Source organism: Rhizobium album (assembly GCF_003122325.1).
Lineage (GTDB): Bacteria > Pseudomonadota > Alphaproteobacteria > Rhizobiales > Rhizobiaceae > Metarhizobium > Metarhizobium album.
This window is the reverse complement of sequence record NZ_QFBC01000007.1, coordinates 1-112,079: the sequence shown is the minus strand read 5'-3', so window position 1 is coordinate 112,079 and position 112,079 is coordinate 1. Positions and strand designations below refer to the sequence as shown.

The following is a 112,079-nucleotide window of genomic DNA, read 5'->3' as shown; positions in this document are numbered from 1 at the left end:
GAATGCCGACCAGATCGCTCGCACGATCATGTCGATGTTCGACAAGGGTGAGTTCGACGTCTGCACGCTGTTCTACTCCGAATTCAAGTCGGTGATCAGCCAGGTTCCGACCGCGCTGCAACTGATCCCGGCTGCCGCCGATGTCTCCGTCGCCAACACCGCGACGGCTGCGGGTGCGACCGCCGTTTATGAATACGAACCCGATGCCGGCGCGATCCTCGACGATCTCATCCCGCGCAACATCTCCGTCCAGGTTTTCCGCGCTCTGCTGGAAAACGTCGCTGGCGAGATGGGTGCCAAGATGAGCGCCATGGATAGTGCGACGCGCAACGCTGGTGAGATGATCAACAAGCTGACGCTCAACTACAACCGTCAGCGCCAGGCTCAGATCACCAAGGAACTGATTGAAATCATTTCGGGCGCGGAAGCGCTCTGAGGTTAAGGAAAGAGGTAAGGAACATGGCTGACGCAGCTGCTTCCATTGGCAAGGTGACACAGGTCATCGGTGCCGTCGTCGACGTGGCGTTCGAAGGCGAGCTGCCGCCCATTCTGAACGCATTGGAAACCAACAACGGCGGCAACCGCCTGGTGCTCGAAGTCGCCCAGCACCTGGGTGAAAACGTCGTCCGCACCATCGCCATGGACTCGACCGAAGGTCTGGTTCGCGGCCAGCAGGTCACCAACACCGGTAACCCGATCATGGTTCCCGTCGGTGACGAGACGCTCGGCCGCATCATGAACGTCATCGGCGAGCCGGTCGACGAAGCGGGCCCGTTGAACACGCCTTACAAGCGCGGCATCCACCAAGACGCTCCGGCCTATGTCGAGCAGTCGACGGAAGCCCAGATCCTCGTCACCGGCATCAAGGTCGTCGATCTCCTGGCACCTTACGCAAAGGGCGGCAAGATCGGCCTGTTCGGCGGCGCCGGCGTCGGCAAGACCGTTCTGATCATGGAACTGATCAACAACGTCGCCAAGGCGCACGGTGGTTACTCGGTGTTCGCCGGCGTGGGTGAACGGACCCGCGAAGGCAACGATCTTTACCACGAAATGATCGAATCGGGTGTCAACAAGCACGGCGGCGGCGAAGGCTCCAAGGCTGCTCTCGTTTACGGCCAGATGAACGAACCGCCGGGCGCCCGCGCTCGTGTCGCTCTGACCGGTCTGACCATCGCCGAAGACTTCCGCGACAAGGGCCAGGACGTTCTGTTCTTCGTCGACAACATCTTCCGCTTCACCCAGGCTGGTTCGGAAGTGTCGGCTCTGCTCGGCCGTATTCCTTCGGCCGTGGGTTATCAGCCGACGCTCGCCACCGACATGGGCCAGATGCAGGAACGCATCACCACCACGACCAAGGGTTCGATCACCTCGGTTCAGGCCATTTACGTCCCTGCCGACGACTTGACCGACCCGGCGCCGGCAACCTCGTTCGCCCACCTGGACGCAACGACCGTTCTGTCGCGCTCCATCGCTGAAAAGGGCATCTATCCGGCCGTTGACCCGCTCGACTCCACGTCGCGCATGCTCGACCCGATGGTTGTCGGTGAAGAGCACTACGAAGTTGCCCGTAAGGTCCAATCGACCCTGCAGCGCTACAAGGCTCTCCAGGACATCATCGCCATCCTCGGCATGGACGAACTGTCGGAAGACGATAAGCTGGCCGTTGCCCGCGCCCGCAAGATCGAGCGCTTCCTGTCGCAGCCGTTCTTCGTCGCCGAAGTCTTCACCGGTTCGCCGGGCAAGCTCGTCGCCCTCGAAGACACGATCAAGGGCTTCAAGGGCCTGGTCAACGGCGAATACGACCACCTGCCGGAAGCAGCCTTCTACATGGTCGGCTCGATGGAAGAAGCCATCGAAAAGGCCAAGCGCCTGGCCGCAGAAGCTGCCTAATCATCGATAAACGTCTGGCGTGTCGGAATTTCCAGCGCGCCAGCGTCCGAATACGATCCAACGGAAGAGTGAATTCGTCATGGCCGACAATTTCAATTTTGAACTCGTTTCTCCCGAGCGTCTGCTCCTGTCGGAGAAGGTCAGCGAAGTCGTCATTCCGGCAACCGAAGGCGAAATGACCGTCATGGCCAACCATGCGCCGACGATGACGACGATCAAGCCGGGCATCGTGACAGTGAAGGCCGCTTCGGGCAAGGTTTCGCGCTACGTCGTGTTCGGCGGTTTTGCCGATATCCTGCCGACGGGCTGCACGCTGCTGGCCGAATCCGCCGTGCCGATGGAAGAGCTGAACCGCGAAACGCTGCAGAAGCGCATCGACGCTGCCCGTGGCGATATCGCAGCAGCCACCAACGACGACCACAAGTTCCATCTGGAGCGCCATCTCGCAGAGCTGACCCATCTGAACGGTATCGTCGTTCCGGCCTGATCGGGTTTCGACGGAAAAGATTTCGGGGCAGCCTTGGGCTGCCCTTTTTCGTTTGCGAATCAGAAACTCGTCTTGCTGGTCTTCAGCAGAATATTGGTCTCCGTCGAGTTGATGCCTTCGATCAGGCGGATGCGGCGCAGGGTCTCGTCGAACGTCGCGAGATCGCGATCCTCCAGTTCGGCGATGAAATCCCAGCGGCCGTTGGTGCTGTGCAACGCCCGCACCTGCGGCATGCCGCGCAGCTGTTGCGCCACCTTGTCGGCAAGCTTTCCCAAAACCTCGATCATCACGATGGCTCGCACGCCGCTGGAGCGGATCTCGTGGCCGGTGCGGATGGTGAAGGCCGCGATGGTGCCGTTGGCGACCATGCGTTCGATCCTGGCGGTGACCGTTGCCCGCGAGGCGCCGGTTGCGGCGGCCAGCGAAGACAAGGGCATCCGGGCGTTGTGACGCAGGGCGCCCAGAAGATCGCGATCAAGGTCGTCCATCGGCTCTCAACATGTAAAGCTGCATTGTGCAATTTGCGCATATTGCCAGCGATTTTCGCAATTTTCCATCTATTTGCTGTCATGCAAGCTTTCCATAATGGTGCGATCGTTTTTGCTCCGTCGCTTTGCAGGATCCGCCATGAACACACGCCCCACCTCCATCACCCTGATCGGCGTCCCGCTGGAAGAGGGCGCCGGCCGTGGCGGCGCGGCCATGGGGCCGGCGGCCTTGCGGATCGCGGGTATTCGCCAGGCGCTGACCGACCTCGGGCATTCGGTTTCCGACCATGGCGACTTGCGCCCGCAGCCGGCGGCCGATCTTGCCGATCATCCCGGCGCCAACCAGTTGCAGGTGGTCGCGGCGTTCACCCGTGCGCTGGAGGCCGCGACCTACGACGTCGCCAATGCCGCCAAGCTGCCGATCGCGCTCGGTGGCGACCATGCCTTGGCCATGGGCAGCGTCTCCGGCATGGCGCGCCATGCGGCGGAAACCGGTCGACCGCTCTTCGTGCTCTGGCTGGATGCGCATGCTGATTTCAACACGCCGGACACCTCGCCTTCCGGCAATATCCACGGCATGCCGGTCGCCTTCTTCTGCGGCCAGGCGGAGTTTTCACCGATCCTGCCGGCGGGCCGTCCGCTGGTCGATCCGCGAAAAGTCTACCAGGTCGGCATTCGCTCCGTCGATCCGACCGAGCGCGAACTGGTGGCCGAACATGGCGTCAACGTCTTCGACATGCGAGCGATCGACGAACTCGGCGTTGCGGCGATTATGCGGCGAATCATAAACGAGGTCGAGGCGGTCAACGGCTTGCTGCATGTCAGCCTCGATGTCGATTTCCTCGATCCGGACCTGGCGCCGGGCGTCGGCACGACGGTCCCGGGTGGCGCCACTTTCCGCGAGGCGCATCTGGTGATGGAGATGCTGTCGGACAGCGGCCTGGTATCGTCGCTGGATATCGTCGAACTCAATCCGTTCCTCGACGACCGGGGCAAGAGCGCCCGGGTGATGGTGGAACTGACGGCCAGCCTGTTCGGCCGGCGGATTTTCGACCGCCCGACACGCGCCGCCTGATTTCGCCACGGGGTGCGCCGATACGCGCCATCGGTAACGTTAGAAGCCTTCCTTTCACCGATTTAGAATTGTGAAAGGAACTTCCGTTAAGGTTTTCCCCAGGGCGTCGGAAGGTCATGCTTTCCGCGCGTGAAAGGCAAAGGTCGTCCGTGCCATTCTGGTGCTGTCGATTCTGCCCTGGCTCAGGAACGTTGGGAAGAAATTCGATGGCTACGATCAATTCCGCCAGCTACGGCGGGGAAACCCTGGAAATCATTGCATTCCGCCTCCACGATCAGGAGTTCTGCGTCAAGACGACGACGATCCGCGAAATCCGCGGCTGGGCACCCTCGACGCCGATCCCGCATTCGCCGGCAGATGTCATCGGCGTGATGAACCTGCGCGGCTCGGTGATCCCGATCATCGACCTCGCCTACAAGCTCGGCATGAAGAGCACCGTCGCCAACGAGCGCAGCGCCATCGTCGTCGCGGAAGTCCACAACATGGTCATCGGCATGCTGGTCGACCGCGTTTCGGACATTCTGACGATCCAGAGCGGCCAGGTCCAGCCGGTTCCCGAAGTCACCGCCTCCTTCGACAAGTCCTATTCCGAAGGCATCATCGCCAATGAAAACGGCATGATCTGCTTCCTCAACCTCGCCAAGATGTTCAAGGAAAGCGAAGCCGACGAACTGGCTGCCTGATCCTCACGGAATTGTCTTCCTTCAGAACGCCCGGGCGCCATCGGCTCCCGGGCGTCTCTGTTTCGGGGTGGAAATGACAGGGAATAATTGGCTCGCTTGCTTAAATGTATTTTAACAATGTCTGATATATTTTAAATTGCATAAGAGATTTCATATTATTCCATAAGTTGTTCTTGGCCGGCCCGGTATCGGGAACCGGTGACGTTGCGTCAAGGAGTTGAACAGGCGGTAACCCGCCGATGGAACGTAGGAAACAGGATTGGGTTGGGAGACGCCGATGTTTGCATACGACTTCACCAGGGATGCCCAGCGGGTCATGGCCGCGCTCTCCAATTCGATGGCGATCATCGAGTTCGATCTGCAGGGGACCGTTCTGCACGCCAACGGAAATTTCTGCCAAACGATCGGCTACTCCCTTGCGGAGATCGTCGGCCAGCATCATCGCATGTTCTGCGATCCGGCCTATGTCGCCTCGCAGGACTATCGCGATTTCTGGGCCAAACTTGCCACCGGCAATTTCGATGCCCGTTCCTACAAGCGCATCGCCAAGGGTGGCCGGGAAATCTGGATCCAGGCAAGTTACAACCCGGTCCTGAAGAACGGCAAGCCTTACAAGATCGTCAAGTTTGCGACCGATATCACTGCGGCAAAGCAGAGGGCCGCCGAGGACGAGGGCAAGCTTGCGGCGATTTCCAAGGCGCAGGCGGTCATCGAATTCACGCCGACCGGCGAGATCCTGACGGCAAACGAGAATTTCTGCCGGACGACCGGTTACCAATTGTCGGAAATCGTCGGCAGGCATCACAGCATGTTCTGCGATCCGGCTTACGTGCGCTCGGCGGACTATGCAACGTTCTGGAAACGACTGGCTGCCGGAGAGTTTATCGCCAACGAATTCGTGCGGTACGGCAAGAATGGCGGCGAGGTCTGGATCCAGGCCGCCTACAACCCGATCGTCGATATCAGCGGCAAGGTCGTGAAGGTCGTGAAGTTTGCCACCGACGTCACGCCGCGCATGAGTGCCATCGTCGCGCTGGGAGACGGCTTGCGCGCCTTGGCGGATGGAGATTTGACGCGGCATCTCGACGACACCTTCGTTCCCAGCATGGAAAAGGTGCGTCACGACTTCAACGAGGCGAGCGAAAAGCTGCAGCAGGCGATGCTGATCGTCGGCGAGACGGCGAAATCCATCGCCGGCGGTTCGGGCGAAATCCGCTCCGCAGCCGGTGATCTCGCCCGCCGGACCGAACAGCAGGCGGCATCGGTGGAAGAAACCGCCGCAGCGATCGAAGAGATTTCCACCACCGTCACCGATACCAGCCGGCTTGCCGAAGCGGCCGGGCGGCTGGTCGCCAAGACCAAGGGCGGCGCCGAACAATCGGGGCTCGTCGTGCGCAACGCCATCGACGCCATGGGTGAGATCGAGAAGTCGTCGAAGGAGATCAACAACATCATCGGCGTCATCGACGATATCGCCTTCCAGACCAACCTGCTGGCGTTGAATGCCGGCGTCGAGGCGGCGCGGGCCGGCGAGGCGGGCAAGGGTTTTGCGGTGGTGGCGCAGGAGGTGCGTGAACTGGCGCAGCGCTCCGCCAGGGCCGCGAAAGAAATCAAGGAGCTTATCCATGGCTCCAGCGAACTGGTGAAGAACGGCGTGACCCTGGTCGACAAGACGGGCGAGGCGCTGACGGTGATCGTTTCCGAGGTCGGCCAGATCCATGGCGACATCGATGCGATCGTCCAGGGTGCCCGCGAACAGGCGACGGCGCTTCGGGAAATCAACCAGGCCGTCAACATCATCGACCAGAACACCCAGAAGAACGCCGCCATGGTTGAGGAAACGACGGCGGCAAGCAACGTGCTCGCCGAGCAGACCGAGCAGTTGGCCAGGCTTCTGAGCCAGTTCCGCCTCACGACGGCGGCGGACAGGGGCCGGGGGAACGGCGTATCGAAGCTGCGGCTCGTCGCCGGGGAGTAAATCGTGCAGCAGAGCCGGCCGACGGTCTGGCTGTCGCGGGCGCCGTCCTGGCGTTATCCTTCGGTCGCCAGCAGGCGCTGGTGCAGCTTCATGGCTTCGGCCGAAACGGTCCGGTATCGCGGCATGCCGAGATAATAACCGAAGCCGGTTTCCACCCGGTCCCGCCCAACGGCCACGAGCCTTCCCTGCTGCAGGTGCTGGGTGATCAGGCCGATGCTGCCGAGCGCGATGCCATCCCCCCGCACGGCGGCGTCGATCGCCATGAAATAGGTGGTGAAGGAAAAGCGCGGATTGACGATCCGGCGTTTCGGCGGATGCGGAATGCGGTTGAACCATTGCCGGAACGAGACCCAATGGGCGTTGAAACGCTCGTAGTCGATGAGATCGAGGCCGGCAATGTCGTCCGCCGTCAGCGATGCGGCCGCAAGCCCCCTTGCTTCCAGATAGGTGGGCGATGCCACGGGCACGAGGGTTTCTTTCATCAGCAATCCCAGATCCCAGCGCGGGTGCTCGCCGGTGGAATAGAGGATGACGAGATCGTTGGTTTCCGACGCCAGTTCGGAGGGCGAATCCGTCGTCAGCAGCCGAACGGAAACCGAAGGGTTTTCGATGCTGAACGCCCTCAGATGCTCGCCAAGCCAGAGATGAGACACCGAACCGCTGGCGGCGATCGAAATAATTTCCGGCGCGCCGCCGCGAAACGGCTCCAGGCTTTCCTCCAGATATTCCAGCGTGGCCCGCACCCGCTGGAACAATCGTTCGCCTGCAGCGGTCAGGGCAAGGTTGCGGCCGCGGCGGGTGAACAGCGGCACGCCCAATTGGTCCTCGAGCCCCTTGATGCGATGGCTGACGGCCGCCTGGGTGATGTTCAACTCGCGCCCGGCACGCGAAAAATTCATGAACCGGCAGGCGGCATCGAAAACGCGGAAGGCCTCCAGCGGGATTCGGTCGAGCATGGCTTCTCCATAAATTGAAGTTATCCAATTACCCTAGAAAAGCCCGGATTTGAATAGTTGAGCTTGTAGTGCAGAGTGTTGCTCGAACCGAACTCTTACGGAACGATGCCCGTGCAATTCACCACCTCCTTCATCCCGGAAATCCGTTTTTCCGCCGGCAGCGCTGCCCAGATCGCGCCCGCGGCCAGATCTTTCGGCGCCACGCGCGCCCTCGTCGTCATGGATGGTTTCCTGGCGCAATCCGGCTTCGGCGAAAGGCTGCGGCAGGAACTCGAAGCCGAGGGTGTTGCCGCCGCGATCTTTTCCGATTTTTCCGGCGAACCGAAGCTGGCGCACCTGCACGCGGCGATCAAGGCGGCCGATGGCGCCGGACTGGTGATCGGCGTCGGCGGCGGCTCTGCGCTCGATATCGCAAAAATTGTCGCCTGTTGCGCGGCCTCGGGCGAGGACCCGATGTTTTACGCGCTGGCGGCCCATCCGCTGCCGAAAAATCCGCTCAAGAAGATCATGGTGCCAACGACGGCCGGCACCGGTTCGGAAACCTCCGCCACCAACATCTTCGCCGGTCCGGAAGGCAAGAAGCTGTGGATCTGGGGGGCGGAGACGAAGGCCGACCTGGTGATCCTCGATCCGGCGCTGACGGTGTCCCTGCCGGCGCACCTGACGGCCTGGTGCGGCCTCGACGCCTTCATCCACGCCTTCGAGGCCTCGACCAACCGCAATGCCCATGCCGGCGGCAGGTTTTACGGCCATGAAGCGTTGCGGCTTTTGACAGGCGCACTGGAAACTGCGGTGAAGGAGCCGGAAAACCTGGAGGCGCGCGGAAAAGTGCTGCTCGGCTCCTGTTATGCCGGTATCGCAATCGACAATTGCGGCACGGCGATTGCCCACAACATCAGTCACGCGTTGGCCGGATTGGCGCCGGTGCATCACGGCCTTGCCACCGCACTCGGTTTCGAGGCGACGCTTGCATGGCTGGTAGAGGCGGATACGGACGATCTGAATGCGGCTGCGCGTGCCTGCGGCCTCGCCGACGTCGCCGCTTTGCCGGACTTCGTTTCGAACTGGATGACCCGCTGCGGCATCGTCCGTGCCTTGCCGGAAAGTTTCGGGGGTGTCACGGCCGCCGCGCTTGCCGCGGAAATGCGGGCAGCGGAAAACCTGCCGATGCGCCGCTCGACCATTCGCGACGTCACGGATGGCGATATCGACGATTTCGCTGCCGCCATGCTCGCGCTGGCGAAAGGTCAATAGGATGGCCCTTGCCGACCACCCGCGACCGGCGGTCGTCCATCCACGCCCGATACGGCGATCGCGGCGAGGGGGAGCGTTGTTACGGCTGAAAATGGAGCAGGGAGGGACCCCATGAGCAAGATCGTATCCATCGAGATCACCCACCACCGCCTCGCCCTCGACCCGGCTTTCAAGGCCAGCTGGGATGGCCGGCCGCGCAAACATTTCGATGCGACCATCGTCCGCGTGCGCGACGACGAGGGCCGGGAGGGCATCGGTTCGGGCGATCTGATGAAAGGCTTCGAGGGGCACGAAGACCTGTTCATCGGCCAGGACCCGCGCCATCTCGAACGCCATTATGAAGTGCTGTCGCACATTAACTTCCACTACGGCCGCTGCTGGCCGATGGACCTGGCGCTCTGGGATCTGTCGGGCAAGATCACCGGCGAGCCGGTCTGGCGTTTGCTGGGTGGCCGGGCCGACAAGGTGCGTCTTTACGCCTCCTCGGGCGTGTTGCGCGCACCGGCTGCCATGGCCGAGCAGGCAGAGCGGTATATCGAGGAGGGTTTTGCGGCGATGAAGGTGCGCTTTTCCTCATCGGCCGGCGGCCGTGGCGGCTGGAAGGCGGATGTCAAGGCGCTGGAGGCGATCCGCGCCCGCGTCGGCGATCGGCTGGAACTGATGGTCGATTGCAACCAGGGTTGGCGCATGCCCTGGGACACGACGCTTCCCTGGACCTTCAAGGATGCGCTGGCCGTGGCGAGGGAGCTGGAACGGCTCGGCATCTACTGGATGGAGGAGCCGCTGTTTCGCTCCGACCGCAAGGGCATGCGGCGGCTTGCCGATGCCACCGGCCTGCGCATCGCCGGCGGCGAGTTGACCCGCGAACTCTACGAATTCCGCGATATCATCGAAGAACGCGCTTTCGACGTCATCCAGCCGGACGTGGCGCTGGTCGGCGGCATCACCGGTTGCCGCAGGCTTGCCTGGCAGGCGCGCGAAGCGGGCGTGATGATGACGCCGCATTCCTGGACCAACGGCATCGGCGTGCTCGCCAACGCCCACTTGACCGCCGGCTGCGGCGACGCCCCGTTCCTCGAATATCCCTATGACAATCCGGAATGGAGCGAGGCGCGTCGCGATTATCCGATGGTCTCGCCGTTGAAACACAAGGATGGCTGGCTGGAACTGGGCGAAGCCCCCGGCCTCGGCATCGTCCTCGACGAGGAACGGCTGAAGGCGACACGCATCGCGTAACGACGCACTGCCAGCAACACTCCGGCCCGGATGCAGGGAACATCCGGGCCGAAGTGGGAGGTCTATGGTATCAGCTGCCGTGGATCAGTGGCAGACGCGGATCTTCTTGATGTAGACGTTGCCGTAATAATCGTAGGTGCGGATCTTCTTGATGAAGCAGCTCGGACGGTAGTCGTAGCTGTCGTAGGACTGGTAGCCACCGTAGTAGCCGCCGGCGAGGGACGGTGCGGCAAACGAAACGACGAGAGTGGCGGCAGTGGCAGCGGCGAGAAGGAAGTTGCGCATGGTCGGCTCCTATTGTTCGGGTTGTTGGCTTCGGTGGATCGGTTTGTCTGTCTGTGTGGATGTGTTCGTCTCATCCAGTGACCCGACTATGCCACCGCGCCCCGCACCGCGCTGTTCCGCCCGGAACAGGCATCCCCGAAAACAAAAACGCCCGGAAGCCGAAGCTCCCGGGCGCGTTCATGTCGAGAAAGCTGTGGCTTACTGCCAGCTCTTGACCAGCTCGTCGTAGTTGACGGTGAGCGGCTTTTCTTTTTCGTTCTCGATCTTCAGCTGCGGCGCGAGGTTGCCCTTTGCGACGGCATCCTTGTTCCAGTATTCGAGGTCATGCTCTTCGGCGAGCTTCGGGCCGATATCGCCCTGGACACCGGCGCGTTCGAGGCGCTGCAGCACCTTTTCCTGCTCGGCGCACAGCGAGTCCATCGCTTCCTGCGCGGTCTTGGCACCCGACGACGCATCGCCGATCGCCTGCCACCACAGCTGTGCCAGCTTCGGATAGTCCGGGATGTTCGTACCGGTCGGCGACCACTGGACGCGGGCCGGCGAACGGTAGAACTCGATCAGGCCGCCGAGTTTCGGTGCGCGATCGGTAAAGGACTGGTGGCGGATCGACGATTCGCGGATCAGCGTCAGACCGACCTGGCTCTTCTTGACGTCAACCGTCTTGGAGACGACGAACTGGGCGTAGAGCCATGCGGCCTTGGCGCGATCGTCCGGGGTCGACTTCAGCAGCGTCCAGGAACCGACGTCCTGGTAACCGAGTTTCATGCCGTCCTTCCAGTAGACGCCATGCGGGCTTGGCGCAAAACGCCACTTCGGCGTACCGTCGGCATTGACCACCGGCAGGCCGTCCTTGACGAAGTCGGCGGTGAACGCCGTGTAGGTGAACATCTGCTGTGCCACTTCGCCCTGCGCCGGGACCGGGCCGGCTTCGCCGAAGGTCATGCCCTGGGCAGCGGCCGGTGCATAGGCCTTCAACCAGTCGAGGTACTTCTGGATGGCGTAGACCGAAGCCGGGCCGTTGGTATCGCCGCCGCGGGCGACGCACGAACCGACCGGACGCGACTTCTCGTCGACCTTGATGCCCCATTCGTCGACGGGCAGGCCGTTCGGCAGGCCCTTGTCGCCGTTGCCGGCCATCGACAGCCAGGCGTCGGTGAAGCGCCAGCCGAGCGACGGGTCCTTCTTGCCGTAGTCCATGTGACCATAGACCTTCTTGCCGTCGATCTCGCGGCCGGTGAAGAATTCGGCGATGTCTTCGTACGCCGACCAGTTGACCGGAACGCCGAGATCGTAGCCGTACTTCGCCTTGAAGTCGGCCTTGTTCTTCTCGTCGTTGAACCAGTCGTAGCGGAACCAGTAGAGGTTGGCGAACTGCTGGTCGGGCAGCTGGTAGAGATCGCCGTCCGGAGCGGTGGTGAACTTCAGGCCGATGAAGTCGTCGAGGTCGAGGCCGGGATTGGTGACGTCCTTGCCTTCGTTGGCCATCCACTTGGTCAGCGAACGGGCCTGCTGGTAGCGCCAATGGGTGCCGATCAGGTCCGAGTCGTTGACATAGGCGTCGTAGACGTTTTCGCCCGACTGCATCTGGGTCTGCAGCTTCTCGACGACGTCGCCTTCGCCGATCAGGTCGTGGGTGATCTTGATGCCGGTGATTTCGGAAAACGCCTTGGCGAGAACCTTGGATTCGTATTCATGCGTGGTGATGGTTTCGGATACCACCTTGATGTCCATGCCGGCAAACGGTTTTGCCGCATCGATGAACCACTGCATTTCCTTTTCCTGGTCGGCGCGCGAAAGGCTGGATACATCGCCGATTTCCGCGTCCAGGAACTTCTTTGCCTCGTCCATGCCGGCGTATGCCGAACCGGTCAAAGCCAGCAGCATCGCTGCCGTCGTCGTCAAAAGATGCCGTCGCATGCTCTTCCTCCCTAAGGTTGTTGCGATTGCAGTTCTTGGTCCTCCAAAGGAGGCCGGAAGCCGGCCACCCCCTATTCGCTTGCCTCAGACGGTCTTGAATACGCCGATGGCGTAGATGACGCTGAGGGCAAGAGCCCACCACAGGTTGGGTCCGACAAGACCCAGCCATGCGAGATGAATGAATGCCGATCCGAGCAGCGAGATGAACAGCCGGTCGCCGCGCGTCGTCTCGAAGCGCAGGATGCCGACCCGCGGATTGCCGCCGGGCGAAAAATATTCCCAGACCGCCATGCCGATCAGCAGGGCGAAAATGGTGATGAAGAACAGGGCCGTGGGCAGCGTCCAGGCCATCCAGGAAAAGTTCATGGGATCAACCTCCTCTTAGACGCGGCCGAGCGCAAAACCCTTGGCGATGTAGTTGCGGACGAAATAGATGACGAGCGCGCCGGGAATGATGGTCAGCACGCCGGCCGCCGCCAGCACGCCCCAATCCATGCCCGAGGCCGATACCGTGCGCGTCATGATCGCCGAGATCGGCTTGGCGGCCGTGGTCGTCAGCGTCCGGGCGAGCAAGAGCTCCACCCAGGAGAACATGAAGCAGAAGAAGGCGGCGACACCGATGCCCGAGGCGATCAACGGCATGAAGATCTTGACGAAGAAACGCGGGAACGAATAGCCGTCGATATAAGCCGTCTCGTCGATCTCCTTCGGCACGCCCGACATGAAGCCTTCGAGGATCCACACCGCCAGCGGCACGTTGAACAGGCAGTGGGCGATGGCGACCGCAATATGCGTGTCGATCAGGCCGAAAGCCGAATAGAGCTGGAAGAACGGCAGGGCGAAGACGGCGGGCGGCGCCATGCGGTTGGTGAGCAGCCAGAAGAACAGGTGCTTGTCGCCGAGGAAGCGATAGCGCGAGAAGGCATAGGCCGCCGGCAATGCCGCCGCCACCGAAATCACCGTGTTCAGGCAGACGTAGATGATCGAGTTGATATAGCCGTTGTACCAGGAGGGATCGGTGAAGATCACCATGTAGTTCCTGAGCGTCGGGTTCATCGGCCATAACGAGAAGGAGCCGGTGATCTCGGCGTTTTCCTTGAAGCTCATGTTGACCAGCCAGTAGATCGGCAGGAGCAGAAAGATGATGTAGAGGGTCGGCACCAGGAAGGAGAGCTTCTCGCCGGTCGTCTTGTGGCTCATGGTCGGTCTCCTTTCTTACTTGGCCGCGTCGCCCGATGTCATGACGGTGTAGAACACCCATGACAGGAGCAGGATGATGAGGAAGTAGATGATCGACATCGCCGCTGCCGGGCCGAGGTCGAACTGGCCGACCGCCATCTTGACGAGGTCGATCGACAGGAAGGTGGTGGAATTGCCGGGGCCGCCGCCGGTGACGACGAAGGGTTCGGTGTAGATCATGAAGCTGTCCATGAAGCGCAGCAGCACGGCAATCAACAGCACGCGATTCATCTTCGGCAATTGAATGTAGCGGAAGACGGACCAGCGCGAGGCGCCATCGATCTTGGCCGCCTGGTAATAGGCATCCGGGATCGAGACGAGGCCGGCATAGCACAGGAGCACGACAAGGCTCGTCCAGTGCCAGACGTCCATGACGATGATGGTGATCCAGGCGGCGGTCGGGCTCTGGACGTAGTTGTAATCGATGCCGACCGCTTCCAGCGTATGGCCGAGCAGGCCGATGTCGACGCGGCCGAAGATCTGCCAGATGGTGCCGACGACGTTCCACGGGATCAGCAGCGGCAGCGCCATCAGCACCAGGCAGACCGGCACGCCGAGCCCCTTCTTCGGCATGTTGAGCGCAATCAGGATGCCGAGCGGGATCTCGATCGCCAGGATGACCAGCGAGAAGATCAGGTTGCGCAACAGCGCATTCCAGAACCGGTCGGAGGCGAGCATTTCGGAGAACCAGTCGGTGCCGGCCCAGAAAAACTCGTTGTTGCCAAAGGTATCCTGCACTGAATAGTTGACGACCGTCATCAGCGGGATGACGGCGGAGAAGGCGACGAGCACCAGCACCGGCAGGACGAGAAACCAGGCCTTGTTGTTCCAGGTCTTTTCCATGATCTCAGGCCTCCCGACCGACACGCCAGCTGTCGGCGTAGATGCTGATGGCGGACGGATCGAAACGGACGCGGGCGTCGGCCGGTATCTCGCCGTCCTCCGGCACGACGATGGCGACCGGATGTCCGGAGAAACGGGCGCGAACGATCTTCTGGCGGCCGATATCCTCGACCTTGGTGACCTCGATCGGCATGCCGTCGCGTCCGAGACGGATGAATTCCGGCCGGATGCCGAGTTCGGTCTTCTTGGCCGAACCGATGTTCGGGGCGTAATCGAGCTGGATGGTCTCGGCGCCGATGGTGACGGCGCTACCGTCGACGGCGGCGGGCAACACGTTCATGCCGGGCGAGCCGATGAAATAGCCGACGAAGGTATGGCTCGGCCTTTCGAACAGCTCCGCCGGCGTGCCGATCTGCACGATCTCGCCGTCATACATGACGACGACCTTGTCGGCGAAGGTCAGCGCTTCCGTCTGGTCGTGGGTGACGTAGACCATGGTGAAGCCGAACTGGCGGTGCAGCCGCTTCAGCTGCGAGCGCAGCACCCATTTCATATGCGGGTCGATGACCGTCAGCGGTTCGTCGAACAGGATGGCGCTGACGTCGTTGCGCACCAGGCCGCGGCCGAGCGAAATCTTCTGCTTCTGGTCGGCGGTGAGCCGCTGCGCCTTGCGGTTCGCCCAGCTCGACAGGTCGATCATCTCGAGGATGTCGCGGACGCGGCGATCGACTTCGGCTTCCGGAACGCGGCGGTTGCGCAGGGGGAAGGCCAGGTTGTCGTAGACGGTCATGGTGTCGTAGATGACCGGGAACTGGAAGACCTGGGCGATGTTGCGCCGCTCCGTCGGCAGTTGCGTGACGTCGGTGCCGTCGAACAGGATGCGGCCTTCGGATGGCGTCACCAGGCCGGAAATGATGTTGAGCAGCGTGGTCTTGCCGCAGCCGGACGGTCCCAGCAGCGCATAGGCGCCGCCGTCGTTCCATTCGTGATGCACTTCCTTCAGCGCGTAGTCCTGCGGCGAGGATGGTTTCGGGCCGTAGGCGTGGCGGATATGGTCGAGTGTGATGCGTGCCATGATCTTCTCCTCACGCCGCCCTGGCCGGTGCGGCGGCGATTGCCTGGCCATCGCCGGCAAAAGCCATCAGGTGGCGCGTGTCGAGATAAACGTCGATCGGTTTGTCGGGCTCGATGTCGTGGATGCCGTGTTCCAGCATCACCCAGCGCGCGCCGGCGAAATCGACATGCACGAAACTTTCCGAACCGGTGATTTCCGAAACCAGCGTGCGGACGCTGAGCCGCGCATCGCCGTCCTGCCCTGCCGGGGTAAGCGCGAGATGATGCGGGTGGAAGGCGATGGTCACCGGCCCGTCGGCGATAGCGGCCAGATGGGCGGGAACGGCAAAGGCTTCGGTATCGTGCTTGAGAAAATGGCCGTTCGCCTTGACGACTTCGATGATGTTCAGCGGCGGATCGGCAAAGGTCCGGGCGGTGACGAGATCGGACGGACGGCGGTAGACGTCGATCGTCCGGCCGAACTGGGTGATGCGGCCCTGGCTCAGCGTCGCCGTGTTGCCGCCGAGCAGCAGGGCTTCGGAAGGCTCCGTGGTGGCGTAGACGAAGATGGCGCCGGAGGCTGCGAAGATGCGCGGCAGCTCTTCGCGCAGTTCCTCGCGCAGCTTGTAGTCGAGGTTGGCGAGCGGCTCGTCGAGCAGCACCAGGCTGGCATTCTTGACGATGGCGCGCGCCAGCGCCGTACGTTGCTGCTGGCCGCCGGAGAGGCTGAGCGGCGTGCGGTCGAGATAGGGCGTCAGCCGCAGCAGTTCCGCCGCCTTGCGCACCTCGCGGTCGATGGTTGCCGTATCCTTGCCCGAGATCCGCATCGGCGAAGCGATGTTTTCATAGACCGTCAGGGCCGGATAATTGATGAACTGCTGATAGACCATGGCGACGTTGCGGTCCTGCACGCGCACGCCGGTGACATCCTTGCCGTCGAAATGGATGGAGCCGCCGGTCGGCTTGTCCAGCCCCGCCATCAGCCGCATCAGCGACGTCTTGCCGGACAGGGTCGGCCCCAGCAGAACGTTCAGCGTTCCCCGTTCGAGAACGAGATCGCTCGGGTGAATGTGATATTCACCGCCGACCGTCTTCGACACATTGCGCAATTCGAGCATGAGCTCCTCAGGCCTCCTCCAAACCTTTGACGATATTCCGACTGACGGGCCGACCGAAACCGGTCAGGCCGCAGACGATGCGGTCGATGTCGTCATGTAATTCTCCAAAGCTGCCGCTTCCTCGGGCGACAGGTACAGTCCGCGCTTGGTGCGGCGCCACAACACGTCTTCGGCGTGCCGCGCCCACTCTTTTTCCATCAGCCAGCGCACTTCGCATTCATAGAGATCGCTGCCGAAATGCCGGCCGAGATCGGCAGCAGTTTTGGCATTGCCGAGCAGCGCCGAAGCCTTGGTGCCGTATAGGCGAACCAGCCGGCGGGCATGCTTTTCCGCCAGGAAGGTATAGGCAGACGAAAGCTTGCGCACTTCCACCTCGTATCCCGTCGCTGCAAAATCGCCGCCGGGCAGGGATGACTTTGCCGTCCAGGCCGGACCCTTGGCGCCGATCGTCTCGCCGATCTTTTCCAGGGCATGTTCCGCCAGCCGGCGATAGGTGGTGAGCTTGCCGCCGAAAACGTTGAGCAGCGGCGCTTCGCCCGAACCGCCCTCGACCTTCAGCACGTAGTCGCGCGTTGCCTCCTGCGCCTTGGAAGCGCCGTCATCGAAGAGCGGGCGAACGCCGGAATAGCTCCAGACGATATCCTCCGGCCGCACCGGCTCGGCAAAATATTCGCTGGCGGCACGGCAGAGATAGGTCGTCTCTTCCTCCGAGATCTTCACGTTGCGCGGATCGTCGGTGTAGTCGCGGTCCGTCGTGCCGATCAGGGTGAAATCATTCTCGTAGGGAATGGCGAAGATGATGCGGTTGTCGGGATTCTGGAAAAAATAGGCGCGCGGATCGTCGAACTTGCGGCGCACGACGATGTGGCTGCCCTGCACCAGCCGGACATTGTGGACATTGTTCTTGCCGACGGCGCCGGCAAGCACCTGGTCCACCCAGGGACCGGCGGCATTGACCAGCATGCGGGCGCGGACCTGCCGTATCGCACCGCTTTCGGTATCCTTGACCTCGATCGTCCAGGCGCCCTGTTCGCGGCGGGCCGAGGTGACCTTGCTGCGGTTGAGGATCGTCGCGCCCCGGTCCGCGGCATCGCGGGCGTTGAGCACCACCATGCGGGCATCGTCGACCCAGCCGTCGGAATATTCGAAGGCGCGGGTGAACAGCGGCTTCAGCGGCTTGCCGGCCGGATCGCGGCGCATGTCGAGCGACCGCGTCGCCGGCAACAGCTTGCGGCCGCCGAGATGATCGTACAGAAACAGGCCGAGGCGAATGAGCCAGGCCGGACGGATGCCGCCCTTGTGGAACGGCAGAACGAACCGCATCGGCCAGATGATGTGCGGCGCCATGACCCACAAGATCTCGCGCTCCATCAGCGCCTCGCGCACCAGCCGGAATTCGTAATGTTCGAGATAACGCAATCCGCCATGGATCAGCTTGGTGGCGGCAGAAGAGGTGCCCGACGCAAAATCCTTCATTTCGGCCAGTGCGACCGAATAACCACGGCCGACGGCATCGCGGGCAATGCCGCAGCCGTTGATGCCGCCACCGATGACGAACAGATCGTACACCGCTTCTTCGGACAATTCCGTCTCCCCCCACTCCATTTCGCACTGCACAAATTTACGCATTTGCGAAAGTGAAATCAGTTAAAACGAAAACAATACGAATGTCAAACGAATGAAAGAGAATCGAAAATTATTCTGAAGCGATATGTCTCTCGGTTTCGATCAACTGCACGTCGTGTTCGGCGCAGATCGAATGGATGGATGCGATCGGACACCGGTCGGTGATGAAGGTGTTGACCTGGGAGAGGTGGCCGATGCGCACCGGCGCGTTGCGGTCGAACTTCGTCGAATCGGAGACGAGGATGACGTTGCGGGCATTGGCGATGATAGCCTGGGCCACCTTCACTTCCCGGAAATCATAGTCGAGAAGCGCGCCGTCATGGTCGATGGCCGAGGCGCCGATGACGGCAAAGTCCACCTTGAACTGCCGGATGAAATCCACCGCCGCCTCGCCGACGATGCCGCCGTCCGAGCCACGCACGACGCCGCCGGCAATCACCACCTCTATCGAGGGAAATATGCGCAAGCGATTGGCGACATTGATATTATTGGTGATGATCATCAGCTCGTGATGATCGAGCAGCGCTTCTCCGACCGCTTCCGTCGTCGTTCCGATATTGATGAACAGCGAGGTATTGTTGGGAATGAGGGCGGCTGCCGCCCGCCCGATCGCCTGCTTTTCGGGGGCCGCGATCGAGCGGCGGGCTTCGTATTTGACGTTTTCCGTGCCGCTCGGGAAAATGGCGCCGCCGTGAACGCGGGTCAGCGCGCGGCCTTCGCAGAGATCGTTGAGGTCCTTGCGGATGGTCTGCGGCGTTACCGAAAACCGCACGGCCAGTTCCTCCACCAGCACCCGGCCCTCGAGTTTGGCGATATCCAGAATCTCCGACTGGCGTCCCGTCAGAAACATCGCTCCTCCCCTCCTGCATTTTCGTTTTTCTTCATAATAGGACAAAGCGAAAATAGCGCAATCTCGCGACATTCATATTGCCGGGCGGCACGATGCCGGGCAATCTAGGAGAAGACAAGGAGGAGACCATGTTTCACCCAAAACTGTTTGAAGGCCGCAACGTCGTGGTCACCGGCGCCGGTCGCGGCATCGGGCTTGAAGTGGCGCGCCTGTTTCTCGACTGCGGTGCGCATGTGCTCGTCCATGTCGGTCGCACGCCGGGCGGGGCGCTGCCCGATTTCCTGCTGGAAGCCCAGGCCGAGCGCCGCGCCTTTCTGGTGGCGGCCGATTTTCTCGTGGAAGAGGGTGTGAGGCAGTTCGCCTCCGCGGTGCAGGACCGGTTCGATGCCGTGCATGTGCTGGTCAACAATGCCGGGACGATGGTGGGCCGTTTTCCGGCCGACGAACTGACCGACGACCAGTACGAAACGGTGGTGCAGCTCAACCAGAACTCCGTCGTCGGGCTGACGCGCGATCTCCTGCCGATGATGAAAAAGACGGGCGATGCCGCGATCGTCAATACCGTGTCGATCTCCGCGCTCACCGGCGGCAGTCCCGGTTCGGCCATCTATTCGGCCTCGAAAGCCTTCGTTTCCACCTATTCGAAGGCGCTGGCGCGGGAACTGGCGCCCTCAGGCATCCGCGTCAACTGCGTTTCCCCCGGCACCATCGCCACGGATTTCCATGAACGCTATTCCTCGGCCGAAAAGCTGGAGGCGACCCGCAAGACGATCCCGCTGCAACGCCTCGGAACGCCGGAGGATTGTGCCCCGGCCTATCTGTTCCTCGCCGCCGGCAGCCTGTCCGGTTACATCACCGGACAGGTGATCGAGATCAACGGCGGCCAGCTGATCTGCTGAAACCAGCGGCCATCGGGAATGTCCCGTGAGCGGTTGCGGGGCCATGTGGAAAAGAAATGATCGACAAGCTGGAATATTTCATCGCGCTTGCCCGGGAACGGCATTTCGCCCGGGCGGCCGAGGAACTGGGCATTTCCCAGCCGACGCTGTCGGCGGCAATCCGCCAGCTTGAGGAACAGCTGGGTGTCATGCTGGTCATTCGCGGCTCGCGGTTTCAGGGACTGACGCCGGAGGGCCAGCGCGTGCTGGAATGGGCCCGCCGCATCGTCGGCGACGCCCGCACCATGCGTGAGGAAATGCGCACGGCGCGCAAGGGTCTTTCAGGACATATAAGACTGGCTGCCATTCCGACGACGCTCTCCATGGTGCCCCGCCTGACGGCGCCGTTCCAGGAAAAGCATCCCGACGTCACCTTCTCGGTCTTCTCCACCAATTCGCTGCAGATCCTCAGCCTGCTCGAAAACCTCGAGATCGACGCGGGCCTCACCTATCTCGAAAACGAACCGCTCGGCCGCGTCACCAGCGTGCCGCTTTATGCCGAGCGGTATTGCCTGATCACCTCGAAGGGGGGGCCGTTTGCCGATCAGGCGGAAGTCACCTGGAAGCAGGCCGGCGATCTTCGGCTTTGCCTATTGACTGCGGACATGCAAAACCGCCGCATCATCAACCGTCATTTCGCTGAAGCCGGCGTGGATGTGAAGCCGACGCTCGAATCCAACTCGATGATCGTGATCATTTCGCATGTGCGAACGGGACGCTGGTGCAGCATAATGCCGCGAAATGTCGCCAAATCCTTCGGCTTTCCTGAGGAAATTAGTATAGTTTCCTTGGTCGAACCGGAGCCACATCATAGCATCGGCCTGGTCGCCACGCACCGCGAACCCTTCACGCCGCTCGTCTCCGCCCTGCTTCACGAGGCTCGAAATCTTGCAGAAAAGGGTGTCGATTGATAGAAAATTTCTATCAATCGACGGAACTGCCTTATTGACCGTCTTTTTATTCCCTGAGACACTTTGCGGATGATCGAGCGGGGGCCGACAGGGTTCCGGTCCTTGCCGCAATTTCAAGCATTACAGGCTCGTGCGTTTCTGCCGCATGTCGGCGGGAGGTATGTGTGTCTTCGGGAGGAGTTCAGGCATGAACGTTCATGTGGCCGGTGGCGATGTGGAAAAACGCACGCTGGCGATTGTCGGCGAATTGAAGGCGCTGGAAGGTCCGCTTTTGCCGATCCTGCACGAAATCCAGGCCGAGTTCGGTTTCGTGCCGCAGGAGAGCCTGCCGGTGTTGGCGCGCGAACTCAATCTTTCCCGCGCCGAAGTGCACGGGGTCGTCACCTTCTATCATGATTACCGCGACCATCCGACCGGCCGGCACGTTCTGAAGCTCTGTCGCGCCGAGGCCTGTCAGTCGATGGGCGGAGACCGTCTGGCCGAGCGTGTCAAGGCGCTGCTCGGCATCGATTTCCACCAGACGACACTCGACGGCGCCGTGACGCTGGAGCCGATCTTCTGTCTCGGGCTTTGTGCCTGCGCGCCGGCCGCCATGTTCGATGGTGAGCTGCATGGCCGCCTGGACGATGCCTCAGTTCGCGAACTGGTGGCGGAGGCACGCCGATGACCGTAACCATCTTCGTTCCCCGTGATGCCGCATCGCTTGCGCTTGGCGCCGAGAAGGTCGCCAAGGCGATCACGGCCGAGATCGCCAGGCGCGGGCTCGATGCCAGGGTCGTGCGCAACGGATCGCATGGCATGTTCTGGCTGGAGCCGCTGGTCGAGGTGCGCACGCAGCACGGTCGCATCGCTTACGGTCCGGTGCAGGCCAGGGATGTCGAGAGCCTGTTCGAGGCCGGTTTCCTGACGGGCGGAACGCATCCGCTGCATCTCGGCCCGACCAAGGATATCCCGTTCCTGCGCCAGCAGACGCGATTGACCTTTGCGCGTTGCGGCGTCACCGATCCGTTGTCGCTGGAAGATTATCGCCAATATGCCGGCCTTACCGGCCTGGAAAAGGCGATCGCCATGGCGCCGGCCGACATCGTCAAGGAAGTGACCGACAGCGGCCTGCGCGGCCGCGGCGGCGCCGGTTTTCCGACCGGCATCAAATGGAAGACCGTGGCTGACGCCCCTGGCGACAAGAAATACATCGTCTGCAACGCCGATGAAGGCGACAGCGGTACCTTCGCCGACCGCATGATCATGGAAGGCGATCCCTTCGTGCTGATTGAAGGCATGGCGATCGCCGGCATCGCCACCGGCGCCACCAAGGGCTACATCTATACGCGTTCGGAATATCCGCATGCCATTGCCACCATGCAGGAAGCGATCGATATCGCCCGGCATGCCGGCATCCTCGGCGTGTCGGTGCTCGGTTCCAGATATGCTTTCGATCTCGAAGTGAGAAGCGGTGCCGGCGCTTATGTCTGCGGTGAAGAAACCTCGCTTCTGAACAGCCTGGAAGGCAAGCGCGGCATCGTGCGCGCCAAGCCGCCGCTGCCGGCGCTGCAGGGTTTTCTGGGCCGGCCGACGGTGGTCAACAACGTCATGTCGCTGGCCTCGGTGCCGATCATCCTTGACCGGGGGGCCGCCTTCTACCGCGATTTCGGCATGGGCCGGTCGCGCGGCACCATCCCGATCCAGATCGCCGGCAATGTCAGGCATGGCGGATTGTTCGAAACCGCCTTCGGCCTGTCGCTGGGTGAAATCATCGATGACATCGGCGGCGGCACGGCAAGCGGCAGGCCGGTGAAGGCGGTGCAGGTGGGCGGCCCGCTGGGCGCCTATTTCCCGCGCGCTTTGTTCGATACGCCGTTCGACTACGAATCCTTCGCCGCCAAGGACGGCCTGATCGGCCATGCCGGCATCGTCGTCTTCGATGATACGGTCGACATGCTGAAGCAGGCCCGTTTCGCCATGGAATTCTGCGCCATCGAAAGCTGCGGCAAGTGTACGCCCTGTCGCATCGGCTCGACGCGCGGCGTCGAGACCGCCGACAGGATCGCCCGCGGCATCGAGCCGGAGAAGAACCGCGTGCTGCTGGCCGACCTCTGCAACACGATGAAATTCGGCTCGCTCTGTGCGCTCGGCGGGTTCACGCCCTATCCGGTCCTCAGCGCCATGACGCATTTCCCGGAGGACTTTTCGCCGGCACCGGTGGTGGAGGCGGCGGAATGAGATTTGAACCCACCTCGGCGAATGTGCTTTCTGACTTCAATTCCATGGGAGGAGCCAACCATGTCCCTCGTTCCTGAAATCGACTACGGCACGCCGGCATCGCGCTCGGAGAAGATGGTGACGCTGACCATTGACGGTCGCGAGATCACCGTTCCGGAAGGCACCTCGATCATGCGCGCCTCGATGGAAGCCGGCATCCAGGTGCCGAAGCTTTGCGCCACCGATATGGTCGATGCCTTTGGCTCCTGCCGCCTCTGTCTGATCGAGATCGAGGGCCGCAACGGTACGCCTGCCTCCTGCACCACGCCGGTCGCGCCCGGCATCAAGGTGCACACCCAGACGAGCCGGCTGAAGGACATCCGCAAGGGCGTGATGGAGCTCTACATCTCCGACCATCCGCTCGACTGTCTGACCTGCGCCGCCAACGGCGACTGCGAGCTGCAGGACATGGCCGGCGCCGTCGGCCTGCGTGACGTGCGTTACGGTTACGAGGGCGACAACCACGTCCGCGCCCGCAACAATGGCGAGATCAACGCCAAGTGGATGCCGAAGGACGAGTCCAACCCCTACTTCACCTATGATCCGTCGAAATGCATCGTCTGCTCGCGCTGCGTGCGCGCCTGCGAAGAGGTGCAGGGCACCTTTGCGCTGACCATCGAAGGCCGCGGTTTCGGCAGCCGCGTCTCGCCCGGCATGCACGAGGATTTCGTCTCCTCCGAATGCGTTTCCTGCGGCGCCTGCGTGCAGGCCTGCCCGACGGCGACGCTGACGGAAAAATCGGTCATCGAGATCGGTCAGCCGGAACATTCCGCCGTGACCACTTGCGCCTATTGCGGCGTCGGCTGCTCCTTCAAGGCCGAGATGCGCGGCGAGGAACTGGTGCGCATGGTACCCTGGAAGGACGGCCAGGCCAACCGCGGCCATTCCTGCGTCAAGGGCCGTTTCGCCTACGGCTACTCGGCCCACAAGGACCGCATCCTCAACCCGATGATCCGCGAGAAGGTGTCCGATCCCTGGCGCGAAGTCACCTGGGAAGAGGCCTATGCGCATGTCGCCTCGGAGTTCCGGCGTATCCAGTATCAATACGGTCGCGAATCGATCGGCGGCATCACCTCGTCGCGCTGCACCAATGAAGAAACCTTCCTGGTGCAGAAGCTGATCCGCGCCGGCTTCGGTAACAACAACGTCGATACTTGCGCCCGCGTCTGCCATTCGCCGACCGGCTATGGCCTCGGCCAGGCCTTCGGCACGTCTGCCGGCACGCAGGATTTCGATTCGGTCGAGCATACCGATGTCGTCATCGTCATCGGCGCCAATCCGACCGACGGCCACCCCGTCTTCGGCTCGCGTCTGAAGAAGCGGTTGCGCCAGGGCGCCAAGCTGATCGTCATCGATCCGCGCCGCACCGATCTCGTCAAGTCGCCGCATATCGAGGCGGCCTTCCATCTGCCGCTGAAGCCCGGCACCAATGTCGCTGTCATGACGGCGCTGGCGCATGTCATCGTCACCGAAGGCCTCGCCAACGAAGCCTTCATCCGGCAACGTTGCGACTGGTCGGAATTCGAGGATTGGGCCGCTTTCGTCGCCGAAGAGCAGCATAGCCCGGAAGCGATCGAAACCTTCACCGGCGTACCGGCGCATCTGGTACGCGGCGCGGCCCGCCTGTTTGCCACCCGCGGCAACGGCGCGATCTATTACGGCCTCGGTGTCACCGAGCATAGCCAGGGCTCGACCACGGTCATGGCGATCGCCAATCTTGCCATGGTCACCGGCAATATCGGCCGGCCGGGCGTCGGCGTGAACCCGTTGCGCGGCCAGAACAATGTGCAGGGCTCCTGCGATATGGGCTCCTTCCCGCACGAGCTTCCGGGCTACCGCCACGTCGCCGACGACGCCACCCGCGAAATCTTCGAGAAGATGTGGGGCGTGACGCTGTCCAACGAGCCGGGCCTGCGCATCCCCAACATGCTGGATGCCGCCGTCGACGGTTCGTTCAAGGGTATCTACATCCAGGGCGAGGATATCCTGCAGTCCGACCCGGATACCAAACATGTCGCCGCCGGCCTTGCGGCGATGGAATGCGTCGTCGTCCAGGACCTGTTCCTCAACGAAACGGCCAACTACGCCCACGTCTTCCTGCCGGGCTCGACCTTCCTGGAAAAGGACGGCACCTTTACCAATGCCGAGCGCCGCATCAACCGCGTCCGCCGCGTCATGACGCCGAAGAACGGTTATGCCGATTGGGAAGTGACGCAAAAGCTTGCCCAGGCGATGGGGCTCGCCTGGAACTATAGCCATCCGTCCGAAATCATGGACGAGATCGCCGCGACGACGCCGAGCTTTGCGCTGGTCTCCTACGACTATCTGGAAAAGATGGGCTCGGTGCAGTGGCCCTGCAATGAAAAGTCGCCCAAGGGCTCGCCGATCATGCATATCGACGGTTTCGTGCGCGGCAAGGGCAAGTTCATCCGCACCGAATATGTCGCCACCGACGAACGCACCGGTCCGCGCTTCCCGCTCTTGCTCACCACCGGCCGCATTCTCAGCCAGTACAATGTCGGCGCCCAGACGCGGCGCACCGAAAACGTCGTCTGGCATGCCGAGGACCGGCTGGAGGTGCATCCGCACGATGCGGAACTGCGCGGCATCCGCGACGGCGACTGGGTGCGTCTCGCCAGCCGATCCGGCGATACGACGCTTCGCGCGCTGATCACCGATCGCGTCGCGCCGGGTGTCGTCTACACCACCTTCCACCATCCGACGACGCAGGCGAACGTCATCACCACCGATTTCTCCGATTGGGCGACCAACTGCCCGGAATACAAGGTGACGGCGGTGCAGATCTCGCCCTCCAACGGCCCGTCCGGCTGGCAGGTGGAATATGACGAGCAGGCGCGCCAGTCCCGCCGCATCGCCGGCAAGCTGGAGGCGGCGGAGTGAGGATGTGCTCCGAGGGTGGGGGATTGCGGCTACGGATAGGGCGTGTTTTTCTCTCCCTTCGTTCGCACGCCGATCAATCGCGGCTTGCGCCGCCCACCAACCGCAACCTCGGTCCTCCCAAAAACCGGTGGGCCGCTGCATGAGCACGTTCAGGACCACCGCATCCGCCTCCGAAACCGTCCGCCGCAATGGCGTCGTACGAAGCGCTTCGCGCCTCGTGCCGGAAGAAGTGCCGATCGCCTTTTCCTACGGCGGCTCGACGCATGCGGTGATGATGGCAACGCCGGCGGATCTCGAGGATTTTGCGCTCGGTTTCAGCCTTACCGAAGGAATTATCGGTTCCGCAGCGGAGGTTGCCGGCATCGAAGTGGTGGCGGAAGGACCGGGCATCGACGTGCAGATCACGCTTGCCGACGATGCCGCCGATGCCCTGCGCACCCGCCGCCGGCATATGGCCGGGCCGGTCGGTTGCGGCCTGTGCGGCATCGAATCGATCGAACAGGCCATGCGGCCGGTGCCGGATGTCGGTGGCGTCACGCTCAACCTCGACAACCGGCAGATCGTCGAGGCGATTGCCTTGCTCAACGGTGCCCAGCCGCTGCATCGTGAAACCCATGCGGTGCACGGCGCCGGTTTTTATATCCCCGGCCGCGGATTGCTCGCCGTTCGGGAAGATGTCGGGCGCCACAATGCGCTCGACAAGCTGTGCGGCGCCGTCATCGCTGCCGGGCACACCGGCGCGGAAGGGGCGGTGGTCGTCACCAGCCGGCTGTCGGTCGAGATGGTGCAGAAGGCGGCGATTCTCGGCAGCGCCGTGCTGATTGCCATTTCCGCCCCCACGGCCCTGGCGCTGCGCACGGCGGAAGAAGCCGGCATGACCCTCGTCGCGCTGGTGCGCGGCGAGGATTTCGAGATCTTTACCCATTCGACCCGCATTTTTTCCGGAGTTTCCGCCGATGTCGCATGATGGAACGCAGCAGAAGCTGGTGCGTATGGCCAATCAGATCGCCACCTTCTTCCATTCGCAGCCGGAAGCGGAGCGGGTGCAGGGCGTCGCCACCCATATCAACAAATTCTGGGAATCGCGCATGCGCCGGCAGTTCTTCGAAATGATCGAGGACGGCGGCGAAGGTTTCGATCCGCTGGTTCTGGAAGCCGCCGCGCATATCCGCAAGCCGGCGCCCCCGACACCGCCGCCGGCCGGTGCCTGATCTACGCGAAAGGCTATTTGCAACGTGGCGTCGAGGCCGGATCACGGCCTGTGCGTGGAGTATCCTCGCTTGTTCTGACGCAATTTCGCTGCAGGCCCCTGCCGCACCTGCTCAGTATTCCTTTTCATAAAAGATACCGGCCGCACCTTCGCCGTTGCCGCCCGCTTCTCCGCGCAGTTTGACGCCGCGGCCGACATCGAGGTTGATGATCGCCTTGCCGCCGCTTTCGCCGCCGCCCTGCAGCTCGATATAGGTGCGGCTGTTCAGGTATTTGCCGGCGGAAACACGCGCTTCGCCTTTCTCATCGGTCGAGATATCGAGGTCGTCGACACCGAGATTGGAGCGCAACGCCTGGAACAGCGAGGTCGAACGACCGCCGGCCAGCTGGCTTGCGGCATCGGCCAGTTGGGCGATCTGCAGCGCCGAAAGCTTTGACATCGACTGACCGAAGATCAGCTGCGCCAGGATTTCGTCCTGCGGCAAAGCGGGAGACGACGAGAAGGTGATCGACGGATCGTTGGCGACGCCGGCGACGGTGATGGTGATCGTCGTCGAGCCGGTGGTGTTGGTCGCCTCGAGGTTCAGCGTCGGTGTCAGCGAACCGCCGAAGCTGATCTCGCCCGAGGTGAAGTCGAGCCGCTTGTTGAGGATGTTGAGACGGCCGCGGCGCATCTCGAAGCCGCCGGAAACCACCGGATCCGTCGCCGTACCGCGCACGGTCAGCGAGCCGCCGAGCTCGGCATCGATACCACGGCCGCGCACGAAAATGCGCGAGGGTGCGCTGATGGTCAGGTCGAGGCCGATGCTGGATTGCGTGCCGCCGCCGCCTTCGTCCTTCTTGATGGCCTCGGCCTGTTTCTGCACGTCGCGCGGCGCATTCTTGTGCTTGACGTTGATGTCCGCCAGCGAGGCCGGCAGCTTTTCCGGCACGGTGATCGAGGTCTTGCCGAGCCTCAGTTCACCGCCGAGCACGGGCGCGGTCAGCACCGGCCCCTTCAGCGTCAGATTGCCGTCGATGACGGTCGCCAGCAGCGTGCCGTCGACATAGGCCGCCTTGTCGAGCTTGATGGCGAGATCGGCAGGGAAGCCGCTGTCGCCGGCAAAGCCGATCGTCCCGGTCGCCGATACCGTGCCGCCCTGCGCCAGCTGGCCGGACAGCCGGTTGATGGTCGCCCGGTCACGGTCGAGCGAAACGTTCAGGGCAAGGTTGTTGACGGCGATGTTGCGGCGCACGTCGACCAGCGTCGCGCCATCGGCGGAAATCGTGCCGGTGATATCGGGCGATGTCGCCGTGCCTGCAATGCGGAGGTTTATCCTTGCCTGGCCTTCGAGGCTGAGCCCCTGGCTGGCAAGCTGGGTCGCCGCCAGGGAGAAGGGCAGGGTTCCCTCGAAAGACAGCGCCAGCGGCTGGTTGCCGGTCACGCCCACCGTGCCGCCGCCGCTGAGCGACAGGCCGCCGCCACTGAGGCTGGTATCGATGCGCAGTGTGTTGTCGGCGAAGCGGCCATTGGCCTTGATGTCGAAGGCGCGGACACCGGCCGATTTCGTTTGCGCCACAGCCGCATTCGCCCAGGCAAGCTGGTAATCGACTGCCGGTGCCGTCGTCGAACCGCGGACAGTGACCGTGCCGGATATCGTGCCTTCCGCCGCGATGCTGGGCACGAAGCTATTGGCGAGGCTTGCCGGCAGATTGCTGATCTTTGCGTCGATCTGCAATTGGTCTCCGGCACCGCCATTGACGGTGATCGTGCCGTTGCCGGCGCGGATGCCGAGTTTCGACAGGGTGACGTTGCCGTCGGCGATGCGGATGGTCGTCGGGCTTTCGAGCTTCAGGGGCAGCCGTTTCGGTGCGGCCTCGAAGCGCTCGAGCGCGACCGTCATGGTGCTGCCGGCGCTCTGGATGGTGCCGGATGTCAGAAGCGGCGCGCCGTCATATTGCGCTTTCAGGTCGAAGCCGGTCTTGCCGCCGCTCTGGGTGATCGCCAGCGCCAGCGCCTGGATGCGGTTGGCTCCGGAGCGGATTTCTTCCGCCTGCACCGTGCCTTTTGCCGACAGCGCAGCGAGATCGTCGACGGTCAGATCGACCACCGGCTTGACGATGCTGAGATCGTCGCGGCGGATGCCGCTGCCGGTGGCGGAAATCTTTGCCTGCATGATGCCGGCATTGGTGGAAAGCGCGATGGCGCCCTTGAGATCGCCCTCGGCGCGCTGGCCGGCGAGCGCCGCAAACAGGCTCAGGTCCGGGATGTCGAAGGTCAGCTGCCCGCTCGGGGCAAAGGAGGGCGAGAAGGCGAGCGCGCCTTCCAGCCGGTTGCGGCCCACCGTCGCCAGCAGCTTTGGCAGGCGGGTGGTGCCGTTTTCGGAGATCAGGTCGGCGTCGATAGCCAGTTTCTGCTTGTCGAGCGTGCCGCTTGCCTTGAGCGTCGCCTGCGGCGCGCTCCTGTCGGCGACACCTTTTGCATTGAGGGACAGGTCGGTCAGCGTTCGGCCGGCGAGTTCGGCCTTGGCGGCCTCCACCGTCGCGTCGATTGCCAGCGCCGAGGGTTCGCCCTGAATGGTGGCGCGGAATTGCGCCGCGCCGCGGGCATCGGCGAGCAGCTTGCCGATTTCGGGCAGCGCGCCCTTTAGGTCGACCGCCAGCAGGCCGTTTTCAAACGTGACGCGACCATCGGCCTGCACCGTGCCGCTCGACGCGATCTTGAGGTTGGCGAGCTCGGTCTTGCCGCCGATGATCGAGGAAAGATCGCCCTCAAGCGTGATCGGCGCGTCGAATTTCGTCGCGGCGGCGTCCGGCAGGGCCTCCGGCTTGACGGCAAATGCCAGATGCGAGAGCACGGTGCGGGTGGCAAGCGCATAACCGCCGTCCAGCTTGCCTGAAATGACCGGACTTGCGATCGTCGTTCCGTCGAAGCCTATCGAGCCGGCGGAAACGACGATGGGAGCGGCGATCGCCAAAGGCCCCTGGACGGCGCGGTTGAGATCGGTGCTGACGAAATCCATGCCCGCGACGTCGAGGCGCGTATCCACCGTGCCGGAAAGCGTTGCGATATCGAACTCGGTTGTCCGGGCGGTGAACTGCAGGTCGGAGAACCGGCCCTCGCTCATCTCGACGCTCTGCAGCGCCGCCCGCAGGTCCGCGGATACCAGGGGCGTCGCCGCAAGGCCCGTCATGCTCGCGGTGCCCGAGACCGCACCCTTGGCGACGATGCTCGGCACGAATGTGTTGGCCAGGGTGGCGGGAATGTTGGCGATATCGGCCGTCAGCGCCAGCCGTTCGCCTGCCGTGCCCGACAGGGTCACGAGACCATCGCCGACACGTATGGCCAGGCCCGGCAGGGTAACGGTGCCGTTGGCCACGGTGATGGCCGCCGCACGGTCGAGTTGGAGCGGCACTTTCCTCGGCGCCGCGGAGAGCGTGTCGAGGGCGACGGTAACGACGCCATCGATGCTCTGCAGGCTTCCCGTGGCCAGAAGCGGTGCTTCGTCGTAATTTGCCTTGAGGTCGAAGCCGGTCTTGCCGGCTTGCTGGGTGAAGGCCAGCTGCGGCCCGTCCACCATGTTGCCGCCGGAGGCGATCTCGTCGGCGCGGATGGTGCCGCGTGCCGAAAGCGCCTTCAGGTCGTCGACGGTGAGATCGATGACCGGATTGGCGATGCGCAGGTCGCCGCGGGTTATTCCGCTGCCCGACGCATTGACCACAGCCTGGATACGGCCGTCCTGCGTGGTGATCGTCGCCGATCCCTTCAGGTCGCCCTGCGCCTCCTGTCCGGCCAGTGCTGCCAAGAGGCCGATGTCGGGAAGGTCGAGCGTCAGCCGGCCGTCCGGCTCGAAGGCCGGCGACAGGACGAGCGATCCTTCGATCCTGTTGGCCCCGATCTGTGCCAGGAGTTTTGGTATGCGGGTCGCGCCGTTTTCGGACAAAAGATCGGCATCGACGTTGATCGTCTGGCCGCCGAGCGCGCCGGATGCCTTGATGGTTGCCTGCGGCGAAGCCGGATCGGCCTTGCCTTCGGCTGAAACGGCAAGATCCGTGAGCGCGCGTTCGCCGAGCGCCGCCTCGCTGGCGCTGAGGTTGGCCTTGAAGGCAACGGAGGAAAGCGGGCCATTGGCTGAAACGGAAAAATCGACGATGCCGCGGGCGTCGGCCACGAGCTTGCCGAGATCCGGCAGGCGGCCGGCGAGATCGGCCGTCAGCGTTTCGCCGTCAAGCGCGACATTGCCGGATGCTTCGATGGTGCCCGATTTCAACGTCAGGCCGCTCACCTCGGCGCGGCCGCCGATGATGGCGCTCACATTTCCTTCGGCGGCAATCGTCGTTTCGAATTTTGCGGCAAGGGCATCCGGCAGGACGGACGGAACGGCAAACAGGCGGAAGGCTGTCGCCAGCGTCTTGTCGGCAAACGTATAGCGGCCGGTCAGCGTTCCGCCGATACCAGGGCTTTCCAGGGCAATCGCGTCGAAGGCGATGGCATCGGGCGTAACCGCAAGCGGCGCGGTGATCGTCAGCGGCCCCTCGACGGCGCGATCGATATCCGGGCTGGCGAAAGCCGTTTCTGCGACGGAAAAGCGGGTCTGGATGGTGCCGGAACGCTCCGTCAGGTTCAGCGCATCGCTTTTGGCGTCGAGCCGCAGCTGGCCCAGCCGGCCTTGCGGCAGTTCCACCTGCTCCAGCGCGGCCGTCAGGTCGAGTTTTGCGGCTGCGGCCTGCCCGGTCAGCGACAGGTCGATGCCGCTGATCAGCAGCCGGGCCTCGCCGTCGGCGAGCGGCCAACGGAAATCGATCGGGCCGGCGGCGCCGATGAGGTTGGCCTTCAGGCTGTTGTCGCCGTTGGGGTTGAGTTCGCCGGAGGCTGCCAGCAAGAGATTGCCGGTGGCGATGTTGCCGCTTTCGATGCTGAGACGGCCGCTATCGTCGAAGGTCGCGGCAATGTCGATTTCCGTGCTGCCGGCAAACAGCGGCCGGAAGGTCGGCGGCAGCAGCGAATCGAAGGTGCCGCCGCCCTTGACCGCCAGATGATGCGAACCCGCCGTCGATTGCTGGTGTCGGGCGGAGACATCCAGCACCGGTTGTCCGTCGAGCGTGGCCGCCAGCTTACCGGCCCAATCGGACAACGGCCCCGTGCCGTTGACCTTCAGGGCAATCGCCGGGCTGTTCGGCAGGCGCAGCAGGCCGGCAATCAGTCCGCCCTGCGGTTCGGCAATATCCGCATTCAGCGTCAGGCGGTTTTCGGAAGGCACGAAAGCGATGTCCGCGCTTGCCTTGGCTTCGGGCAGATCCTTACGGTTTGCGGAGAGCTTTGTGCTGATCCCGGCGGCGTCGGCATGCAGCGAACCATCGGCGGCAAGCGCAAAATCGCGGCCGGCAAGCGCCGAACCCAAAATAATATCGGGCAGCGAGATGTGGGCGATGTCGATGGCGACTGGCAGCGACGATCCGCCACTGTCCTCGACAGGCGGCGGCGTCTGCGTGACGACGGGTGCGCGGATGACGCTGACCGAACCGGCGGAAACGAGATCGGCCTTGAAGGTGCCGCCAAGCAGGGACAGCGGCGACCAGTCGACGGCGATGTCGCGGACCTCGGCAAAGGTGCCCTGGCTATCGGCAATGGTGACCTGGTCGAGCCGCAGGCGTCCGTTCAGGAGGCCGGCCGGCGTGCCGAGCGTGATCACCCGGTCCGGCGTCGAGGCGAGCCGCGACACCTGATCGGCGGCAAAACGGGCACCGAACGGCGTCAGGCCGACCACCAGCACGCCGATCACCAGAAGAACGACGGCAGCCAGAACCGCGTAGGCGGTAAAGCGCAGGAGCCGTTTCACGATGCGAATCAGGATAGCCATGGGATGCGATCTTATCCGAAGTTTGCGCTTGCTTTGAGGTCGGGCGAATCAGAAAGCCTGGCCGATGCCGGCGTAGATCCCGTAACTGCTGCCCCCGTCATATCGATTGAGCGGCACGGCGACATCGAGCCGGATCGGCCCGAACGGCGTGGCATAGCGGATGCCGAGGCCGGCGCCGATGCGCACATCCGAAAAATCCGGAAACATCTTTTCCGAAACCGTGCCGGCGTCGACGAACGGAACCAGGCCGATCGAATCGGTGATTTTCACCCGCGCCTCGGCGGAGACCACGGCGTAGGAGCGCCCGCCTGTCGCGTCGCCCTTGGCGTCGTAGGGGCTGATCTCCTGATAGGCGTAACCGCGCACCGAACCGCCGCCGCCGGCATAGAAACGCCGCGTCGCCGGGATGTCTTCAAGATTGCCGGCGCCCACCAGCGTGCCGAGCGACGCCTTGCCGGCGAACACCACGCGATCTTCGGCGCCGAGCGATTGATAGCCGGATACCGACCCCTCGAAGGACGAGAAGAAGGTGCTGCCGAAGATTTCGTAGCTGGGCTTTGCCGCCAGTGTGGCGCGATAACCTTCTGTCGGGTCGAGCTTGTTGTCGCGGGCGTCGCGCGCATATTCGAGCGGCAGCGAGAAGGTCAGGTATTCGTTGTCGCCGAAGGCGTCCTCGGTGTCGGAATAGCTGAGCTCGACACCGGCGGAAGCCGTGTCCTGGTCGGAAAGCTCGTAAGAGATGCCGGTCGCCGCCGTCACGGTGTTGGCGAGATAGGAATCGGGATGCTCCGTCTTCGCCTTGATGCTGGCATTGAGCGTCGCCGGCGGCAGGATAAAGCCCGGCTTGCTGAAGATGATGCCGGCGGAATAATCCATCTTCTGGTAATCGGAGGCCTCGCCGATGCGCGAGACGGCCGCCTCGAGACGCAGCGATTCCGCCCGGCCGAACAGGTTGCGATGGCCCCAATATCCCTGCAGGCCGAAACCGTCGATGGTGGAATATTGCGCCCCAACCCCGAAGTAGCGGTGCTTGCCTTCGGCAACGGTGATATTGACCGGGATCGTGCCGTCGGGCGCCAGCGCGTCGCCCTCGCGCACCGTGACGCTGGAAAAGACGCCGAGCTGGCGCAGCCGCTCGCCGGCCTTCTTCAGGTTTTCCGGATTGTAGGGCCGGCCCTCGTTGATGCGCGAATAGGTGCGGATGAATTCCGGATCGACGCTCTTCTGGCCTTTGACGCCGACATTGCCGACCGGTGCCACGGGACCGCCGCTTGCCGTCAGCACCACATCGACCTCGCTCGTTTCATGATCGGCAACGACGCTGCGATTGTCGAGCCTGGCGAGTGGGCGCCCCTCGTTCTTCAAATCCTCGACAATACGGTCGCCCGCCTTGAGAATGGTCAGCGAACTGGCGTCGCCGCCCGGAACCAGGCCGTAATCGGCAGGGTTGCGGCCGAGCGCATCGCCTTCGAAACGGATGTCGCCGAGCTTAAAGGCCGGGCCAGGCTTGATCTCCACTGTCACCGGTATCGGCCGCGACTGGTCGAAGACCGGCGTCGGCGGCAGCTGGTCGATGTCGGTGCCATCGACGAGGACGGTGACAACGCCGCCGTAGCGGGATTTTTCGTAGAGCGTGGCGATCAGGCGGTCGCGGTCGTCGCGTGCCTTTATGACCAGGCCAAGTTCGCCGGAAACCGGCTTGTCCTTGTCCTGGACGAGATGGGAGGCGTTTTCCAGCGCGGTCTTCAGCGCGTCGTCGGCCGCCCCGGCATTCAAGGTGACGGAATATCTGACCGGGTCGATGACGTCGACCGCCTGCTCTTCTTCGCCCCAGAGCGTGATGCCGAACAGCTTGAAGGCATGGGCTTCGGTTGCGAAGACCGGGCACAGCAGGGCGCTTGCTGCAACCGTGACGACGGTGCCGGCTCTCCGATACGCAATACTCTCTTTCGGCTTACACAGGGTTTTCGACATACTCGGTTTTTTGTTTCAAGCCCATTATGACAGCCAAAGCCTTGATCCGTCGTTAACGCGGACATTAACCTTAAAAATCCGCAAGGTGTACCTCTTTTAACTGCCCGACCCAAAACATGCGCCGAAAAAGAAAAGCCCCGGGAATGTCCCGGGACTTCGAAATCGAGCTGAGATGATGGAACCGACCGATCAGTAGCCGCCGCGCGGGCAATCGTCGATGTAGCGACGGCCGTAACGGTCACGGTAGTAGCACTGACCGGGCTGATCGGCGACGCTGCCGATGACGGCGCCGGAGACACCACCGATCGCTGCGCCAACAGCTGCGCCACGGACGTTGCCGGTGACTGCGCCACCGATGATCGCACCGGAAACAGCGCCGATGCCGGCACCCTTTTCAGTCTGGGTGCAGCTTGCAGCCGCCAGACCAACCAACAGAAGCACGATGGCCTTCTTCATGAAACTCTCTCCACAGTTAATGACCGGCGTTCCGATCTGCGCGCGCCGGTGACCGTCACCACGCAGCTCTGCCGATGGACGGCAACGCTTACCGGCGAAGATAGACTTGAAAATACGGAAGTCTACTGGTCGCAAAGGATTTTTTTGCTGTTCCTTTCCAGCCTGTGTGTCGTGTCACGCCGGTTGCGCAGTATTGCGACAGTTGCAGCCGCAAAAAAGTGCGCCGTGCGAAAACTAGCGATTGATCACGCTGGAAAAAAGACAAATGATGCTGCCGGTGTCCGGGAGAGGCACGAGGAGGAACAAGATGGCGAAAGTGACATTGACGGTGAATGGCCGGACAGTGAGCGGAGAGTGCGAGGAGCGCACGCTTCTCGTGCATTTCATCCGTGAAAAGCTGGGGCTGACGGGAACGCATGTGGGATGCGATACCTCGCAATGCGGTGCCTGCGTGGTGCATATGGACGGTCATTCCGTGAAGAGCTGTTCCATCCTGGCGGTGCAGGCTTCCGGCTCCACCGTCACGACCATCGAAGGGCTGGCCGGCCAGGGCGAGCTGCATCCTGTCCAGGCTGCCTTCAAGGAACATCACGGCCTGCAATGCGGTTTCTGTACCCCCGGCATGGTGATGACGGCGGTCGACATGATCAACCGCCACGGTGGCAATCTCGATGAAGCCACCGTTCGCGCCGAGCTCGAAGGCAATATCTGTCGTTGCACCGGCTACCACAACATCGTCAAGGCTGTCCTGGCCGCCGACGCGGAGATGTCCGCCGGCCGGCAAGCTGCCGAATAATTCGCGAGACGACTGGCTGACGCATCGCCTCGGTCCGATTTTGCACATCCGTGGCATGCCAAGCCTGATCACCCTGGAGGATATTCAATGGGTATTGAGGGAATTGGTGCGCGCGTTACGCGCAAGGAAGACAAGCGCTTCCTGACCGGCAAGGGCCGGTATACGGACGATATGGTCGTTCCCGGCATGAAATATGCCTATTTCATTCGCAGTCCGCACGCTCACGCCCGGATCCTGTCGATCGACACGGCCGCCGCCCAGGCGATGCCCGGCGTTATCGGCATTCTCGACGGCAAGCAACTTCTGGCCGACGGCATCGGCAATCTCATCTGCGGCTGGATGATCCATTCCAAGGACGGTTCGCCGATGAAGATGGGCGCCTGGCGCCCGCTGGCCGCCGATACGGTGCGTTATGTCGGCGACGCGGTCGCCATCGTTGTTGCCGATACGCTCGGCGAGGCCCGCGATGCGGCGGAAGCCGTCGTCGTCGACTACCAGCCGCTGGATGCCGTGGTCGAAGCCGTCGATGCGCTGAAGGACGGCGCGCCGCAGCTTCATCCGGAGGCCGCAAACAACCTGATCTTCGACTGGCAGATCGGTGACGCCTCGTCGACCGACAAGGCGATCGCCGAGGCGGCGCATGTCACCACGATCGAGATCCACAACAACCGCCTCGCTCCCAATCCGATGGAGCCGCGCGCCACGCTCGGCATCTATGACGGGGCGGAGGATCATTTCACCTGCTACACGACGAGCCAGAACCCGCACGTCGCCCGCCTCGTCATGAGCGCCTTCTACAATGTCGCGCCGGAAAACAAGCTGCGTGTCATCGCTCCCGATGTCGGCGGCGGCTTCGGCTCGAAGATTTTCATCTATCCGGAAGAGGTCGTCTGTCTGTGGGCTTCGAAGAAAACCGGCGTGCCGGTAAAATGGACCTCGGACCGCACCGAGGCCTTCCTGACCGATGCCCATGGCCGTGACCATGTCTCGCAGGTGAAGATGGCTTTCGATGCCGACAACCGCATCACGGCGCTCAAGGTCGATACGGTCGCCAATCTCGGCGCCTACATGTCGCTGTTTTCCTCTTCGGTGCCGACCTATCTCTACGCGACGCTGCTTTCCGGCCAGTATGCCATTCCGGCAATCCACGCCAATGTCCGCACCGTCTATACCAATACCGCACCGGTGGACGCCTATCGTGGCGCCGGCCGGCCGGAAGCAACCTTCCTTCTGGAACGGACGGTCGAGACGGCGGCCCGCGAACTGGGTGTTTCACCGGCCGAACTGCGGCGCATCAACTTCATCCGCGAGTTTCCCCACCAGACGCCGGTCATCATGAATTATGACGCCGGCGACTACGAGGCGTCGCTGAATGCCGCCATGGCAGCCGCCGACTGGAACGGTTTTGCCGCCCGCAAGGCGGAGGCCGCCGGCCGCGGCAAGAAGCGCGGCATCGGCATGAGCTGCTACATCGAGGCCTGCGGCATCGCGCCGTCGGCGGCGGTCGGGTCGCTCGGCGCCGGCGTCGGCCTGTGGGAATCGGCCGAGGTGCGGGTGAACGCCGTCGGCACCGTCGAGGTGCTGACCGGTTCGCACAGCCACGGCCAGGGCCACGAGACCACCTTCGCGCAGCTTGTCGCCGAACGGCTCGGCGTGCCGATCGACAATGTCAACATTGTCCATGGCGACACCGACAAGGTGCAGATGGGCATGGGCACCTACGGCTCGCGCTCCGGTGCCGTCGGCATGTCGGCGATCGTCAAGGCGCTCGACAAGGTGGAAGCCAAGGCAAAGAAGATTGCCGCACACCTGATGGAGGCCGACGAGAGCGACATCGTTCTTGAGAACGGCGAACTGAAGGTTGCCGGCACGGACAAGGCCTTGCCGTGGTTCCAGGTGGCGCTTGCCGCCTATACCGCCCACAACCTGCCGTCCGGCATGGAGCCGGGCCTGAAGGAGGGCGCGTTCTACGATCCGTCCAACTTCACCTTCCCCGCCGGCTGCTACATTGCCGAAGTCGAGATCGATCCGGATACCGGCACGACGGACATCGTGCAATTCGTCGCGGCCGACGATTTCGGCAACATCATCAATCCGATGATCGTCGAAGGCCAGGTGCATGGCGGCATCGCCCAGGGCATCGGCCAGGCGCTGCTCGAAGGCGTGCATTACGACGAGAACGGCCAGCTTCTGACCGCGAGCTTCATGGATTACGCCATGCCGCGCGCCGACGACCTGCCGTCGTTTAAACTGTCGCACCAGAACACCCCATGCCCGGGCAATCCGCTCGGCATCAAGGGGTGCGGCGAGGCCGGCGCCATCGGTTCGCCGCCGGCGCTGATCAATGCGATCACCGATGCCATCGGCACCAATGCACTGACGATGCCCGCCACGCCGCAGAAGGTGTGGAAGGCGTTGCAATCGGCTCACTGAGGGAGGAAGACCATGTACGCGACCAGTTACCATCGTCCTTCCTCGATCAGCGAGGCCGCCGCGCTTCTCGCCGCAACCGACGAAGCGAAATACGTCTCCGGCGGGATGACGCTCATCCCCACCATGAAGCAGCGGCTTGCCGCCCCGGCCGCCCTTGTCGACCTCAGGCATGTCGCCGACATGAAGGGCATCCACATCGACGGCAGCCGCGTGCGCATCGGCGCGGCGACGCCGCATGCCGAGGTGGCGGCCTCCAGCGCGTTGCGGTCGGCCTGCCCGGCCGTCACCGTGCTCGCCGGCCTGATCGGCGACCCGCATGTGCGCCACATGGGTACGATCGGCGGTTCGATCGCCAACAACGATCCGGCGGCGGATTATCCGGCGCTGGCGCTGGCGCTTGGCGCGACGATCGTCACCGACCGGCGGGAGATCGCTGCCGACGACTTCTTCACCGGCCTGTTCGAAACGGCACTTGAGCCAGGCGAACTGGTGACGGCGATCACCTTCGATCTGCCTGAGAAGGCCGGTTACGCCAAGTTCCGCAATCCGGCCTCGCGTTACGCCATGACCGGCGTCTTTGTCGCCAGGCGCGGCGGCAGCGTCCGGGTGGCGGTGACGGGAGCCGGCGCCGACGGCGTTTTCCGCCAGGCGGACATGGAGGCGGCGCTCGCCGGAAACTGGTCGGCCGATGCCCTGTCCGGCATCGCCGTCCCGTCCTCCGGCCTGCTGTCCGATATCCACGGTGATTCGGACTATCGCGCCAACCTGGTCAAGGTCATGGCCAAACGGGCGGTGCTTGCTGCCGGCTGACGGCAATTTGCCGCTTCGAACGATCTCAACGAATAGAAGGGCGGCTGCGGCCGTCCTTTTTCATGGAAACTTGACGTGCATCAAACTGCCGGCGACGACGATCGGTTAGGGGTTCTCTGGAATAATTCAAAAAAGTGGGCCTTTTGCCGCAGACAATGCCTATTGGCGGCCAAAGGGGTTGACGGTGGAGCCGGCAGACATAAAACGGTTCTAAAGTTGTGGAGCAGACACATGGATTTCGAAGCGTTTTTCAAAGGCGAGTTGGACGAACTTCACAAGGAAGGCCGTTACCGCGTGTTCGCCGATCTCGAGCGGCATCGCGGCAATTTTCCGCGCGCGACGCGCCATGCCGGCGGCGAACAGAAGGACGTGACAGTCTGGTGTTCCAACGATTATCTCGGCATGGGCCAGCATCCCAAGGTGATCCAGGCGATGAAAGACGCCATCGACCACTGTGGCGCGGGTGCGGGAGGCACCCGGAATATCTCTGGCACCAGTCACTACCATGTTCTGCTCGAGCGCGAGCTTGCCGACCTGCACGGCAAGGAATCTGCGCTGATCTTCACATCCGGTTATGTTTCCAACTGGGCGGCGCTGGGTACGCTCGGCCAGAAGATCCTCGGCCTGATCATCTTCTCCGACGCGCTGAACCATGCCTCGATGATCGAAGGCATCCGTTATGCAAAATGCGACCGCGTGATCTGGAAGCACAACGATCTCAACGACCTCGAAGCCAAGCTGGCTGCGGCCGATCCGAACGCGCCGAAAATGATCGCCTTCGAATCGGTCTATTCGATGGATGGTGACATCGCGCCGATCAAGGAGATCTGCGATCTCGCCGACAAGTACGGCGCGATGACCTATCTCGACGAAGTCCATGCCGTCGGCATGTACGGCCCGCGCGGCGGCGGCATTGCCGAGCGCGAAGGCCTGATGGATCGCCTGACGGTAATCGAAGGCACGCTCGGCAAGGCGTTCGGCGTCATGGGCGGTTACATTGCGGCTTCCGCGGCGCTGTGCGATTTCGTTCGCTCCTTTGCTTCCGGCTTCATCTTCACGACGGCGCTGCCGCCGACGCTCGCTGCCGGCGCCATCGCCTCGATCAGCCACCTGAAGGTCAGCCCCTTCGAACGCGCCCGCCATCAGGACCGCGTCCGGCGCCTGCGCGCACTGCTCGACAAGAACGGCATCCCGCACATGGACAATCCGAGCCACATCGTGCCGGTCATGGTCGGCGATGCCGCCAAGTGCAAGTGGATCTCGGATATCCTGCTCGACAGCTTCGGCGTCTACGTCCAGCCGATCAACTATCCGACGGTTCCGCGCAAGACCGAACGTCTGCGCATCACCCCGACGCCGCTGCATTCCGATGCCGATCTCGAACATCTCGTCGGTTCGTTGCATCAGCTCTGGGCGCGCTGTGCGCTGGCCCGCGCCGTCGCCTGATTGCGGTCGCCGCATTTGTGGATGCAGTGCGGGTCGTGGCATCACGGCCCGCATTTTTCTTGGGTGATTTGTAAGTTGCGGTAAACGAAAGTCGCTCAGCGGGCGGTAATGACCTCGGCGGCACGGACACGGGCTTCCGCATCGGCGGCAAACACGTCGTCGATCGCCGTGGCGGGAGCAACATCCACCATCTGGTCCATCACCGTCTCGACCACCTCGGCCATGTCGAGAAAACCGATGCGGCCGGCGACGAAGGCATGGAAGGCGGTCTCTTCCGCCGCGTTCATGATCGCACCCTGCAGGCCGTCCCGCGTCAGCGCCAGCCGGGCGAGGCGCAGGGCGGGGAAACGGACTTCGTCCGGGGCCTCGAAATCGAGCCGCGCCAGCTTGGCGAAATCGAGCCGGTCGACGTTGAGGGTCGATCGCAACGGATAAGTGAGGGCATAACCGATGGCGGTGCGCATGTCCGGGCAGCCAAGCTGGGCAAGTACCGATCCGTCGGTATAACCGACCATCGAATGGATGATCGATTGCGGATGGACGATCACCTCGATCTGCTCCGGCCGGACATTGAAGAGGTGTTTTGCCTCGATCATCTCCAGCGCCTTGTTGAACATCGAGGCGCTGCCGATGGAGATCTTCAGGCCCATCGACCAGTTGGGATGAGCCCGGGCCTTTTCCGCCGTGACGTCGGCCATCTGCTCCCGTGTCCAGGTGCGGAAGGGGCCGCCGGATGCAGTCAGCACGATGCGTTCGACGGCGTGGCGCTGGTCTTCCTCCAGGACCTGGAAGATGGCGCTGTGTTCGCTGTCGACGGGGATGAGACGGCCGCCGGCCTTGCCGATCGTTTCGACAAAAAGGGCGCCGGCCGAAACCAGACATTCCTTGTTGGCGAGCGCGATATCGGCGCCGCGCCGTGCCGCCGCAAGCGTCGGCGCCAGGCCGGCCGTGCCGACGATGGCCGCCATCACCCATTCGGCGTCCATTCCGGCTGCTTCCAGAAGCCCGGAGGGGCCGGCGGCGACGGCTATGCCGCTGCCCGCCAGTGCATCTTTCAGCGCGGCATATTGTCCCGCGTCGGCGGTGACCGCGAGCTTCGCGCCGCAGGCGATCGCCTGTTCGGCCAGCAGCGTTATATTGCTGCTGCCAGTCAGCGCCAGGACATCGAAACGATCGCGGCCGCCGAGCTGGCGGATGACATCGAGGGTGTTGGTACCGATCGAACCTGTGGAGCCGAGAATGGAGAGACGGTGTTTTCGGCCGGCACCGCTTGTCATGGCGTTTTCCCGTTTTTTTTCCTTGTCCATGGCTCTATACAGAATCGCCATCTACAACAAGCAGATATGGTATATCGCCTTGCCAGCGTCTGCCGTCTTCAACAAATCACAATCGGCCGTTATCAGCGACCGACGTTTTGCCTGAAGCCGATGCGTCAAGGCTCAAGGAATTCTTTCATGCTGAAACTGCTCCTCTCCATCGCTACCCTTCCCCTCCTTGCCGGCGTCGCCATCGCGGCCGATCCGGTTCCGTTCGAACTGACCGGTCAGTGGCGGGTGGAAATCCTCGATTTCGCCACCAAGGCGCCGACGCCGCCGGCGATGATCGAGATCAAGCCGGACCGGACCTTTTCGGGCTTTTCCGGTTGCAACCGGTATTCCGGCGCTTTCCGGATGGAGCAGGACAAGATCACCTTCGGTGCGCCGGCAGCGACCAAGATGATGTGCGCTCCCGCCGCCATGGAGCAGGAAGGCAAGTTCCTTGGCCTGCTCAACGGCGCGCTGATCTGGAAGGCGGACGGCCGCAGCATCCTTCTGTCGAACGGAACGGAGTCCGTGCTGCGCCTGACGCCGCCGACGCAGGAGGCCGATGTGACGATCCGCGTGCCGGGCGCCGAAAGCGTCGATCGGCAGACCGTTCGGTATACCTGCGGCGACAAGACCGTCGATGCGGAGTACATCAATGCCGGGCCGGTCTCCATCGCCCGGCTGACCATCGGCGACGATTTTGTCGTTGCTGCCAATGTCCTTTCGGGCTCGGGGGCGAAATATGCCGGCGGGCGCTACATCTGGTGGGCCAAGGGCAACGAGGCGATGCTCTACGATCTTTATCGCGGCACCGATGCCGACGGGATCGCTTGCGTTCCCGCACCGTGATCGCATTCGGGACCTTTGACAGATGAAGGCACTCTGCTAGAGCAGCAGGGGACCATTCGCAGGAGAACAGGCATGACCACCAGCGACAAACCAGCCTCCACCGTAACGGTGGCGCAACTGCGCAACGGCCGCTGGGGATTCGTGCTGAAATTCCGTGGCATCACCTATCCGGTCCAGGGCCAGTTTGCGACGAAGGAACAGGCGGAAATGCTGGGCGCCGCCGCCCTGCACGCACTGGAACAACCGAAACAGCGTTGATCCCCGCCACCGCGCAACCCTCCTCCCACCGTTCTTGTCCCGACGAATCGCCTGGCTTCCCGCCGGTCGGTGGGCGTTATTTTTCTAGGCCGCCGGAATATGGTTGTTTTTTCGTTAAGGATGCGTTTCAATACAACTATGGGTTTTTCAAAATTGTACGCATTATTGGAAGCCTCGCCCCATGGACGCGGAAATCGATCTCAGGAGCATAACCGGCCTGCTGCAACGCCAGGTGAAGCTGATCCTCACCACGGCGGCGATCATTCTGGCGGTAAGTCTCTGTATCATCTACACTTTGACGCCACGCTACAGTGCGACGGCGCTGCTGATGGTCGATACGACGAGCAAGGATCTGCTGGCGCGGGAGCGTGGAAATGGCAATTCCGGCGCGGACAATGCACGGGTCGAAAGCGAGGTCGGCATCCTCCGCTCCGATCAGGTGCTGATCGACGTGATCCGCGACCACAGCCTGATTGCCGACGACGAATTCGGGCGCGGCACGGGTTGGAAAGACCGCCTGCTTGCTCTCCTGCACCTGTCGCGGCCACCTTCGACGGCCGAGGAGACGCTGAGTGCGGCGGTCGACAGCTTGCGCTCGGCCGTCAGCATCAGCCGCAACGGCCTGACCTATCTGATCTCGATTGGCGTTACCTCGCGGGACCCGCAGAAGGCGGCGGCGCTCGCCAATGCCATGGCGGAAGCCTATATTCGCCGGCAGATCGCGGCAAAGGTGGCGGCCACCGTCGCGGCACGGGATACGATCGATGGCCGCGTCGCCGCCCTCAATGCCGTCATGATCGAAAATGAACGCCGGTTCGACGTTTATTTCAACCGCATGGAAGCGGCCGACAAGCCGGAATTGTCCCGCCTGCGGGAGGACCTCGAAAAGGCCAGGACGGAGCAGTTGCGACAGTCGCAGCGCCTTGCCGCGCTGACGACGCTGGCCGCATCCGGGGATATGGCGGCCCTTGTTGCCGAACTCGGCACGCCGGCCCTGCTGCAACTGCACAAGCAGCGTGAAAGCCTCGCCCAGAAGGTCGCCGGCCTCTCCGAGAATGCGCCGGCGCGTGCCAGGCTGGTCAACGATCTGGCCGGCCTAGACGCAATGCTGCGCGACAATTCGGCAGCGGAAATCGGCGGCCTGAAGAAGCGTGTCGCCGATTTCGATGATCATGCCCGGTCGCTGCGGCAGCAGCTTCGCCGGAATGCGCTGCAAAGCGATCTGCCGCCCGAAAGCCTTGCGGAACTCTACGGCATGCAGCAATCCGCAGAAATCGTTCAGGCGCAATACCAGAATCTCCTGGCGAAGCTGCGCGAACTCGACGTACAATCCGACCTGCAGATGCCGGACAGCCGCATCGTCTCCGCGGCGCTTGTGCCGACCATCCCGGTTTTCCCCGACACATCACTGAGCCTTGGGCTGACGCTGGCCTGCTCGTTTCTGGTTGCCATCGGCGCAGCGGTATTGCGCGAATATTTCGTCGGCGGTTTTACCAGTGAAAACCAGGTCGAGGCGGTGCTGAAGGTGCCGTTGACCGCGGTCCTGCCGCACCAGGATCTTTCCGAAAGGAAGACGGCAAAGGCCGGGGAGGAGCCGAGTGTTGCCGACCTGATGGTGGCTGCGCCGCTGTCGCGGTTCAGCGAGGCGATCCGGCGCCTGCGGCTGAACATCGAGCCCGAGCGCGGCGCAGCGATCATGAAGCCCGCAGGCCGGAACGGAGCGGTCGTGCTCGTTACCTCGGCGCTTGCGGGGGAGGGAAAATCGACGGTGGCGCTGTCGCTTGGGCGGGCCTGCGCGCTTGCGGGGCAGAAGACCTTGCTGATCGATTGCGACCTTAGAAAGCCCAGCATCTGCAAACACCTGCATGTCGGGGAACCGCGCCAGGATTTTCTCGATTATCTGCGCCTCGACCGTCAGGCCGTCACCCCTTCGGAATTTGCGGTCAGTGACCCGTTGTCGGGTCTGCATGTCTTGCTCGGCGGCCGGCGCAGCGACATTCCCACCGACAGCCTGGTGACGAGCGACAAGATGGTGCGGCTGCTGGCGCTGGCGCGGCAACATTTCGATTGCATCGTCCTCGATACGCCGCCGGTCGAACCGGTTGTCGATGCGCTCTGCCTTTCGCGCCATGCCGATGTCGTGGTGTTCGTGATCAAGTGGGCGAGCACGCCGCAAACCATTGCCAAGCGTGGCCTGGCGATGCTGCGCAAAAATGCTCCGGCAGGGGCGGGCGTGGTCTCCGTGCTCAATCGGCGGCAGCGGATGGGCAGCCGCGGCGACCTGGCCTATTATGCCCGATAGAGCTACGGGTGGCCGGCTCCGTCTCCATCTTCGGCAGCAATGCAGCATAGGCTTGTGCCGCCGTCTCGACGTCGAAGGCCTGGGCGCGTTGCCGCAACATTTCGCGCCCGGCGGGATCGCGCAGCGTGTCCAGCATCGCCACGGACAGGCGTTGCGCATCGCCGTTCGCGGCAAGGCGGCCGTATTTTCCGTCCATCAGGATCTCCGCCGGACCATGGGGGCAGTCCGTGGAGACGACGGGACAGCCGCAGGCCATCGCCTCGACCAGCACATTGCCAAAGCCCTCCCAGAGCGAGCTGAGCACAAGGCCATCCGCCTTGGCGAACCAGGCAAAGGGGTTTTTCTGAAAACCCGGCATGTCGATGACGCCGCCGATGCCGAGGGCCAGGACCTGCCGTTCCAGCCGCGGGCGAAGCGGCCCGTCGCCGATCAGGATCAACCGCGCCTGCGGCATCTGCGTGTGGAGGCGGGCAAAACTGTCGAGCAGAAGCGCTAAATTCTTTTGCTCGACGAAACGCCCGGCGGCGAGAAACACCTTGAAATTCCCGCCGAACCAGCGGTGGGAAACCGCCTCGCCGGCAAGCATCTCGATATCGCTTCGGTATATCGGATTGTAGATCACGGAAATCCGCTCCGGCGCCATCCCGGACTGTTTGCAAAGCTGGTCGCGGACGCCTTGCGAGACAGCCACGATCCGGTCTGCCAGGGGATAAAGCTGAGAGGTGAGAAGGAACGGCAGCTTGTGAATGCCGTGTGCATGTCGGGCCTCCTCGACCGGATCGCTCTCTTCCGAAAGGATGGTGAAAAACCGGTGTCGGCCGAGCAATTTCAGGCCGAGCGACAGAAGGTTGCCATGCGGCGTCGCCGAGATGACGACATCCGGCTTGAGCCGCCCGAGATACCCGTGAAGCCGCCACAGGCGCCGGGGGAGGCTTCTCCCGCCCGGATCCAGGTGCGTGACACCGGCATCGAGCGGGCAGGCTACCGGTTGCGGCTTGCCGTAGGTGGCGACGAAAACGTCGTGCCCACGCGCCGCCAGGGCTTGGGACAGCAGCGCGATGCGGGCCTGCACGCCGCCGAGCGCCAGGTTTTTATACAGGAACAGGATCTTCAAGCGTTTCCTCCTGCAGCGGCAGGCGTTTGTCGGCAACGGCGGGCATGCCGGGCAGCAAGGCGATGAAGAGGATGGTGAAAATGTTGTTCTGCACCAGCAGCACCGCTTCGGTCAGCGACAGTACGGCAATCGTCACCGAAAGGATGAAGGCGAGCAGCCGGCTGCTGTCGCCATCGTGCATGAAGCGGAAAAACGACGAGCAGGCCAGACCGGCGAGCAGCATCATGACCAGGAGAAGCCCGACGGCACCGAGCTGCAGGAAAATTTCGATGTAGCCGTTATGCGCCTGCACCGGCATCCAGCCCAGCCGGCTCCAGAGCGAGAGGACCTTCTCGTGTCCCGAGGACCAGAAGGCGCCGTATCCCCTGCCGAGCAGGGGTGTTTCCCCGCCGATCCGCAGCAATTCGTCCCAAAGCGGCAACCGGCCCGACAATGTCGTGCTTCTGCCGATAGCCATCGCCATGCCGTCGAAGGAGAACAGCGCAACGGAGGCGGCGAGCATGCTGCTGAGGCAGACGACAAGTGTTGCGACGCCGATGCCGATGCGGGCGTACCGCAACATCAGGATCAGTGCCAGAAGTCCGAGTGCGAGGATGACGACGATGACGGCCGTTGCCGAACGGGTTCCGATGACAGCGGCGGCGGACAAGGACAGGAGCATTACGCCTTCCACCCGCTCGCGGCGGATCGGCGAAAATCCGCGGAAGAGGCCGATGAGGAGGCCGATCAGGGCGATGCGGCCGAGCACGTTCTTCTGGGTGAAGAGGCCACGCCAGGCGCCTTCTGTCGGAAAGCCGGCAATGCCGACCTGCGGCAGGAAAAAGACCACGAGGATATTGATCGCCAGCACGATCAGTATGGCGCGGCCGGCAAGGGTGATGAAACCGCGCCGGCCGACATTCTGGACGGCGAAGGCGGCGACGAGCACCGTCAGCATCAATGCAAAGCTTCGCACCGCCGTTGCCTCCGGGCGAACCGACCAGAAAACCGAAAGTGCGGACCAGAAGAGAATGAGGCCGACCAGCCATTCCGACAGCGTGCCGCGAAAGGCGATCCCTCGCCCGAGCAGGCCGAGCCCGATGACCGCTGCAAAGGTGGACAACAGCAGCGACTGGTTGAGGAAACCGCTTTCGGTCGCCATGCCGGCCGGCGTCTGCTGGCTCGGTGCGAAGGTGCCGGTCGAGACGATCAGGGCCAGGACGACGGCGGTTTCGAAAAGTCGCGATGCATTCATGGCGATGCATCGCGGGTTTCCGGCCGTCTCGCCGGCAGGTCCCGATGGCCGGGAAGGAGGCCTGCACCGCTGCAGAACCATGGACCAGTAAAGCCAAAATCCTTTCGCGGTTCCATCTCATCTCCGCAGGTGGGCGAGAAAAAGCTCGAAGAGCGGCGTCCTGAGCCGATGCGGCAGCAGGTGCCTTGCGGTCATGGCCATGCTTTGCACCAACGGAATGTGCCCGATCCGGTATCCCCGCCACATCAACAGCAGGTTCCGGCACAGGTTGGCCGGCAGGTCATGCTGGGCAACGGCGCGGGCCAGAAAGGCGGCGCGCGCCTTCGGCGTCAGAAGGACGTTTCGATCGGCCCAGGCCGCATGGCGGGAAAAATCGATATCATGTGATAGACGGCCTTCCTTCTCCTCGTCGTGATAGATGTATCCCGGCTGCAGCAGGACATCGATCCGATATCCCTGCTTCTCCGCCCGCATCAGGAAATCGAGATCCTGGAATTTTTCGATGTCCGGGTCGAACAACAATTCGGCGGCCGTTCTGGTTTGCATAGCCAGCGATGAAGTGAGCAGGAAATTGCCGTCGGTCATGAAGAAGGAGGCAACATCCTCCTCTGCTTTCATGGCCCGTCGTGGGAAAACCCAACGGGCGCCGGAGGCCCGCTGGCGAAGGCCGGCTATCGAAACGATGCTCTGCGGAAACCGCGCAAGATGGGCAGCGGCCTGCTCCAGCATTGCCGGCAGATATTCGTCGTCGCAATCGAGGAGAGCGCAATATCGGGCCGTCGCCGCGTGGATACCGGCATTGCGGGCCGCATTGGCATTGGCTTCCGGCAGGCCGATGACCTTCACCTTGTCGCCGCGGAATTGTCTTCGAACCCGATCCGTTTCAGCGAAAGCGGGACCATTGCAGATGATGATGATTTCGGATGCCGCATGGTTTTGCCGCTCGACACTGAGGACGGCGCGGCGCAGCCGGTCGAAACCGCGGTGCCAGGGAATGATGACGGAAAAACCGCCGGTCTGTTGCCGCATCGCTGCCACCGCCTAGCCGAACCGTTTCGCGGCAGCCGGTTGCCTGGCGTTTCCATGCCGTGCCTTGTCGAGGCCCAGTCCCTGTCGCGCCACGAACCACAGATAGAGTGGATTGAGATAAAGATAGCGCCGCCACAGGCGTCGTGGCTCCTGCCACAGCCGGAAGACCCATTCCAGGCCGCGATCCTGCATCCATTTCGGCGCCTGCGGCAGCAGGCCGGCGTGGAAATCGAAGGCGGCACCGACAGCGATCAAGGGCATGGCAAGCGCTTGCCGGTTTTCGAAGACATAGACCTCCTGCCGTGGACAGCCGAGGCCGACAAGAATCATATCGGCGCCCGATGCCCTGATCCGCTCCACCATGCGGATGTTTTCCTCCGCCGTCAGCGCGCGGAATTTCGACGGCGCGATGCCGGCGATGCGCAGGTCGGGATGTACCCGCCGCAGATTCGCTGCCCAGGCATCCACAACCGACTGCCGGCTGCCGTAGAGGTAGACCGACAGTCCCTCCCGTTCGGCAGCGGCGCACAGGCGCGCCGCCAGTTCCGGGCCGTAAACGCGATCCGGCAATCGGTGCCCGTGCAGCAGGCGCAGGGCCCAGCGCACCGGTTGGCCGTCGGGCGTGAGGATGTCGAGGGCGTTCAGCCGGTATTTCTGCTCCGGATCGAGGGCGCCGGTCATGACGCCGTGCACGGCAAGCGCCGAAACGCCGAGTGGCCTGCGGCGCCGCGCCGCATCGATCACGGCGGTGACCACGCCCTCATAATCGATGACGCTGATCCCGATGCCGAGAATGCTTTTCCTGCCGCGATCGATCATGCCTGCCTCGTCCAGCGCGGCAGGCCGGTCTCGTAGATGTCCCGCAGCATGGCGGCCAGGTCGTAATCGGAATGAAAATCGGGATAGTCACGGCAGAAAGCCGAGATGTCGCTGATCCACCAGATATGATCGCCGATCCGGTTTTCAGCCTCGTAGGAGGCTTTCAGCGGCCGGCCGGTGATCTGCTCGCAGAGCGCAATCGCTTCCACGACCGAACAACTGGCCCGCCGGCCGCCGCCGATATTGTAGACGCGGCCGGGTTTGGGAGCGGATACGAAACACCAGAGCGCCTTGATCAGGTCGCGCGCATGCAGGTTGTCGCGCACCTGCTTTCCCTTGTGGCCGAAGATCCGGTAGGGGCTACCCGTCGCGGCACATTTCATCAGATAGGCGAGAAAACCATGCTGCTCCGAGCCGGAATGCCCGCCGCCCGTCAGGCAACCGCCGCGGAAACATACCGTGTTCATGCCGAAATAGCGCCCATATTCCTGCACGAGGATGTCGGCGGACAGTTTCGAGGCGCCGAACAGGCTGTGGGTGCATTGGTCGATGCTCATGCTTTCATCGATGCCGCGGGCGAAAAACGCATGGTCGCTACGGATGTCCCAGCGCGTTTCTTTCTCCTCAAGCGGTAGCTGGTTGGGCCGGTCGCCATAAACCTTGTTGGTGGACAGAAACACGAAGGCGGCTTTTGGCGCGTGGCGGCGAACCGCTTCCAGCAGGTTCAGGGTGCCGACCGCATTGATGCCGAAATCGGTGAAAGGTTCGCGGGCGGCCCAATCGTGCGAGGGCTGGGCGGCGGCATGCACGACGACGCCAAGATTGTTGCCCAGCGATGCACAAAGCCGCTGCAGCCTCTCGGCATCGCGCATGTCGATCGTTTCATGCCGGAACCGTCGATGGCGTTGGCCGATCTCCGCGATGCGCCAGCGGGTGGAGGCTTCGTCTCCGAAAAAATGGGCGCGCATGTCATTGTCTATGCCGACCACGTCCATACCCTGCGCGACCAGGAACTCCGCCATTTCCGATCCGACGAGACCGCCGGCGCCGCTGACAAGCGCGACACTCATGACATCTGCCCCCAAGGCTCGCCCCGTTGGTTTGGGAAAATCATGCCGCTGCCGCCGGCTTCAACTGTTCCTCCAAATACCCGATGGTTCGGCGCAGGCCTTCGCGCAAAGCGATGCGGGGCACCCAGTTCAGCCGTGTGCGGGCAAGCGTGATATCGGGGCAGCGCTGCAACGGATCGTCGCTCGGCAGCGGCATATGGATCATGTTCGAGCGAGAGCCGGTCGCCTCCAGCACCAGATCCGCCAGCTGCCGGACGGTGAATTCCTGCGGGTTGCCGATGTTGACCGGAAACGTCACGTCATCCGGCGCGTCCATCAGGCACATAAGACCCTCCAGCAGGTCGTCGCGGTAGCAGAAGGAACGTGTCTGCCGGCCGTCGCCATAGATGGTGATGTCGCCGCCGCGCAAGGCCTGAACGATGAAATTGGCAACGACGCGGCCATCTGCGACATCCATGCCCGGCCCGTAGGTATTGAAGATCCTCGCCACCCGGACATTGAGGCCATATTGGCGACGATAATCGTATATTGCGGTTTCCGCCGCGCGTTTGCCCTCGTCATAACAGGCCCGGATGCCAACGGGGCTGACATTGCCGCAATAATGTTCGGCCTGCGGATGGATGTGCGGATTGCCGTAAACCTCCGAAGTCGAGGCCTGCAGGAATTTCGCGCCGGTGCGGCGGGCGAGTTCGAGCATGTTGAGAACGCCGAGCACATTGGTTTTCAGCGTGTTGACCGGATCCGCCTGATAGTGCCGCGGCGAAGCGGGGCTGGCGAGATTGAAGATTTCGTCTACATCGATATCGAAGGGACGACAGACGTCGCGTTCGTAAAAAACAAAGCGCGGATGCGTGGCGAGCCTGCGGAGATTGTCCGGCCTGCCGGTCCAGAAATTATCGAGGCAGACGACGCTATCGCCGCGGCGCAGCAATTTTTCGCAGAGAGCCGCGCCCAGAAAGCCCGCGCCTCCGGTTACCAGAATTCTCGCCATGTTGTCACCAGATGCTGTTTGCGTTCGCTTTGTCTGCGTTGCTAAAAGCCGCGGCTGCAGCTCAATTCGCTGCGGATCGTCGCCAGCATGATCCTGGCATCGAGCCAGAAGCACATGTTCCTGATGTAATGCAGATCGCAGGCTATGCGTGCCCGCGCCTTGTCGCGCCTGGTGGCTGGTCCACGCCAGCCGCGCATCTGCGCCAGCCCCGTCAGGCCCGGCCGCACCGTATGGCGGGCGTGATAATCGGGTACGATCTCTTCATAAGGCCGATTGGCCGCCAGCATGCCGACGGGATGGCATCGCGGCCCGACGAAAGACATCTCGCCTCTGAGAATATTGAAGAGTTGCGGAAGTTCGTCGATGTTCGTCCGACGTAAAAAGGCACCGATCCGTGTCATCCTCGGATCGCCGTCCACGGCCTGGATCGTCGCCCCGTCGTCGCAGGCTTCTGCACGCATCGAGCGAAACTTTATGACCCGGAAGATCGTGCCGCCCCGTCCCCAACGCCTCTGGAAAAACAGGGCGGGGCCTGGGCTCTCAAGGCGGACCAGAAGAGCGATGAAAAGCAGAAACGGGAAAAGAAGAAAAAGAAAAAAAAGCGAAAAAGTAAAATCGATTGCGCGTTTAACGATCGGATATGCACCGGTTCCGGTACGAATAACAGTTTTCCCGGGCAAACGATGTCTGCCGAGGGCTGCGTTTTTCTCTCGCCTGCCGGCATAAACATACCGAAAAACAGGATAAGCGTGACCCGCCGATCGCATGGTGAACTCCAACACTTACTTGCAACCTTGAACAACTCAAGCCTTGTAATTGATACTCAATTCAAGGCATTTGTCACCCATAAAGAGCGTTATAAATGCAATGCAACCGATAAAAGAAATTGCATTTTAACAAAATCTTAAATTTTCCGGTGATCGGGCCGAAAACGGCCCGATGCACGAAAATTTTTTCTTTGAAATGCCGGCTTGCGGGCTGTTTGCGGGATTGAATGTGCGATCCGGAGGGATATCCACCCCCGTCGGCAGAAATTTATGCTCGCGACAGGTGATCCCAGCCACCTCGGATTGAAATCCAGCCGCACGGTGGCAGAGCAAATCGCGCAAGCTCCCATTCCCGATGGGGAAAATTTAAAAACAAATAAAATCAATGACAAAAAAATAAAGTGGCGTCCACGAGAGGATTCGAACCTCCGACCCCAGGATTCATACCACTTCGACTTTCGCCGCCGTCCGAAGACGTTCGTGGTCTGGACTGTCCCTTCACCATGGACCGAAGTCTTTAGGTGCTGCCCGTCCAGTCTCTACACCTTCACCGGATCATCTCCGGCGCTTGGCTCGGGATTGGCATGCCGTTCCGGCAAGCGTTCCCCGACTTTGAGCAGATCCGTTATGGAGTTTCCCGCCATAACGCCCAATTTTAGGAATCCTGTGCTCTATCCTGCTGAGCTACGTGGACATGAGAACGACGTTCTCTTCCGGACCCCTTTAATCAGAAATGGCGCTGATCCGCAAACGCTTTTGCGCAACCCGGAAAACCCGGGAGAAAGAGCCCTGTTCCGGGCGGAACAGCCAGGCGCGGGGCGTGGTGGCATAGTCGGGTCACTGGATGAGACGAACACATCCACACAGACAGACAAACCGATCCACCGAAGCAACAACCCGAACAATAGGAGCCGACCATGCGCAACTTCCTTCTCGCCGCCGCCACTGCCGCCACCCTCGTCATTTCGTTTGCCGCACCGTCCTTCGCCGGCGGCTACTACGGTGGCTACCAGTCCTACGACAGCTACGACTACCGTCCGAGCTGCTTCATCAAGAAGATCCGCACCTACGACTATTACGGCAACGTCTACATCAAGAAGATCCGCGTCTGCCACTGATCTACGGCAGACGATCTCACAGACCTCCCACCCTCGGCCCGGATGTTCCCTGCATCCGGGTCGAGGTGTTTCTGGCTGCCGGTCAGGCTGCCAGGCGCTGTTCGGCGAGCTTGACCCAGTAGGATATGCCGTGGGCGATCGCCTCGTCGTTGAAATCATAGGCGGGGTTGTGCAGGCCGGCGCTGTCGCCGTTGCCGATGAAGATGAAGGCGCCCGGCCGGGCATTCAGCATGTAGGAAAAATCCTCGCCGCCCATCATCGGGTCGACATCGACGTTGACATTGTCGTCGCCGCCGATGGCGCGGGCGCTGTCGGCCGCATAGTCGGTCTCGCGGGCATGATTGAAAGTAACGGGGTAGTTGCGGTGATAGGCGACCGATCCTTCGGCGCCGTGCGCGGCGGAAATGCCGGCGACGATCTCGCCGATGCGGCGCTCGGCCAGTTCGCGGTCTTCCGGTGTCAGCGTGCGCACCGTGCCGCAGATGGTCGCATCGTTGGGGATGACGTTGTAGGCGAAGCCGGCGTTGAATTTCGTCACCGATACGACCATCGACCGCAGCGGGTTGACGGTGCGCGAAACGATCTGCTGCAGGTTGGTGACGATCTGTGCGCCGACGACGATCGGATCGATGGTGCCATGCGGCTGGGCGGCGTGGCCGCCGCGGCCCTTGACGGTGATGGTGAATTCGTCCGTGGCCGCCATGATCGGCCCCCTGCGGATGGCGAAGGCGCCGACCGGCAGGCCGGGCATGTTGTGCATGCCGTAGACTTCCTCGATGCCGAAGCGTTCCATCATGCCGTCCTCGACCATCAGCCGGCCGCCGCCGCCGCCTTCTTCGGCAGGCTGGAAGATCACGGCGACATTGCCGGTGAAGTTGCGTGATTCGGAAAGGTACTTCGCCGCACCGAGCAGCATGGCGGTGTGGCCGTCATGGCCGCAGGCATGCATCTTGCCCGGCGTCGTCGAGGCCCAGGGCTTGCCGGAAATCTCCGTCAGCGGCAGGGCGTCCATGTCGGCGCGCAGGCCGATGGCACGCGTGCTGTCGCCGCGACCGCGGATCAGGCCGACGACGCCGGTACGGCCGATGCCGGTCACGATCTCGTCAACACCGAATTCCTTGAGTTTTTCCGCGACGAAAGCTGCGGTATTCTCGACGTCGAACATCAGCTCCGGCCGGGTGTGGATGGTGCGCCGCCATTCCGTCACTTCGTCCTGGAGGTCTGCGGCACGGTTCAAAATGGGCATGATGCTGTTCCTGTGACTGCGAATGCGTAAGGTGCGGGCGAGGCCGGCATGCAATGTGAGCCTGATAATTGACGTAATCAATGACCTTTGCCATTGCTTAGCCATATAAGGTAAATAACCGGCAGTGACGAGATCATTCCGGACAATTCGAGGATTTGCCGTGACCACGACCACCGTTCGTTTGCCTGCCGCCATTCTTGCGGCATCCGCCGCCTTGCTGATGGCAGTGCAGCCCGTCGTCGCCAATCCGCGCATCGTCGTCGATGTCGAGACCGGCCGGGTGCTGGATCACGAGGATGCCTTCCGCCGCTGGTACCCCGCTTCCCTGACCAAGCTGATGACCGCCTATACGGCCTTCGAGGCCGTGCGCTCCGGCCAGATGACGATGGAAAGCCTGGTGACGATGAGCAAGCGCGCCGCCGCCCAGCCGGCAAGCAAGATGTATTACAAGCCCGGCCAGCAGATGACGCTCGACAGCGCCTTGAAAATCCTGCTGATCAAATCGGCCAACGACGTCGCCGTGGCGATCGCCGAAAGCGTCGGCGGGTCGCAGGAGGCCTTCGTCGATCGCATGAACCAGAATGCCCGCAAGCTCGGCATGTCCTCGACGCGTTTCATCAATCCCAACGGCCTGCCGGGCAAGGGGCAATATACCACGGCCCGCGACCTTGCCGTTCTGACGGTGGCGATCAAGCGCGAGTTTCCGGAATATGCCGGCCTCTTCTCGATCGAGGGCTTTACCACGGGCAAGAAGAACTATCCGAACTATAACCTGCTGATCGGCCGCTTCGACGGCGCCGACGGCATGAAGACCGGCTTCATCTGCGCGTCCGGTTTCAACCAGGTGTCTTCGGCCACACGCAATGGCCGGTCGGTGGTTTCGGTCGTGCTCGGCACGGAAAGTCTCGGCGCCCGCGCCGATGTTTCCGCCGACCTTCTGCAGCGGGCGCTGACGACGGCCTCGAAGGGCAACCTTACTTTGAGGACACTGCAGCCCTATGGCGCCGACCGCGACGTGGTGGCCGACATCAGCGAAGAGATCTGCAACGCCAAGGCCGGCAAGATCCGCAGCGAAGGGCGCGACGAGGCGGGACGCATGAAGATGAATTCCCCCTACATCCACGAAATGACGCGCGAGCCGAACTTCGTGTTTGCCGGCCTCATTCCCGGCAGCGATGCGCAGCCGGTGAAGGCGGGCAAGGGCGAGATCGCCAACGTGCCGATCCCGATCCCGCGGCCGACATTCTGACCGGATAGGGACAAGCCATGAGCGAGGTGCGTGAAAAAATCGCGGTGTCGATCCTGACCGGTTTTCTCGGCGCGGGTAAATCGACGCTGCTGAACCGGATCCTCAAGGACCCGGCCCTGACGGATACTGCCGTCATCATCAACGAGTTCGGCGAGGTCGGCATCGACCACCTGCTGGTGGAATCCTCCGACGATTCGATCATCGAACTGTCGGACGGCTGCCTGTGCTGCACCGTGCGCGGCGAGCTGGTCGATACGCTGGCGATGCTGATGGATGGCATGCAGACCGGCCGCCTCAAGCCGCTGAAGCGGGTGGTGATCGAAACCACCGGGCTCGCCGACCCGGCGCCGGTGATGCAGTCGGTGATGGGCAATCCGGTGATCGCCCAGGATTTCGAACTGGATGGCGTGGTGACCGTCGTCGATGCGGTCAACGGCCTGTCGACGCTGGACAACCATGTCGAGGCGCGCAAGCAGGCGGCGGTGGCCGACCGGCTGATCCTCGCCAAGGCGTCGCTGGCCGATGCGGCCGCCATCGCCTTGCTGACGGAACAGTTGCGGCTGCTCAATCCGCGGGCGCCGATCATGGACGGCGACAGCGACGACGCCGGCAGGGCGGCGATCCTGATCAACGGGCTTTATGACGTCTCCGGCAAGATTGCCGATGTCGACCGCTGGCTGCGCGACGAGTCGATCAGCGAAGACCATCATCACCACGATCATGGGCATGGCCACGACCACCATCATCATCATGGTCACGGACACCACGATCACGAGCACCATCATGATCACGGCCATCACCACCATGACGTCACGCGACATGGTGACAACATCCGCTCCTTCTCGATCGTCCACGACCGGCCGATCGATCCTATGGCGCTGGAGATGTTCATCGACCTGCTGCGCTCGGCGCATGGCGAACGGTTGTTGCGGATGAAGGCGATCGTGGCGACGAGCGACCGGCCGGAAAAGCCGCTGGTGCTGCATGGCGTCCAGAGCGTCTTCCATCCGCCGGCGCGCCTGGCCGCCTGGCCGGACCCTCAGGATCGCCGCACGCGCATGGTGCTGATCACCAAGGATCTGGCCGAGGAATTCATCCGGGATCTTTTCGACGCCTTCACCGGCAAGGCGGGCATCGACCGGCCCGACCGGGCAGCGCTGGAGGACAATCCGCTGGCGGTGCCTGGGATGCGGTTTTAAATCCCGGGCGCGTTTATGGCTCAGCCCTTGCGGATATGGAAACGGTGGCCGGTTTCGGTTTTCACCGTTTCCAGCAGCGCATGGCCGTCCTGATTGCAGAAATGCGTGATGTCGATGACCGCGAGCGGGTCGGTGGTTTCGACGAGAAGATCATCACCCTGTTTCAACTGAGCGAGGCGCCGACGCGTCTTGAGAACCGGCAAGGGGCATTTCAGCCCCTTGAGGTCATAGGTCTCGGTCACGACCGGGCTCACCAGAACTTCCAGAACGGCTTTCCGCTTTTCGCCTCATCCTGAGTCTGCACGGTTTCCTGCGCAACGGCATTGGGGTTCTGCGTCGGGACGGGGATGGCCTCAGCCACCGCTTCGGTCGCCTTCTTCTCGCTCGCCTTGGCCGTCTGCGTGGTGGCGTCGCCGGCGGTCTGCGTCGTGGTCGCCGTGGCGCTTCCACCGGTCTGGTTGCTGATCGCCGCCGATGCCGACTTGGCTTCCTGCTGGGTCAGCTTTTCCTGGTACTCGCTGAGCTTCATCAGCTTTCCGGCTTCGAGAGCCGAGCCCGTCGGTGCATAAGCGAGTTCGCGGCCCTTGCGCAGGTTGGCGACCAGCGCCTTGCGCTCGGCCTCGGTCGGATCGTACCAGACCATGCCGTCATATTTGCGCAGCGCCTTGGCGTAGGCGGCTTCGTAGGTCTTGTTGTAGCTGGAAAGGGCGGCTTGCAGGGCAGCCGGCGTCGTCATCTGCGGGCAGGCGCCTGCGGCGTTGAACGATCCGTCTGCCTGCTGGTTGAAGACGTATTTCTTGTCGCAGACATTGACCTCGGGCGGCCGCTTGGTGACTTCGAAATTGTCGTATCCGACCTTCAGCATTTTCCAGAAGTCGAAATGTTCGCTGTAGCGATGGCGGGCCATGTTTTCGGCCGTCATCCTGAAGGGGAAGGCCTGCAACTGCACACTCGTCTGGCCGCCCTTGAAGGCGTCGCGGGCGAATGCGTAGATTTCCAGGACCTGCTCGTCGGTCATCGAATAACAACCCGACGACGAACAGGCGCCGTGGATCATCAGGTTCGTGCCGTTGCGGCGGTTGGCCTGGTCGAACCGGTTGGGAAAACCGGTGTTGATCGCCAGGTAATATTTCGAATTCGGATTGAGGTGCGCCGGCGTGAGATTGTAGAAACCTTCCGGCGCCTGCCGGTCGCCTTCCTTGACCTTCGGCCCGAGTTTGCCGGACCAGGCGCAGATCTTGTATTCCTTGATCTTGTCAAAGCGGTTGTCGGTCTTCGCCTTCCAGATCTCCAGGACGCCTTCTTCCTTGAAGATGCGCATCATGATCGGCGAATTTTTGTCCATGCCCTTGGCGCGCATGTCCGCAACGATCTTCTGGGAAAGCGGATGCTGCACCTTGTCCTTGACGCCGGACAGGTCGGTCGTGGCGCTGTCGAGCGTATCGTTGCAGCCAGCCAGAGCTGCCGCCATCATGGAAAGAAGCACGTAATTTCTGATGCGCATTACAAAGCTCACGAACCGTCAGATCCGTTCCCGGATCTGTTTAATGGAAAGTAAACAGAATCATAGGTGCTTATACTTGACGAAAGCTTACCTGCCTATGCCGTCGCCCCCGGAAAGGCATCACAGCTAACAGGCATGATTGTGGCCAAGATTTGGCTGGTTTCGCGCCGCAGCGAGAATCTCAGAGGTTGCGGCCGATATTGAGGAATTTCTGCCGGCGCTCGTCGCGCAATTGCTCTCCGGAGCGCGACGAAAGCTCGCCCAGCGCGATGTCGATCATCTCGCCGGTGGCGGCGATCACGGTTTCGGGATCGCGGTGCGCGCCGCCGATCGGCTCGGGAATGATGCCGTCGATGATGCCGAGCCCCTTCAGGTCTTCTGCGGTGATCTTCATCGCCGTCGCTGCCTCGCGGGCGCGGGTTGAATCGCGCCAGAGGATCGAGGCTGCACCTTCCGGCGAAATCACGCTGTAGATCGAATGTTCGAGCATGTAGACGCGGTTGCCGGTGGCAACGGCGATGGCGCCGCCCGAGCCGCCTTCGCCGACGACGACGGAGATGATCGGCACCTTGACGTTCAGGCACATTTCCGTCGAGCGGGCGATGGCCTCCGCCTGGCCGCGTTCTTCGGCGCCGACGCCCGGATAGGCACCGGCCGTGTCGATCAGCGTGATGATCGGCAGGCCGAAGCGGTCGGCCATTTCCATGACTCGGATCGCCTTGCGGTAGCCCTCCGGCCGGGCGCTGCCGAAATTGTGCTTGATGCGCGACTTGGTGTCGTTGCCCTTTTCCTGGCCGATCACCGCGACGGGCTGGCCGTTGAAACGGGCAAGGCCCGCCTGGATCGCCGCGTCCTCGGAAAACTTGCGGTCGCCGGCGAGCGGCGTGAATTCGTCGAACAGCGCGGTGGCGTAGTCGATGAAATGCGGGCGCTGCGGGTGGCGGGCGACCTGTGTCTTCTGCCACGGGTTCAGCTTCGAGTAGATCTCCACCGTCGCTTCGCGGACGCGCACTTCCAGCCGTCCGATCTCGTCGGAGGTGTCGATGCTCTCGTCTTCCGTCGCCAGTTTCTTCAACTCGTGGATTTTGCCCTCAAGATCGGAAATAGGTTTTTCGAAGTCGAGATAATTGTGCATGTGATCCGTTTCCGATTGATCGTCCGGGCGGCGTGCCGGGGTTTTTTCCCCGCTGCCCGGGTCTAATCCCGTTTTTTGGCCTGTTTGGCAAGAGGGTGGTGTGTTTGAACCAGCTGCCGCAGTCTTTCATCCAGTACATGCGTATAGATTTGTGTCGTGGAAATGTCGGAATGTCCGAGAAGTTCCTGCACCACGCGCAGATCCGCCCCGTTCTGCAACAGGTGGCTGGCAAAGGCATGACGCATCACATGCGGCGATATTTTCGACGGCGTCAAGCCGGCGCGGATGGCAAGGTCCTTGAGATCGCGGGCGAAGACCTGGCGCGGCAGGTGGCCGAGCTTGCCGGCGGAAGGGAAGAGAAAAGCGCTCTCCTCCGGCTGTCCGGCAGCGGCGGCTTCCACCGCTTTTTGCGCGCCATAAGCCTTCAGCGCCGCGATGGCGGATTTCGACAGCGGCACAAGCCGCTCCTTGTTGCCCTTGCCGCGGACGGTCAGGAACCGGCCTTCCTCGTCGAGCACGCGGGCGGGAAGCGACACCAGTTCGCTGACACGCATGCCGGTGGCATAGAGCAGTTCGAGAAGAGCGAGCATCCGCAGTCGCGCCAGCCGGTCGCCGCCCGGCATCTGCGCCTCGGTTTCGGCCAGCGACAGCAGGCGGCTGACCTCATCGACGCTCATGATCTTCGGCAGGCTGCGGGCTTTCTTCGGCGTGTCGAGCACGCCGGTCGGATCGTCGCCGCGCAATCCTTCGGCATAGAGGAACTTGTAGAACTGCCGCATCGCCGACAGGCGGCGTGCCTGCGACGTGGCCTTGAAACCCTGGCCGGCGAGATGGGCGATGTAGGCGCGCAGGTCGGCGGGCGTGGCGGCGTCGAGCCGCACCTGCGTGCCGGCGAGGAAACCATGCAGATCGTCGAGGTCGCGTTGGTAGGATAACAGCGTGTTGGCGGCCGCACCGCGCTCGGCGCTCATCATTTCCAGGAAGGCTTCGATGCGTGCGCGGCTGAGGTCGCGGGCCATTATTGCTCGGCCTGCTTTTCGGTCTGTTGCACCGGGTTCAGCCGTTCGGAGGGAATGCGCACCGTCACGTCTCGCTCCCGCGGCTCGACGAACAGCACGAGCGCGAACATGACGCCGTAGATGACGCCGGCGATCATGCCGCAAACGAAAAGAAACCGGAACAATGTGGGCATCGCGATCTCCGCCAGAATCGCTCCATCTTATGACGAAGCCGCCCCGAAGGTGCAAGAAGGCGCGGGAAAAGCGACTTTTGCCGGCACATGCCTTGACGCTCCCGGCGCATTTGTCGATACGGTGTGAAAACAGAGTTTGACCGGACGATGACCGAAATTAGCCTACCGATCGCCGATACGCTGAGAGACAGGGCGCGCGCCGCGCTGGGCAGCCGCAATCTCATCCTCGTCGGCCTCATGGGGGCCGGAAAATCTTCCGTCGGCCGCATCGTCGCCACCCAGCTCGGCATCCCCTTCGTCGATACCGATCTCGAAATCGAACGCGTTTCGCGCATGACCATTCCGGAACTCTTCGCGGCTTACGGCGAGGAAGAATTCCGGGCGCTGGAAACCCGCGTCATCCGCAGGCTGCTGCGCCATGGGCCGCGTGTCGTCTCGACCGGCGGCGGCGCCTTCATCAACGAGCGGACGCGCCATCATTTGAAGCAGGGCGGTCTCTCCGTCTGGCTGAAAGCGGATCTCGACGTCTTGTGGGACCGGGTCAACAAGCGCGACAACCGGCCGCTGCTGAAGACGGAAAACCCGCGACAAACTCTCGAAAACTTGATGATCGCGCGTTATCCGATCTATGCGGAAGCGGATGTGACCGTGCAGTCCCGTGACGTGCGCAAGGAACAGATGGCCAAGGAAATCCTGGTCTCGATCGCCGGCCCCGCAGACGAAAGCCGTGAGAATGAACAATAATCCGTCTCCCTCCGCCGAACGTGTCGTGCATGTGCCGCTTGGCGACCGGTCCTACGACATCCTCATCGGTTCCGGCCTCGTCGCCCGCGCCGGCGCCGAGATCGCCACGCGGCTGAAGGGACGCAAGGCCGCCGTCATCACCGATGCCAATGTCGGCGCGCTTTATCTCGACGTCCTGATGCGCAGCCTTGCCGATGCCGGTTTCCAGGCCGTATCGCTCACCTTGCCGGCAGGCGAGAAGACCAAGAGCTTCGAGCACCTGATGACGGCCTGCGATGCGCTGCTCGATGCGCGCATCGAACGCAACGATGCGGTGATCGCGCTCGGCGGCGGCGTCATCGGCGATCTCACCGGCTTTGCCGCCGGCATCGTCCGCCGCGGCCTGCGCTTCGTGCAACTGCCGACCTCGCTGCTGGCGCAGGTCGATTCCTCCGTCGGCGGCAAGACCGGCATCAACACCCGTCACGGCAAGAACCTCGTCGGCGTCTTCTACCAGCCGGATCTGGTGCTGGCCGATACCGACGTGCTGAACACGCTGAGCGAACGCGAATTCCGCGCCGGCTACGCCGAGGTGGCGAAATACGGCCTGATCGACAAGCCGGACTTCTTCTCCTGGCTGGAAACCAACTGGCGCGACGTGTTTTCCGGCGGCGCGGCGCGAACGGAGGCGATTGCCGTCAGTTGCCAGGCGAAATCCGACGTGGTCGCCGCCGACGAGCGCGAAAACGGCCAGCGCGCCTTGCTCAATCTCGGCCATACCTTCGGCCATGCGCTGGAAGCGGCGACGAATTATGACAGCGCCCGGCTGGTGCACGGCGAGGCGGTGTCGATCGGCATGGTGCTGGCGCATCAGTTTTCCGCCCGGCTGAACCTTGCCAGCCCCGATGACGGCATGCGTGTTGCAACGCACCTGAAGACGGTCGGCCTGCCGGTTTCGATGAACGAGATCCCCGGCGACCTGCCGCCGGCCGAGGTGCTGATGGATGCGATCGCCCAGGACAAGAAGGTCAAGAGCGGCAAGCTCACCTTCATCCTGACCCGCGGCATCGGCCAGTCTTTCGTCGCCGACGACGTGCCGGCTTCCGAAGTCCTGAGCTTCCTGAGGGAAAAACATCCAAGATGACGGTTGAGGGCACGCTGGCATTTTTCGGGGCATACTGGCCGGAAATCGTCGCGATTGCGGTCCTCGTTCTTCTGTCGGCGTTCTTTTCCGGTTCGGAGACCGCGCTGACGGCGGTGTCGCGCAGCCGCATGCACACGCTGGAAAACAATGGCGGCAAGCGCGCCGGCATGGTGCGCCGGCTGATCGATCGCCGTGACCGCCTGATCGGCGCGCTGCTGATCGGCAACAACCTCGCCAATATTCTTGCCTCGGCGATCGCCACCAGCCTGTTCATCCGCCTGTGCGGCGGTTTCGGCGTGGCGGTGGCGGCGCTGGTGATGACGGTGATCCTCGTGGTCTTCGCCGAGGTGCTGCCGCGCAGCTTCGCGATTTCGACGCCGGATCGGTTTGCGCTTTCCGTTGCCTGGCCCGTGCGGCTGTTCGTGGCGGTGGTCGGGCCGGTGTCGTCCTTCTTCAACATGCTGGTCCGGCGGCTGCTCATCGCCTGCGGGGTCAATCTTTCCGGCGAGGCGCCGATGCTGTCGGCGCAGGACGAGATCCGCGGCGCCGTCGATCTGCTGCATCGCGAGGGCTCGGTGGTCAAGGCCGACCGTGACCGGCTGGGCGGCGTCCTCGACCTGGAGGAGCTGGAGCTTTCCGACATCATGGTCCACCGCATGGCAATGCGGGGCATCAACGCCGAGGATCCGCCGGAGGCGGCGGTGCGCGCCATTCTCGAAAGCCCCTATACGCGCATGCCGGTCTGGCGCGAATCGACCGACAACATCATCGGTGTCGTGCATGCCAAGGATGTGCTGCGCGAGCTTGCCGAGCCGGATGTGGCGCCGGCCAATATCGATATCGTCGGGATCGCCCAGAAACCCTGGTTCGTGCCCGACAGCACCAGCCTCAAGGACCAGCTGAACGCCTTCCTGCGCCGCAAGGTGCATTTCGCCGTCGTCGTCGACGAATATGGCGAGGTGCAGGGCATCGTGACGCTGGAGGACATCCTCGAAGAGATCGTCGGCGATATCGCCGATGAGCATGATGTCGAGATTTCCGGCGTGCGGCCGGAAGCGGACGGGTCGATCGTCGTCGATGGCGGCGTACCGATCCGCGATCTCAACCGGGCACTCGACTGGAACCTGCCGGACGAGGAGGCGACGACGATCGCCGGCCTGGTCATCCACGAATCGATGACCATCCCGGAGGAGCGGCAGGCCTTTACCTTCCACGGCAAGCGTTTCATCGTCATGAAGCGGGAGAAGAACCGCATCACGCAGCTGCGCATCCGCCCGGTCGAGGACGAAATCAAGCCGGTGTGATGCCGTCGGGCATTTGTATATTGGCTTCTCGCCGTCAGGCGCCTATATGGGGTCCAGTTCCCTTTACCAGCGGGTGGGTTCACCGGGTGCGGCAGGCTCGACGGCCAGCGCATGCAGACCCGCATCGAGTTCCGGCTTCAACAGCTCCGTGATGGCACGATGACGCGCAAGCCGCGTCATGCCGGCGAATTTCGGCGAGACGATGCGCACGCGCATATGCGTTTCGCCTTCGCCCGTCATATCGGCATGGTGGCCGGCATGCAGATGGCTTTCGTTGATCACCGCCAGCCGTTCGGGCTGGAAGGCGTCCGTGAGCTTCTGTTCGATGCGGGCTTGAAGCGACATCGGGCCTCCTTCCGGCGTGTCCGCCTGTTGGCAAAGGGTTCCCAACAAGCCAGCAACATTCCGCTTTGTCAATTCTTGTTGTGCCTTCGGCACCGTACCATAATCAGGCCCCATGAAACTTGATTCAAAAATCTTCGATCGCATCCGCACCCGCCGGAAACGGGAGCAGGAGACCGAGCTGTCCGGTCCCACCTGCCAGTGGGACGGGTGCGACAAAAAGGGCGTTCACCGCGCTCCCGTCGGGCGCAATGCCGAGGGACAGTTCTTTCTGTTCTGTTTCGACCACGTCCGGGAATACAACAAGGGTTACAATTATTTCTCCGGCCTGTCGGACACCGAGATCGCCCGCTACCAGAAGGAAGCGATCACCGGCCACCGACCCACCTGGACCGTTGGTGTCAACAAGGCGGCGCGTTCCGCGCCGCTGCACGCCGATACGCGCTCGGGTGCGGCCGGCGCCCAGGCACGGATGAAGGACCCTTTCGGTTTCGTGCAGCAGTCGCGTGGCAAAGGGTCGCGTTTCGCCCCGCAGCAGCGCAAGCTGAAAACGCTGGAATCGAAAGCCTTCGATACGCTGGGTCTCGGCCCCGCCGCGACGGCGGCGGAAATCAAGCATGCCTACAAGGATCTGGTCAAAAAACACCATCCGGATGCCAATGGCGGCGACCGGGGCTCGGAAGAGCGTTTTCGCGCCGTCATCCAAGCATATCAATTGTTAAAGCAGGCTGGTTTCTGCTAAGGGACAACGTCTGATCCGTCACCGACCTATACCCGCCGAGTGACACTGTTACGAAATGTATGAGATTTATGCGGCCGGGCGGCAGCGCCTGCTTTGGAGACATGATGAGCAAGACTGAACTCGATTACTCGAACCTGCCGGATACCACCGTTTCGGTGCGGGAGGTCTTCGGCATTGATACCGATATCCGCGTGCCGGCCTACAGCAAGGGCGATGCCTATGTGCCCGATCTCGATCCGGACTATCTTTTCGACCGTGAGACGACGCTCGCCATCCTGGCCGGCTTTGCCCATAACCGCCGCGTCATGGTCTCCGGCTTCCACGGAACCGGCAAGTCCACCCATATCGAGCAGGTCGCAGCCCGCCTCAACTGGCCTTGCGTGCGCGTCAACCTCGACAGCCATGTCAGCCGTATCGACCTCGTCGGCAAGGATGCGATCGTCGTCAAGGACGGCCTGCAGATCACCGAATTCAAGGACGGTATCCTGCCCTGGGCCTACCAGCACAATGTCGCGCTCGTCTTCGACGAATACGATGCCGGCCGCCCGGACGTGATGTTCGTCATCCAGCGCGTGCTGGAATCCTCCGGCCGCCTGACGCTGCTCGACCAGAGCCGCGTCATCCGCCCGCATCCCGCCTTCCGCATCTTCTCGACGGCCAACACCGTCGGCCTCGGCGATACGACCGGCCTCTATCACGGCACGCAGCAGATCAACCAGGCGCAGATGGACCGCTGGTCGATCGTCACGACGCTCAACTACCTGCCGCACGACAAGGAAGTCGATATCGTGCTCGCCAAGGTGAAGAGCTTCGAGGGCGCCGGCCGCGACACCGTTTCCAAGATGGTGCGTGTTGCCGACCTGACCCGCGCCGCCTTCGTCAACGGCGACCTCTCCACCGTCATGAGCCCGCGCACGGTGATCACCTGGGCGGAAAATGCCGAGATCTTCGGCGACGTCGCCTTCGCCTTCCGCGTCACCTTCCTCAACAAGTGCGACGAACTGGAGCGGGCGCTGGTGGCTGAGCATTATCAGCGCGCCTTCGGCGTCGAACTCAAGGAAAGCGCTGCGAACATCGTTCTCAGCGCCTGAGGGTATGTGAAGACAGGTCATGGCAGGTCGAGGCGATAATACCAGAACGAAACCCGGCGGACCGGTGGACATGGAGCCATTGCGCCGGGCCATCACCGGCTGCGTGCGCTCCATTGCCGGTGACGGCAATGTCGAGGTCGCCTTCGCCAACGAGCGTCCCGGCATGGCCGGCGACCGTATCCGCCTGCCGGAACTGTCGAAGCGTCCGACGGCGCACGAGCTTGCCGTCACCCGCGGGCTCGGCGATTCCATGGCGCTGCGCATTGCCTGCCATGATGCCAAGGTGCACGCCTCGATGGCGCCGCAGGGCAGCGATGCCCGCATCATCTTCGATGCGGTCGAGCAGGCGCGGGTGGAATCGATCGGCGCGCTGCGCATGAGCGGCACGGCGAGCAACCTCGCCTCCATGCATCACGAAAAATACGCCAAGGCGAATTTCGGCACTGTCGAGCGGCAGCAGGATGCGCCGATCGAAGAGGCCCTGGCGATGATGGTGCGTGAGCGGCTGACCGGCGAGAAGCCGCCGGCAAGCGCCGGCAAGGTGCTCGATCTCTGGCGCGGTTTCATCGAGGACAAGGCGGCCGGCGATCTTGAAAAGCTGGCGGCCTCGATCGAGGACCAGCCGGCCTTCGCCCGCCTGGTGCGCAGCATGCTGACCTCGATGGAGATGGCGGAAGAATACGCCAACGAGGACAGCGAGCCGGACAGCGAGGACACCAGCACCGACGAGGACCAGCCGCGCAGCGACGAGCAGAACGAAGAAAACGTCGATGAGGAGGCCGGCTCCGATGCCGCACCTGCCGAGGAAAGCGAAGCCTCGCAGGAGCAGATGGAAGACGGCGAGATGGACGGCGCCGAGATTTCCGAGGAGGAACTCTCCGACGACGGCGACGAGGATTCCGAGACGCCCGGCGAGACCCGCCGTCCGAACAGCCCCTTCGACGATTTCAACGAGAAGGTCGATTACCACGTCTATACCGAGGAATTCGACGAGGAGATCACCGCCGAGGAGCTGTGCGACGAGGCGGAGCTGGATCGCCTGCGCGCCTTCCTCGACAAGCAGCTTGCCCACCTGCAGGGCGCCGTCGGCCGGCTGGCCAACCGCCTGCAGCGCCGCCTGATGGCGAAGCAGAACCGCTCCTGGGATTTCGACCTGGAAGAAGGTTATCTCGATACGGCGCGCCTGCCGCGTATGATCATCGACCCGATGCAACCGCTCTCCTTCAAGATGGAGCGCGACACCAAGTTCCGCGATACGGTGGTGACGCTGCTGATCGACAATTCCGGCTCGATGCGCGGCCGGCCGATCACCGTCGCCGCCACCTGCGCCGACATCCTGGCGCGCACGCTGGAGCGTTGCGGCGTCAAGGTCGAGCTGCTGGGCTTCACCACCAAGGCCTGGAAGGGTGGCCAGTCACGCGAAAAATGGCTGGCCGGCGGCAAGCCCGCCACGCCCGGTCGCCTCAACGACCTGCGCCATATCGTCTACAAGTCCGCCGATGCGCCGTGGCGCCGCGCCCGCCGCAATCTCGGCCTGATGATGCGCGAGGGCCTGCTCAAGGAAAACATCGACGGCGAGGCGCTGATGTGGGCGCACAACCGCCTGATCGGCCGTCCGGAGCAACGCAAGATCCTGATGATGATCTCGGACGGCGCGCCGGTCGACGACTCGACGCTGTCGGTCAATCCGGGCAACTATCTGGAACGGCATCTGCGTGCGGTCATCGAGCAGATCGAGACGCGTTCGCCGGTGGAACTGCTGGCAATCGGTATCGGTCACGACGTGACGCGGTATTATCGCCGTGCCGTGACCATCGTCGATGCCGACGAACTGGCGGGCGCGATGACCGAGCAGCTTGCCTCGCTGTTCGAGGACCAGAGCGCGGGTTCGCGTGGCGGTCGCCGCCGTCGCGCCGGGTGATTGCTGCCGATGCGTTTCACCCGCTGCCTGGCCGCGCTGACCTTCCTTTTCGCGGTCCCGGCATCGGTGCCCGCTCTTGCTGGCGAGACGGCTGTGATGACCAGCCGGGTGATTTCCGCCTTCAAGGTCGGCTCGCCTGAAACCCGTTTTGGCGCGTTGGAGTTTGTCGGCGGGCTGGAATTGAGTTCGACGACATCGCTGTTCGGCGCCGTGTCCTCGATCCGCTTTCGCCCCGATGGCCGGAATTTCATCGCCGTCCTCGATACCGGGCACTGGATGACCGGTACGGTGGATCGTGACGGCGAAGGCCGGCTCTCCGACATGTCCGACCTCACCATCACCTCGATGATCGACAAGGACGGTCAGGACGAGACGGTGAAATGGAACATGGATGCCGAAGGCATGACGATCCGCGGCGACGACATCCTTGTCAGCTTCGAACGGCGCCATCGCATCGACATCTATCCGCTCTCCGGTTTCGAGACGTCGCGGCCGAAAAAATCCATTCCGTTCCTGATTCCAAAGAATGAATTGCGGGCGAATGGCGGCTTCGAGATGATTGCCGCGTCACCGGCGGAAAGCCCGCTCAAGGGTAGCATAGTGATCATCGCCGAGAAGAGCGTCGACAAGAAAGGCAATCTGTTTGCCGCCGTCGTCGATGGTCCCGCAAAGGGGCTGTTTTCGGTCAGGCGCCATGATTCCTTCGACGTGACCGATGGCGCCTTCCTGCCGAATGGCGATCTTCTGATCCTGGAGCGGCGCTTCAACTGGGCAACCGGCATCGCCATGCGTATCCGCCGCCTCAAGGGCGCCGACATTGTGCCGGGTGCTGTCGTCGACGGTGACATCCTGATCACCGCCGATTTCAACTACCAGATCGACAATATGGAAGGGCTTGACGTCATCACCGGCGAGGATGGCGCAACGCACATCATCCTCACCTCCGACGACAACCATTCCATTCTCCAGCGCAATGTGATGCTGGAGTTCAGGCTGGTCGAATAAGGCTTGCCTTTCAGGCGGATTTGACCGCCGGCATCGGTTTCAGCACGCTCATCAGCGCGCCGTAGGGCAAGAGCATCACAAGTCCGACGATGATCTTCACCGAAAAATCGCCGATCGCCCAGGAAATCCAGCGGGGAGCCTCTGCGGCGAAGACGCCGAGGATCGGTGCCGATTCCAGCGCGAAAGGATCGTTTGGCCCGAAGACGACGAACATCGCGGCAAACGCAAACGAGAAGAAGATCACCGTGTCGAGCGCCGAGCCGATCAGCGAGCCGACCAGCGGCGCGCGCCACCAACTCTGCCGCCGCAAGCGGTTGAAGACGGCGATATCGAGCAGCTGGCCGAGCAGATAGGCCGAACCGGACGCAATGGCGATGCGCGGCATGGAAGTGACGAAGGACAGCGCCACGCCGACGACGAAGCCGGCAAGCACCACCCGGCGCGCCATGGAGGGGCCGAACTGGCGGTTGGTCAGGTCGGTTACCAGGAAGGCGACGGGATAGGTGAAGGCACCCCAGGTCAGCAGATCGCCGAGAGCGATGCCGAACAGCATTCCCGATACGGGAAACTGAACCAGAAAATTCGAGGCGACGACGACGAGCGTCATCAGCAGGGTGTAGATTATGAAATAGCGTGTCGTGAGCATTTTTTTATCCTGGGTGATGCCACCAGTTGGAGGGACGAACCGGACAAAACAAAAGGCCTGACCGGATTATCCGTGCAAGCCTTCTGTCGTCCGTATGTTTTTTAGAAGCAGGCCGGATTAAGCGGCGGCTGCGACTTCTGCAGACTTCTTGGCGATCTGACGACGCAGCAGGCGGGCGCGCATGCTCAGTTCGTTCTCGCTGGCCTTCAACAGGAACGCATCGAGACCACCACGATGCTCGACGGAGCGCAGGGCTGCAGCGGAAACGCGCAGACGGAAACGCTGGCCGAGGGCGTCGGAAATGAGCGTTACCTGGCACAGGTTGGGCAGGAAACGACGCTTGGTCTTGTTGTTGGCGTGGCTGACGTTGTTGCCTACCTGGACGCCCTTGCCGGTCAATTCGCATACACGCGACATGGTACCACCTATTGTTTTTCTTCGCCAATGAACACCAAGCCGGACAAAACCGGTGAGGCAATCCAACTGGCCATGATTGGAAAGTTGCGGTTCTATAGTCAGCAGAGCCGCCCGCGTCAAGCCAAACCTTGGCTCTTGTAGCATTTCTGACAAAAAGCTGCTGTTTTCTTGGCTTAGCAAAAACCCTATAGAGTGGGTTCGGCCGCCCTACAGCAGGCGGGCCGCAGGAGCAACAGCATGGCAATGATCGCCGTTCGATTCTGCATGATGGCAGCAATATTGATGTCCAGCCTGCCGGCCAAGGCAGACGAGATCCATCACGAGATGGAATATAGCGTCGCGCTCTCCGGTCTGCCGATCGCACGCGCCAGTTTCTCCACCTCGATGGACAACAAGCGCTATAAGATAGATGGAAACATCTCTTCCGCCGGCATCGCCAATTTGATCACGCGGATTTCGGCGCGGACCACCGTCAGCGGCACGGTGTCTGCCGACCGCTTCCAGGCGCGCAACTACCTGCTGAACTATACGAGCGGCAAGAAGACACGCGTCTACGAGGTGAATTTCCGCAACGGCAACGTCACCTCCAATTCGATCACGCCCGAGCCGCGCCGTAACCCGAACAACTGGGTGCCGGTAACCGAAAAGGACCTGCGTGCCGTTCTCGACCCGATTTCCGGCATCATCCTGCCGGCCAACAAACAGGTCTGCCCGGCAAGGCTGCCGATCTTCGACGGCGAGACGCGCATGGATCTCGTGCTGTCGCCGAAAGACAGCAAGCCGTTTTCGACCAAGGGTTTCAAGGGCGATGCCATCGTCTGCAGCGTCCAGTTCGTGCCCAAGGCCGGCTTCAAGAAGAACCGCAAGGACATCGATTACCTGAAGAAACTGAAGACGATGGAAATCTGGTTCGCCAAGGCCGATCCGGTCAATGTCTATGCCCCGGTCTACGTCAAGATCCCGACGGAATACGGCATGCTGACGGTGTCCGCCGTCAAGTTCGGCGGCAACACCTGAGCAAATCCGCGCTGACCGTCTACGGCAGGCCCGGCATCCAGCCGGGCGGCGCCATCTCGAACCTGGAAAATTCGAAACCGGGCGCCACGGTGCAGCCGACCAGCGTATAGTCTCCGCGCGATTGCGCCGCCTGCCACCAGCCGGCCGGCACGATGGCCTGCGGCCGTTCGCCGGAAAGGATATCCGGGCCAAGCACCAGTGCGTCGACCAGCAAGCCGTCCGAGGATCGCTCCAGCGTCAGCGGCGCGCCGGCGTAATAGTGCCAGACCTCCGTGGCATCGTGAACCTTGTGCCAGTGCGAGCGTTCGCCGGCTTCGAGAAGGTAATAGATCGCCGTCGAATGGCCGCGCTCGCCGCCCGTCACGTCGCGAAAGGTCTGCACGTACCAACCGCCTTCGGGATGGCGTTCCATGTTCAACGCCGTGATGATCTCCGCTGCCGTCATCAGAAATTGTCCTTGCGCTTGCGGATTTCGGCAAACACCTCTTCGTTCGTGCGGCTTTCCATCAGAAGGTTGCGGCGGATGGCGGGATCGGCGACGCGCAGGAAGGGATTGGTTTCTTTTTCCAGCCCAAGCATCGTCGGGATGGTGAAGCCGCCGGCCGCCCTTATTTCCTCGATTTCGGCGACGCGTGTCTTCAGGCGTTCGTTGTCCGGATCGATGGTCAGCGCGAAACGGGCATTGGAGAGCGTGTATTCGTGGCCGAAATACACCGCCGTCTCGTCGGGCAGGGCGGCAAGCTTCTGCAGCGAATGCCACATGTCGGCTGCCGGGCGTTCGAACAGGCGGCCGCAGCCGAGTGCAAACAGCGTATCGGCGGCAAACAGCAGCTTGGCATCGGGCAGGTGGTAACAGACATGGCCGGCCGTGTGGCCCGGCGTCTCGATAACATTGACCGGATAGCTGCCGAATTCGAAGGTATCGCCGTCGGCGACCGCACGGTCGAGGCCGGGAATGGCGACGGCCTCTTCGCGCGGGCCGATGATTTCGAGGCCGTAACGCTCCTTCAGCGCCAAATTCGCTTCGACGTGGTCGGTATGGTGATGGGTGGTGAAGATATGGGTGATCTTCCAGCCGTTGCGTTCCGCGGCGGCAACGATCGGCGCCTCCTCGGGTGCATCGATGCTGGCGGTCAGGTGGGATTCCGGATCGTGCAGCAGGACGCCGAAATTGTCGCTGCGGCAGGGAAAAACTTCGATCTGCAAAGGTCTCATGATGAAAACACCGGCTTTTCTAAGGTTGGATGAAAATGTAGTCGCTCGCGCCTTGAAGTCCATCCACTCGCTGATAACATTTGCAAAATGTATGCCGATATCGTCGATCTCCGCGAATTTTACCATTCCGAACTCGGACGCCGCGCCGAGTATTCGATTGCCATGGCGCTATCCTCCCTGTGGGCGCGGTTGCCGCAGGAGCGGTTGGTGGGGCTTGGTTACACCGTGCCGTTTCTCGACCGCTTCCGCGGCGATACGGAACGCAGCTTCGCCTTCATGCCGGCGGGGCAGGGGGCGGTAAACTGGCCGGTGGGCGAACTGTCCTCCACGGCACTGGTCTTCGACGAGGAACTGCCGCTTCCCGATTCATCCATCGATCGCATTCTCATGGTGCATTCGCTGGAATTTGCCGAAAGCCCGCGGGAGACGCTGAAAGAGGTGTGGCGTGTGCTGGCGCCGGGCGGGCGGCTGGTGATCGTCGTGCCCAATCGCCGCGGCGTGTGGGCGCGCATGGAGCATACGCCCTTCGGTTCCGGCCGGCCCTATTCACGCGGCCAGCTAACCGGCCTGCTGCGCGAAACCAATTTCACCCCCGGTGCGACCGCCGAGGCGCTGTTTTTCCCCCCGTCGCAGGTGCGGGCGGTGCTCAAGCTGCGTCAGGCATTCGAGCGCCTGGGGAGGACGCTGTGGCCTGCCTTTTCCGGTGTGATCATCGTCGAGGCGCAGAAGCGGCTTTATCAGGGACTGCCGGTCACCGCCCGGGCGTCGCGCCGCGTTTTCGTGCCGGTTCTGGCGCCACAGGGGGTGCCGACGACCCGCGACCACGTCCCGCGTCATCGATGATCGTCGAGAACGACGGCTGATACTCGACAAAAGCCGATTTCGGGGCTAATCCCGAGAAGTCTTTTTCCGGGCTTTGTCCCGCTTTCCGTAAGGTCGATCCGATGAGCGTTGAGATGATTGAGCCCGTTCCGCGTCCGGGCATTCTGGATATTGCCGCCTACGTTCCCGGAAAGGAACATGCGCCGGGCGTCGCCCGCGTCTACAAGCTCTCCTCCAACGAGACGCCGCTCGGCGCCAGCCCGAAGGCGATCGAAGCCTTCCGCCGGAGCGCCGAACAGCTGGAGCGTTATCCGGACGGCCAGGCGGTGGAGCTTCGCGAGGCGATTGCCGCCACCTACGGGCTCAACGTCGCCAATATTCTCTGCGGCAACGGTTCCGACGAACTGCTCGGGCTATTGTGCCACGTCTATCTCGGCACCGGTGACGAGGCGATCATCACCGAGCATGGCTTCCTCGTCTACAAGATCCAGATCATGGCCGCCGGTGCGACACCGGTGACGGTGAAGGAAAGGGATTGCACCGTCGATGTCGATGCGATCCTGGCGGCGGTGACGCCCAGGACCAGGATGGTGTTCATCGCCAACCCGGGCAATCCGACCGGCACCTATGTTCCGGTCGCCGAGATCCGCCGCCTGCATGCGGCCCTGCCGAAAAACGTGCTGCTGGTGCTGGACGCCGCTTATGCCGAATACGTCAAGCGCAACGACTACGAGGCCGGCATCGAGCTGGTCTCCGCCAATCGCAACGTGGTGATGACCCGCACCTTCTCTAAGGTGCACGGCCTTGCCGCCCTGCGTATCGGCTGGATCTATGCGCCGGCGGCGATCATCGACGCGCTGAACCGGGTGCGCGGCCCCTTCAACATGAATGCGCCGGCCATTGCCGCGGGTGCTGCCGCCATTCGCGACCAGGCTTTCGTCGAAACGGCGGTCGCCTACAATGCGCTGTGGCTCGACAAGCTGACGCATGCGCTGGAGGCGATCGGCCTGAAGGTGACGCCTTCGGTCACCAACTTCGTGCTCATCCATTTCCCCGATGTCGACGGCAAGCGGGCGGCGCAAGCCGACGACTTCCTGACGAGCCGCGGCTATATCCTGCGCGCCGTTCGTGGTTATGGTTTTGCCAATGCCCTGCGCATGAGCATCGGTCCGGAAGAGGCCAATCGCGGCGTCATCGAGGCACTCGGCGAATTCATGGGCAAGACAGCATGAATAGCGTGCAGTTCGAGCGTGTTGCGCTGATCGGTATCGGCCTGATCGGCGGCTCCATAGCCCGCGATATAGCGGCGCTCGGCCTGGCGCGCGAGATCGTCGTTTCGAGCCGTAGCGCTGAAACGCTGAAACGTGCCGAAGAACTCGGCCTCGGCACATCCTACGTCGCTTCGGCCGCCGAGGCCGTGAAGGACGCCGATCTGGTGATCGTGTCTGTGCCGGTCGGGGCTTCGGGCGCTGTTGCGGAACAGATAGCCGGCTATCTGAAGCCAGGCGCGATCGTTACCGACGTCGGTTCCACCAAGGCTTCGGTGATCGCGCAGATGTTGCCGCACATGCCGGCACATGTGCATTTCATTCCCGGCCATCCGATTGCCGGTACGGAAAAATCAGGTCCCGATGCCGGCTTTGCCGGCCTGTTCCGGGGGCGCTGGTGCATCCTGACGCCGCCGCCGGGGACGGACGCGGAGGCACTGTCCAGGCTCAAGCATTTCTGGGAAAGCCTCGGTTCGCGCGTCGACGAGATGGATGCCCAGCACCACGACAAGGTGCTGGCCATCGTCTCGCACCTGCCGCATATCATCGCCTACAATATTGTCGGCACGGCCGACGATCTGGAGACGGTGACGGAATCGGAAGTCATCAAATATTCCGCTTCGGGCTTTCGCGATTTCACCCGCCTGGCGGCGTCCGATCCGACCATGTGGCGCGACGTCTGCCTGCACAACAAGGATGCGATCCTTGAAATGCTGGCGCGGTTTTCTGAGGATCTTGCCTATCTGCAGCGGGCGATCCGCTGGGGCGAGGGCGACAAGCTGTTCGATCTCTTCACCCGCACCCGCGCCATCCGCCGGTCGATCGTCGAGGCCGGCCAGGATGTCGATGCGCCGGACTTCGGCCGGCACGCATTGGACAAGAAGGATTGAGGGGACAAGAAGGACTGAGGGGACAAGAAGGGTTGACGGCGGACCTCAGATCGGCGGGATTTCGCCGACCTTGATGAAGCCGCTGATCATGATGTCGCCGTCCCTGAGCGTCAGGTCGACGGAGACCTGATTGCCGCCGGAAACGAGCGCGGTCAGCATGTTGCCGGCGGTGTCGATGTTTTTCGCGGCCTCCGGAAAGGCCGTCTTCAGCGTCTGCCGCCAGCCCTCGATCCCGGCGATTTCGAGCTTCAGCTTGCCGGAGACGTAGCCTTCGTCGTTGAAGGAGAACGGGCCGCTGATCCGCAGCGTCCGGCCTTCGCCGAGATCGGCCGACAGCGCCCGCAGTTCTCCCTTGGCGCCGCGCAGGTTCGCGGCATCCTTGCCTGCACCTTGGAGAAGGGCGGCCTTCTCGGCCATGGTCACGTCGACATCGACGGTCACCGGTGGCAGCGGCCGGTCCTTGCCTTCGACGGTGCCGGAGACCGCCAGCAGGCTTGCGGCGGCATCGAGGTCGGGGCCGTTGCGGCGCAGGTGCAGTTCGCCGTGGCTGGCGTTCAGGTTGAGCAATTCACCGGCCAGCGCCGAAACGAGGTTCGCCTTCAGGCCGTCGACGGCCAGCGAAGTCCGTTCGACGCCATCCGTGGCAAGCTGGGCGCTGGATTGCAGGGCCGTCCATTCGGCCGAAAAAGTCAGCCCGGGCGCCGCGCGCACCACCACCGGCTCGTCCACCTCGAAGACGACATGGAAGGGGTCGTAGACCTGTGCGGCGGAGCGCAATGCGCCGAAGGAGGCGGAGATGCCGCGGCGGTTGTCATCGATGCTGACGCCGGAGCAGAACAGGCCGAACCGGAAGGGAAAGCCGCGGATTTCGGCGTCCGGGCATTCGGCGGAGATCGCCGCACCCTGGCTGCGGTCGAGCGCCGCCATCAGCCGCGACCGCGCCTGGTCGGCGACAAAATACCAGCCGCCGGTATAGATGCCGATCACCAGGAGAATGCAGATGCCGAGGATCCTGACCTTTTTGCTGGTGTTGGCCTGTCCGGTGCGGCTTGACGCTGCCATGATGTTCTCCAAAGGTGATTCACGATCTTTAGGGTATTTCCGCGTTCTTCGAATCGCGAAAACTCTTTATTCTTTTGTTTTGACGCAATTCCGGCCGCAAAATCGCGACGCACTTTTGCTGGAATGGCTCTACCTGTGACGTGGCGTGCGATATGGACGAATTTTGGGTGTTTGGCTACGGTTCGCTGATGTGGAACCCCGGCTTCGATTATGCGGAACGGTCCCAGGGGCAACTTTTCGGTTATCGCCGCGCGCTCTGCGTCCGATCGTGGGTGCATCGCGGCACGCAGGAAAAACCGGGACTGGTCCTCGGCCTCGATCGCGGCGGCTCCTGCCGCGGCATGGCGTTCAAGGTGACGGCAGGGCAGGAGGCGGCGACGCTTGCCTATCTGCGTGAGCGCGAGCTGGTGACGCATGTCTATCTGGAGCGGACGCTGCAGGTCGTGCTTGCGGACGGCCGCAAGGTCAGGGCGCTGGCCTATGTCATCGACCGGGGCCATACCCAGTATGCCGGCGGCCTCGATGCGCTGGACGCCGCCCGGGTCGTTTCAACGGCCAAGGGGCGCTCCGGCCCGAACGATGCCTATGTCTTCAATACGCTTGCCCACATGCAGGAGATGGGCATTCGCGACCAATGGCTGGAAAGCGTGGCGGCGGAGGTCAGGCGGCTGGCTCAACCGCCGGCCTGAAGTTCGGCGAGCCGCCGCGCCGCCGTCGGCGGCAGCGGGATATGCGGATTGTTCCTGATGGTTTCGACCAGCAGCTCGTCGCTTGCCTTTTCCGTCACCTCCATCAGCTTGGCGAAGAAGGCGTCGGTCTCCATGCCCGGCATGATCGGCGGCAGGATGCGCACCTTGAAATGGCCGGGATAACGGACGGACTTGCGCCGTGGCCAGAACAGACCGGGATGCATGGCGACGGGCACAACCGGCACGCCGAGGTCACGATACATGCGGGCGATGCCGAACTTGTATTCCGGCGGCGCACCCGGCGGGCGGCGGGTGCCTTCGGGATAGATGATCAGCTGCCGGCCGTTTTCCATCTCCTCGCGGGCGCGCTTCAACACTGCCAGCATCACCTTGCCCCTGGCGCCGCGATTGACCGGGATCATCCGCTGCTTGAGCACGTACCAGCCAAACAGCGGGATCCACATCAACTCGCGCTTGAGGATGTAGACGGGGTCGTCCAGCCACGGCAGAAGGCCGAACGTGTCCCAGAAGGACTGGTGTTTCGGCGCGAAGATATAGCCGCCGCTCTTCGGGATGTTTTCCAGTCCCTCGATTTCGAAGCTGGCGCCGGCCACCTTTTCGAACAGCCAGTTGCTCGACCGCGCCCAGGCTTTCGGGATCGCATAGGCCTTCTTGCGCGGCAGCAGGAAATAGGCCGGCGTCAGGACGATCATGCGGATGATGAGGTTGGCGTAGAACAGCGTATTGAACAGGATCGAACGCAATGTGAGCATCAAGCGGCTTCCTTGGCACGGTTGCCGTGTGCCTACACGATATCGCGACGAATCAAAAGCGCATCCGCCTCAAGATTTCAGCCCGGCGGCTGCGGGTTCATCGTCGGTGCGCAATCCGGTCATGCCGCCATAACCGGTGAAATCACGCGCCGAGGCGGCGATGATCTTCACATATTCGACGATCAGGGCCCGAAGCACGTCGGGATCGGCAAACCAGTTCTTCGCCTTGAGGTCGGATCGCACCACCGGATAAGGAACGAATTCGGTCTGCGGATCGAGCCGACGCAGTTCGAAGAGGCTTCGCGGCATGTGATAGTTGTTGGTCACCACCAGCACCCGCCTGTAGCCGCGGTCATGGATCCAGCGCACGGTCTCGGTGGCATTGCCGATAGTGTCGAGCGCCTCGTAGCCGATATCGACGCAGCAGGAAAACAGGTCGTCGGAGCTCTTGGTCAGCCGGCGGATCTGGGCGCGCGAGGTTGCCGGATGCACGCCCGATATCAGCAGGCGCTCGCCGGCGCCCGAACGCAGCAGTTCCACCGCCTGGTCGATGCGCTGCGAACCGCCCGTCAGCACGACGATGGCATCCGCCTTGGCTTCGGACGGCGGCGCGAGCGCGGTGACGCGATCGGCAAACCAGAGGAAACCGGCAAAGGTGGCGGCCGCCAGCAGGATGGTGAAGATGCCGAGAAGCCTGGCCACACGCCGGATCGGCCCTCGCCGCGCCGGCTTCTGCCCGGGCGGGGCGCTACGCGAAATCAGGAAATCGGTCTTGCGCGTGATGCGGCTCATCATGGTGATTCGTGAATATCGGGAGATTGCGGCGAGGAACAGGCCCTTTCATGTCGCGGCGCGATCTAATCCGGAAGATTGTCGGTCCGGGCCGGGTCGGACCGGATGAGGTCGATTTCGTCGATGGTGCGCATCACCGTGATGCGGGCCGTCAGCGTCGTCAGAAGGGCGATGACCAGCATGGTGGCAAAGATGCCGAGATAGCCCATCCAGCCGATGGAAAAGGTGCCGAACAGCGCTGTGGCCTGGTCGGTTTGCGGCGTGGCAAGCGTCCGCCCCTGCCAGAAACTGGCGGCGCCGAAGACCGCCGCTGCGAGAATGCCGCCGGCGGCAGATCCTTTCAGGCTGATCTTCAGAAAATGCATCTGGAATTCCTTGGCGACGAAGGAGGCTTCGGCGCCGACGAAATGCAGGACCTCGACGATATGCCGGTTGCCCGACAGCGTGCCGCGGGTGGCGAAGACCACCGTCAGAACCATGGCGACGAAGACCAGCGACAGGATCGCCGTGCCGATCAGCACCGTGGTGCGGGCCATCGAGACCAGCCGGTCGACCCAGGTACGGTGATCGTCGAGGAAGGCCTGCGGGATTGCTCGCGCCAGCTGCGCCCGCATCGCTTCAAAATCCGGGGGGCTGGTTTCGTCGATGGTGACGATCACCAGGCGCGGCACCGGCAGTTCGGCGAGATCCAGCCCGGTGCCGAGCCAGGGTTCGAGCAGGCGGGCCGTCGCCTGGTCGTCCATGATCTTGCCGTCCCTGGTGCCGACAAAGGATAGCGCCAGATCGCGTGCCTTGATCAGCGCCGCATCCATGTCGAAGTTCTCCTCCGGCTTGATCTGGATGGTGATCTCGCGGGAAATCTGGCTTTGCCAGCTGGCGGCGGTGGCGCGCACCATGCTGACGCCGCCGAGCGTCAGGCAGGCGAGGAAGGACATGATGGCGATCACCACCATCAGCGCGTTGCCCTGGATGTTGGAGGGCGGCACGATCGGGCCGGTGGGGCGCACGCGCATCGGCGGCCGCCGGGCAGGCTGGGCCTCCGGCGGCGGCGTCACGGCGGTCGGCTTGCGCCGCGTGGTGGTCGGCTTATTCATAAATGTCGAGCCGTCCCTCGGTGAGGATCATGCGCCGGGCATCGACCTGGTCCATCAGGCCGAGATCGTGGGTGGCGATCACCACGGCGGTGCCCAGCCGGTTGAGTTCCATGAACAGGTTGAGCAGCCGCTTGGCCATGGGCGGATCGACGTTGCCGGTGGGTTCGTCGGCGAGCAGCACTTCCGGCCGGTCGATCAGCGCCCGGGCGATGGCGACCCGCTGCTTTTCACCGCCCGAGAGCACCGGCGGCAGAACGTTGATGCGTTCGCCGAGGCCGACCCACTTCAAAAGCTCCAGGACATCCGTCTTGTAGGACGATTCGTCCTTGCCGCGCACGCGCAGCGGCAGGGCGACGTTTTCATAGGTGGTCAGGTGGTCGAGCAGGCGAAAATCCTGGAAGACGATGCCGACGCGTCGCCGCAGCATGGGAAGCTCGTTGCGCGGGATGCGCGAGACGTCGCGCTCGAACATGCGGATCAGCCCGCGCGTCGGTTTCAGCGACATCAGGAGGAGGCGCAGCAGCGTCGTCTTGCCTGCGCCGGAAGGGCCGGTGAGAAACTGGAAGGAACGCTTCGGAATGTCGAAGGTCAGGTCCCGGAGGATTTCCGGTCCCATGCCATAACGCAAGCCGACATTCTCGAAGTGGATCAAGGGGCAGTCCAGTCCTCAAAGGGTGAAACAGGGGAATATGTTAACGAAGAGGGTTAACAGCCGGTAAAGATCCCTCCCAAAACGCCCAAACCCGGCATGCGTTTCCGAAGCATTAACCATTTGAATTTACGACTAGGCAGGATTCGTTTCAATGCCTGGTTCGCCGGCGCGTCGGAACGGCAAGGCTCATATGGGTAGAAGGCACGCAAACCATGGCGACATTCCGGCCCCGGCAGCATCCAAATGCGGCGCGATATGATTTCATCCCGCCGGAAAAGGCAACACCTGGTCGCAAGGTGGCACCAAACCGCAAGACGGATATCGTCGATGCGGAATTCGTCGTCATCCGCGACGGGCGGCCGCGAAACAATTCGTCCTTCCGCTACAATGACAACCGGCCGGCCAGAACGCCGCAGTCGCAAAGCCGGCAGGCTTCCGGGCTCGCCCTGCTGGCGCGATTCCTCGTCGGTTGCGAGCGTTTGCTGCGGCGGGTGCCTGAGCCTCTTTTCACCGGCTTCGTCGCCCTGCTGTTCATCGTCGTGTTCGGCCTCAGCGGCGGCTTTTCCGGCATTGCCGGCGCCAGCGCCCCCGGCCCGGCATCGGTCCGGCCGCTCGACATCACCCATATCAGCCTGACGCCGCAGGATGCCAACGGCATGCGCGTGCTGCTCGTCAACGGCATCGTCGAGAACCGCACCGAAGGCACGATGGCGGTGCCCGGCATTCGCGCCGATCTGGTTTCCGGCGAGCGGCTGATCGCCAGCACCATCATCGAGGCACCGGTCAGTGAGATCGACGGCGGGCATAGCCGCGGTTTTTCCGCCCGGCTGCCGCATCCCGGTGGAAAAATTCCCGACATCCGGCTTTCCTTCACCGAACCGGGTGTGTCGCGGCCCTGAACGTGCTATCGCGGTCTTCCCCTTTGTATCAGGAGCGAAAGACCATATGCCTGTTGTCCGCGGAAAGATCATCGAACCGCTCTTCACAGCCGAGCAGATCGCCGAACGCAACCTGTCGATGGCGGCGCAGATCGCTGCCGGTCCGACCAGCGACCTGTTGGTCATCGCCATCCTCAAGGGCTCGTTCATCTTCGCCGCCGACCTGATCCGGGCGCTGCACGATACGGGCCTGGCGCCTGAGGTCGAATTCATCACCCTGTCCAGTTATGGCACAGGGACGGTGTCCAAGGGCGTGCGCATCGTCAAGGATATCGACAGCGACGTGCATGGCCGTGACGTGCTGTTGATCGACGACATCCTCGAATCCGGCCGGACGCTGCGTTTCGCCAAGGAACTGCTGTTCGAACGCGGTGCCCGCAACGTCACCATCGCCGTGCTGCTCGACAAGCGGGTCAAGCGCCAGGAGCAGCTGGAAGCGGATTATGTCGGCTTCGAATGTCCGGATTATTTCGTCGTGGGTTACGGCATGGACGTGGCTTACGCGTTCCGCGAACTGCCGTTTGTCGGCGTCGTCACCGGAGACGCGTGAACCGAAGCCGGACATCGGTTGTTAACCATGGGGCCCCGCTTGCCGGGGCTGTTTACCGATCGCAAAGAAAACTCTGGTGATGTCCTCGTGGGGCATGACAAGAAAACAGACGGAGCGATGCAACCCATGGCGAAAATCCTGATCACCGAGGACGAAGATTCCCTGCGCAGTTTTGTGGCCCGGGCGCTTCGGCTGGACGGGCATGAGACCTATGAGGCTGCCGATGGCGCCGAAGGCCTCGAGAAGCTGCAGGACGGTGCTTTCGACCTGCTCCTCTCCGATATCCGCATGCCAGTGATGGACGGCATCGAACTGGCCCACAAGGCGGCTTCCGCCTATCCCAACATGAAGATCCTGCTGATGACCGGTTATGCCGAGCAGCGGGAACGCGCCGACGACCTTATGGAAAAGATCGTCGATGTCGTCTCGAAGCCGTTTGCCCTGCCGGATATCCGCAAGGCCGTGGCCATGGCGCTGGCGGCGTAGAGCATTTCCGCTTTCCTGCGAAACGCGAAAACGCTCTATCTTTGCTTTCATGCAATTCCGGGCGCAAAGCCGCTGCGCACTTTGTTGAATTGCTTCTAATCGTTCCGCTTTGCTTTTTCTCCGGAACCGCTGATATCCGTCAGCGGATGTCCAGCAGACGCTCCAGGTAACGGCGTTCGAATTCGGCGCTCGGGTTCTCGCCGAGCCGGCGGCGGATCGATTCGAGGATTTCGCGCGCCCGCTGGATGTCGATCTCGTCGGGCACCTTGACCTGATCGCCGAAATCCGGGCCTTCGGCGCGGCGTGGGCGTCCGAGCGGGTCGCGGCCGTTCTGGCCGCCCTCGGCGCTGCCCTGTTCCTGACCTTGGCCCTGACCCTGCTGGGCCTGCATCATCTGGTTCATCATGTCCTGGGCGCCCTTGCGCAGCGCTTCAAGCGCCTTGCCCTGGCCCTGGACGGCGCGTTCGCCCTGACTTTCGCCGAGCGCCTGGCCGGCGCCCTTCATCTCGCGTCCGGCTTCGCCAAAGCCTTCGCCCGGCTGCATGCCGAGTTCCTTCAGGCCCTTCTGCAGTTCCTCCAGCTTCTTGCCGAGGCCGTCCTGCTGGGCACGCAATTGTTTCAGCGCCTCGCGGAGCTGTTCGGCCGTCATGCGGTCGAGGTCCTGCTGCTGTCCGTTCTGGCCCTGCTGCGACTGTTGTTTCTGTTCGCCCTGCTGCCCGTCAGGCTGCATCTGGTCGAGGAACTCGCCGTCTTCGCCTTCGCTGTCGGGATCGCCGCGCTGCATACGGTCGCGCAAGGCCTGGTCGAGCTTGAAGGTGTCGTCCATCAGCCGCTGCTGGTCGCGCAGGATCTCGCCCAGCTTGTCGATCTGCTGGCGCATCTGGCTGTTCTGTTGGCTTTGCTGGCCCTGTTGCGGCCGACGGCCGGCCTGCAGGTTGTTCATCATCCGCTGCAGTTCGGAGAGCATCTGTTTGGCGGCGTCGCGATTGCCGGAGCGCGCCAGGTTTTCCAGCTGGTCGAGCATCGCTTGCAGGTCCTGCTGGCGCAGCACGTTGCGAGGCGTCTCGCTTTGGTTCTGGGCGGAGTTGTTGTTGCGCATCTGATCGGCCATGGCGGAGAGATACTCGTCCATGGCCTTGCGCAATTCGTCCATCAGCTTCTTGATCTCGGCATCCGGCGCATTGCGGTCGAGCGCGTCGGCCAAGGCCTGCTGCGCATCGCGCAGCTTGCGTTCGGCAAGCGACAGATTGCCATCCTCGATGCCGAGGGCGATTTCCCAGAGGTAGTCGGCGGTTTCCTTCAGCATGTCGCTGTTGTGTGACAGCTGCATGCGCGTGCGGGCGGATTCGATCAACAGGTAATGGGTCAGATTGGGGATGGTTTCATCAGCGCGCAGCGTCACCGCCTCGTTGAGCGCGATCGCGTCCGGCAGCTTGCGCACGTCGAGCGCGAAAATCTGCCGTTCTTCGGCGACGGCTGCCGCCAGCAGCTGGCTGAAATTGCGCGACGGCAGCACCATTTCATGCGGCGGGCTGCGGCCGGTCTGGCCGGCGGCATCGGTGGCGACCAGCGTGACGCGCACCCGTTTGCCCGCAAGCGGATGTTCCGTCAGGTTGCGGCTGGTCAGGCCCTTGATCTCGCGGGAGTCGCGTCGCGGCAGGTCGAGCTTGTATTCCGGCAGCGGATAGAGCGGCAGGGCGCCGGCATCGGGCTGGTCTATGGGTTCGATTTCGGCATGGGCCGATTGGATGCCGTAATCGTCCTTGGCCTTGAAGCCGATCTCCAGCGCACCGTTGATGCTGCGGCGGGGCATGCCTTCGAAAGCGATCTCGGGTCCCTTGTCGGGAATGACGGTGAACTGCCAGTTTCGGCCGCCGACATCCAGCGTGCCGCTTTCGGCAAGCTTCATCAGGTGATTGCGGGCAGCCGCGGTGTCGACCGCGGTCTCGGCTGCCTTGTCGACTGCGGGCTCGGCAGCCTCCTTCTTGTCACCGTCCTGCAGCGTCAGTTCGACAGGGGCTGTGTTTTCGCCCTTGAACAGCACCTTCTCGGTGCCGTCGCCGCCGGTGATGCGCACCGTCAGGTCGGAGAATTGCGGCACGTCGAGCTCCGTCGCGGCTGCGTCGTTGCCGGTCAAATAGATCGGCGCGCGGCCGGTATAGGAGGGCGGCGTGATCCAGGCGTCGATGCGCACGTCCGGCCGCATCGCAGGTATCGTGTGCTGCGTCACAGCGTCTTCGAGCGTGCCGGAACCGTTCGAGAACGAATAGGCGAAACTGGTGACGAGCAGCAGCGCCGGGACGATGCGCAGCGCAAAGCGGTCATGGCTGGCGATATCCGGCTGCGGCAAGCCGGCATCGAGATGAGCGATGCGGGCCGCCATGCGCGCCTGGTGCTCCTGCCACAGCGCACGGGCAAACGGCGTCTGCGAGGCGAGCCGGTCCGCCTGCACCGAAACGGGCTGGTGCGGCAGGTTGTTGCGTTCTTCGAGAAGGCGGTCGGCTTCCACCGCCTTTGGCCAGCGCAGGCGGGCAAGCGGCAGCAGCGACGTCAGGAACGAAAAGACGAAACCGAAGAGGATGACCCAGCGCAACCAGTCCGGCACGAGGCGGAACAGGCCGAACCAGGAGAAGGAAAGAAACAGCGCCAGTATGCCGAGCGGCAAAAGTGTCAGCGGCAGCACCCGTTCCGCAAGCAGCACCAGGCGGGCAAGGAAGCGCTTGGTGCCGACGCGGCGCGCAAGGGCGGACTGCTCCGATACGGCATCCGTCAAGCCCTGGCGGGGTGTGGTCATGCGGCCTGTCTCCTGATCCGGCGCTCGTAAAGTCCGCAATCTGCGCGGGGTCGAAGCGGTGTAACGGCGCTTTCAGGATACCATTGTTTGTGGCGAAGGCGAGGGCAAGGGCAAAAATGCCCTCACTTTTTCGTGTCTGATCGCCGCAACGGGATTGAAATCAGCCGAGCCAGCCAGGCATCGAATCGAGGCCGATCAGATCTTCGTAGGAGGTGCGCGGACGCACGACATGGAAATCGTTGCCCTTCACCAGCACCTCGGGGATGAGCAGGCGGCTGTTGTAGGTGCCGGCCTGTACCGCGCCGTAAGCACCGGCCGAACCGACGGCGATCAGATCGCCGGGCTTCGGCTGCGCCATTTCGCGGTCGAGCGCCAGATAGTCGCCGGTCTCGCAGACCGGGCCGACGACATCGGCCCTGATGCGCGGCGCGCTGGCGGCGGTCAGCTTCACCGGGCGGATCTCGTGATAGGCTTCGTAGAGCGTGGGACGGATCAGGTCGTTCATCGCCGCATCGACGATGACGAAACTCTTCTGACCACCGTCCTTCACATAGATGACCTCGGTGACGAGGATGCCGGCATTGCCGACGATCAGCCGGCCTGGCTCGGTGATGACCTTGCAACCGAGATCGCGAAGCTGGTTCTTGACGATGTTGGCATAGGCATCCGGCAGTGGCGGCGGGCTGTTGTCCTCGCGATAGGGAATGCCGAGGCCGCCACCAATGTCGACATGGTCGATCCCGTGGCCATCGGCCCTCAGCGTCGTGACCAGCTCGCGGAGCAGCCGGAAGGCATCCTCGAAGGGCTGCAGTTCGGTGATCTGGCTGCCGATATGCATGTCGATGCCGGTCACCTCGATGCCCGGCAGGGTGGCGGCGTGCGCATAGACGGCGCGGGCGCGCTCCCAGGAAATGCCGAACTTGTTTTCCTTCTTGCCGGTCGAGATCTTCGCATGGGTGCGGGCATCGACATCGGGATTGATGCGGAAGGAGACGGGCGCCTTCTTGCCGGCCTTGAGGGCGCGCTGGTTGAGAATTTCCAGCTCCGGTTCGGATTCGACGTTGAAGCAGTAGATGCCGGCTTCAAGGGCGGCATCCATTTCGCGCGGCGTCTTGCCGACGCCGGAGAACATGATGCGGCTGGCCGGCACGCCGGCGGCGAGCGCCCGGCGCAATTCGCCTTCCGACACCACGTCGATGCCGGCGCCGAGCCGGGCGAGGGTGCGCAGAACCGCCTGGTTGGAATTGGCCTTCATCGCGTAGCAGACGAGCGAGTCGAGATCGGCGAAGGCCTGCGAGAACACCTTGTAGTGCCGTTCCAGCGTCGCGGTGGAGTAGCAGTAGAACGGCGTGCCGACCGCCTTGGCGATGTCGGGGATGGCCACGCCCTCGGCGTAGAGGATGCCGTCGCGATATTCGAAGTGGTTCACGGGGATGACCTGTCAGAGAAGAGGATCGAGAATGAAGGGCTTGTCCGCCACCGGTGCGGCCCCGGTGTTCGACCTCTGGTTCTGCTTGTCGACCGGCGTGCTCGGCGGATCGAGATCGCCGCGACGGCCACATCCGCTGGCAACCAGGCCGACGACGGAGAGCACCGCCGCCGCACGGATGAGAGTTCGCAAGGTCATCGGCATGAAATCCTCTTCGGAAACTTGAAAAAGCCGGTCCTTCATAGCGAAGTTTCCCGGCCTTGTTGAGACACAAAAGCGGGATCAGGTCTGCTGGCGCCACCAAGCGATCTGCCGGCGGACCTGATCCGGCGCGGTGCCGCCATAGCTGACACGGCTGGCGACCGAAGCCTCCACCGTCAGCACGTCGAAGATCTTTGCGGTAACGGCGGGATGGATCGCCTGCAGTTCTTCCAGCGACAGCTGGGCCAGCTCGCAGCCCTTGCTTTCGGCCAGCGCCACGGCGCGGCCGGTGACATGGTGGGCGTCGCGGAAGGGCAGGCCCGCCTCGCGCACTAGCCAGTCCGCCAGGTCGGTGGCGGTGGAATAGCCGGAGCCGGCCGCCGCTTTCATCCGGTCGGTGCGGATGGTCATGTCGCGCACCATGCCGGTCATCGCGGCGATGGCGAGTTCCAGGCTCTCGGCGGCGTCGAAGACCTGTTCCTTGTCTTCCTGCATGTCCTTGGAATAGGCGAGCGGCAGGCCCTTCATGACGGTCAGAAGCGCGATCAGCGAGCCGTTGATGCGGCCGGTCTTGGCGCGCACCAGTTCGGCGGCGTCGGGGTTCTTCTTCTGTGGCATGATCGAGGAGCCGGTGGAGAAGGCGTCCGACAGGCGGATGAAGCCGAATTGCGGCGTCGACCAGATGACGATCTCTTCGGCGAGCCGCGACAGATGGGTGGCGGCGATTGCCGCGATCGCCAGGAATTCCAGCGCGAAATCGCGGTCGGAGACCGTGTCGATCGAATTGCGGGTCGGCTCGCGGAAACCGAGCGCCTTGGCCGTCATGTGCCGGTCGATGGGGAAGCCGGTGCCGGCAAGGGCCGCGGCGCCGATCGGGCTTTCGTCGAGATGTTCGATGGCGTGGCGCACGCGCTGCCGGTCGCGGCCGAACATTTCGACATAGGCCATGCAGTGGTGGCCAAAGGTCACCGGCTGGGCGGTCTGCAGGTGGGTGAAGCCGGGCATGACGGTGTCGGCATGTTCTTCGGCGCGGTCGAGGAAGGCGGCGATCAGGGCGGTCAGCGCCTTTTCGGTCTTCTCCAGCTCTTCCTTGACCCAGAGGCGGAAGTCCAGCGCCACCTGGTCGTTGCGCGAACGGGCGGTGTGCAGGCGCCCTGCCGAAGGGCCGATGAGGGTGGCGAGCCTGGCCTCGACATTCATGTGGATGTCTTCGAGGCGGCGGGAGAATTCGAAGTTGCCGCTTTCGATCTCCTGTTGGATCGCCTGCAGGCCTTCAACTATTTTTGTCTTGTCTTCTTCGGCGATAATGCCCTGATGCGCCAGCATCGTCGCATGCGCGATTGAGCCGCGGATATCCTGGGCGAAAAGCTTCTTGTCGAAACCGATCGAGGCATTTATCTCCTCCATGATCGCGTCCGGACCGGAGGCGAAGCGTCCGCCCCACATCTGGTTGGAGGATTTGGTGTCCGAGGTGCCGTCAGCCATGCGATGCCTATCCTGGAGAATGACATGACAGCAAAAAACCCCCTTAGGCTTCCCTCTGTCAAATTGATCGCGATCGCCGCGGTTGCGGGACTGATCGCCGGTGCGGCAGCGGTATACGTGAAGGGCATGGGGTCTGGCAATGGCGAGGCGCAATCTGCCGCCGCCGCGCAGTGCGAAGCCGCCAAGGGCAAGGTGGCATCGCTCTCCTCGCTCGCCAAGGGGCAGGTGGCGGCGATGGTCGGCGTCAACGAACCGCGCAAGCTGCAGTCGCTCGCCTTCAAAGGGGCGGAAGGCCAGGACCTGACGCTCGACAGTTTCGGCGGCAAGACGGTTCTGCTCAATCTCTGGGCCACCTGGTGTGTGCCCTGCCGCGAAGAAATGCCGGCGCTGAACACGCTGCAGAAGGAACTCGGCAGCGAAAAATTCGAGGTCGTCGCCGTCAACATCGACACCGGCGACGACGAGAAGCCCAAAACCTTTCTCAGCGAGACCGGTGTCGACACGCTCGGTTTCTACCGCGACAGCAGCATGGGCGTCTTCAACGCCCTGAAGAAGGAAGGCCTGGCCTTCGGCCTGCCGGTGACCCTGCTTGTCGACGACAAGGGCTGCCTGATCGGTTCGATGAACGGCCCGGCTGCCTGGGACAGCGAGGATGCCAAGGCGCTGGTGCGCGGCGCGCAGAGCTGATTGATCCATTCATGACGAGGGAAACACGATGAAGATCTGGGGCAGGACGAATTCCAATAATGTCAAGAAGGCGCTTTGGTGCGCCGAAGAGATCGGGCTTTCCTATGAGCGCATCGACGCCGGCGGTGTCTTCGGTGTCGTCAACGAGCCCGCCTACCGCGCCCTCAATCCGAACGGGCTGGTGCCGGTGCTCGAAGATGGCGATACGGTGCTGTGGGAATCGAACACGATCGTGCGTTATCTTGCGGCGCGTTATGGCGCCGGCACCCTGCTGATCGAAGATCCCGCGGCGCGGGCGCAGGCGGAAAAATGGATGGACTGGACGCTCGGAACGGTTGTCCGGCCGTTCGTCGACGTGTTCTGGGGCATGGTGCGCACACCCGAGGCGCAGCGGGACATGGAGAAGATCAAGGCCGGCATCGCCGCCTGCAACCAGGTTCTGGCGATTGCCGATGCTGAGCTGGCCAGGCAGCCCTACCTTTCAGGCGAAAGTTTCGGCATCGGCGACATTCCGCTCGGCGTGCTGGCTTACGGCTGGTTCGGTATGCCGATCGAACGCGCCGACCTGCCGGCGCTCAAGGCATGGTATGACCGGCTGACGGAGCGGCCGGCCTATGGCAAGGCGGTAATGATACCGCTCACCTGAGGCATCTTCCTCTTCCCCACTCAGGGAAAAGAGGTTCCGGCTATCGTCGCTCCGGTGGGATCAGCGCGTCGGAACCGGCTTTTCGCCGCGATAGTCGTAAAAACCGCGACCGGACTTGCGGCCGAGCCAGCCAGCCTCGACATATTTCACCAGCAACGGGCAGGGGCGATACTTGCTGTCCGCCAGGCCGTCGTGCAGCACCTGCATGATGGAGAGGCAGGTGTCGAGGCCGATGAAATCGGCGAGCTGCAGCGGACCCATGGGATGGTTGGCGCCGAGCCGCATGGCGGTATCGATCGCCTCGACACTGCCGACGCCTTCATAGAGCGTGTAGATCGCCTCGTTGATCATCGGCAGCAGGATGCGGTTGACGATGAAGGCCGGGAAATCCTCGGCGACGGTGATCGTCTTTTCGAGCGCGCTGACATAGGCCTTGGCGGCGGTAAAGGTCGGTTCATCGGTGGCGATGCCGCGCACCAGCTCCACGAGCTTCATGACCGGCACCGGGTTCATGAAATGGATGCCCATGAAGCGCTCCGGCCGGTCGGTGGCCGAGGCAAGGCGGGTGATCGACAGCGACGAGGTGTTGGTGGCGAGGATCGCCTCGGGTTTCAGAACCGGGCAGATCTGCGCGTAGATCTTGCGCTTGACGGTTTCGTCCTCGGTGGCGGCTTCGATGACCAGATCCATCGGCGCCAGGTCGTTGACGTCGTTCGAGCCGCTGATCAGCGCCAGCGCCTTGCTGCGTTCCTCGTCGGTCATCTTGCCGTGGGTGACCTGGCGGGCCAGGTTGCCGTTGATGGTGGCGAGGCCGGCTTCGATGCGATCCTGGGCGACGTCGTAAATATGGACCTTGTATCCAGCCGCAGCCGAGACATGGGCGATACCGCAGCCCATCTGACCCGCGCCGATAATTCCGATATTCCTGATCATATGCCTTCCCTTGTCGTCCGAAGCAGTCGGCACGCTTTATCGCCGAAACAAAATTGCCGGGCTGTTAAGACAGCCCGGCAAAATTGATAGTCCGGCGATAAAATTTTTTCCAGTTTTTATTCGCAATCGCAAAAAACTGGCTTTGATGCCTCAAAGCGCCTTCTGCAGTTCCGGCAGCACGTCGAACAGATCGCCGACGAGACCGTAGTCGGCCACCTGGAAGATCGGCGCTTCCTCGTCCTTGTTGATGGCGACGATAACCTTGGAGTCCTTCATGCCGGCAAGGTGCTGGATGGCGCCGGAAATGCCGCAGGCGATGTAGAGCTGCGGCGCGACCACCTTGCCCGTCTGGCCGACCTGCCAGTCGTTCGGGGCGTAACCCGCATCGACGGCGGCACGGGAGGCGCCGACAGCGGCACCGAGCTTGTCGGCGACCGGCAGGATGACTTCCTGGAACTTTTCCGACGAGCCGAGCGCGCGGCCGCCCGAGATGATGATCTTGGCGGAGGTCAGTTCCGGACGATCCGACGACGACAGCGCGTCGCCGACATGGCTGGACAGGCCCGGATCGGCCGCAGCAGCCACCGTCTCGATTGCCGCGCTGCCGCCCTGATCGGCGGAAGCGAAGGAGGCGGTGCGCACCGTGATCACCTTCTTGGCGTCTGTGGCCTGAACGGTCTGGATGGCGTTGCCGGCATAGATCGGACGCTTGAACGTGTCGGCCGAAACGACTTCGGTGATTTCCGACACCTGCATGACGTCGAGCAGCGCTGCGACGCGCGGCATGACGTTCTTGGCGACCGAGGTGGCGGCGGCGATGATCGTGTCGTAGGCGGGCGCCAGCGAGACGATCAGCGCTGCCAGCGGTTCGGCAAGGTTGTGGCCGAGCGCGGCGTCGTCGGCAACCAGCACCTTGGAAACGCCGGCAAGCTTGGACGCCGCTTCGGCGGCAGCGCCGGCACCGGAACCGGCGACCAGCACGTGCACGTCGGAGCCGATCTGGCTGGCGGCCGTCAGCGCCTTGGCGGTCTGGTCGGAAAGGTGGGCATTGTCGTGTTCGGCGAGAAGAAGAATGGCCATATCAATAAACTCCCTGGATCTTTCCGATCAAAGCACGCCGGCTTCGTTCTTCAGCTTGTCGACCAGTTCGGCGACGGACTTGACCTTGACGCCCGCCTTGCGGCCTGACGGCTCCTCGGTCTTCAGCACTTTCAGGCGCGGCGTGGTGTCGACGCCGAAATCGGCCGGGGTCTTCTTGTCGAGCGGCTTCTTCTTGGCCTTCATGATGTTCGGCAGCGAGGCGTAGCGCGGCTCGTTGAGGCGCAGGTCGGTGGTGACCACCGCCGGCAGCTTGACCGCGATCGTCTGCAGGCCGCCATCGACTTCGCGGGTGACGGAGGCCTTGTCGGCGCCAAGCTCGATCTTCGAGGCAAACGTGCCCTGGGCCCAGCCGAGAAGGGCAGACAGCATCTGGCCGGTCTGGTTCGAATCGTCGTCGATCGCCTGCTTGCCGACGATGACCAGGCCGGGCTGTTCGGTTTCGGTAACACCCTTGAGGATCTTGGCGACGGCGAGCGGCTCGACCAGTTCGTCGGTCTCGACCAGCACGGCGCGGTCGGCGCCCATGGCAAGCGCGGTGCGCAGGGTTTCTTCGGCCTTGGCCGGCCCGATCGACACCACCACGACTTCCGAAGCCTTGCCGGCTTCCTTCAACCGCAGCGCTTCCTCGACCGAGATTTCGTCGAACGGATTCATCGACATCTTCACGTTCGCAAGCTCGACGCCGGAGCCATCCGCCTTGACGCGGATCTTGACGTTGTAATCGACAACGCGCTTGACGGGCACTAAGATCTTCATCTGGTCCTTCCTTCAACAACTCCGCAGAAAATGCGCTTTCAGAGGTTCATCTGATTGTCAGTTGGCGACATGGATACGCGTTTTTCCCCCAAACACAACGGCTGTGCGTCGCATATGGGCGGATTTTCCGCAGTTTCGGGATGACTGCTGGTCTAGCCGCGGCCCCAATGCGGCGGCGTCCTGGTTTCGCCGGCGAGGGGGTCGGCCGGCGCCTCGGCGTGGCGTACGGCCTTCGGCGTGACGATGCTGGTGTCGAAGAGCGGCACGCCCCGGCGACGCATGAACAGGACGAGGATCGCCCCGGCGATGATGCCGCCGACATGGGCCCCCCAGGAAATCCGCCCCTCCGTATCCGTCAGCAGCATGAAGAACTGCTGGCCGACCCAGAAGAGCAGCGGGATGAAGGCCGGCAGCGGCAGCGGAAAGCGAAACAGCACCAGCACCCAGACCCGCACCTTGGGATGCAGCATCATGTAGGCGGCGACGACACCGGAGATCGCTCCCGACGCCCCGACCAGCGGCGCCTCGGACGACGGGCTCAGCAGGCCGTGGAAAAAGGCGCCGGCGACGGCGCAGGCGAGATAGAAGACGAGAAAGCGGAAGTGCCCCATGGCGTCCTCGACATTGTCGCCGAAAACCCAGAGGAACAGCATGTTGCCGGCAAGATGCCAGAAGTCGAGATGCAGGAAGGAGTAGGTGAGATAGGTGGTGTTGTGCGGCACCAGGGCCAGGTCCGGCGGCAGGTAGGCATAGTTGAAGGCGACGGCCGGGATATAGCCGAGGCCGATGGTGGCCGCGTCATTGACCGTTTCCGGCGCGAGGAGGCCGGTGAACAGCCAGACCAGGCAATTGGCCGTGATCAACGAGATCGTCACATATTGCAGCTTGATGTATTTCAGGGAATTCTTGTCGTGCAGCGGTATGAACACCCCGGTCCCCCTCGAGATTTTTCCGAAGCCTCAGGCGATCCCGGATTCGCCTGCATGCCCGGATCCTTGATTGCTCAGGCCGTCGTGGCAAAACCGCTGCCATGCCCGATGCGACCTGCTGTCGCACCCTAGCGGTTTTTTCCCGGAACCCAAAGCATATCCGTCCGGCCCTTGTCGTTATGATGACGGGCGGCGACGAACAGAAAATCGGAGAGGCGATTGATATATTTCAGTGCGACGGGGCTGACCGTCTCGCCGTCGCTGCGCGACAGGGCGACCATGATCCGCTCGGCACGCCGCGAGACGGTGCGCGCCATGTGCAGCGCGGCGGCGGCGGGCGAGCCGCCGGGGAGGATGAAGGATTTCAGCGGCTGCAGGTCGGCGTTGAGGCGATCGATTTCCGCCTCCAGCCGCTCCACCTGCGCCTCGACGATGCGCAGCGGCTCGTAGTCGAGCGGCTTGCCGGTATCGGGCGTGGCGAGATCGGCGCCGAGATCGAAGAGATCGTTCTGGATACGCTCCAGCATCGCGTCGAATTCGCCGTCGCCAGTGGTGTGCAGGCGCGCCATGCCGAGCCAGGAATTGGTTTCGTCCACCGTGCCGTAGGCTTCGATGCGCAGATCGTCCTTGCGGCGGCGCGGCCCGGAGACCAGGCCGGTGGTGCCGTCGTCGCCGGTCTTGGTGTAGATCTTGTTCAGCTTGACCACGCGAGAGCCCCCTTGTCGCATCCTGGCGAAAGCAATTCCAGCAAAGCCTACTGCTGTTTTGCGCAAAAACAAAAAGATAGAGCGTTTTCGCGGTTCGGAGAAATGCGGAAAACTCTATACCGTCAGCGTCCGCCGCCCGTCAGCCACAGCGTCAGCATGATCAGCGCGATGGCGACCGCCTGCAGCACGATGCGCATCTGCATCAGCTTGTTGGAAAGGTTGGGGCTGCCGCCCTTCATCATGTTGAACAGGCCGCGGATCAGCACGAGCGCGACGAGGCCCATGACGGCGAGGGCAAGGATCATCGTAAAACTGGACATCGGTCCAAAATACCCTTTCTTTCAGCGCGCTTCAATCGAGCCAGCGCATGAGTCGGTAGAACAGATCGGCGGGAAGGAAACGCTTGAGCAGGACGCCCTGCTTGGCCGGCGTCGTCACCGGATAATGCGGACGGGGGCGCTTTGCGGTCAAGGCGTGCCTGAGCACGTCATACACCGCTTCCGGGCCGAGTTTATGGCGGTTGACCGGCCCTGTGCCATTAAGTCGCGCCAGCTGGCGTTTGTATTCGACGGCATGGGCGGAGTTTTCGAGATCGATATTGGCCTCGATGTGTTTCAGCGCCGTCGCAGTGAAGCAGGAGGTGATCGGGCCGGGTTCGATCAGGCTGACATGGATGCCGCTGCCCTGCAGTTCCATGCGCAGCGTGACCGACAGGCCTTCGATCGCAAATTTCGAGGCGGTGTAGGCGCCGCGAAACCGGTAGGGCACGAGGCCGAGGATCGACGAGCATTGCACGATGCGGCCGTGTCCCTGCCTGCGCATATAGGGGATGACCTGGCGGGTCAGTTCGTGCCAGCCGAAGACGTTGGTCTCGAACTGGGCACGCAAGGTTTCGGTGGAGAGATCCTCGACGGCGCCCGGCTGGCCGTAGGCGCCGTTGTTGAACAGCGCGTCGATGCGGCCGCCGGTGCGCTCGGCGACGGTGGCGACCAGTGCCGTGATCGTCTCCGCCTGCGTATAGTCCATGATCAATGCTTCGATGCCGTCCGCTTCCAGCATCGCCCGGTCTTCCTCGCGGCGCACGGTGGCGAAGACACGCCAGCCATCCGCCTTCAGCGCCCGGGCGCAATGGGCGCCGATGCCGGTGGAGCAGCCGGTGATGATGATCGCGGGGCGGTTCGTCATGGAATGATTCCTGTACAAAGCGCAGCCGGTTTCCCATATTCCCGCCAGACTGACAATGCGGATGCCGAAGCCTGGAGGGCGGATGCCGAAGTTCCTGCGAGTGGCGTACAAGGTATGCTTCGACGCCTTCTACCATTTCAGCGATGACGATGGCTGGGCGATGGCGAGCCATGTGGCGCTGTCGATCCTGCTTGCGGTGTTTCCTTTCCTGATCTTCGGGACGGCGCTGGCGAACTTCCTCGGTGCCGACCAGTTTTCCGATACCGCCGTGCACCTGATCTTCGACACCTGGCCGGAGGCGATCGCCAAACCCCTGTCCGACCAGGTGCAGCAGGTGCTGACCATTCCGCGCGGCGGCCTTCTGACGATCTCCGTGCTGGCGGCCGCCTATTTCGCCTCCAACGGCGTCGAAGCGCTGCGCATCTCGCTCAACCGCGCCTATCGCCAGGCCGAGACGCGCCGCTGGTACGTCACGCGGCTGGCGAGCCTCGGTTACGTCGTCATCGCCGTGATGATCTTCACGGCGATCAGCATCGCGCTGGTTGCCGTTCCGGTGGCGCTGCGCTTCACCGAGCGCCGCCTGCCGTGGATGACGGAGGTTCTGGAGACGGTGTCGAGCTGGAGCATCTACGGCACCATCATCGTGCTGATCGGCGGGCTGATCTTTTCGCATCTCTGGCTGCCGGCGGGCCGGCGCGGCATTCTCGACGTCATGCCCGGTATCCTCCTGACATTGCTCGCCTGGTCGGCGGGGGCCTTCGTCTTCGCCTATTACATCGCCACCTTCGCCAACTACACTGCCACCTATGCCGGCCTTGCCTCGGTGATGATCGTCATCGTGTTCCTTTACATGGTGGGGGTGATCTTCATCCTGGGGGCGGAAGTGAATGCGGCGCTGATGAAATACCGGGTGCTGGAGCGCATTTCACGGCGGCTTTTTGCTGAGGAGAGGGAAAAGGCGTCGATGTCAAAGGCCGACGAGACGGCGGATGTCGGCGGGTGAGGCACCCGCTTGCCGCAAGGCGCTGAGGCCCGTATCGCCAAAACTCTTGGAGAGCTTGCGGCCGTCGGGTCCGGGGATCAGCCGGTGATGGTGGTAGACGGGTGCCGGCAGGCCGAGCAATTGCTGCAGCAGCCGGTGCACCGATGTCGCATGGAAGAGATCGAGGCCGCGTACCACATGCGTCACGCCCTGCAGCGCATCGTCGAGGCTGACGGAAAGGTGATAGCTCGACGGCGCGTCGGACCGGGACAGCACGACATCGCCCCAGGCGGCGGGATCGGCCGCGATCGTCCCCGTTTGGCCATCGCCGGTTTCCTGCCAGGAAAGCGGCGCATCGAGGCGGGCGATCGCCGCGGCCATGTCCAGGCGCCAGGCGTGCTTCATGCCACAGGCGAGCCGTTTCTGCCGCTCTTCCATCGGCAGGCCTCTGTCGGACGGCGGGTAATGCGGCGAGCCGTCCGGATCGCGCGGCCAGGGCCGGCCTTCGCGGGCCTCGAAGGCGGCGACATGGGCCTTGACCTCGCCGCGGGTCATGAAGGACGGATAGACAAGCTCCGCTGCAATCAGGCCGTCGAGTGCCGCACGATAGTCGCCAAAATGGTCCGATTGCCGCCGTGGCGGCTGTTCGAATTCGATGCCGAGCCAGTCGAGATCGCTGAGGATGGCGGCTTCGAGCGCCGGCGTGCAGCGGCTGAGGTCGATATCCTCGATGCGCAGCAACAGCCGCGCGTCGAGCGCCTGCGCCATGTTCTGATTGAGAAGGGCGGAGAAGGCATGGCCGAGATGCAGGAGGCCGTTCGGGCTCGGTGCGAAACGGAAGACGGGTTTTTGACGCAGACTGTCGATCATGCTTTCTTCTGCCACGAAAATTCGGCGCCGGCCAAGGGCCGGGCCAGGGGGAGACGCATGCAGACGATCCGCAGCCTTGACGATGTTGCCGCCGGCCTTACGGCCTTGCGGTCGATCGATCCGCGGCTGTCGGCGGTGATCGACGCATCGGGCCCGGTTCCGCTGCGGCTTGACAGGCCGGGATTTGCCGGGCTGGCGCAGATCATCGTTTCGCAGATGGTGTCGAAGGCCAGTGCCGCGGCGATCTGGCGCCGCATCGAGGCGGCGAGCGGAACGGCAACGGCATCCGCCTATCTCGAAGCCTGCAAGGGGCCGGATGGTTTCGGGCTGTCGCGTGCCAAGGCGGATACGCTTGGCCGCATCGCCGCAGCCGTACAGTCCGGCGTCCTCGACCTCGAGACGGCATCGTCGCTGGATGCGAAGGAGGCGTTTGCGCTGCTGACCGGCATCAAGGGCGTCGGCCCGTGGACTGCGGAGGTCTATTTGATGTTTTGCGGCGGTCATCCGGATATTTTTCCGGGCGGCGACGTGGCGCTGCAGGCGGCGGTGGCGCATGCCTTCGGGCTGGAAAAGCGTCCTTCCGCCCGCGAGCTTGCAGGCCTTGCGGCGCTATGGGCGCCGTGGCGCTCGGTGGCGGCAAGGCTGTTCTGGGCCTATTACGCAACGCGGATGCGGCGCGATGCGCTGCCGCTTTTGTGAATCCCGTTCAGCCGTCAAGCTATTGCCGCAAGAGGGCTTCACAATGCTGTAACAACGCGCCTAATATACAGGAAGCAGATGCCGAATCGCTCAGGAGAGCCCCTTGACGATTGCAGTCTCACCCCAGGCCCTGCCTGCGCTCGTTCTGAACGCTGACTACCGGCCACTGAGTTATTACCCCTTGTCGTTGTGGTCCTGGCAGGACGCGATCAAGGCAGTGTTTCTTGATAGAGTAAACATCATCGCCGAGTACGAACATTCGGTGTCCTCGCCCAGTTTTTCGATGAGACTGCCGAGTGTTGTTTCCTTGAAGAACTACGTGCAGCCATCGCGTTTTCCCGCCTTTACACGCTTCAACGTCTTCCTGCGCGACCGTTTCGAATGCCAGTACTGCGGCTCGCCCGACGATCTGACCTTCGATCACGTCATCCCGCGTGCCCATGGCGGCGAGACGACGTGGGAAAACGTCGTGGCCGCCTGCGCGCCGTGCAACCTGCGCAAGGGCAGCAAGCTGACCAAGCAGGCCGGCATGTTTCCGGCGCAGAAACCCTATCAGCCGACGGTGCAGGACCTGCATAACAACGGCCGGCTTTTCCCGCCGAACTATCTGCACGAAAGCTGGATGGACTATCTCTACTGGGATACCGAGCTGCAGCCGTAAGCGGCTTCAGGCGGCCTTCCTGGCCCGCAGGCCGACGAAGGCGATCGCGGCAAGGATCACGCTGGCGATGACATTCCAGCCGGCAAAGGACAGCCTCAGAAAACGGCCGGCCGCTTCGGTGCAGGACGGCCCCTTGATAGTGTTGAGGTCGTCGAGAAGATTGCCGGCATCGGTGGTGACGGCGTTGACGGTGGTGGAGCAGGTGGTCGGGCCTTCCCAGAAATGCCACTCGACGCCCGAATGATAGACGCCCATTCCCGCACCGACGACCATCATGATGCCGGCGACGGCGAGCAGCAGCCGGGTGAGCCAGGAAGGTGCACCGAGCAGCGAGGAAAGAAACGCGGCGGCCGCAACAGGGATGCCGTAATAATAGGGCTCGCGTTCCAGAAGGCAGAGCATACAGGGAATATAGCCGCCGATATGTTCGAAACCGAGTGCCGACCCGACCGTCGCCGCCATGCCGAGCGCCAGGAGCCCGGATGCGATGGTCTGCGTGCGATTGCCGGTGGTGGACGTCATGGCGGTGTTTCCAGTGGGCTTGCGCACGGGGCGCCTTTGAAAAAGCTCGGATCTCTAGAGATCTGACGCGCTTTTAGGCCCGGTGCGACCAGGAGTAAATGCTTGTCGCTCACGCTGGCCGCGCCGCGCCGAAAAACTTTTCGTGAGGTGCGGCATGATCCGCTTCCTCCATGAAAATTTTGAAAATGCCGGTTGACCGACAGGCCTTCATTCGTATAGTCGCCGCACTGTAAGCGCCTCACACGCGGGTGTGGTGGAATTGGTAGACGCGCCGGACTCAAAATCCGGTTCCGAAAGGAGTGTCGGTTCGACCCCGACCACCCGCACCATTTGTTCTTTGCTCATGTTTGAGCCTCCTAACATTTTGAATGGCATGGATATTTGCGCGGTTTGATAACCTTCGCCGCGCATGTAGGACAGTCTTTCGGAGAAGACGAGTTTTAGAACCGCACGACGGTCTTCCAAACGGGGTGATTCCCATAGTTTGCAAGGGTTTGCGAGAAAATCGAATGCGGTTCGATAAGTCTCGCCAAAACTTTGGAGCGGCTTGCCGCAATGGGCGATCTTGTCCTTGAGCACCGCTTTCTGCATCTGAAGTTCCTTTATCTTTTTTTCATAGGCAACGACGACTGAATCGCTCGTCGCATCGACAATGCGTTCCAAAAGCTGATCCACTTTCCGTTCTATCAGGCGAATGTCGTTTTCCACGGAAACGCTCTGCGTGTCGAAGCTGGCAAGCTTCGCGTCCCAGAGGTCGCGGAATATCTCGAACGCAAGGTGGAAGAGACCTTCGGATGGTTTGAGCGTGCGCAGCAGCACTTCAAAATCTCCTTCAATCTTTTCCTTGCGGATAGACTTCCGACTGACGGGGCATTTCGGAGTATCGCAGAGATAATAGGCATAGCGTGCGCTGCGTCCCTTCGACCAGCAGGCCGTCATAGGATTACCGCATGAGGCGCAACAGACAAATCCACGCAGCGGAAAATCCTCGTGGAGGTCTTTGCGGGCCGGAACCCTCGCCGTTTCGTTACGGCGCTCTTGTACACGCTTCCATGTTCCAAGACTGACGAGCGGTTCATGCTTCGCGGGAATGAGATTCAGCCCCCAGTCCTCTACGGTGATATGGGCGGCATAAACGGAACGGTCAAACATTTCGGCGACGCGTTCGACATGCACTTCGCCTTTCACGTCTTTCGGCCATGCGGGCTGTGCTTCGAGAAAGCGTTTTACTTCCGTAATTGTCTCGAAACGCCCGCTGGCATAGCCTTCGAGCGCATCGGCAATGATTGTTGCATATGGCTCGTTGCGCACGAGAAGTTTTCCATGCCCGGCAACACGCTCGTAACGGTATCCGAGCGGTGGATAAAATACCCAATAGCCGTTCATCACGCGGGAGCGCATCCGGTTCACGGTTTGCTCGCGATTCTTCTGGCGTTGGTGCTGCGAGACAGAGGCAAGCAGGTTCTCAACAAGGATGGAATCGGAATCCTCGCCGAACTCGATGGAAGGACTTTCGAGCTTGCCGCCAGCATTGGAAATCGCGGTGCGAAGCTGCAAATGCGCTTCCAGCCCACGGGCCAGCCTGCTTATGTCGTCAATCAATACGATGCAGCCTTGTGTCCGGTTCTTCTTCAAGAAATTGAGCATGTCGATCATGCCGGGGCGTGAGGCGCTGCTGCCACTTATGTCGTCGCGGAAAACATTCACAACCTGATAATCCTTATAGGATGCATACTCGCGGCAGCGTGTTTCCTGACTTGCAAGACCGTCGCCTTCGGTTTTCTGTTTTTGTGATGAAACACGGCAGTAAATAACCGCCTTTGTGAGTGTGTTCTCCTTGCGCATGATTACCTCTTTTTCTGCCTGCGCTTCTTGGCCGAGAGGTTGAAAGCATCGGACAGGTTATGACTGGATGTGGAATTGTTGTTTGAGAGTGATGGTATCACAGTGGAATCACCGGATTCATCTTTTGCTTCCGGCTTCTCCACCGCAAGCTGCACGGAATCCTCGCCGAAAGCGCGATCCACAAAGCTTTGCATGATGTTCCACACCGTGCGCAGCAGTTCCGTTTTCTCATGTTCCGGCAGATCGAAATGCGCCACATGGCGGCGGTATTTTTCCAGATCGGCGGAAGAAGGGGCGAACACGCCGGACGCCGCATCGCATCCGGCTTTGGGTGCGGCGGCAGAATGAAACAATCCTACCGCGCCGCTTTCCATTTTCGCCCTGCCTCGCCGTTTCCTTTTCTGTTTAAACTTCATCTGCCCTTCCTCATTCAGGGCATTGCAAGAATAGTAGGGGAACAACTCTCGCAATGCAAGAATAAATTCCTACATCTTGTGTTTGTACTTCTGGTGCAGGGAGGTGGATTTCTCATGGAAGATCAGATGCAGCGGATCGACTTGCTTGTACCCGCCGAGATAGCGGGCGATACGAATATCGCCGAGCTTTTCCATCCGTGCCGTCAGCCGCTCCTTGAGAAGAAGGGCGGCATAATCCCGGGCTTCCTTGATCGTATCACGCGGTACAGCCCAATTCGGGGCCGGATGATTGGCATGGGGCGCATTCCAGCGTTCGAGGATTTTACGGGTTTCGCGTGAATGCCAGACGGGGGCGGATTTGCGCATGTGCTGGATCATGCGGCTTTCCAGACCGTTGATATAGGCGACGAGTGCATCCCCCGTCAGATCGCCGTCCGCCCGCTGTTTTACGGAGGGGCGCTTGGGATAGGTATTTGTGTCACTGGTGGATGTGTCGAGAATTTTCTGCGTGTCGGCGCTGGCGTTAAACGCACGCACCAGCGCACCGTGAGGCGGGCGGGCCATGGCAATCTCCGTTAGTTCGAGGACAGGAAAAGGAAAAGCGGGCAGGAGCCGCCTTCGGGAAGGATCGTGCGCCCGTGTGGGCCGACATAATCGCAGCGGCGGTAATAGGGATTGTCGTGCCGCCCTACATACTCGTAGGAAAAACGCAGATGCGGCAGCGGCACGTCCAGCGGCCCAATGCTCCATAAGGCAAGCAGGGGTGGTAGCCACAGCATGTGCCGCAGGCGCACCAGCGGAACGCGGCGGGGCTTGCGTCCCGCACATGGGGCGGCAGGATAGGTCACGCCCTCAATGACGGGCTTGCCGCCTTTGCCCTTTGCCGGATAGCGGATCGCGAAGGCGGGCGCTCCCTTGAGCGCTGTGCCTTCCAGCGGGTTCGCCGCAACCTCATCCCGCCACGGCGTGACGCGCCCGTAATCGAGCAGCGTCAGGCGCATGGGGCGCTGACCGCGTACGAATACCCATGCGGAATTGCGGGGCATCGCCAGAATCTCGTCCGGCATCATGACGGAACGGCCAAGCTCGCGGCTGGAAACGCTGATGTCCTTTACATCCGCCTGAAACGAATAATCGCGCCGCCGGATTGTCGCCTGCGCCAGCATATCGGAGACATGGCGGGCACGATCAAAGGAATTGAGTCCCGCATAGATGCGCACATCACTGTAGGATTCCATAGCGGCGGCCGCTTCCCTGCCAAGCTTGCGGACAAGGCCGTTGAAGGACTGGATATAAAAATCCGCCGAAACCTTGAGGCCCCGCATTGTCTCCATATCCGAAACAATGTCTGTATAGCGGTAGTTCAGGGCTTCTTCCCCGACAATATGCACCGGATGGCCGGACGGATTGCGTTTTGCCGATTCCATCAGCGCATGATTGAGCAGGGATACCAGCGGGGCGAAGTCCCGCGTATGGGAAAGCGGCGACATCACGAAGACGGCAATCTGCCGCTTCCTGACATCGGCGATGTTGACGCTCGCCGTGCGGCCATAGCCCGCCATGCGCCCGCCGTGATTGAACGAAAGCAGGGGCTGCGTTGCGCCTTCCATGAAGGAGTTGGCGTGTTCGGCGTTTTTCTCGAACTTGTCGAGCAGGTTGGCAGCTTCCGTTTGCAAGAAGACGGTAATCGGGTCTTTCGGGAATTGCCGCGTAATCTCGTGCCGCAGCTTGATGAGCCGCAGCCGGAATTTTTGCGGATCGTTCAGCAGAGCGAAAATATCGGAAGGCGTGCAATGGGCGGGATTGAGTAGGGCTTCACTCAATATGCCGATGGTGATGCAGCGCCGTTGCCCATTGCGGAAGAAAAAATTCTTGGAATCCCCTTCCTTCGGCTCCGGCAGATGCAGTTCCGCCAGATCGAGCGTCAGCTTGATCGTATCTTTCCGAAACTCGCCCTTGTCGTGGCAGGCGTCGATGATGGGTTGATAGAGATTGATTTCAGTATCGGGGCAAATATCGGCATGGCGCTTTGCCGGATTGATGCACCAGACTTCCACGCCCATATCGCGCAGCGCCTTTGCCAGCATCGGCGCAAGCTCGCATTTCACGTCGGGAATGAACAAGCTTTTGCCGAGCCGCGCCTGATGCAGGATGCTGCCTGTTACAAGGCACACAGTCTTGCCGCTACCTGGCGGTGCCTCGATCAGGCTGAACGGCGTTCTGGGCGGGGCGAAGACGGGCAGCGTTTCATCCTTCAGGCCGAGGAAATTGCCGCTCGCCGGATCGTCCATGCCGCAGGCGGCGATTTCCTGCCATTCGGCTTCGCGGCCCGTGCCGTGGTCGGTCGAAGCCTCTTCCGCCTTGGCGAGGTTCTTGCGCAGGCGGTAATCCTTCACCAGAAGAATTGCCGCTTTCACGCCGGAGATCGCGGCGACAGCGGCGCAGGTTCCTGCCGCCGTCATCTGGACGAAGCCTGCCCCCATTGAGGGGGCGAGCGCCCATGCGATGCTTCCCGCCGTTCCGGCGAGAAGCGCATTCATATTGATGGGGGCGGCTTTGGGGCGGACAGGAATGCTCATGCGTCGCCTCCCTGCCGCCAGATCATGGCGCGTTCGACGGCGGCGCGGACAGAGCGCAGACGGGCAACAGGGCCGAAGCTCATGGCGACCTCGTCGTCGCGCAGCGCCAGCGAATGCACCCGCAGCACTCCGAAGACGAGCGAGGCGGCAATCGCGCAGGCCGACACGGCAACCAGCGTTACCGCTTCCGAAAGATGCAGGTAGCGCCAGAAGCCGAACGTGAAGCCGATCAGCCCCGCCGCAGGCAGGCCGACGAACAGGACGAGCGGCCTTTGCACCGAGACATATTCGACCCGTTCGAGTGCATAGGTTTTGCGGGGTGTGCGCAGCAGCGTTTCCGTGACGCGGAAGCCGCCGCCTTCATAAAAGACAGGTCGGTTCATCGCGCACCTTCCTTGCCCGTGCAAAGGCCCGCCGCGTAGGTCTGGCGCATGCGGTCGTCAAAGGCTTTGACGGGCGCGGGGCGGATCATGCCGAGCGTGCCGGAAAAGATCGCCCATTCCGTGCGCGTTTCAGCAATTGCCGCATCCGCCACGCAGCCGCAGACATCGCCCGCCCTGCCGAGGTCGGTGGCGGTTTCCGCCTTGATCGCCTCCAGAGCGCGGTTGTAGTGCTCGATGGCCTGACGCTTTTGTTCCTCATATTGGCAAGGGGCAGTTCAATGGCTGCATCGAAGCCGAACAGCCGTCCAAGGCCGGAGCGGTTCAGTTCTTCCATCATCGGATTATTCTGGAAGGCGCGAAGCTGCGCTGCCGCCAGTTCCTTTGAGGAATCCATAGGGGGAGCGGCAAGGGATTACGCCTTGTCCTGCGCCGCTTGCAATGCCCATTCGTTGTGACGGGCTTCGCACGCGGGCATATGGTCGGCGCGAACGACACGAGCGGCCACTTCCGGTCCGATAACGAGATAGTTGGCACCAGCCCACAAGACAGCCGCCGCAACGGCGGCTTTGGGGGCAATGTCGGATAAGTGATTGAGCATCGGTTTCTCCTGCACTGGGGGTTGCATTGGCCGGAGAAGCGCGAAACGATGAAGCGAAGAATCGAACCGCGTTTTTCCGGTTCAATTCCAATAATCACTGGTTTGAAGATTGTCCGAGACAGAGTTGTAACAAGCGGGGACGGCGGTGGCGGGCGCAGTACGCGGGAAGTATGACGTATATGCCTATCAGCGGGTTATTCAGAAAGTCAGCGCCATCGTGAAAGCGCATCCACACTTGAAAGGTGGTGGGATCGCCGCTGCGATCAGCGAATGGCGCAATGTCCCGTTTCATCGTGAATACATGGCGCGGTTGCGAAATTACAAATTCGCAGACCCGCATGTTGATGTCATCATTGACTGGATCGTTGCGCATCACGACCCCAAATTCCGTACGAAGCTGTCACCGGACAGCATTTTCTCACAAGTCGGCGAAAGCTCATTCGATTTCTATTTTCATCTTTCGCAGATGGACGATTACGACAACTGGGAAGAGGAAGTGCTCAAGACGTTCGAGGGTGTCTATATCTGTGCCGCTGCACAGGATCGGCACTCTTATCTGCCGATGACGATGGTACGGCACTTCTTCGAGAACAAGGCGGCATACGACGATAAGGAGAAGCTTAAACGCTCCTTGGACATCAAGCAGTATATTGCCGAGCGCAGCATTCTGATTTTACGCGCAACCCCAATGGGCTACTATCACGCTGCCGAGTTCCCGCTATCGCTACTGTTTCCGCCGGATTTTGTGACGCTTGATGTCCGGCAGGTTTATGAAGGCATCGGAATCGCTTCTGGGAACAGCATTCACCTTTTTTCGTGAATGCTTGTCCCGTACCGGAAAGCTTCATTCCATCCTGATCACTTTGAACGGCAAGCACGAGGCCGACAATCCGCATGGTATTCCGCTCTATACAGAGCCGGAGGTGCGGCAGTACGTCCGGCAGGAATGGCAACAAATGGGGGCGGCTGATCTTGAGCACATGAAGCGCGAGTTTGCGCAAAGCTTCGATCTTGGCCTGCATCTCGAAGGGCAGGCCCAAGTCAATCTGTCGCCTGTACCGGATGTGAAAAACCGCGTCGTGATGATCTACCCGCGTGAATATGTTTATCACCGTAAGCCAGCGGACTTTTTGCGCCATCCTGATCTTCATTTTATCCTGCCGGATTTGAAGAATGCCGAAGAGGTCGAGCGTCTAATCTCGAATCCGCTTGCCGTTGGGAGCCTGCTATGAGTTTGCAACCGAAACTAAAGCAATCCGTGCAAGCAAGTATTTTTGCTCGTTTCGATCCAATGGGCGGTGGCAAGCTTTCAGCCTATTCGCTTTTGCGGGCGGTTTATATGGATCAGGTGAGGGAAGCGGAAGCGGTATTGCGGGCTAGTCCCGAACAAATTAACCTTGGCGATCCCTATGCCAACCTTACGCCGTTGCACGTCGCGATATTTCGGCAGAACAGGGAGATCGTTGCCCTGTTGGTCAATCATCCGCGTTGCGATGTGTGGCAAAAGGATAATTTTGGGAGAACAGCTGTAGATATGCTTGTTTACACAAAGGAAAAACAAATCTTCGAATCAATAATAAATAAATCATATTCATTAAAATTAATATGTATAATTCATAAAAATGAATGCATGTCAGAGGTGTGAAACTGATAAAATAGAGGTGAAATAAAGATGATTATTATTCATCTAAAAAAGATAATATCATTTTTCTTTAAAATCATATATTCAGTTTTTTTTGTCTTTAAATACAAAAATAAAAGATATTGTTGCCGGAGCAATTACTTCATTTGTTGTGGGAATATTATATTTCATGTTTATTTCCGAATATGGATCTCCTTATAAGGATATTGTGTATCCTTATATTTACGAAGTAAACGATATTTTTGATATCACTATAATTGATACGCCCTTTTTGTCTGAATACGGCGAATATAAAAGTGATATGGGAAACGCGTGCGGGATAGAATTCAGTATAAATTTCTATATTACAAATAAACATGATGAAACAAAAAGAATAGACGAGCTGAAAATTAATATCCCATTTTCAAATACCATAGGTGAAGCAGCATCTATGCTCGCTATGCCAGACGAGGTGAAGTTTTATAATTCATTGTCCGATTACAAAAAGGAGGACAATTTTACAAAAATGCCGATTGTTATTAAAAAATATGAAAAATTATATGTTAAAGGGAAGTATATAGCAATTTTAGTAAATCATACCTATACAAACTACACTTACGCGGGTCATTGCGATATAATTGAAGACGGTGATAAAAGGATGGATATGCTAGACAAGGCTATAGGAGGGGTACCGACCATAGTTGGAAACAAAGACGCATCAAGGCCAGTAAATATAAATAGATTTTCTTCGAAAGGGGATCATAAATTAATTTTGTTAATGAAAATTAACAACGGACGATATTACGGAAATATAAATAGTAAGTTTGCGTATATGGACTTAAACTAGTCTATTTTTTTCTTTGAAAGATTTCTTGCTATTGTGGCGGTCGCAACAATCCCAACTGGAGTTCCAACTGCTGATCCAAACAATGATGAAAGACTTACAGTAATAATTATTCGGCTGCGGCGGCTGGGAAATCTGATTTAATCTTGTCTAGTATACTGACGCTTTTCATAAGCCAACTATACAAGAAATACTATATAATCGCAAATATATTTTATTATTTCGCCATAAAATCGAAATTTTAAATTGTATTAATTTTAACTATTTGAATATAGATCATTAAATTCTGTTGGAATGCGGTTGACTGTATTGTTGATGAGCATGTCTCCCGTAAATTACGTGATAATTGTTGTGCATTTCAGGTACTCGCCAGATGTGCGGTGGTAAACCGCGTCGCGGACCTCCGGTCCATTCGCGAGCTGTGCGGTGAACCGCCTCTTCACGCCACGTTGTGGCACTCGCAAGCTGTGTTTTGCTATGCAAAACGCTTGGCAAAGGGAACCCGCTGCGCGTTCCCGTCTGCACTCCCTCCGGCCATGGCGTTCATCGGCCTTGAGCCTCTTCACGCCATCCAATCGTATCGCCGATTGATCACTCGCACCGTCTGGCCGTTGCATCACCAATCAGGGAGCGTTCCTGCTACCCCGATACCCCATGACCAACCCTGCGCGGATTGGATGCCGTCCGCGTCTTGCCGCTGAACCACGCGCAGGTGAGATTGTCGCTCTCCCTGCACCCTTCGACCAAAGGGCGCATCCAGCCCCTTGGAACCCTGACCGCCGTTCCGTCTGCGGCATCCAGCACAGGGGAGGTTGCGGCTCCCCGTGACCCCATCGCTCCATCGCCCGCCCCGATCTGCTCTTGCAACCCTGACCAGCCGATCAGATCGGGGCTGGTCGTCATGCCGTGTGGTTCAGGGCGTGAGACAGCGTACCGCGCCCCACCTTCATTTCCTCTGCGAGCGCCGTGATGGTGGTTTGTGTCGTGCGCAGCCGTTTGCGCGCTTCCTTGATCTGACGATTATTCAGCTTTCGGGGGCGGCCCAAGACTTTGCCCCGTGCCCGTGCAGCCTCAAGTCCTTCCTTGGTGCGGCGCGATAGCATCCGCCGCTCCAGTTCCGCCCGTGCGCTTTGCATGACAAAGGAATAGTAGCCTTCATCCGAATTTGGGTCGATGGGGAAGTTTATCACGCGCATGCGGACACCCCGCATCGAAAGCATATGAAACTCGTTGAGGGCATCGCGGGTGTTTCGATAGGCGCGATCGATGTCGAGTATGATTAGCTCATCGCCAGAACGGAGCTTTCGGACAACCTTGTCATAGACGGGGCGGTCTGTGCTTGCAGCGGAAGCGGTTTCTACATGCAGCTCGTCGCACAATCTTTTCAGCACATGGGTTTGCCGATCATGCCTCTGCTTCTTGGTCGAAACCCGTAAATATCCGATTTTTCTCATATTTCCTGCCATTCGGGTAAATTTTCTCTGCCCGAACGCTATGCCCTGAAATCGTCCCTTTTTCCCTCGGCCAAAGCCACCCCGAAATGACTGCATCATTCAAAGTATCGGCAGTCCATAATTCTTCATCACAACTATAGAGTAACACAAATGAAGAATTTATGAAAATTGTTCAAAAATTGGACGTATATGACCCGCGCACGTAAACTGAAAATCTCCTCAATACTGGCTGGAAGCCTTGTATTTGCTATCGACAGCACGGCTTTCGCCGATCAGCAATTCGACGCGGATAAGGTGATGAAAGAAATGGATGAGGTGCAGAGATATACATATCTCGCAGGCGTCATCGAGGGACTGGCCGTTGCCCGCTACATGAAGGATGGAAAACAGTCGGCAGGAATGAACTGCATTTACGACTGGTTTTACGACGACAAAAGCACGGTGGACACGATTTATGCGGCCTTCCGCAAGTATGGAACCTATCCTCCCGGTTCCGTTGTAGATGTGCTGGCGAAACAGAAGTGCGGTGAATGATGCCAGCAACCCCACGCCGCTCATGGAAAGAAGATTTTGAACGGGCTTCCGATATCCGCGACGAGATTTATCGCCGTGAACAGTTAGCCCGCTTCGAAGCTCGCGAGCGCGAAAGGCAAAAGAACGAAGAAAGGGAAAATGATTTGCGCGACATGGAAATGTTCGCGCTAGTTCAAATGGCCTTCGCTTCACCCGAACAGGTCGCTGACTTCAAACTCCAATTGGACGACTATGACGCGAAAACCGTTGAAGCGCTGATCGAAAACGTAGATGCGCTCAAAATGGTGCAGCAGCGTCTGGATGATATGCTCGACCAAGCCTACACGCTGCCGGACGGACGCAAGGTCTTCAAGACGAAAGACGGCCAGCGCGTGTTCGATGAGCACGGGCAGGAGTTGTCAGTAGAGGTTGTCGATCCCAAACAGATTGATGATAGAAAACCCGCTTGGGAAACGTTCATGGCCGATGTGGAGGAGCGTAAGAGACTCCAGATAGAGCGCGGCGAATTGCTTGAGTATCAGGACAAGCTGGATACCGCCCGCGCCCGACTCGACAACGGAGAAATCACGACCAAAGAACTCGACGCGCTCAAGGGCGACCTCGAAAAATCCATGCCGGACGCGGTGCGGGCGAAGGTCGGCAACGACAGGCCGGAAGCCGAAAACACCAACAGCCAGAAACTCGAATCCAATGCGCCTGTGTTGCCGAACAACATGGACGCGCTCATGCGCCAGACAGGCTTTGGCGGACCGTCAGGGCCGTAGGGAAATCATTCTATCTTAAATTTGCAATGGCTTGCCGCTACGCGGTAGGCTTTGCGCATGAAACCTTATGACAGCCTCGATACCCTCTACGAATTTTTGAAATCCATAGAATCCATTGACGAGTTTTTTGAACGGAAAGAACCGCATTTCAATGACGCCGCGTCGAAGGCGATTGCTATTGCCATGATGGAAGAGGGAACCACGCCGGAGGATATGCTAGGCATCCTGAAATCCGAAGAACGGCAGAGATTTGCCGCCGAGCAGGATATGCGCCGCAAGCCGAATTGATTTACAGTTTCAGGCGGCGGACGCTGCGGCCATGGACTACGGCAAGGATCAGCACGCCGTCCCTTGTCGGCTCGTAAAGGATGACGTGGCTTTTGTGCTCGTGGCGGCGGATGCCTTCCGCGATCATCGGGGCAGGGCGGCCCATATGCGGTGTTTCCGCCAGCAGCTGAAAACAATGCTCCATATCATCCTTGTAAAGACGCGCCTGGCGCACCCCGAATTGCTCGATACCGTAAAGAAAAATTTCCAGAATTTCCGCTTCGGCCCTTTCTGTCAGCCTATAGCTATTCACGAACAACGCCCCTTGCCGAAGCTATGCGTTCGGCTTCCGCGAAAAGTTCATCCATGCTGCGCGTGCCGATACCGCTGGCCTTGGAATCCGCTACAATCTGGCGCAATTCTTCAAGGGTCAGTTCCTGTCCGCGCCGCGCACGGTCACGGCGCACAAGATCGCGCACATAATCGCTCGTGCTGGCGTATTCGCCTTTCTGGATTTGTGCCTCGATCCATTCTTTCATTGGATCGGGCAGAGAAACCGTCATCGTTGCCATATCAAAACTCCTCAATCTTTCTTCACGATACCATAAAATAGGAAAAATTCACAAATATTCTTATCTGCCTATAGCCGCAACCGATGTCTTTGACGCTTGCGCTGTGCATCGTCCTCCGGTCTTGCGGCCATCGTGAATTTCTGCGCAGGTGAAATCTCCCTGTAAATTCTGGTAATCTCATAGGTGTGAACACGGCGGGCAGCGAGGATTTCGCGCTGCAAGCGTTGGCGTTCTTCGAGTTGGCGTTCGATGAGCGCCTGCTTTTCCTTCGCGTCGCGCTCGGCAGCCGTGGCAGCTTCCTGTGCATTCTGGTCCCGCAGCTTGCCATTCTTGCCCGTCACGCGGTCCCACAGACCGCGAATGCCTTTGCGGAATCTGGCGCTGCGCTCGATTGCTTCCTGCGTCCAGCGCTCATCCTGCGAGGCTTGCAGGGCTTTTCTGTTAGCGCGATGGCATTCCACCATGGCAATGCGCTTGGCTTCCACGGCGTTTGCCGCTTGCGTGAAGTCTTCCGTGGCCGTTCGGGCGAAGCTTTGCAGCTTTTGCCGCTTCAAGCTGGCGGCATAAGTCTGTGGATCGTGTCCCAGGAGATGGTGTAGCTTCGGCGATCGCCGTGCCTTCCGGACAGAGCCGGGAATTGATCAGCTTGCTGCTGGCAGGCTGATGAGCGGATCATCGCTCATCGCGGCGATGGTTTCCAG

Annotated in this window: 113 protein-coding genes, 1 tRNA gene and 1 pseudogene (1 of these 115 running past the window's edge); 53 read left to right on the top strand and 62 right to left on the bottom strand. The window is 61.8% G+C overall.

Annotated elements, in window-relative coordinates; genetic code table 11:
* The 3 genes from DEM27_RS16750 to DEM27_RS16740 form a co-directional block, all read left to right on the top strand.
* Positions 1–436: the end of a F0F1 ATP synthase subunit gamma gene (locus DEM27_RS16750; RefSeq protein ID WP_109459393.1), read on the top strand. Its footprint begins 455 nt before the window's first position; the window shows 436 of its 891 coding nt (coding positions 456–891); its start codon lies off the left edge, out of view; the stop codon is at positions 434–436.
* Positions 437–459: 23 nt separating this feature from the next.
* Positions 460–1,890 (top strand): F0F1 ATP synthase subunit beta, encoded by a 1,431-nt coding sequence (atpD, locus tag DEM27_RS16745; protein ID WP_109459392.1) that lies wholly within the window; start codon positions 460–462, stop codon positions 1,888–1,890.
* Positions 1,891–1,969: 79 nt separating this feature from the next.
* A complete protein-coding gene (locus tag DEM27_RS16740; protein ID WP_109459391.1) occupies positions 1,970–2,377 on the top strand; it encodes a F0F1 ATP synthase subunit epsilon in 408 nt (135 codons plus the stop codon).
* A gap of 59 nt (positions 2,378–2,436) precedes the next feature.
* Here DEM27_RS16740 and DEM27_RS16735 read toward each other — a convergent pair whose 3' ends face one another.
* Complete coding sequence (locus DEM27_RS16735) at positions 2,437–2,865, bottom strand: Lrp/AsnC family transcriptional regulator (protein ID WP_109459390.1); 429 nt, start codon at positions 2,863–2,865, stop codon at positions 2,437–2,439.
* A 139-nt stretch (positions 2,866–3,004) separates the two neighbouring features.
* Between DEM27_RS16735 and rocF the strand changes: the two genes are divergently transcribed.
* The 3 genes from rocF to DEM27_RS16720 all read left to right on the top strand — a co-directional run bounded on the left by rocF (position 3,005) and on the right by DEM27_RS16720 (position 6,601).
* Positions 3,005–3,940, top strand: a complete 936-nt coding sequence (rocF, locus tag DEM27_RS16730; RefSeq protein WP_109459389.1) for an arginase — start codon at positions 3,005–3,007, stop codon at positions 3,938–3,940.
* 206 nt (positions 3,941–4,146) lie between these two features.
* Positions 4,147–4,623: a chemotaxis protein CheW gene (locus DEM27_RS16725; RefSeq protein WP_109459388.1), complete on the top strand. Its 477-nt coding sequence runs from the start codon at positions 4,147–4,149 to the stop codon at positions 4,621–4,623.
* 277 nt (positions 4,624–4,900) lie between these two features.
* Positions 4,901–6,601 carry a methyl-accepting chemotaxis protein gene (locus DEM27_RS16720; protein WP_109459387.1) on the top strand — a complete coding sequence of 567 codons (1,701 nt, stop codon included), beginning with the start codon at positions 4,901–4,903 and terminating at the stop codon, positions 6,599–6,601.
* A gap of 53 nt (positions 6,602–6,654) precedes the next feature.
* On the opposite strand, the gene DEM27_RS16715 is transcribed toward DEM27_RS16720, so the two are convergent.
* The gene (locus tag DEM27_RS16715) at positions 6,655–7,557 is read right to left on the bottom strand and encodes a LysR substrate-binding domain-containing protein (RefSeq protein WP_109459386.1); all 903 of its coding nucleotides are present in this window, start codon (positions 7,555–7,557) and stop codon (positions 6,655–6,657) included.
* A gap of 111 nt (positions 7,558–7,668) precedes the next feature.
* Between DEM27_RS16715 and DEM27_RS16710 the strand changes: the two genes are divergently transcribed.
* Entirely contained in the window at positions 7,669–8,811 is a 1,143-nt protein-coding gene (locus DEM27_RS16710; protein ID WP_109459556.1) for an iron-containing alcohol dehydrogenase, read from the top strand.
* 111 nt (positions 8,812–8,922) lie between these two features.
* Positions 8,923–10,047 (top strand): mandelate racemase/muconate lactonizing enzyme family protein, encoded by a 1,125-nt coding sequence (locus tag DEM27_RS16705; protein WP_109459385.1) that lies wholly within the window; start codon positions 8,923–8,925, stop codon positions 10,045–10,047.
* 84 nt (positions 10,048–10,131) lie between these two features.
* Here DEM27_RS16705 and DEM27_RS16700 read toward each other — a convergent pair whose 3' ends face one another.
* The 9 genes from DEM27_RS16700 to DEM27_RS16660 form a co-directional block, all read right to left on the bottom strand.
* A complete protein-coding gene (locus DEM27_RS16700) occupies positions 10,132–10,332 on the bottom strand; it encodes a hypothetical protein (RefSeq protein WP_109459384.1) in 201 nt (66 codons plus the stop codon).
* Between the two features lie 198 nt (positions 10,333–10,530).
* Positions 10,531–12,249 (bottom strand): ABC transporter substrate-binding protein, encoded by a 1,719-nt coding sequence (locus tag DEM27_RS16695; RefSeq protein WP_109459383.1) that lies wholly within the window; start codon positions 12,247–12,249, stop codon positions 10,531–10,533.
* Between the two features lie 84 nt (positions 12,250–12,333).
* Positions 12,334–12,615 (bottom strand): DUF2160 domain-containing protein, encoded by a 282-nt coding sequence (locus tag DEM27_RS16690; RefSeq protein WP_109459382.1) that lies wholly within the window; start codon positions 12,613–12,615, stop codon positions 12,334–12,336.
* 15 nt (positions 12,616–12,630) lie between these two features.
* Complete coding sequence (locus DEM27_RS16685; protein ID WP_109459381.1) at positions 12,631–13,449, bottom strand: carbohydrate ABC transporter permease; 819 nt, start codon at positions 13,447–13,449, stop codon at positions 12,631–12,633.
* A gap of 15 nt (positions 13,450–13,464) precedes the next feature.
* A complete protein-coding gene (locus tag DEM27_RS16680) occupies positions 13,465–14,331 on the bottom strand; it encodes a carbohydrate ABC transporter permease (RefSeq protein ID WP_109459380.1) in 867 nt (288 codons plus the stop codon).
* A gap of 4 nt (positions 14,332–14,335) precedes the next feature.
* Positions 14,336–15,406, bottom strand: a complete 1,071-nt coding sequence (locus DEM27_RS16675; protein WP_109459379.1) for an ABC transporter ATP-binding protein — start codon at positions 15,404–15,406, stop codon at positions 14,336–14,338.
* Between the two features lie 10 nt (positions 15,407–15,416).
* Complete coding sequence (locus DEM27_RS16670) at positions 15,417–16,502, bottom strand: ABC transporter ATP-binding protein (RefSeq protein ID WP_109459378.1); 1,086 nt, start codon at positions 16,500–16,502, stop codon at positions 15,417–15,419.
* 63 nt (positions 16,503–16,565) lie between these two features.
* A complete protein-coding gene (gene glpD / locus DEM27_RS16665) occupies positions 16,566–18,086 on the bottom strand; it encodes a glycerol-3-phosphate dehydrogenase (protein WP_109459377.1) in 1,521 nt (506 codons plus the stop codon).
* 112 nt (positions 18,087–18,198) lie between these two features.
* The gene (locus DEM27_RS16660; protein WP_109459376.1) at positions 18,199–18,978 is read right to left on the bottom strand and encodes a DeoR/GlpR family DNA-binding transcription regulator; all 780 of its coding nucleotides are present in this window, start codon (positions 18,976–18,978) and stop codon (positions 18,199–18,201) included.
* A gap of 128 nt (positions 18,979–19,106) precedes the next feature.
* Between DEM27_RS16660 and DEM27_RS16655 the strand changes: the two genes are divergently transcribed.
* The 7 genes from DEM27_RS16655 to DEM27_RS16625 all read left to right on the top strand — a co-directional run bounded on the left by DEM27_RS16655 (position 19,107) and on the right by DEM27_RS16625 (position 27,198).
* Positions 19,107–19,877, top strand: coding sequence for an SDR family NAD(P)-dependent oxidoreductase (locus DEM27_RS16655; RefSeq protein ID WP_109459375.1), 771 nt, complete (start codon positions 19,107–19,109; stop codon positions 19,875–19,877).
* A gap of 56 nt (positions 19,878–19,933) precedes the next feature.
* Positions 19,934–20,827, top strand: coding sequence for a LysR family transcriptional regulator (locus DEM27_RS16650; protein WP_109459374.1), 894 nt, complete (start codon positions 19,934–19,936; stop codon positions 20,825–20,827).
* A gap of 187 nt (positions 20,828–21,014) precedes the next feature.
* Positions 21,015–21,494 (top strand): formate dehydrogenase subunit gamma, encoded by a 480-nt coding sequence (locus DEM27_RS16645; protein WP_109459373.1) that lies wholly within the window; start codon positions 21,015–21,017, stop codon positions 21,492–21,494.
* Positions 21,491–23,047, top strand: a complete 1,557-nt coding sequence (locus DEM27_RS16640) for a formate dehydrogenase beta subunit (protein WP_109459372.1) — start codon at positions 21,491–21,493, stop codon at positions 23,045–23,047. The genes DEM27_RS16645 and DEM27_RS16640 overlap by 4 nt, the downstream gene beginning before the upstream one ends.
* 60 nt (positions 23,048–23,107) lie before the next feature.
* Positions 23,108–25,987, top strand: a complete 2,880-nt coding sequence (fdhF, locus tag DEM27_RS16635; RefSeq protein WP_109459371.1) for a formate dehydrogenase subunit alpha — start codon at positions 23,108–23,110, stop codon at positions 25,985–25,987.
* A 139-nt stretch (positions 25,988–26,126) separates the two neighbouring features.
* Entirely contained in the window at positions 26,127–26,954 is an 828-nt protein-coding gene (fdhD, locus tag DEM27_RS16630; RefSeq protein ID WP_109459370.1) for a formate dehydrogenase accessory sulfurtransferase FdhD, read from the top strand.
* A complete protein-coding gene (locus DEM27_RS16625) occupies positions 26,944–27,198 on the top strand; it encodes a formate dehydrogenase subunit delta (RefSeq protein ID WP_109459369.1) in 255 nt (84 codons plus the stop codon). The genes fdhD and DEM27_RS16625 overlap by 11 nt, the downstream gene beginning before the upstream one ends.
* 111 nt (positions 27,199–27,309) lie before the next feature.
* Here the strand turns inward: DEM27_RS16625 and DEM27_RS16620 are convergent, their stop codons facing one another.
* From DEM27_RS16620 to DEM27_RS16610, 3 genes are all read right to left on the bottom strand, one after another.
* Positions 27,310–33,036: a translocation/assembly module TamB domain-containing protein gene (locus DEM27_RS16620; RefSeq protein ID WP_109459368.1), complete on the bottom strand. Its 5,727-nt coding sequence runs from the start codon at positions 33,034–33,036 to the stop codon at positions 27,310–27,312.
* 48 nt (positions 33,037–33,084) lie between these two features.
* Positions 33,085–35,010, bottom strand: a complete 1,926-nt coding sequence (locus tag DEM27_RS16615) for an autotransporter assembly complex protein TamA (RefSeq protein WP_109459367.1) — start codon at positions 35,008–35,010, stop codon at positions 33,085–33,087.
* Positions 35,011–35,199: 189 nt separating this feature from the next.
* Positions 35,200–35,466 carry a YMGG-like glycine zipper-containing protein gene (locus DEM27_RS16610; protein ID WP_109459366.1) on the bottom strand — a complete coding sequence of 89 codons (267 nt, stop codon included), beginning with the start codon at positions 35,464–35,466 and terminating at the stop codon, positions 35,200–35,202.
* A gap of 307 nt (positions 35,467–35,773) precedes the next feature.
* Between DEM27_RS16610 and DEM27_RS16605 the strand changes: the two genes are divergently transcribed.
* The 4 genes from DEM27_RS16605 to hemA all read left to right on the top strand — a co-directional run bounded on the left by DEM27_RS16605 (position 35,774) and on the right by hemA (position 40,951).
* Positions 35,774–36,262: a (2Fe-2S)-binding protein gene (locus DEM27_RS16605; protein ID WP_109459365.1), complete on the top strand. Its 489-nt coding sequence runs from the start codon at positions 35,774–35,776 to the stop codon at positions 36,260–36,262.
* 87 nt (positions 36,263–36,349) lie between these two features.
* Entirely contained in the window at positions 36,350–38,695 is a 2,346-nt protein-coding gene (locus tag DEM27_RS16600; RefSeq protein WP_109459364.1) for a xanthine dehydrogenase family protein molybdopterin-binding subunit, read from the top strand.
* Between the two features lie 12 nt (positions 38,696–38,707).
* On the top strand, positions 38,708–39,505 hold the full coding sequence (locus DEM27_RS16595) for an FAD binding domain-containing protein (RefSeq protein ID WP_109459363.1): 798 nt from the start codon (positions 38,708–38,710) through the stop codon (positions 39,503–39,505).
* A 231-nt stretch (positions 39,506–39,736) separates the two neighbouring features.
* Entirely contained in the window at positions 39,737–40,951 is a 1,215-nt protein-coding gene (gene hemA, locus DEM27_RS16590) for a 5-aminolevulinate synthase (RefSeq protein WP_109459362.1), read from the top strand.
* A gap of 95 nt (positions 40,952–41,046) precedes the next feature.
* Here the strand turns inward: hemA and dxr are convergent, their stop codons facing one another.
* Entirely contained in the window at positions 41,047–42,228 is a 1,182-nt protein-coding gene (gene dxr / locus DEM27_RS16585; protein WP_109459555.1) for a 1-deoxy-D-xylulose-5-phosphate reductoisomerase, read from the bottom strand.
* Positions 42,229–42,405: 177 nt separating this feature from the next.
* On the opposite strand from dxr, the gene DEM27_RS34625 reads away from it, so the two are divergent.
* From DEM27_RS34625 to DEM27_RS16570, 3 genes are all read left to right on the top strand, one after another.
* A complete protein-coding gene (locus DEM27_RS34625) occupies positions 42,406–43,104 on the top strand; it encodes an META domain-containing protein (protein WP_245445890.1) in 699 nt (232 codons plus the stop codon).
* 72 nt (positions 43,105–43,176) lie between these two features.
* A complete protein-coding gene (locus DEM27_RS16575) occupies positions 43,177–43,362 on the top strand; it encodes a hypothetical protein (RefSeq protein WP_109459361.1) in 186 nt (61 codons plus the stop codon).
* A gap of 181 nt (positions 43,363–43,543) precedes the next feature.
* Entirely contained in the window at positions 43,544–45,664 is a 2,121-nt protein-coding gene (locus DEM27_RS16570; protein ID WP_109459360.1) for a GumC family protein, read from the top strand.
* Here DEM27_RS16570 and DEM27_RS16565 read toward each other — a convergent pair.
* From DEM27_RS16565 to DEM27_RS16535, 7 genes are all read right to left on the bottom strand, one after another.
* Positions 45,609–46,778, bottom strand: coding sequence for a glycosyltransferase (locus DEM27_RS16565; protein ID WP_165823462.1), 1,170 nt, complete (start codon positions 46,776–46,778; stop codon positions 45,609–45,611). The genes DEM27_RS16570 and DEM27_RS16565 overlap by 56 nt on opposite strands.
* Positions 46,756–48,012 (bottom strand): O-antigen ligase family protein, encoded by a 1,257-nt coding sequence (locus tag DEM27_RS16560; RefSeq protein WP_165823461.1) that lies wholly within the window; start codon positions 48,010–48,012, stop codon positions 46,756–46,758. The genes DEM27_RS16565 and DEM27_RS16560 overlap by 23 nt, the downstream gene beginning before the upstream one ends.
* Positions 48,013–48,129: 117 nt before the next feature.
* Positions 48,130–49,041, bottom strand: coding sequence for a glycosyltransferase family 2 protein (locus DEM27_RS16555; RefSeq protein ID WP_109459357.1), 912 nt, complete (start codon positions 49,039–49,041; stop codon positions 48,130–48,132).
* A gap of 12 nt (positions 49,042–49,053) precedes the next feature.
* Entirely contained in the window at positions 49,054–49,860 is an 807-nt protein-coding gene (locus tag DEM27_RS16550) for a WecB/TagA/CpsF family glycosyltransferase (protein WP_109459356.1), read from the bottom strand.
* Positions 49,857–50,930 (bottom strand): NAD-dependent epimerase/dehydratase family protein, encoded by a 1,074-nt coding sequence (locus DEM27_RS16545; RefSeq protein ID WP_109459355.1) that lies wholly within the window; start codon positions 50,928–50,930, stop codon positions 49,857–49,859. The genes DEM27_RS16550 and DEM27_RS16545 overlap by 4 nt, the downstream gene beginning before the upstream one ends.
* Positions 50,931–50,970: 40 nt before the next feature.
* The gene (locus tag DEM27_RS16540) at positions 50,971–51,921 is read right to left on the bottom strand and encodes a UDP-glucuronic acid decarboxylase family protein (protein WP_109459354.1); all 951 of its coding nucleotides are present in this window, start codon (positions 51,919–51,921) and stop codon (positions 50,971–50,973) included.
* Between the two features lie 41 nt (positions 51,922–51,962).
* On the bottom strand, positions 51,963–52,688 hold the full coding sequence (locus DEM27_RS16535; RefSeq protein WP_109459553.1) for a sugar transferase: 726 nt from the start codon (positions 52,686–52,688) through the stop codon (positions 51,963–51,965).
* Between the two features lie 917 nt (positions 52,689–53,605).
* Here DEM27_RS16535 and DEM27_RS16530 point away from each other — a divergent pair.
* Positions 53,606–53,806 carry a hypothetical protein gene (locus DEM27_RS16530; RefSeq protein ID WP_109459353.1) on the top strand — a complete coding sequence of 67 codons (201 nt, stop codon included), beginning with the start codon at positions 53,606–53,608 and terminating at the stop codon, positions 53,804–53,806.
* An 82-nt stretch (positions 53,807–53,888) separates the two neighbouring features.
* Here the strand turns inward: DEM27_RS16530 and DEM27_RS16525 are convergent, their stop codons facing one another.
* On the bottom strand, positions 53,889–55,052 hold the full coding sequence (locus tag DEM27_RS16525) for a M20 aminoacylase family protein (protein ID WP_109459352.1): 1,164 nt from the start codon (positions 55,050–55,052) through the stop codon (positions 53,889–53,891).
* Between the two features lie 160 nt (positions 55,053–55,212).
* Between DEM27_RS16525 and DEM27_RS16520 the strand changes: the two genes are divergently transcribed.
* Both DEM27_RS16520 and DEM27_RS16515 read left to right on the top strand, forming a co-directional pair.
* Positions 55,213–56,301 (top strand): D-alanyl-D-alanine carboxypeptidase family protein, encoded by a 1,089-nt coding sequence (locus DEM27_RS16520; protein ID WP_420028831.1) that lies wholly within the window; start codon positions 55,213–55,215, stop codon positions 56,299–56,301.
* A 17-nt stretch (positions 56,302–56,318) separates the two neighbouring features.
* Positions 56,319–57,500 (top strand): CobW family GTP-binding protein, encoded by a 1,182-nt coding sequence (locus tag DEM27_RS16515; protein ID WP_109459351.1) that lies wholly within the window; start codon positions 56,319–56,321, stop codon positions 57,498–57,500.
* Between the two features lie 20 nt (positions 57,501–57,520).
* Here the strand turns inward: DEM27_RS16515 and DEM27_RS16510 are convergent, their stop codons facing one another.
* The 5 genes from DEM27_RS16510 to DEM27_RS16490 all read right to left on the bottom strand — a co-directional run bounded on the left by DEM27_RS16510 (position 57,521) and on the right by DEM27_RS16490 (position 61,331).
* Positions 57,521–57,757: a sulfurtransferase TusA family protein gene (locus DEM27_RS16510; protein ID WP_420028834.1), complete on the bottom strand. Its 237-nt coding sequence runs from the start codon at positions 57,755–57,757 to the stop codon at positions 57,521–57,523.
* Entirely contained in the window at positions 57,751–59,004 is a 1,254-nt protein-coding gene (locus DEM27_RS16505) for a L,D-transpeptidase family protein (protein WP_109459349.1), read from the bottom strand. Before DEM27_RS16505 ends, DEM27_RS16510 begins: the two co-directional genes overlap by 7 nt.
* Before the next feature lie 181 nt (positions 59,005–59,185).
* On the bottom strand, positions 59,186–60,139 hold the full coding sequence (locus tag DEM27_RS16500; protein ID WP_109459348.1) for an acetyl-CoA carboxylase carboxyltransferase subunit alpha: 954 nt from the start codon (positions 60,137–60,139) through the stop codon (positions 59,186–59,188).
* A gap of 62 nt (positions 60,140–60,201) precedes the next feature.
* Complete coding sequence (xerD, locus tag DEM27_RS16495; RefSeq protein ID WP_109459347.1) at positions 60,202–61,158, bottom strand: site-specific tyrosine recombinase XerD; 957 nt, start codon at positions 61,156–61,158, stop codon at positions 60,202–60,204.
* Complete coding sequence (locus DEM27_RS16490; RefSeq protein ID WP_109459346.1) at positions 61,158–61,331, bottom strand: hypothetical protein; 174 nt, start codon at positions 61,329–61,331, stop codon at positions 61,158–61,160. The genes xerD and DEM27_RS16490 overlap by 1 nt, the downstream gene beginning before the upstream one ends.
* A 147-nt stretch (positions 61,332–61,478) precedes the next feature.
* Here DEM27_RS16490 and DEM27_RS16485 point away from each other — a divergent pair, with 147 nt between their 5' ends.
* Genes DEM27_RS16485 through DEM27_RS16475 form a run of 3 tightly spaced genes read left to right on the top strand, consistent with a single transcriptional unit; the run spans position 61,479 to position 64,502 of the window.
* Positions 61,479–62,075 (top strand): shikimate kinase, encoded by a 597-nt coding sequence (locus DEM27_RS16485; protein ID WP_109459345.1) that lies wholly within the window; start codon positions 61,479–61,481, stop codon positions 62,073–62,075.
* Positions 62,065–63,198, top strand: a complete 1,134-nt coding sequence (aroB, locus tag DEM27_RS16480; protein WP_109459344.1) for a 3-dehydroquinate synthase — start codon at positions 62,065–62,067, stop codon at positions 63,196–63,198. The genes DEM27_RS16485 and aroB overlap by 11 nt, the downstream gene beginning before the upstream one ends.
* The gene (locus DEM27_RS16475; RefSeq protein ID WP_109459343.1) at positions 63,195–64,502 is read left to right on the top strand and encodes an HlyC/CorC family transporter; all 1,308 of its coding nucleotides are present in this window, start codon (positions 63,195–63,197) and stop codon (positions 64,500–64,502) included. The genes aroB and DEM27_RS16475 overlap by 4 nt, the downstream gene beginning before the upstream one ends.
* A 63-nt stretch (positions 64,503–64,565) precedes the next feature.
* Here the strand turns inward: DEM27_RS16475 and DEM27_RS16470 are convergent, their stop codons facing one another.
* A complete protein-coding gene (locus DEM27_RS16470; RefSeq protein WP_109459342.1) occupies positions 64,566–64,847 on the bottom strand; it encodes a BolA family protein in 282 nt (93 codons plus the stop codon).
* A 112-nt stretch (positions 64,848–64,959) separates the two neighbouring features.
* On the opposite strand from DEM27_RS16470, the gene DEM27_RS16465 reads away from it, so the two are divergent.
* From DEM27_RS16465 to DEM27_RS16450, 4 genes are all read left to right on the top strand, one after another.
* Positions 64,960–65,586, top strand: coding sequence for a J domain-containing protein (locus tag DEM27_RS16465; RefSeq protein WP_109459341.1), 627 nt, complete (start codon positions 64,960–64,962; stop codon positions 65,584–65,586).
* Between the two features lie 104 nt (positions 65,587–65,690).
* Positions 65,691–66,677: a cobaltochelatase subunit CobS gene (gene cobS / locus DEM27_RS16460; RefSeq protein WP_109459340.1), complete on the top strand. Its 987-nt coding sequence runs from the start codon at positions 65,691–65,693 to the stop codon at positions 66,675–66,677.
* 19 nt (positions 66,678–66,696) lie between these two features.
* Positions 66,697–68,598 (top strand): cobaltochelatase subunit CobT, encoded by a 1,902-nt coding sequence (cobT, locus tag DEM27_RS16455; RefSeq protein ID WP_109459339.1) that lies wholly within the window; start codon positions 66,697–66,699, stop codon positions 68,596–68,598.
* Positions 68,599–68,607: 9 nt separating this feature from the next.
* Entirely contained in the window at positions 68,608–69,603 is a 996-nt protein-coding gene (locus tag DEM27_RS16450; protein ID WP_109459551.1) for an esterase-like activity of phytase family protein, read from the top strand.
* Between the two features lie 10 nt (positions 69,604–69,613).
* On the opposite strand, the gene DEM27_RS16445 is transcribed toward DEM27_RS16450, so the two are convergent.
* Together DEM27_RS16445 and rpmB are read right to left on the bottom strand one after the other, a co-directional pair.
* Positions 69,614–70,249 (bottom strand): queuosine precursor transporter, encoded by a 636-nt coding sequence (locus DEM27_RS16445; RefSeq protein WP_109459338.1) that lies wholly within the window; start codon positions 70,247–70,249, stop codon positions 69,614–69,616.
* 117 nt (positions 70,250–70,366) lie between these two features.
* A complete protein-coding gene (gene rpmB, locus DEM27_RS16440; RefSeq protein WP_109459337.1) occupies positions 70,367–70,666 on the bottom strand; it encodes a 50S ribosomal protein L28 in 300 nt (99 codons plus the stop codon).
* Between the two features lie 237 nt (positions 70,667–70,903).
* On the opposite strand from rpmB, the gene DEM27_RS16435 reads away from it, so the two are divergent.
* Positions 70,904–71,683: a DUF3108 domain-containing protein gene (locus DEM27_RS16435; protein ID WP_109459336.1), complete on the top strand. Its 780-nt coding sequence runs from the start codon at positions 70,904–70,906 to the stop codon at positions 71,681–71,683.
* Positions 71,684–71,702: 19 nt separating this feature from the next.
* On the opposite strand, the gene DEM27_RS16430 is transcribed toward DEM27_RS16435, so the two are convergent.
* Together DEM27_RS16430 and gloB are read right to left on the bottom strand one after the other, a co-directional pair.
* Positions 71,703–72,128, bottom strand: coding sequence for a cupin domain-containing protein (locus DEM27_RS16430; protein WP_109459335.1), 426 nt, complete (start codon positions 72,126–72,128; stop codon positions 71,703–71,705).
* Complete coding sequence (gene gloB / locus DEM27_RS16425) at positions 72,128–72,898, bottom strand: hydroxyacylglutathione hydrolase (protein WP_109459334.1); 771 nt, start codon at positions 72,896–72,898, stop codon at positions 72,128–72,130. The genes DEM27_RS16430 and gloB overlap by 1 nt, the downstream gene beginning before the upstream one ends.
* A gap of 87 nt (positions 72,899–72,985) precedes the next feature.
* Between gloB and DEM27_RS16420 the strand changes: the two genes are divergently transcribed.
* From DEM27_RS16420 to DEM27_RS16410, 3 genes are all read left to right on the top strand, one after another.
* Positions 72,986–73,741, top strand: a complete 756-nt coding sequence (locus DEM27_RS16420) for a class I SAM-dependent methyltransferase (RefSeq protein ID WP_109459333.1) — start codon at positions 72,986–72,988, stop codon at positions 73,739–73,741.
* Positions 73,742–73,842: 101 nt separating this feature from the next.
* Positions 73,843–74,952, top strand: a complete 1,110-nt coding sequence (gene hisC, locus DEM27_RS16415; RefSeq protein ID WP_109459332.1) for a histidinol-phosphate transaminase — start codon at positions 73,843–73,845, stop codon at positions 74,950–74,952.
* Entirely contained in the window at positions 74,949–75,878 is a 930-nt protein-coding gene (locus DEM27_RS16410; protein ID WP_109459331.1) for a prephenate/arogenate dehydrogenase family protein, read from the top strand. The genes hisC and DEM27_RS16410 overlap by 4 nt, the downstream gene beginning before the upstream one ends.
* Before the next feature lie 45 nt (positions 75,879–75,923).
* Here DEM27_RS16410 and DEM27_RS16405 read toward each other — a convergent pair whose 3' ends face one another.
* A complete protein-coding gene (locus tag DEM27_RS16405; protein WP_109459330.1) occupies positions 75,924–76,940 on the bottom strand; it encodes a DUF2125 domain-containing protein in 1,017 nt (338 codons plus the stop codon).
* Between the two features lie 152 nt (positions 76,941–77,092).
* Here DEM27_RS16405 and DEM27_RS16400 point away from each other — a divergent pair, with 152 nt between their 5' ends.
* Positions 77,093–77,629, top strand: a complete 537-nt coding sequence (locus tag DEM27_RS16400) for a gamma-glutamylcyclotransferase (protein ID WP_109459329.1) — start codon at positions 77,093–77,095, stop codon at positions 77,627–77,629.
* Here the strand turns inward: DEM27_RS16400 and DEM27_RS16395 are convergent.
* The 4 genes from DEM27_RS16395 to ftsE form a co-directional block, all read right to left on the bottom strand.
* A complete protein-coding gene (locus tag DEM27_RS16395; protein WP_109459328.1) occupies positions 77,614–78,402 on the bottom strand; it encodes a lysophospholipid acyltransferase family protein in 789 nt (262 codons plus the stop codon). The two genes, DEM27_RS16400 and DEM27_RS16395, sit on opposite strands and share 16 nt — an antisense overlap.
* A 69-nt stretch (positions 78,403–78,471) precedes the next feature.
* Entirely contained in the window at positions 78,472–79,194 is a 723-nt protein-coding gene (locus DEM27_RS16390; protein WP_109459550.1) for a YdcF family protein, read from the bottom strand.
* A 65-nt stretch (positions 79,195–79,259) separates the two neighbouring features.
* On the bottom strand, positions 79,260–80,207 hold the full coding sequence (locus DEM27_RS16385; RefSeq protein WP_420028833.1) for a cell division protein FtsX: 948 nt from the start codon (positions 80,205–80,207) through the stop codon (positions 79,260–79,262).
* 73 nt (positions 80,208–80,280) lie between these two features.
* Positions 80,281–80,940, bottom strand: a complete 660-nt coding sequence (gene ftsE / locus DEM27_RS16380; protein WP_165823460.1) for a cell division ATP-binding protein FtsE — start codon at positions 80,938–80,940, stop codon at positions 80,281–80,283.
* 212 nt (positions 80,941–81,152) lie between these two features.
* Between ftsE and DEM27_RS16375 the strand changes: the two genes are divergently transcribed.
* The 3 genes from DEM27_RS16375 (at position 81,153) to DEM27_RS16365 (ending at position 82,914) form a co-directional block, all read left to right on the top strand.
* Positions 81,153–81,839, top strand: coding sequence for a hypothetical protein (locus DEM27_RS16375; RefSeq protein WP_109459325.1), 687 nt, complete (start codon positions 81,153–81,155; stop codon positions 81,837–81,839).
* A gap of 46 nt (positions 81,840–81,885) precedes the next feature.
* Complete coding sequence (hpt, locus tag DEM27_RS16370; protein ID WP_109459324.1) at positions 81,886–82,428, top strand: hypoxanthine phosphoribosyltransferase; 543 nt, start codon at positions 81,886–81,888, stop codon at positions 82,426–82,428.
* 126 nt (positions 82,429–82,554) lie between these two features.
* Positions 82,555–82,914 carry a response regulator gene (locus tag DEM27_RS16365; RefSeq protein ID WP_109459323.1) on the top strand — a complete coding sequence of 120 codons (360 nt, stop codon included), beginning with the start codon at positions 82,555–82,557 and terminating at the stop codon, positions 82,912–82,914.
* Positions 82,915–83,053: 139 nt separating this feature from the next.
* Here DEM27_RS16365 and DEM27_RS16360 read toward each other — a convergent pair whose 3' ends face one another.
* From DEM27_RS16360 to argH, 4 genes are all read right to left on the bottom strand, one after another.
* Complete coding sequence (locus DEM27_RS16360; RefSeq protein ID WP_109459322.1) at positions 83,054–85,708, bottom strand: TIGR02302 family protein; 2,655 nt, start codon at positions 85,706–85,708, stop codon at positions 83,054–83,056.
* A 160-nt stretch (positions 85,709–85,868) separates the two neighbouring features.
* Positions 85,869–87,137 carry a diaminopimelate decarboxylase gene (lysA, locus tag DEM27_RS16355; RefSeq protein ID WP_109459321.1) on the bottom strand — a complete coding sequence of 423 codons (1,269 nt, stop codon included), beginning with the start codon at positions 87,135–87,137 and terminating at the stop codon, positions 85,869–85,871.
* A gap of 12 nt (positions 87,138–87,149) precedes the next feature.
* Complete coding sequence (lptM, locus tag DEM27_RS16350; RefSeq protein ID WP_109459549.1) at positions 87,150–87,341, bottom strand: LPS translocon maturation chaperone LptM; 192 nt, start codon at positions 87,339–87,341, stop codon at positions 87,150–87,152.
* Positions 87,342–87,419: 78 nt separating this feature from the next.
* A complete protein-coding gene (argH, locus tag DEM27_RS16345) occupies positions 87,420–88,823 on the bottom strand; it encodes an argininosuccinate lyase (protein ID WP_109459320.1) in 1,404 nt (467 codons plus the stop codon).
* A 24-nt stretch (positions 88,824–88,847) separates the two neighbouring features.
* Here argH and tlpA point away from each other — a divergent pair, with 24 nt between their 5' ends.
* Entirely contained in the window at positions 88,848–89,510 is a 663-nt protein-coding gene (tlpA, locus tag DEM27_RS16340) for a thiol:disulfide interchange protein TlpA (RefSeq protein ID WP_109459319.1), read from the top strand.
* A 28-nt stretch (positions 89,511–89,538) separates the two neighbouring features.
* A complete protein-coding gene (locus DEM27_RS16335; RefSeq protein WP_109459318.1) occupies positions 89,539–90,156 on the top strand; it encodes a glutathione S-transferase in 618 nt (205 codons plus the stop codon).
* A gap of 60 nt (positions 90,157–90,216) precedes the next feature.
* Here the strand turns inward: DEM27_RS16335 and DEM27_RS16330 are convergent, their stop codons facing one another.
* The 7 genes from DEM27_RS16330 to DEM27_RS16300 all read right to left on the bottom strand — a co-directional run bounded on the left by DEM27_RS16330 (position 90,217) and on the right by DEM27_RS16300 (position 95,767).
* Positions 90,217–91,089: a 3-hydroxybutyryl-CoA dehydrogenase gene (locus DEM27_RS16330; RefSeq protein ID WP_109459317.1), complete on the bottom strand. Its 873-nt coding sequence runs from the start codon at positions 91,087–91,089 to the stop codon at positions 90,217–90,219.
* 150 nt (positions 91,090–91,239) lie between these two features.
* Complete coding sequence (locus DEM27_RS16325; RefSeq protein ID WP_109459316.1) at positions 91,240–92,169, bottom strand: electron transfer flavoprotein subunit alpha/FixB family protein; 930 nt, start codon at positions 92,167–92,169, stop codon at positions 91,240–91,242.
* Positions 92,170–92,196: 27 nt separating this feature from the next.
* Positions 92,197–92,946, bottom strand: a complete 750-nt coding sequence (locus tag DEM27_RS16320; protein ID WP_109459315.1) for an electron transfer flavoprotein subunit beta/FixA family protein — start codon at positions 92,944–92,946, stop codon at positions 92,197–92,199.
* 152 nt (positions 92,947–93,098) lie between these two features.
* Positions 93,099–93,875, bottom strand: coding sequence for a rhomboid family intramembrane serine protease (locus DEM27_RS16315; protein ID WP_109459314.1), 777 nt, complete (start codon positions 93,873–93,875; stop codon positions 93,099–93,101).
* Positions 93,876–94,003: 128 nt separating this feature from the next.
* Complete coding sequence (locus DEM27_RS16310) at positions 94,004–94,582, bottom strand: cob(I)yrinic acid a,c-diamide adenosyltransferase (protein ID WP_109459313.1); 579 nt, start codon at positions 94,580–94,582, stop codon at positions 94,004–94,006.
* Positions 94,583–94,704: 122 nt separating this feature from the next.
* Positions 94,705–94,902 carry a twin transmembrane helix small protein gene (locus tag DEM27_RS16305; RefSeq protein WP_109459312.1) on the bottom strand — a complete coding sequence of 66 codons (198 nt, stop codon included), beginning with the start codon at positions 94,900–94,902 and terminating at the stop codon, positions 94,705–94,707.
* Between the two features lie 31 nt (positions 94,903–94,933).
* A complete protein-coding gene (locus DEM27_RS16300; protein ID WP_109459311.1) occupies positions 94,934–95,767 on the bottom strand; it encodes an SDR family oxidoreductase in 834 nt (277 codons plus the stop codon).
* 82 nt (positions 95,768–95,849) lie between these two features.
* Between DEM27_RS16300 and DEM27_RS16295 the strand changes: the two genes are divergently transcribed.
* Positions 95,850–96,770: a YihY/virulence factor BrkB family protein gene (locus DEM27_RS16295; RefSeq protein ID WP_109459310.1), complete on the top strand. Its 921-nt coding sequence runs from the start codon at positions 95,850–95,852 to the stop codon at positions 96,768–96,770.
* Here the strand turns inward: DEM27_RS16295 and gluQRS are convergent.
* Positions 96,735–97,619 carry a tRNA glutamyl-Q(34) synthetase GluQRS gene (gene gluQRS, locus DEM27_RS16290; protein WP_109459309.1) on the bottom strand — a complete coding sequence of 295 codons (885 nt, stop codon included), beginning with the start codon at positions 97,617–97,619 and terminating at the stop codon, positions 96,735–96,737. The genes DEM27_RS16295 and gluQRS overlap by 36 nt on opposite strands.
* 57 nt (positions 97,620–97,676) lie before the next feature.
* On the opposite strand from gluQRS, the gene DEM27_RS16285 reads away from it, so the two are divergent.
* Both DEM27_RS16285 and DEM27_RS16280 read left to right on the top strand, forming a co-directional pair.
* The gene (locus DEM27_RS16285) at positions 97,677–98,318 is read left to right on the top strand and encodes a DNA-3-methyladenine glycosylase family protein (RefSeq protein ID WP_109459548.1); all 642 of its coding nucleotides are present in this window, start codon (positions 97,677–97,679) and stop codon (positions 98,316–98,318) included.
* Between the two features lie 103 nt (positions 98,319–98,421).
* Positions 98,422–98,979 (top strand): HNH endonuclease, encoded by a 558-nt coding sequence (locus tag DEM27_RS16280; protein WP_109459308.1) that lies wholly within the window; start codon positions 98,422–98,424, stop codon positions 98,977–98,979.
* A 6-nt stretch (positions 98,980–98,985) separates the two neighbouring features.
* On the opposite strand, the gene DEM27_RS16275 is transcribed toward DEM27_RS16280, so the two are convergent.
* On the bottom strand, positions 98,986–99,501 hold the full coding sequence (locus tag DEM27_RS16275; RefSeq protein WP_109459307.1) for a disulfide bond formation protein B: 516 nt from the start codon (positions 99,499–99,501) through the stop codon (positions 98,986–98,988).
* A gap of 244 nt (positions 99,502–99,745) precedes the next feature.
* Here DEM27_RS16275 and DEM27_RS16270 point away from each other — a divergent pair.
* Positions 99,746–99,830, top strand: a tRNA-Leu gene (locus tag DEM27_RS16270).
* 505 nt (positions 99,831–100,335) lie between these two features.
* Here DEM27_RS16270 and DEM27_RS35210 read toward each other — a convergent pair.
* The 7 genes and pseudogenes from DEM27_RS35210 to DEM27_RS16240 form a co-directional block, all read right to left on the bottom strand.
* Positions 100,336–101,346: pseudogene (locus DEM27_RS35210) on the bottom strand (recombinase family protein); the annotation flags it as partial.
* Positions 101,347–101,348: 2 nt separating this feature from the next.
* Positions 101,349–101,762, bottom strand: coding sequence for a hypothetical protein (locus DEM27_RS16260; RefSeq protein ID WP_128755522.1), 414 nt, complete (start codon positions 101,760–101,762; stop codon positions 101,349–101,351).
* A 69-nt stretch (positions 101,763–101,831) separates the two neighbouring features.
* Positions 101,832–102,326, bottom strand: a complete 495-nt coding sequence (locus tag DEM27_RS16255; RefSeq protein ID WP_109459305.1) for a hypothetical protein — start codon at positions 102,324–102,326, stop codon at positions 101,832–101,834.
* 11 nt (positions 102,327–102,337) lie between these two features.
* Entirely contained in the window at positions 102,338–104,341 is a 2,004-nt protein-coding gene (locus DEM27_RS16250; protein WP_109459304.1) for a type IV secretory system conjugative DNA transfer family protein, read from the bottom strand.
* The gene (locus DEM27_RS16245; RefSeq protein ID WP_109459303.1) at positions 104,338–104,724 is read right to left on the bottom strand and encodes a hypothetical protein; all 387 of its coding nucleotides are present in this window, start codon (positions 104,722–104,724) and stop codon (positions 104,338–104,340) included. Before DEM27_RS16245 ends, DEM27_RS16250 begins: the two co-directional genes overlap by 4 nt.
* Positions 104,721–104,876, bottom strand: coding sequence for a hypothetical protein (locus DEM27_RS34045; protein ID WP_165823459.1), 156 nt, complete (start codon positions 104,874–104,876; stop codon positions 104,721–104,723). The genes DEM27_RS16245 and DEM27_RS34045 overlap by 4 nt, the downstream gene beginning before the upstream one ends.
* A gap of 260 nt (positions 104,877–105,136) precedes the next feature.
* The gene (locus DEM27_RS16240; protein ID WP_109459302.1) at positions 105,137–105,322 is read right to left on the bottom strand and encodes a hypothetical protein; all 186 of its coding nucleotides are present in this window, start codon (positions 105,320–105,322) and stop codon (positions 105,137–105,139) included.
* A 145-nt stretch (positions 105,323–105,467) separates the two neighbouring features.
* Here DEM27_RS16240 and DEM27_RS16235 point away from each other — a divergent pair, with 145 nt between their 5' ends.
* From DEM27_RS16235 to DEM27_RS16220, 4 genes are all read left to right on the top strand, one after another.
* Positions 105,468–106,142 (top strand): hypothetical protein, encoded by a 675-nt coding sequence (locus DEM27_RS16235; RefSeq protein WP_109459301.1) that lies wholly within the window; start codon positions 105,468–105,470, stop codon positions 106,140–106,142.
* Positions 106,093–106,554: a hypothetical protein gene (locus tag DEM27_RS16230; protein ID WP_128755521.1), complete on the top strand. Its 462-nt coding sequence runs from the start codon at positions 106,093–106,095 to the stop codon at positions 106,552–106,554. Before DEM27_RS16235 ends, DEM27_RS16230 begins: the two co-directional genes overlap by 50 nt.
* Entirely contained in the window at positions 106,551–106,967 is a 417-nt protein-coding gene (locus DEM27_RS16225) for an ankyrin repeat domain-containing protein (RefSeq protein WP_109459299.1), read from the top strand. Before DEM27_RS16230 ends, DEM27_RS16225 begins: the two co-directional genes overlap by 4 nt.
* 91 nt (positions 106,968–107,058) lie before the next feature.
* The gene (locus DEM27_RS16220; protein ID WP_165823458.1) at positions 107,059–107,790 is read left to right on the top strand and encodes a hypothetical protein; all 732 of its coding nucleotides are present in this window, start codon (positions 107,059–107,061) and stop codon (positions 107,788–107,790) included.
* Between the two features lie 896 nt (positions 107,791–108,686).
* Here DEM27_RS16220 and DEM27_RS16215 read toward each other — a convergent pair.
* A complete protein-coding gene (locus tag DEM27_RS16215; RefSeq protein WP_109459297.1) occupies positions 108,687–109,340 on the bottom strand; it encodes a recombinase family protein in 654 nt (217 codons plus the stop codon).
* Positions 109,341–109,430: 90 nt separating this feature from the next.
* On the opposite strand from DEM27_RS16215, the gene DEM27_RS16210 reads away from it, so the two are divergent.
* Genes DEM27_RS16210 through DEM27_RS16200 form a run of 3 tightly spaced genes read left to right on the top strand, consistent with a single transcriptional unit; the run spans position 109,431 to position 110,827 of the window.
* Complete coding sequence (locus tag DEM27_RS16210) at positions 109,431–109,775, top strand: hypothetical protein (RefSeq protein WP_109459296.1); 345 nt, start codon at positions 109,431–109,433, stop codon at positions 109,773–109,775.
* Positions 109,772–110,539, top strand: coding sequence for a hypothetical protein (locus DEM27_RS16205; protein ID WP_109459295.1), 768 nt, complete (start codon positions 109,772–109,774; stop codon positions 110,537–110,539). Before DEM27_RS16210 ends, DEM27_RS16205 begins: the two co-directional genes overlap by 4 nt.
* A 57-nt stretch (positions 110,540–110,596) precedes the next feature.
* Positions 110,597–110,827 carry a hypothetical protein gene (locus DEM27_RS16200; RefSeq protein WP_109459294.1) on the top strand — a complete coding sequence of 77 codons (231 nt, stop codon included), beginning with the start codon at positions 110,597–110,599 and terminating at the stop codon, positions 110,825–110,827.
* Position 110,828: 1 nt separating this feature from the next.
* On the opposite strand, the gene DEM27_RS16195 is transcribed toward DEM27_RS16200, so the two are convergent.
* The 3 genes from DEM27_RS16195 to DEM27_RS16185 all read right to left on the bottom strand — a co-directional run bounded on the left by DEM27_RS16195 (position 110,829) and on the right by DEM27_RS16185 (position 111,932).
* Complete coding sequence (locus DEM27_RS16195) at positions 110,829–111,119, bottom strand: type II toxin-antitoxin system RelE/ParE family toxin (RefSeq protein WP_109459547.1); 291 nt, start codon at positions 111,117–111,119, stop codon at positions 110,829–110,831.
* Positions 111,112–111,378 (bottom strand): type II toxin-antitoxin system ParD family antitoxin, encoded by a 267-nt coding sequence (locus DEM27_RS16190; RefSeq protein WP_109459293.1) that lies wholly within the window; start codon positions 111,376–111,378, stop codon positions 111,112–111,114. Before DEM27_RS16190 ends, DEM27_RS16195 begins: the two co-directional genes overlap by 8 nt.
* Positions 111,379–111,446: 68 nt before the next feature.
* Complete coding sequence (locus tag DEM27_RS16185) at positions 111,447–111,932, bottom strand: hypothetical protein (RefSeq protein WP_109459292.1); 486 nt, start codon at positions 111,930–111,932, stop codon at positions 111,447–111,449.
* Positions 111,933–112,079 lie beyond the last annotated feature (147 nt).

Coding starts and splice junctions, on each gene's coding strand:
- atpD (WP_109459392.1), top strand. CDS start 460: ATGGCTGACGCAGCTGCTTCCATTGGCAAGGTGACACAGGTCATCGGT.
- DEM27_RS16740 (WP_109459391.1), top strand. CDS start 1,970: ATGGCCGACAATTTCAATTTTGAACTCGTTTCTCCCGAGCGTCTGCTC.
- DEM27_RS16735 (WP_109459390.1), bottom strand. CDS start 2,865: ATGGACGACCTTGATCGCGATCTTCTGGGCGCCCTGCGTCACAACGCC.
- rocF (WP_109459389.1), top strand. CDS start 3,005: ATGAACACACGCCCCACCTCCATCACCCTGATCGGCGTCCCGCTGGAA.
- DEM27_RS16725 (WP_109459388.1), top strand. CDS start 4,147: ATGGCTACGATCAATTCCGCCAGCTACGGCGGGGAAACCCTGGAAATC.
- DEM27_RS16720 (WP_109459387.1), top strand. CDS start 4,901: ATGTTTGCATACGACTTCACCAGGGATGCCCAGCGGGTCATGGCCGCG.
- DEM27_RS16715 (WP_109459386.1), bottom strand. CDS start 7,557: ATGCTCGACCGAATCCCGCTGGAGGCCTTCCGCGTTTTCGATGCCGCC.
- DEM27_RS16705 (WP_109459385.1), top strand. CDS start 8,923: ATGAGCAAGATCGTATCCATCGAGATCACCCACCACCGCCTCGCCCTC.
- DEM27_RS16700 (WP_109459384.1), bottom strand. CDS start 10,332: ATGCGCAACTTCCTTCTCGCCGCTGCCACTGCCGCCACTCTCGTCGTT.
- DEM27_RS16695 (WP_109459383.1), bottom strand. CDS start 12,249: ATGCGACGGCATCTTTTGACGACGACGGCAGCGATGCTGCTGGCTTTG.
- DEM27_RS16690 (WP_109459382.1), bottom strand. CDS start 12,615: ATGAACTTTTCCTGGATGGCCTGGACGCTGCCCACGGCCCTGTTCTTC.
- DEM27_RS16685 (WP_109459381.1), bottom strand. CDS start 13,449: ATGAGCCACAAGACGACCGGCGAGAAGCTCTCCTTCCTGGTGCCGACC.
- DEM27_RS16680 (WP_109459380.1), bottom strand. CDS start 14,331: ATGGAAAAGACCTGGAACAACAAGGCCTGGTTTCTCGTCCTGCCGGTG.
- DEM27_RS16675 (WP_109459379.1), bottom strand. CDS start 15,406: ATGGCACGCATCACACTCGACCATATCCGCCACGCCTACGGCCCGAAA.
- DEM27_RS16670 (WP_109459378.1), bottom strand. CDS start 16,502: ATGCTCGAATTGCGCAATGTGTCGAAGACGGTCGGCGGTGAATATCAC.
- DEM27_RS16660 (WP_109459376.1), bottom strand. CDS start 18,978: ATGTTTCTGACGGGACGCCAGTCGGAGATTCTGGATATCGCCAAACTC.
- DEM27_RS16655 (WP_109459375.1), top strand. CDS start 19,107: ATGTTTCACCCAAAACTGTTTGAAGGCCGCAACGTCGTGGTCACCGGC.
- DEM27_RS16650 (WP_109459374.1), top strand. CDS start 19,934: ATGATCGACAAGCTGGAATATTTCATCGCGCTTGCCCGGGAACGGCAT.
- DEM27_RS16645 (WP_109459373.1), top strand. CDS start 21,015: ATGAACGTTCATGTGGCCGGTGGCGATGTGGAAAAACGCACGCTGGCG.
- DEM27_RS16640 (WP_109459372.1), top strand. CDS start 21,491: ATGACCGTAACCATCTTCGTTCCCCGTGATGCCGCATCGCTTGCGCTT.
- fdhF (WP_109459371.1), top strand. CDS start 23,108: ATGTCCCTCGTTCCTGAAATCGACTACGGCACGCCGGCATCGCGCTCG.
- fdhD (WP_109459370.1), top strand. CDS start 26,127: ATGAGCACGTTCAGGACCACCGCATCCGCCTCCGAAACCGTCCGCCGC.
- DEM27_RS16625 (WP_109459369.1), top strand. CDS start 26,944: ATGTCGCATGATGGAACGCAGCAGAAGCTGGTGCGTATGGCCAATCAG.
- DEM27_RS16620 (WP_109459368.1), bottom strand. CDS start 33,036: ATGGCTATCCTGATTCGCATCGTGAAACGGCTCCTGCGCTTTACCGCC.
- DEM27_RS16615 (WP_109459367.1), bottom strand. CDS start 35,010: ATGTCGAAAACCCTGTGTAAGCCGAAAGAGAGTATTGCGTATCGGAGA.
- DEM27_RS16610 (WP_109459366.1), bottom strand. CDS start 35,466: ATGAAGAAGGCCATCGTGCTTCTGTTGGTTGGTCTGGCGGCTGCAAGC.
- DEM27_RS16605 (WP_109459365.1), top strand. CDS start 35,774: ATGGCGAAAGTGACATTGACGGTGAATGGCCGGACAGTGAGCGGAGAG.
- DEM27_RS16600 (WP_109459364.1), top strand. CDS start 36,350: ATGGGTATTGAGGGAATTGGTGCGCGCGTTACGCGCAAGGAAGACAAG.
- DEM27_RS16595 (WP_109459363.1), top strand. CDS start 38,708: ATGTACGCGACCAGTTACCATCGTCCTTCCTCGATCAGCGAGGCCGCC.
- hemA (WP_109459362.1), top strand. CDS start 39,737: ATGGATTTCGAAGCGTTTTTCAAAGGCGAGTTGGACGAACTTCACAAG.
- dxr (WP_109459555.1), bottom strand. CDS start 42,228: ATGACAAGCGGTGCCGGCCGAAAACACCGTCTCTCCATTCTCGGCTCC.
- DEM27_RS34625 (WP_245445890.1), top strand. CDS start 42,406: ATGCTGAAACTGCTCCTCTCCATCGCTACCCTTCCCCTCCTTGCCGGC.
- DEM27_RS16575 (WP_109459361.1), top strand. CDS start 43,177: ATGACCACCAGCGACAAACCAGCCTCCACCGTAACGGTGGCGCAACTG.
- DEM27_RS16570 (WP_109459360.1), top strand. CDS start 43,544: ATGGACGCGGAAATCGATCTCAGGAGCATAACCGGCCTGCTGCAACGC.
- DEM27_RS16560 (WP_165823461.1), bottom strand. CDS start 48,012: ATGAATGCATCGCGACTTTTCGAAACCGCCGTCGTCCTGGCCCTGATC.
- DEM27_RS16555 (WP_109459357.1), bottom strand. CDS start 49,041: ATGCGGCAACAGACCGGCGGTTTTTCCGTCATCATTCCCTGGCACCGC.
- DEM27_RS16550 (WP_109459356.1), bottom strand. CDS start 49,860: ATGATCGATCGCGGCAGGAAAAGCATTCTCGGCATCGGGATCAGCGTC.
- DEM27_RS16545 (WP_109459355.1), bottom strand. CDS start 50,930: ATGAGTGTCGCGCTTGTCAGCGGCGCCGGCGGTCTCGTCGGATCGGAA.
- DEM27_RS16540 (WP_109459354.1), bottom strand. CDS start 51,921: ATGGCGAGAATTCTGGTAACCGGAGGCGCGGGCTTTCTGGGCGCGGCT.
- DEM27_RS16535 (WP_109459553.1), bottom strand. CDS start 52,688: ATGCGATCGGCGGGTCACGCTTATCCTGTTTTTCGGTATGTTTATGCC.
- DEM27_RS16530 (WP_109459353.1), top strand. CDS start 53,606: ATGCGCAACTTCCTTCTCGCCGCCGCCACTGCCGCCACCCTCGTCATT.
- DEM27_RS16525 (WP_109459352.1), bottom strand. CDS start 55,052: ATGCCCATTTTGAACCGTGCCGCAGACCTCCAGGACGAAGTGACGGAA.
- DEM27_RS16515 (WP_109459351.1), top strand. CDS start 56,319: ATGAGCGAGGTGCGTGAAAAAATCGCGGTGTCGATCCTGACCGGTTTT.
- DEM27_RS16505 (WP_109459349.1), bottom strand. CDS start 59,004: ATGCGCATCAGAAATTACGTGCTTCTTTCCATGATGGCGGCAGCTCTG.
- DEM27_RS16500 (WP_109459348.1), bottom strand. CDS start 60,139: ATGCACAATTATCTCGACTTCGAAAAACCTATTTCCGATCTTGAGGGC.
- xerD (WP_109459347.1), bottom strand. CDS start 61,158: ATGGCCCGCGACCTCAGCCGCGCACGCATCGAAGCCTTCCTGGAAATG.
- DEM27_RS16490 (WP_109459346.1), bottom strand. CDS start 61,331: ATGCCCACATTGTTCCGGTTTCTTTTCGTTTGCGGCATGATCGCCGGC.
- DEM27_RS16485 (WP_109459345.1), top strand. CDS start 61,479: ATGACCGAAATTAGCCTACCGATCGCCGATACGCTGAGAGACAGGGCG.
- aroB (WP_109459344.1), top strand. CDS start 62,065: ATGAACAATAATCCGTCTCCCTCCGCCGAACGTGTCGTGCATGTGCCG.
- DEM27_RS16475 (WP_109459343.1), top strand. CDS start 63,195: ATGACGGTTGAGGGCACGCTGGCATTTTTCGGGGCATACTGGCCGGAA.
- DEM27_RS16470 (WP_109459342.1), bottom strand. CDS start 64,847: ATGTCGCTTCAAGCCCGCATCGAACAGAAGCTCACGGACGCCTTCCAG.
- DEM27_RS16465 (WP_109459341.1), top strand. CDS start 64,960: ATGAAACTTGATTCAAAAATCTTCGATCGCATCCGCACCCGCCGGAAA.
- cobS (WP_109459340.1), top strand. CDS start 65,691: ATGAGCAAGACTGAACTCGATTACTCGAACCTGCCGGATACCACCGTT.
- cobT (WP_109459339.1), top strand. CDS start 66,697: ATGGCAGGTCGAGGCGATAATACCAGAACGAAACCCGGCGGACCGGTG.
- DEM27_RS16450 (WP_109459551.1), top strand. CDS start 68,608: ATGCGTTTCACCCGCTGCCTGGCCGCGCTGACCTTCCTTTTCGCGGTC.
- DEM27_RS16445 (WP_109459338.1), bottom strand. CDS start 70,249: ATGCTCACGACACGCTATTTCATAATCTACACCCTGCTGATGACGCTC.
- rpmB (WP_109459337.1), bottom strand. CDS start 70,666: ATGTCGCGTGTATGCGAATTGACCGGCAAGGGCGTCCAGGTAGGCAAC.
- DEM27_RS16435 (WP_109459336.1), top strand. CDS start 70,904: ATGGCAATGATCGCCGTTCGATTCTGCATGATGGCAGCAATATTGATG.
- DEM27_RS16430 (WP_109459335.1), bottom strand. CDS start 72,128: ATGACGGCAGCGGAGATCATCACGGCGTTGAACATGGAACGCCATCCC.
- gloB (WP_109459334.1), bottom strand. CDS start 72,898: ATGAGACCTTTGCAGATCGAAGTTTTTCCCTGCCGCAGCGACAATTTC.
- DEM27_RS16420 (WP_109459333.1), top strand. CDS start 72,986: ATGTATGCCGATATCGTCGATCTCCGCGAATTTTACCATTCCGAACTC.
- hisC (WP_109459332.1), top strand. CDS start 73,843: ATGAGCGTTGAGATGATTGAGCCCGTTCCGCGTCCGGGCATTCTGGAT.
- DEM27_RS16410 (WP_109459331.1), top strand. CDS start 74,949: ATGAATAGCGTGCAGTTCGAGCGTGTTGCGCTGATCGGTATCGGCCTG.
- DEM27_RS16405 (WP_109459330.1), bottom strand. CDS start 76,940: ATGGCAGCGTCAAGCCGCACCGGACAGGCCAACACCAGCAAAAAGGTC.
- DEM27_RS16400 (WP_109459329.1), top strand. CDS start 77,093: ATGGACGAATTTTGGGTGTTTGGCTACGGTTCGCTGATGTGGAACCCC.
- DEM27_RS16395 (WP_109459328.1), bottom strand. CDS start 78,402: ATGCTCACATTGCGTTCGATCCTGTTCAATACGCTGTTCTACGCCAAC.
- DEM27_RS16390 (WP_109459550.1), bottom strand. CDS start 79,194: ATGAGCCGCATCACGCGCAAGACCGATTTCCTGATTTCGCGTAGCGCC.
- DEM27_RS16385 (WP_420028833.1), bottom strand. CDS start 80,207: ATGCGCGTGCGCCCCACCGGCCCGATCGTGCCGCCCTCCAACATCCAG.
- DEM27_RS16375 (WP_109459325.1), top strand. CDS start 81,153: ATGGCGACATTCCGGCCCCGGCAGCATCCAAATGCGGCGCGATATGAT.
- hpt (WP_109459324.1), top strand. CDS start 81,886: ATGCCTGTTGTCCGCGGAAAGATCATCGAACCGCTCTTCACAGCCGAG.
- DEM27_RS16365 (WP_109459323.1), top strand. CDS start 82,555: ATGGCGAAAATCCTGATCACCGAGGACGAAGATTCCCTGCGCAGTTTT.
- DEM27_RS16360 (WP_109459322.1), bottom strand. CDS start 85,708: ATGACCACACCCCGCCAGGGCTTGACGGATGCCGTATCGGAGCAGTCC.
- lptM (WP_109459549.1), bottom strand. CDS start 87,341: ATGCCGATGACCTTGCGAACTCTCATCCGTGCGGCGGCGGTGCTCTCC.
- argH (WP_109459320.1), bottom strand. CDS start 88,823: ATGGCTGACGGCACCTCGGACACCAAATCCTCCAACCAGATGTGGGGC.
- tlpA (WP_109459319.1), top strand. CDS start 88,848: ATGACAGCAAAAAACCCCCTTAGGCTTCCCTCTGTCAAATTGATCGCG.
- DEM27_RS16335 (WP_109459318.1), top strand. CDS start 89,539: ATGAAGATCTGGGGCAGGACGAATTCCAATAATGTCAAGAAGGCGCTT.
- DEM27_RS16330 (WP_109459317.1), bottom strand. CDS start 91,089: ATGATCAGGAATATCGGAATTATCGGCGCGGGTCAGATGGGCTGCGGT.
- DEM27_RS16325 (WP_109459316.1), bottom strand. CDS start 92,169: ATGGCCATTCTTCTTCTCGCCGAACACGACAATGCCCACCTTTCCGAC.
- DEM27_RS16320 (WP_109459315.1), bottom strand. CDS start 92,946: ATGAAGATCTTAGTGCCCGTCAAGCGCGTTGTCGATTACAACGTCAAG.
- DEM27_RS16305 (WP_109459312.1), bottom strand. CDS start 94,902: ATGTCCAGTTTTACGATGATCCTTGCCCTCGCCGTCATGGGCCTCGTC.
- DEM27_RS16300 (WP_109459311.1), bottom strand. CDS start 95,767: ATGACGAACCGCCCCGCGATCATCATCACCGGCTGCTCCACCGGCATC.
- DEM27_RS16295 (WP_109459310.1), top strand. CDS start 95,850: ATGCCGAAGTTCCTGCGAGTGGCGTACAAGGTATGCTTCGACGCCTTC.
- gluQRS (WP_109459309.1), bottom strand. CDS start 97,619: ATGATCGACAGTCTGCGTCAAAAACCCGTCTTCCGTTTCGCACCGAGC.
- DEM27_RS16285 (WP_109459548.1), top strand. CDS start 97,677: ATGCAGACGATCCGCAGCCTTGACGATGTTGCCGCCGGCCTTACGGCC.
- DEM27_RS16275 (WP_109459307.1), bottom strand. CDS start 99,501: ATGACGTCCACCACCGGCAATCGCACGCAGACCATCGCATCCGGGCTC.
- DEM27_RS16260 (WP_128755522.1), bottom strand. CDS start 101,762: ATGAAGTTTAAACAGAAAAGGAAACGGCGAGGCAGGGCGAAAATGGAA.
- DEM27_RS16255 (WP_109459305.1), bottom strand. CDS start 102,326: ATGGCCCGCCCGCCTCACGGTGCGCTGGTGCGTGCGTTTAACGCCAGC.
- DEM27_RS16250 (WP_109459304.1), bottom strand. CDS start 104,341: ATGAGCATTCCTGTCCGCCCCAAAGCCGCCCCCATCAATATGAATGCG.
- DEM27_RS16245 (WP_109459303.1), bottom strand. CDS start 104,724: ATGAACCGACCTGTCTTTTATGAAGGCGGCGGCTTCCGCGTCACGGAA.
- DEM27_RS16240 (WP_109459302.1), bottom strand. CDS start 105,322: ATGCTCAATCACTTATCCGACATTGCCCCCAAAGCCGCCGTTGCGGCG.
- DEM27_RS16230 (WP_128755521.1), top strand. CDS start 106,093: ATGAAGGCATCGGAATCGCTTCTGGGAACAGCATTCACCTTTTTTCGT.
- DEM27_RS16225 (WP_109459299.1), top strand. CDS start 106,551: ATGAGTTTGCAACCGAAACTAAAGCAATCCGTGCAAGCAAGTATTTTT.
- DEM27_RS16215 (WP_109459297.1), bottom strand. CDS start 109,340: ATGATGCAGTCATTTCGGGGTGGCTTTGGCCGAGGGAAAAAGGGACGA.
- DEM27_RS16210 (WP_109459296.1), top strand. CDS start 109,431: ATGACCCGCGCACGTAAACTGAAAATCTCCTCAATACTGGCTGGAAGC.
- DEM27_RS16205 (WP_109459295.1), top strand. CDS start 109,772: ATGATGCCAGCAACCCCACGCCGCTCATGGAAAGAAGATTTTGAACGG.
- DEM27_RS16200 (WP_109459294.1), top strand. CDS start 110,597: ATGAAACCTTATGACAGCCTCGATACCCTCTACGAATTTTTGAAATCC.
- DEM27_RS16190 (WP_109459293.1), bottom strand. CDS start 111,378: ATGGCAACGATGACGGTTTCTCTGCCCGATCCAATGAAAGAATGGATC.